Genomic DNA, 115,343 nt, shown 5'->3' with positions numbered 1-115,343 from the left:
TCCGCGGAGCCGGAACCGGCGTGATCCGGATTGAAGGGGTTGAACGCCTTCACGGCGCTGTACATACGGTGATTCCCGACCGGATTGAAGCGGGCACCTATATGGTTGCCGCCGCGATTACCCAAGGGGCAATCCGAATCGAAGGAGCCATTTACGATCATATGATGCCCATCGTCAGCAAGCTTCAGGAGATGGGGGCGGAAGTCCGCGAGCTGGAAAACGGACTGTCCGTTTATGCCGACCGCAGACTGACGGCGGTGGATGTGAAAACCTTGCCGTATCCTGGCTTCCCTACGGATATGCAGGCCCAGATGATGGCCCTCTTGGCTGTGTCGGAAGGAACCTCCGTTATCACGGAAACGGTCTTCGAGAACCGCTTTATGCATGTGGAGGAGCTGTCCCGGATGAAGGCCCACATCCATGTGGAGGGCCGCTCCGCCGTCATCAACGGCCTGCACCGGCTTGCGCCGGCCAAAGTATGCGCCACCGATTTGCGGGCGGGAGCGGCTTTGATCCTGGCGGGACTGGTCGCGGATGGGGAAACGGAAATTACCGGCCTGCACCATATCGACAGGGGCTATGTGGACATGGAAGGCCGTCTGGCCGCCATGGGCGCCGACATCCGCCGGATAGACCCCGAGGCGGAGCGGGAGCGTGCGGAAGAGCGCCAGGATGTGGGGATCTTCGCCATTTCCCCTACATGGGCGTAGGTTTGCGGCATAATTGAAAGCAGAAAAAGCAGAAGCGCCAGGCATTCCTTGCCTATAAAGGATGTCTGGCGCTTTTTGGCTTTTCCGCGGCAAGCTTCCGGGTTCTATCAAAAAGAACGGGCTCATAGGATAGATAACAACCTATTCATTCTACTACTTGGGAGCTGCGAGGAAATGAGTCAATCATATTTCACCGCAGTCTACTTGGAACCAAAGGAGCCCGCTATGAATCTCACGAACCATATCCGCAAAAACGTCCCTGTCTGGATGGCTGCAAGTCTTGCAGCCGCCTTCCTGCTGACCCTAGCAATCCATGCGCTGCTGCCGGATTCCCCGGCCGGGCAGACGCCGCTGCCGGATGTCCGCCAGTCCGAAACCGCTGCTTTGGCCAACGCACAATCCATTGAAGCCTCCTTGCCCCTTGTGCCTGTATACCTTTCCCGGGAAAAACGGATTGACCAGGTGCCCATCGAGGCGTATGTGCGGGGGGTAATTGCCGCGGAAATGCCGGTGGACTTTGAATTGGAGGCGTTGAAGGCCCAGGCGCTGGCTGCCCGGACCTATATCGTCCGCCGCCTTCAGGAGAACGACACCAGCCAGGTTCCCGCCCCGGGCGCAGTTGTTACGGATACGGTGGCCCACCAGGCCTATTTGACCCAAGAGCAGCTGACCAGCAAGTGGACCGGACCTGCGGCCGCGGCCAACTGGGAGAAGCTAAATCGGGCGGTGCTGGAGACGGAGGGGCGGATTATCCTGTATGACGGCAAACCGATCAATGCGGTATTTTTCTCTACCAGCAACGGCTATACGGAAAACTCCGAGGACTATTGGGGAGACAAGGTTCCCTATCTGCGGAGTGTGCCCTCCCCCTGGGATGCCAAGCTGTCCCCGCGCTACAAGGAAACGGTAAGCATACCGTACAAGGATTTTCTCAAGAAATTGGGTCTGAGCGGGACGGTGACGGCCTCGGCCACCCTCTCCGGCAGTAAGGTTGTCTCCACCACGGCGGGACACCGGATCGCCAAGATCAGCATCAGCGGCAAGTCCTTTACCGGCCGGGAGGTGCGGGAAAAGCTGGGCCTTAATTCCTCCCAATTTGAATGGAAGCTGTCGGGCGGAGAAGTGAAGATTACCACCTACGGCTACGGGCACGGAGTAGGCATGAGCCAATGGGGGGCCAACGGCATGGCCAAGGAAGGCAAAAGCGCGGAGGAAATTGTCCGCTATTACTATAAAGGCGTGAGCCTCGGCAGTACAGGTTATCCCAAAAGCTAGGCTACTAAAATCAAAAACAAAAAATCTATCACCTCGCGTATAAACCGATTCTATCTGGCAACACTGGTTGATGAGGTGATATAAACATGGATAATCAAAAGAAAAACGAGCAAGAAACCAAAGGAACCCGCGAATCCCAAGAGGCAGTTCCTGCGGAAGCAACCGCATTTTCCTGGAGGAGATTGTTTAGCAAGAAGTGGGTATTTCCCGCCGTGTACATGGCAGCAGCCGCCCTTATTCTAACCTTGGTATGGGTCTATCAGGGCAGCGGCGGCACGGTGGAGGATGCGGCAGGCAAACAATCGGTTACTGAAACGGTAATGAATCCCGGCGAGGATGCCGTTCCGGTAGCGGCCCCCGTGGAAACCATGCAATGGCCGGTGAAGGACCGCGGCGAAGTGGAGCAGATTATGTCCTTTTATGAGGAAAAGGCCGCAGACAATATCAAGCAGGCTGCCCTCGTAGAATACGGCGACACCTTCACTCCGCATCTTGGCTTGGACCTGGCCCGCCAGGATGACAAGGAATTCGATGTGCTGGCTGCACTGAGCGGCAAGGTATCGCTGGTGGAGAAAAATCCGCTGGTGGGTTATCAGGTGGAAATTACCCACCCTAACGGCCTGGTCACCGTCTATCAAAGCTTGGCCAGTGTCAATGTGCAAAAAGGCGCAGACGTGAAGAAGGGCGATGTTATCGCCAAGGCAGGCCGCAATGAGCTGGAGAAGGACCATGGCACCCATCTTCACTTCGAGGTCCGCCAAGGCGCCAACGGCGCATCCGTCAATCCGGAGCAGTTCCTGAATCCGGTGGGCGCCACGGCCGGCACCGGCGACACCGGTACTGCGGGTACTGCGGATGCCGCCGGCACAACCGGCACAGCCGGAGCCGCAGCCCAAACCGGCAGCGCTGCCGGCCAGGCAACGGGGGCCGGCACCCAAACCTCCGATGCAGCCGCCAAGAAATAAGGCAGGCAGGCCAACCGAATAAGCGAAAGGCAGGGGATTCCCCCTGCTTTTTCACGTTCGATCCGCCTTTTTGTGGGGTTTGGCTCAACTTGCGCAGGAAACAACGCATATATGGACTCCCTCCTCATATAATGTACCAAACTATCTCGAGCACAGGAGGCGAGGGGCGTGCACGATTACATCAAGGAGAGGACCATCAAGATCGGCCGAAGTATTGTGGAATCCCGCAGTACCGTCCGCACCATAGCAAAGGAATTCGGTGTGTCCAAAAGTACGGTCCATAAGGATTTGACAGAACGGCTTCCGGAGATTAATCCCGAACTGGCCAATCAGGTGAAGACGATCCTGGACTACCACAAGTCCATCCGGCATCTGAGAGGCGGCGAAGCCACCAAGGTCAAATACAAGAAGACCCGGCATACCCGGACTCCGGAGCAGCTGGTATCGGCTAAATCGTAAGCTAATCGCCCCCTCCCCACCCGATAAAACTTTTCCTGTGATGAAAAAGGATATTCCGTTTTGATGTCGAAATATATCCCTAGCCTGTTTACATTTGAAGCACCGGTCTTTTTTGTGGGGACGGACGGTTGGTTTAGGAGGATACGTGTAACATGTTCAGCAAGGATATTGGAATTGACCTTGGGACGGCGAATGTCCTGATTCATGTGAAGGGGCGCGGCGTGGTTCTCGACGAGCCTTCGGTAGTGGCCATTGAAAGCGATACGAAGAATGTCCTGGCCGTGGGTGAAGACGCGAGGAAGATGGTAGGCCGTACACCCGGCAACATTGTGGCTATTCGCCCTCTCAAGGACGGCGTCATTGCCGACTTTGAGATTACGGAAAAGATGCTCAAGCATTTCATTGCGCGGATCGGCGGCAAGCAGTGGTACAGCCATCCGCGGATTTTGATTTGCGCGCCGACGAATATTACATCCGTGGAGCAGAAGGCCATCCGCGAGGCGGCCGAACGCAGCGGGGCCAAAGAAGTGTACATGGAAGAAGAACCGAAGGCCGCGGCGATTGGCGCCGGTATGGATATTTTCCAGCCTTACGGCAATATGGTCGTGGACATTGGCGGAGGAACTACGGATGTTGCCGTGCTTTCCATGGGCGACATCGTAACCTCCTCTTCTATTAAGATCGCAGGGGACAAGTTCGACAATTCGATTATGAAGTACATCAAGAATAAGTATAAGCTGTTGATCGGCGAACGCACCTCGGAGGATATCAAGGTGCGCATTGCCACGGTTTTCGGCGATGACCGCTATGAAGAGATGGATATCCGGGGCCGGGATATGGTGACCGGACTGCCGCTGACCATCACCATCAACTCCAACGAAATCCGCGAAGCCCTCTGGGAGCCGATTTCCGCCATTGTAACCTCAGCCAAGTCGGTGCTGGAGCGGACACCCCCGGAGCTGTCGGCGGATATCATCGACCGCGGGGTTATTCTCACCGGAGGCGGCGCGCTGCTTCACGGATTGGACATGCTCCTTGCCGAAGAGCTGAAGGTTCCCGTGCTGGTGGCCGAGGACCCGATGCACTGTGTGGTCAAGGGAACCGGCATTATGCTGGACAATTTGGACAAGGTTATTAAAAGAAGGATCTGATCTGCCGATATATGTCTGGTATGAGTCCGGAGAAGTCCCGTTATTTCCAGGATAGGAGGCATCTTCCGTCATGTTAAGAGGCATGTATACGGCAGTGGCCGGAATGATTACCCAGCAGCGCAAGCATGATACCATTACCAACAATATTTCCAATATCAATACGCCGGGCTTTAAGCAGGGCAGCGCGGTATCCCGCTCTTTCCCCGAGGTGCTGATCTCGGCTATGGACCCCGGAACCAGCCAGCCTGTGAAGCGGCTGGGCCTGATCAATACCGGCGTGCTGGCGGAGGAGGATCTGTCCATCTATCTGCAGGGCGATCTGCAGGAGACGGGCAATTCCCTGGATGTGGCTCTTGTGTCCAACATCCTCCGGGATGTGAACGGCAATAATCTGCCGCCCTTTGACAAGTCCGGCAAGTATGTCTCTCCCGAGGGGGAGAAGACCTTCCAGCCCCAGGCGTTTCTGACGGTGGAGAATGAAGCCGGCGAACGCCGCTATTCCCGCAACGGGAAGCTGACGGTGAACGAAAACGCGGAGCTGGTCACCCCGGAGGGATACCGGGTGCTGGGAGTGGACGGCCAGCCGATCACCCTGCAGGATGCCAACGGCCAGCCTATCGGCAACGTGAAAATCCTGGCCAGCGGCCAGCTGTTGGATGCGGTCAACGGGTTGCCCCTGACGGATGACGCGGGAGCCGCCAAGGCGCTCCTTATCTCCCGGGTGGAGAATCCCAACCGGATGGTCCGGGAGGGCAACGGCGTGTACCGGGTGAACGAGGAGGACGAGGACGGCGTGACCCAAGCGGTGATGGACGAGCAGGTGCAGCTCCATCAAGGCTATTTGGAACGGTCCAACGTGGACCCGACCCAATCCGTGGTGGATATGATGGCTGCGGCCCGGGCTTATGAAGCCAACCAGAAGCTGGTGCAGTTTTACGATAAAAGCCTGGAGAAGGCGGTTAATGAAGTGGGCCGTGTCTGATAGGGCCGGAGGTGAGGACCGAAGATGAATCACTCTATGATTAATGCCATGGTATCCATGAACAGCATGCAGCAGAAGCTGGACATTCTGGCCAATAATATGGCCAACCTGAATACGACGGGCTTCAAGCGCAAGGAAGCCACCTTCGAGGATGTCCTGAACAACATCAAGGAGCAGCCCCAAAGCTTCCGCAAGGAAGGCCGCCTGACTCCTCTCGGCTTCAATCAGGGCTGGGGCACCAAGCTCTCCCAGGTGTCTGTCAATTTCCAGCAAGGCACCTTCAAGGATACGGGAATCTCCACGGATCTGGCTATTGAGGGCGACGGGTTGTTTAAGGTTCGGGTGCCCGACGGCGACCCGGAGCAGCCTGCCCGCATTCTGTACACCCGGGACGGCGGGTTCCAGCTGACCAGGCTGGATGACGCCCAGGCGGCAGAGGCGGGAATCGCGGACACGGGCAACCTATATTTGGCCAATCAGGAGGGCCATCTTCTGTTGGATGAGAACGATAATCCGATTGCCATCCCCGCTGAGGATAAGATCAGAGTGGATGCCGATGGCACCGTATGGTCCTACAGCGGCTCCAACCCGGAGGAGGGCGCAGTGGAGCAGGGCAGAATCGGCCTGGTGCGGATTCTCCGCCCGCAGTTCCTGCAGCAGGTAGGGGATAATCTCTTTACGGTGCCGGAAGGCACCGCTGCCAATGCGGAGGAGCTGGCTGCCATTGTCCGCCCCATTGCCCAGGATACGGCACTGGACAAGCCCATCAGCGTGAAGCAGGGTTTCCTGGAGCAGTCCAATGTCAATCTGGCCGATGAGATGACGGAGCTGATGATGGTGCAGCGCGCCTTTCAGCTTGGCTCCCGGGCATTGACCTCGGCGGACACGATGATGGGGCTGGCCAATAATCTGCGCGGTTGAACCGGACAAGCAAACAAACAAGCAGGAGGAAGTGGCGCTCCAATGGCAATGAACAAAAAAGCATTGGCCCCGCAGTCCAAACCTGCCAAGAAGAAGGGAAGCTCCTTCGGGCGGGGATGGCGGCGGTACGGGTGGCCGGTCCTCCGGCATATGATTGTCCCTCTGGTTTGTGTGCTGGCGCTTTTTGCCGGCATGTCGGCCGGATATGTGGTATTGGGGGACAAGCCCTTCTCCGATGTTTTGGAATGGAATACGTGGAAGCATATGATTGATCTGATATTTGCAGATTCCTAAGCGTCTGACATAAACTCCCTTGCGGGAGTTTTATTTTTGCCTGCGGGACGGTATAATGTTAGGGATGTGGAACTTTGTGGAGGAGCGGATGAAAATGAATCTTCCCAATGCGCTTTCGGTCCTCCGTCTGGCTATGATACCGTTGTATGCCGCGGTTTTTTGGACAGGCCATGTGAAGCTGGCTTTTCTGGTGCTGCTGGCGGCCGGGCTGACTGATGTGCTGGACGGCTATATTGCCAGGTCCCGTGGGCTGGTGACGGGATTGGGTACCGTTTTGGACCCGCTGGCCGATAAACTCATGATGATTACGGTTATGCTGTCTTTGGTGCTGTCCAAGATGATTCCCTGGGCGGCGGCTGTGGTGTTCTTTGTCCGGGATGTGGGCATGATCGTCGGAGGGATGTATTTTCATTTCACCGGGAAGAAGCCTGTCCCTGCCAATGGGTTGGGCAAGCTGACCACGGTGCTGCTGTATGCCGCTGTGCTGGCCATCATATTTGACTGGCCCTATGCCGTATGGTATTTATGGGGAGTATTGGTATTTGCTTTTTTTACTACCATTATGTATATGCGCTCCATCCGCGGCTCGGGCCGCATGCCTCAAGTGAAAGGGAAAAGAGCACATTTCTAGACCCATGCCAAACCGGGCCTATAAATATGCTCTCTTATATGAACCCCTCACACCTGCAGAGAATGAAGGGACATTCCTAGTGTAAGTTGTTTGAACCGGATTTATGCACAATTTCGCAGTCATTTGATAACATGTTATTTCAGAATTACTTCAGAGTGGAGGAGTTGACTTTATGCTGGATATTAAAGAAATACAGAAGATTATCCCGCACCGCCAGCCGTTTCTTCTGGTGGACCGGATTCTGGAGCTGGATGAGGGCAAAAGCGCTATCGGCTTGAAAAACGTGTCCATGAACGAGCCGTTTTTTGCCGGACATTTTCCCGAGTTTCCGGTCATGCCGGGTGTTCTCATTGTGGAGGCGTTGGCCCAGGTAGGCGCTGTCGCCATTCTCAAATGCCCGCAATACCAGGGCAAGCTGGCTATGTTCGCCGGCATCGACGAATTCCGGTTCCGAGGCCAGGTATATCCGGGAGATACCCTGCGCCTTGAGGTGCAAATTACCCGGATGAAGGGGATTGTAGGCAAAGGACATGCCGTTGCCAGCGTGGACGGCAAGGTGGTCGCCGAAGGCGGAATCATGTTTGCCTTAACTGATCCGGGAACAGCAGACTGACCGTACATAAACAGAATTTCGAGGAGGAGATGGACATGGCATTGGATTCAAAGGTAGAACAGCAATACCGCGCCTGGCTGAATGACGCCGGCATTGACGCGGCGACAAAGGCGGAGCTTCAGTCCCTGGAAGGCAATGAGAAGGAGATTGAGGACCGTTTTTACCGTGACCTGGAGTTTGGAACCGGCGGCTTGCGCGGTGTTATCGGAGCCGGCATCAACCGGATGAACGCCTATACGGTGGGACGCGCAACCCAAGGGCTGGCTCAATTCCTGCTGAAGGAATTGCCGGAGCCCCGTTCTGTAGTAATTGCATACGATTCCCGCAACCAGTCCCCGGAGTTTGCCCTGGAGACTGCTCTGGTTCTGGCCGGCAACGGCATTACCGCCTATGTGTTCGAATCCCTGCGGACCACGCCGGAGCTGTCTTTTGCCGTCCGCCATCTCAAGGCATCCGCCGGAATCGTGATTACCGCCAGCCACAATCCGCCGGAATATAACGGATACAAGGTCTACGGACCGGACGGGGGCCAGTTGGTTCCCCATATGGCCGATCTGGTCATCGGTGAAATCCGCGATCTCTCCTTCAACCAGATCAAACGTCTGGACCGCGCCGCGGCTGAGTCCCAAAAGCTGCTGCAATGGATCGGCAAGGAAGTGGACGACGCTTACCTGCAGGTCGTTACCGCCGTAAGCCAGCGTCCCGAAGTGGTCAAGGACATGAGCGATAAGCTCCACATTGTCTACACTCCGCTTCACGGAACGGGCAATCTGCCGGTGCGCGCCGCTTTGGCCGCTGTTGGCTTCGAGCATGTCCATGTGGTGAAGGAGCAGGAGCTGCCGGATTCCCAATTCAGCACCGTCAAGTCCCCCAATCCCGAGGAGCGGGATGCCTTCAAGCTGGCGCTGGAGCTGGCCGCCAAGGTGGACGCGGATCTGATCATCGGCACCGACCCGGACTGCGACCGGATGGGCGCAGTGGTGAAGGATAGGAGCGGAGAATATTTCATTATGACCGGCAACCAATCCGGCGCCATTATGGTGGATTATCTGCTCAGCAGCCTGAAGGAAAAGGGGCGGCTGCCCGCTGACGGGGTTGTGGTGAAGACCATTGTAACCAGCGAAATGGGTGCGGTTATTGCCCGCTCCTATGGCGCCGAAGTGATGAATACATTGACTGGCTTTAAGTATATCGGCGAAAAAATGACCCAGTTTGACCAAGAGGGCGGCCACACCTTCCTGTTCGGGTATGAGGAAAGCTACGGCTACCTGGCCGGCAACTATGCCCGTGACAAGGACGCGGTGGTGGCTTCCATGCTGATTGCCGAAGCCTGCGCCTATTACAAGTCCAAGGGCCTGAGCTTGTACGATGTGCTCCTGAAGCTGTATGAGCAGCACGGTTATTTCCTGGAAAAGCTCGAATCCAGAACCATGAAGGGCAAGGACGGCGTAGCGCAGATTCAGGGGATTATGAACGACTGGCGCACCAACCCGCCTGCGGAGATTAACGGGCGGAAGGTTGTGCAGGTTCTCGATTATTCCCTGGGCCTGGACGGACTGCCCAAGGAGAACGTGCTGAAATATGTGCTGGACGACCAATCCTGGTTCTGTCTGCGTCCTTCGGGCACAGAGCCGAAGATCAAGGTGTATTTTGCCGTATGCGGCGAAAGCGTGGATAACTCCAAGAGCCTGCTGGAGGGCCTTGTTCAATCTGTTATGAAGCGTGTTGACTAGAAGCAACTGTCCTCCAAAAAGTAATGAGCTGCTTCGAAGCTAATTCCGGATGCTTTTGGAGCCCTGTATGAAAAGGACGGGAAGGAATGGCGGGTCTGCCATTCCTTCTCTTCCCATGGGGCTTCTTTGAAGAGAGCGGCGGATAAGAGAAAGGATTGGTGGATCGTTTGATTCAGTGGTACCGTCGGACAAATCGTATGTGGCAAAAAAGCTTGTGGTGGCTGGTAATCGCCTGCCTCCTCCTGTCCCTTCCGGTGGCGGCCGACCGCTACCGTACCGAAAGCACCTCGAAAAGGGTAGAGTTTGTTTTTGATTACCGGGATTTGCTGGAGATCTCCGACACCAAGCCGAATCCGGCCCAATTCGTGGAGGAGCAGCTCAAAAAAATGAAGCAAGCCGGCATTACCAGTCTGGCCGTGTATGAAAGCACGCTGAATGAGCTGCGGCTTTCCCGCCGCATTGAGCTGTACAACTCTCATGAAGCCATGGCGTTGACCCAGACCCCGGTTTCGGGCAATGAAAATTTCGCTTATGTGCTGCTGACGGATGCTTCCTCCCGCGCCACGGTGCAGGGAATGATTGAAGAGACCTTCAAGCGGCTGGGTGTAAACATACATACCTGGTCCTACAAAAATACGCCGGGCTTGGTGCTGGAGCTTCCGTTGGATGATGCCGCCATGAAGCCGCTGTCCCCGGACCCGCTTACCTTGCGGAGCTTGAAGGACAAGGGCTTTCAAATTGTGGCCCGGGTAGGCAATCGGAATGCGGCCTTCTCCGCTGAAGCGCTGGAATCCACCTTGGCCATGCTGAAGGAGTTTGGCGTAACCTCTATTCTTGTGGATGGGGATTCCGTTCCGGGTTATTCTCCGGATCTGAAGAAGACACAAACCCAACTGAAGGCTGTTGCCGGACTGTTGAACAAATATCAGATGGCTTTGGCGGCCATTGAGCTGCAGAAGTCTCCCCAAAAAGGCTTTACCACATTGGCCCGGCTGACGGACTACAATGTAATCCGGCTGCATTCGTTCACGGAAAATGATGCCGCCAAGCTGGCGGAGAACATTACCGCCGAAGAGCTGGAGGGCCGGATCAAGGGTGTGACGGACCGGCTGGTGCTGGCGGTGAAGGACCGGAATATCCGTCTGGTTTTCCTGAATGCCCGGGCCGGCAAGAATCTGGACCGGGGGCTGATGACCGACCCGCTGGATTCGCTCTATAAGAGCTTGGACGGCAAGGATGGCGCGGTAGAGAAGGTTAAGGATAAGGGCTTTACCATTGGCAAGGCCCACGCTTTTGTCCGGTATGAATCCTCCCTGCACAAGGTAGGCATCGTGGCTGCTTACGCGGGAGCCGTGCTGCTGATTGCGCTCACCTTATCCTATTTTGTACCCGGATTGACATTCGCTATCAGTTTGCTGGGCTTGCTTGGGGTGGGCGCTCTCCATGTGCTCTCCGCTCCTGCCGCACAGAAGCTTCTGGCCTTGGGGGCCACCAGCTGCGCTGCGGCTCTGGGAATTATCGCAGCCATCTCCTGGCTGCAGAAGCGGCGCAAGGAGCCGGCGGCCTCCGGCGCTTGGTGGAAATCGGTGGGGATGCTGTTTGTGATCACCGCTGTTTCCGGTTTGGGGATAATGGCTGTGGTGGGTGTGGATCATAACATGACCTACATGCTCCAGCTGGAGCAATTCACCGGCGTGAAGGTGCTGGCGTATCTGCCGGTGCTGATTGCCGCCGTTTATGTGCTCTTTTTCAGTGAGGGGCTCTCCTTCCCGGAAATGCTGGGCAAAGCCCAACGGATTCTCTCCTCCAAAATTAGTGTGCTGTGGGTCCTCTGTGCGGTGGTTATCGGTGCAGTCGGCATGTATTATCTCTCCAGAACGGGCAATGAAGGCAGCGCCTCTTCCCTGGAGATGGCTTTCCGCAACTTCCTGGAGAATACCCTGGGAGTACGGCCGCGGAATAAGGAGTTCCTGTTTGCCTATCCGGCTCTGGTATTCGGTATTTATTTGTGTCTGAAACGCCATATGGCGGGATTGTACCTGATGATCGTGAGCGCCATCGGTCCAGCCTCCTCTATCGGAAGCTTTACCCATCTGCATACGCCGCTTCACATTTCGTTTATTCGGGTGCTGCTGGGCGTGGGACTTGGGGCAATCTTCGGGTTGGTGCTGATCGTGGTGTGGGAACTGGTTGTGAGAGGATGGAACAAATGGGTAACCCCGTTAAACAAGTCGTAATCTCTGGCTACTACGGCTTCCGCAACAGCGGCGATGAAGCGGTGCTGCAGTCGATTCTGCTGGCTTTGGAGGCAGAGGGCAAAGCAGCCGGCGTCACTATTGAGCCGGTGGTGCTGTCCATTGACCCGGAGCTGACCTCCCGGATGTACGGTGTAAAGGCTGTCCACCGGATGAAGCCGAGGGAGGTGTGGCGGGCGCTGCGCGGCTGCGACGGATTGATCAGCGGCGGCGGCAGCCTGCTTCAGGATGCAACAGGCTGGAAGACGATTCCGTACTATCTGGCGGTGCTGAAGCTGGCCCAGTGGCTGAAGAAGCCTACATTTATATATGCCCAGGGGCTGGGTCCTGTGAACAGGAGCATCTTTTACAACCCGATTGTCTCCACCTTTGCCAAATGCGCGTATGTCTCGGTGCGGGACAAGGAGTCCGCCGATCTTCTGGCGAAGATGGGGTATACTAAGGATGTGGAGGTTGTACCCGATCCGGTCATGGGACTGCCTTTGCGGGAGCATGATCCGGCGCCTGGCAAGGGACAAGCTGGCGGCAGAGCAGACGATCCTGCTGAAGGGCCTGCCGTTATCGGTGTTTCCGTCCGGCATTGGAATAAGGATGGCTCTGATTTGAAGGGGATTGCCCGGAGTCTTGAGCTTGTGGCAGCGGAATATCCGCGGGGGATTGTCCTGCGGTTTCTGCCCTTTCATCCTCCCGGGGATGCCGAGGCTTCCGGGGAAGTGATCCGGTTGCTGAAGGCGGCGGGGGTTAGCGGAGAAATCAGTCTGATTTCGGATGTGGAGCATCCCCAGGCTATGCTGGGGGAGGTGGCTTCCTGCGATCTGCTGATCGGCATGAGGCTGCACTCCTTAATCTATGGCGCTTCCCAGGAGATTCCGGTGGTTGCCATTTCGTATGATCCGAAAATAGATCAATTTATGCGGCGTTTGGATGCTTCGGCTGCTTCATCGGCTGCTGAGCTGGATGCCCGGGCGGTTGCCGACGAGGTTCTCCGAATGCTCACGGCCAGCCCCGAATGGCGCTCCGCCCGAGCAAAGCGCATCCATAATCTGAAGAAAGAAGCACGCCGGCCGGCGCAACAAATTATCGCCCAGCTGCGTTTATAACAGCATATGCTTACGAAGTCGGCTTTCCTTACGGAAAGCTCGGTGTATGCTTACGATGCGAGTTTTGCTGACGCAAAACTTTTAGGAGGAAGATGGAAATGAATGTGCCCAAGGTGAATATTTTTGGGGTGCCCATCTCCAAGCTCGGCTTCCGCGATACCCTGGCGCAGCTGACCGCCGCAGTGGAAAGCCGGAAGCCCCATCAGGTGATTACGGCCAACCCGATTATGGTGATGACGGCTATGGAGGACCCCTCCTATATGCAGATGATGAAGGCTGCGGAGATTGTGGTCCCGGACGGAGCCGGGGTGGTTTGGGCCGCCGGGTATGTGGGTAATCCTGTTGCAGAGCGGGTTCCCGGCATTGAAATGATGCAGGAGCTGTTCAGCATAGCCGAGGAGCAGGGCTGGCGGGTGTATTTTGTAGGGGCTTCGCCGGAAGTCATTGCCGCGGCAGTGGACAATGTCCGCAAGAAGCATCCGCGGCTGATTCTGGCAGGCTACCGAGATGGCTATTTCGGGCCGGAGGCGGATGCCGAGGTCATTGCGGAAATCCGCCGGGTTTCGCCGGATCTGCTGTTCGTCGGCAGGTCCGCTGCCACGCAAGACCCGTGGATCGGCCAGCATAAAGAAGCGCTTGGCGTACCCATTATGATGGGGGTTGGGGGAAGCTTCGATATTCTGGCGGGCAAGCTGAAGCGGGCGCCCAAGCTGTTCCGCCAGCTGCGGCTGGAATGGCTGTACCGGCTGATTCAGGAGCCGTACCGGTACAAGCGGATGCTTGTGCTGCCGAAATTCGCCCTGAGAGTGATCCGCGAAAAAGAAAATGTGCAAAAAGCTTGAACATTCCTCCAAAACCAATGGATACGGAAGCTTTTGCCTAAAAATTAGATTGGTGTTTCTGCTTGGTTCATCGTATAATGAGTGGCGTTGGACTTATGGACTTTTAAGGGGATGAATGGTAAACCATGAACTGGTGGGTCTATTGTATAGGATTCTTCGCTGCTTGTGCGGTTGCTGTCCTGATTATGCCATATATTAAGAAGCTTGCATTCAAAATCGGCGCTGTGGCGATCCCGAATCACCGGACTGTACATACCAAGCCGATGCCCCAAATGGGCGGGCTCGCTATTTTTATTGCATTTGCTGTTACGTATCTGATTGTGGCGTTGTCCATCGGCGAATATGATCTGGATGTTATGATCGGTATGCTGGCGGGTGGCGGCATCATTGTTTTGGTAGGCGTTATTGATGACCGCAAGAATATCTCTCCCAAGCTGAAGCTGCTGGGCCAGATTGTGGCTGCCAGCATGATCCCGGCCAATGGCTTGTATGTGGATTATATCCAGCTGCCCTTCGGCGATGCCATTAATGTATACCCCTGGATTGGCATAGCAATCACAGTGCTGTGGATTGTGGGAGTGACCAATGCAGTCAACTTGATTGACGGTTTGGATGGTTTGGCCGCCGGCGTGTCGGCTATTGCCACCTTGACCATTATGGTGCTGGCCTTTATGACCGGCAATACACCTGTTGCCCTTTTGAGCGCTATTCTGCTGGGCAGCATTATCGGCTTCCTGTTCTTTAACTTCCATCCCGCCAGCATCTTCATGGGGGATACCGGAGCCCTGTTCCTGGGCTTCAGTTTGGCGACCCTGTCTATTCTCGGTTTTAAATCGGCTGTGGCCATATCCTTCCTGGTGCCGATTCTCGTTCTGGGCGTGCCGCTGTCGGATACATTCCTGGCTATTATCCGCCGCAAGCTGAATAATAAGCCGATTTCCGTAGCCGATAAGGGCCACCTTCATCATTGTCTGGTGGAAATGGGCTTCAGCACTCGCAAGGCAGTGCTGATCATCTACGGCGTTGCCGCCATCTTCGGCTCCTGCGCCATGCTGCTCTCCCAAACCAAACAATGGGGCACCATTACCCTGGTGGTCATTGTCCTCCTGATCATGGAGATCGGCGCGGAAGCAGTAGGCATCATCAGCAAAAGCAGAAAGCCCGTGCTGCAGCTCCTCCAGCGCTGGCTCTCCGACAGCCCCTCGCGTTCGAGGGCGTCGAAGTAGGAGAAGGAATGGCAATTAAAGGGCTCTGTCTTCCTTGAGGAAGCAGAGTCCTTTTTGGCTGTTAAATTCGACATTAATTCTAAAAAAACGGAATTTGCAAACCGATAAAAAGAGTACGAACTTATTTTGGTTGGAAGGAGCCTAAAGATACGTAATGCTTATAAAGGAGGAGAAGACATTGAACCAACTGTGCAAAAAATGGATAAGTCTGCTGGTTGCTGTTGTGTTACTGGCGGCTTTTATTCCGGCTGTGCCGGTTCAGGCGGCGGGCGCAAGCTTGTCCATTTCCAGTTTGTATACCGGTACGGATTATGATGACCCGACAAACCTCAAACCTGATGACGACACTAAAGTAGGACGGGTCACCAGCAACCCAATTCAAGTCAAAGCCAACTATTTCAATATTACCGATTCCGATCTGACTAATGTTTACTATGAAGTGACCAATGCGACCAGCGGAGTGGTAACTGCTGAAAAGAGCGATAAGGCCGTTCAAACGGGAAGTAATGAAATTACCTTCCAATCGGTGGATCTTACTGAAGGTCTTAACAAGGTCGTTCTGAAATACGGCAGCGGATCGACTACCGTAGATTCAGAAATCGGCTGGGTGTACTATACACCCACAACAACCATCACCAACCTGAAAATTGGTGAGGAGCAGGTAAAAGACAATGGTTTTTATCCATCCACCTATAATTCCAGCAATACAGCAGTAATTATATCTGGTAAAGCCACCAACGCCAGCATCGTGGGTGCTTACAACATGGGTATGGACAGCTACGAAAAAAATTCATACCCTGACAATGATGGCCTCTTTTATCTTATCGGGGATGAATCGGTGGACCAAAAATATGCCGATTCTCCTGGTGTTCTTGCTCTCCGCGGCGGAGACAATTATATCCGGTTTGAAGCAAGAAATTCCTCCAATACATACAAACTGGAGAAAAATATTATCTATAACAACGGCAAGCCGTTTCCATTTCAAACGATGCTTTATCCGTTAGGTGGATCGTCGGGAACAGATTATTTGATGGCCAGACAGCTTACAGCTACTACTGATCAATTGACCCTTAGCACTAAGCTTAAGGTCAATAAAAACTCTAATGGATTAGAGTATAATAATATAAGCCTAACGTTGAATAATTTACTGCTCCTAAAGTATGATCTACAAACATTGACGCTTGATTCTTCCTCCACAAGCAGCAACATTAGTTCACCTGTCTTGACTTTGGATTCCAACTTAAACTCTGAATACAACATTTACGACCTAAGTTTCAACATTGAGGGTATTACCAATGCGGAAAGCAAAAATTCCCTGGCCTTTGTTTTCGGAAGTGTTACAGTACCCAGCAGCTCAAGCTTCAATTTTGCATACGAGAATTCCAACAATCCGCTGGTAGTTTCCGTTGCCCGCAGCAATGGTACCATTTTGTCTGAGGATGTAACCAATGATATCAGCACCTTGCCTGAGGAGCTAATCGTTACAACCAGCAATGCTAGTGGAGTTCATTTTTACATTGACGATGTGTTGCAGTCGACTAAAACCGTCTCTTCGGATAAGGCTGAGTTTACCATAAGCAACCTGAGTGAAGGCACGCACACCTTTAATTTTCAACCTTATGACAGTTCTGGGCCATATTCAGCTGGAAGAAAAGTATACACGATTCAAGTTACCAGCACCCCGTACATTATTCCCCAAAATGTATATAGCGGTAGAATTCTAGATGGTGATGCAGCTATTAGTGCTTTCCAAAGTCAGGGATTACTGGGGACTGTTCAAAATTATGACGAATCGGGCAACGGAAATTCACTGAAAGCTTATGTCAATGGGGTTAAAATTGCGGATTCATTAAGTGGTTCCTTTACATTGACCTCAGGCAGTTTTACGCTTCCTATCCCTGCGACTGAAAAGCTAATTGAAGGGAAGAATTCCATAAAGTTTGAGATTTATTACAATGGGAGTTTAATTCGTACACAAATATATGAAATTTATGCATTTACCAAAAAAACTCCTTATTTTGAAAACCTTTTGCCTGTCGGGGCAGGCAGCACTTTTGTTCTGGCTCAAACCAGTGATAAATATGCCACAAAGGCAAGTAAAGTGGCTTTTTCGGGAACGGTGTATAATGCCACCAGCCTAAAGGTCACCAAATATTACAAGGATGCTAACGGGATGGACCAAGCAACAGTCCTAAGTGCCGCTGAAGTTGGTTTTAGTTCCGGTTCGGGTACTATTGCGAGCTCAGAGATCGTTTTGCCTACTTACAACTCGGATGTTCGTTTTGAATTTGTGGCCAGCAATGATTTTAATCTTACCGCCACTACCTCCATTACTATAGTACGGGAACCGACGCCTTACAATATCAAGAAGCCTGCCTTGTTTACAAACCCCAAGGGTGTTTCTCAGGCCAATATCAATAGCAACTTTGTAGAAGTTATTATCGAAGCGGACAATGCGGACAGTGTGCTTGTAGGTAAAGAGACAGCCACATTACTGGATCCAAACGAAAACGGCGGGCTTTATTTGTACAAGTACACTGTCAAGGATTTGAAGGCGGGCTCCAATACCATTAAATTTTCGGTTGTCCGTTCGACAGAGACAGTTTCAGGCAGCTTTATTGTGTATAATGCTAATACCAATCAGCCTGGAGCAGCGAGTCTTGTCACCATGTCCACCAAAATGAGTGCCTTTAATTCCAGTGTTTCTTTAACATTCCCCAAAGGAACGGTACTTAAACGGACAGAGCCTGATGTTAATAACAGCAGTGAGAGCTATCTTACAGCAACCCGTAGAGTGCTATTCGGCATCGCAAACAGTAGCACCGGCAAGGTTGACTTGACAGCCTCAACAGGATTTGAATCTTTGGCCAAATCCAGATTGGCCAATACATCCGCTGTTAATCGGTTTAGCGCAGCCAGCCAATTGTTCTGGATAGACGGAGGCGTAATTCCCAATTCACCTGTCACTTCTGATCAGGACGATATTGATGCGCACCGCCAGAACGCTTTGACCGGTAATGGTTTGGACCCTTACGATAGCAGTACCACATTGTTTACCCAGAGCCGGGTGTACGGTCAGCAGGTGATACCTACAAATTTGGGAGAGCTCACCCTTAAATTTGATCCCAATGTGAAATATGAGGCCTGGCGGTATATTACCGTATTCCGGTTTACAGTAGAAAAATCCCCTACAGGGACCCAAAGTATTGGATGGACCAATATTGGCGGCGTGGTGGATATGAGTAAAAACACGATTACTGTTCCCTTTGAAAAGTTTGGTTATTACCAGGTAATGTATATGGACCGAAGCTATGATGATGTAACCACTCACAGCTACGCTCGCGATGGACTGGATATTTTGTTCTCCAAAGGAGTTATGAACGGAAAGTCCGACTACACGTTCTCCACTACGGAGTCTATTACCCGCGCTGAATTTGCCGAGGCTCTGGTCAAGGTGTTTGAAATTCCGCTTAATTATGACGAATATCCTACGTTTGATGATGTACCCATTAGTTATAAAACAACTCTGGCCGAGTATAAGTACATTGAAACGGCGGCAAGAGCTGGTATCATCAGAGGCACTTCCATGAACCGCTTTGATCCGAACAAGTCCATTCTTCGGGAAGACGCTTCAATTATGATTGCCCGCGCCGCGGAACTGAAGCTTGAGTCAGATCTGAGCAAGGCGGCTGCAGCACTTGTAAAGGCTTTTACAGACGGTGCAAACGTGTCGACTTACGCTGGGCCATCTGTTCTGGCAATCACCAAAGCGGGCCTTATTGAGGGCATTCCTAATGTGCTTACTGAAGGACAAACCAAAGAAACGGTTCGGTTTGAGCCCGGACAAAACTTAAGCCGAGCAGATGCCGGATTAATTCTCATTCGGGTTATGAAGAACCAGAAGAAGCTTCCTAAATAATGCTCAGGAGCATGCAGCGGCGCCAAGTCTTAGGACTTGGCGCATTGCTGTCTTATAGATAAAATGGTGCTTTGTTATTTTACTTCTGCTGGAATGGAATCTGGAAAATTGTTCGTAATGACGCCGATGTATATTCACGATATACTTGGTTTCGTAGCCGGATGATATAACGGTTGATATACGAAATGATACATCCGGTTCGGTTGAATAATTTAAAAGTTTTTTGTTTCGCCCCGCAACTTTTTTAAAACCCCAGCGTTTAATACTGTGAAAATGATGATAATCAGTTGTTAAGGGTTGAATTCCTGAGCTTTGGTTAATTTTCACAAATGACTTTACGATAACCGCCTGCCATTGTATAATGTTAAAGTGGCATTTGAAGTCTAATCTTTTCCTCATAGTTTACTAGTTTCTGTGGCACAATCTGCTGCAGACTTTACATTTGTTAAATGCGCTCAACTCTGGGAAGGGGGTGAAACAACGCATGAGGGAATCGAGCTTTCTTTTTAGCAAACAAAACTCTCAACAACCGAAATATCAAGGAGGAGAAAAAAAGGTTATGAAAAAAAGTTTGTCTCTGATCCTTGCGATTGCTATGGTGTTCTCGATGTTCGCATCCGTAGCCTTCGCAGCTGAAGCAACAACCACTGATACTCCTAAGACAACCGAAGAGAAGTACGACGCCCTGAAGGCTCTGGGCATCTTCGAAGGCGACGAAACTGGCGCCAACCTGGAAGGCGACATGACTCGCGCTCAACTGGCTAAAATCGTAGCTAAGCTTCTGAAAGTAGAAGAAAACAAGGCTGCCAATACTTACACTGATGTACCGGCTGACCACTGGGCTGCTGGTTTCATCGGTGCCGCTACTGAAGCTAAGGCTTTTGACGGCGTAGCTGAAGGCAAATTCGATCCGGAAGGCAAAGTATCCTACCAACAACTGGCTACTGTTCTGGTTCGTCTGACTGGTCTGGCTCAATCCACCGACGAAGTAACTGGTAAGGTTGATGACTGGGCTAAGGGTTATGTTGCAGTTGCCGTTAAGGAACTGGGCCTGACTCAAGCTGACTACACTGTGAACGCAACTCGCGGCGTATTCGTAGAACTGACTTTCGCAGCTCTGCCGAAGGTTGTAATCCCTGGCAAGGTTTCCGTAACCGAAGCTAAGGCTACTGGCGTGAAGACTGTAGAAGTGAAGTTCAACAAAGCTGTTGACACTGCTGCTGCTAAGCTGGCTCTGACTAAGGGCTCCATCGCTGTAGCTACAACTGCTAAGTTCTCTGACGACAAGACCTCCGCTGTACTGACTCTGACTGACGTGAAAGTATCTGAAGGTACTTACACTGTAACTTTGAGCGGTTTGGCTGCTGACACTATCGGCACTGCAACCGGAACTTTCACTGCTGAGAACGAAAAGCTGACTAAGCTTGATTTCGTAACTACCAGCGACACTCTAGCTGAAGCAACTACAGTTATTGTCAAGCTGAAGGCTGCTAACCAGTATGGTGAGAATGCTTCCTTCTCCGCTGGTGCATACACTGTTGTAGCTAAAGTAGCTGGATATGACATCAACAAGAAGCTGACCAGAAATGATGCTGGCGACTTGCTGTTGTATCTTGACACTAAGTCCAACACAAGCACTATCCAAACTGGTATTGGTGTAATTCCTGTCATTGTTTATCACAATGATACTCGCATTACCGCTTCCAAAAACTTCACTAAGGGTACTGCCGCATTTATTTCTAAGACAGAACTGGGTGCTGTTAAGTACTCCAACGGTGGCGACTCCATTAAGCAATCTGGAGAAACTGCAACTTTCGACGTACTGAACTATGATCAATATGGTAACATCATGCCTTACCTTGCATCCCGCGACACTACTTCGGACCAAGGCGGAACTGCTCAAGTATATGTTTCTCCTTATGAATCCAATATTGTTGCCGTAGCTTCCGATAGCAACAACGACGAAGTTGCTGATGTTAAGGTGAACCTGAGCGGTAACGTTGACAGGTCTGGTGAGTATACAGTTACTGTTTACAACGAAGCAGGAACTGCATCCACAAAGATTAAGGTTAACTCTGCTAAGCTTGCTACTAAGATTGAAATTGGCGATCTGACTAGCGACATTGCTGCTGGCGATGACGAAGCATTCATCTCGTTGGTTGGTTATGACGCTGATGGCAACCAATTGAGCGTTGAGGATCTGACATCTGACGAAAACACTAAGAGCAGAATCACCCTGAGTGCTTCCAATGTTGATAGTGTTGAAATCGTGAAGTCCGGCGAAAACAAGGGTAAAATCAGGCTGGCTGGCATTTCCAATACTCCTCAAACCATCATTTCCTTGACTGGCTACATTGTTTCTCCTAACACTACTGGTGGTATGGTGAACAAAACTTATACTGTTAAGGATGCTCGTTACCCTGACTCCATCAAACTTGCAACTGAACCTGCTAAGAAGATCGTTGCTGAAGCAGAAAGTGCATTCAAGTATGTTGTATATGACCAATATGGTAAGGAACTGAAGACCTTCGCTAACATCAATGCTGCATCCAAGGTTAACGTTGGTGACGCAACTGGTACTGGTATTACTAAGTACCAAGTAACTGTAACAACAACTACCTATGGTGGCGTTAAGGTTTGGAGCTCTACTGATACTCCGGTTTCTACAAAAGGCGCGTTCCCTGCAACTGTTAGCTATTCCGGTTCTGATGTTGGCAGCTACTTTACTAGCAAGGAACATAAATTCTACACTGGTACTTCTGTTGCAGCTGGCGGTTATGCAACTGTATCTGCAGTAATTGAGAAGATTACAGATGTAGGTACTGCTAGCGCAGCTACTACTGAAATTTCCAGCAAGATCACCAGAAAGATTGAAGCATTTGATTCTACTAAGGATCTGACGTACTCTGTAAATGCAGTAAGTGATCTGTATGCGGCTGTTTCTAACGTAACAGACAGCACTTATGTTAGCAGCAAGGCTATTCACAGTTTCACCTATGACAATGGCTTAACCCTTTCCTACACAGATCAAATTAATCCTACAGTGAGTGCTCTTGCTCGTGAAGTAACCGTTGCTGCTAAGGATAGCGCAGGCAACACTGTAGCTGTTCCGAAGAAGATCAAGTCTTTGACTGCTTCTGACCCTGCAGTTGCAATTACAGGTCTGGCTACTGGTACCAGCACTTACACTGGCACTGGCGACACTAACAGCCAAGAGAAGGCATATGTAATCGGTAATGCAGCAGGTTCTGCTACCCTGAATGTATCCTTCGTAACTGCTGATGGAAACATTTCCTACAAGACAGCAACTGTAAATGTTAAGAATGATGCATTGACTTCTACCGCAATCGTAAATGATACTCGGACAACTGCATCTAAAACGACATACGGTCAAGTTGGCCAAAATGTGTTTGTAGTGTTTGGCTTTAAGGTAACTGACAACTATGGCAAGACTTACGCTGGCTCTACTCTTCAAAAGTATAACTACCTGTTTGGTGTTGTATTCTCTGTCAAGGTAACTGAAACAACCACAGGCGGTACTGATACTAAGGTAGTAGTAGACCAATACGGTAATCTGACATATGTTGGTGCCGATGTGGTAGCCTTCGAAGTAACTGCAACAACTGCTTCTGGTAAGTCTGTAACAGGATTTATCAAGGACTAATGTAATTAGCTTTTAATTACTAAGGAGACCTTCGGGTCTCCTTTTTGTTTGCTTAGAGTGCAACTATTTGATTCCTTCTAGCGTCCAATAGGGTATAATGGAAAACGTATATCAGGAGGAGCAGAATGAGAAAGTTGAAAAGAGTGAGACGGTTTGGTTCATTCGTTATTGCCTGTGCGGTGGCAGTTGGCCCAATGGCGATTGCATATGTTCAGCCACATTCGGTAGCCGCGGCAGAGAGTTCCGCGCAGTCTATACAAAGCGATATTCCAGTAATTGATTCTGTTAACCTGAATGGCAGTCAATCTGTATCTTTAAGTGATATTAGTGTATATCCAGATGGGAAAAATAATCGGGTTACATTCACTTTAACATTTACCAATAATAGCTATACGGATTTGGACTTTATTAATTATTGGGTAAGATTGCAATCCAACTCTGGATTAAGTTACAGTGTGAATTTGCTCGCTGAGGATAAGGATAAGAATAGAATTACTGCTCAATCCTCAGAGAGCTTTAGCTTTTATGCCAATGTAGGTAAGGATGTTTCCCTGCAGGATTTACGGTTCAAATTAATCCAATGGGATTTTAGTGTTGCCGGATATGAGCGCACATTGGGAACCCTTCAAATTCCCGCTGACTTTACATTAGAAACTAAAGTTGGGCAGTCTCGAACTGTTTGGATTAATCAGATTAAAACCTCTTCGAAAGCAGAAAGCATGAGAGTTACAAAGCGTGATAAGGCTAACCAGGTTAGTTTAAAGTTTTTTCTGAAGAATACAGATATTCAGCCACTGGCACTGCCTGATTTGCAGTTTAAGCTAAAAACGTCCAATGGATTACTGTACCCATTGAAAATTTCTGTTTTAACTAAAGATGCGGTGATTCAGCCCTTGGAAGAAAAGGAAGGCGCATTAACCGGCAGTGTTCCTTCAGAGGTATCACTTGATGGAGCACAGTTGGTTATTACAAAAACAGAAGCAATCAATAATAGCTCCGTAACTACCGCAATCGCATACTATGAGTTACTGGAAAAGAAATCTGACCCTCAAGAACAACCTGCGTCAGAGCAATTATTTATGACTGAAGACGGTACATATGGTGCATTGGTGAATCATTTCCACCGAGTTCCTTGGGAAGATAAAGATATTGTCATATTAGATGTAACTGTTACAAATCGTGGACAGGATTCACTTCCTGTTCCGCAATTGGGAAGTTATTTAATGCTTGATGATTCCATTAAGGTTGAGTCACAAAATGTCAGAATGGATAAAGCCATTGCTTTAAAGCCAGGGCAAAGCACGAATATTCAAGTTACTGGAAAAGTCCCCTACACATATGAATTTGAGCAAATGAAGCTGGTCCTGCAGGAATTGAATAAAGAGGGTGACAAGAACTCGGCTTCTGATCTAACAGAAATGATTGTAAGAGCGGATCAATATGATAGTCCAACCATTGCAGTAGGCGATGCGTTCATTACGGATAGTAATCTGATGGACAAGGTGTCTTATACGGTTAATAATGTAAAACGATATTCCAGTGAGGCAGAAAGTATTTATGTTGCTCAAGTGGAAGTCAAGAATCTGGAGAAACGTCAGTTAGAGCTTAGCAGTCTGGTGGGTTACTTTAAAATGCCTGATGGGGTTACTGTTTCTGCCATCAATATTGCCGGTAAAAACAAGGTGGCTCCAAATGGGAAGGCATATGTTTATTTTTATACGGTTGTACCCGAAGCGTACGATCTTGAAGGAAGCAGTTTAATTATGGGCCGTGCTGTTTCGGAGGGAAAGCTTCTGGAAGGTGAAACTCAAGCCGATTCTTATGTAAATGCGGTAACCTTTGGTCTTCCTGTGGAGAATAAGACCGTACAGGATAATCTTAAAAATGTTTCAATTGGACATTATTCACTAACCCTTCAGAAGTTAAAGACAACAGTGGATTATCAAGAAAATCGTGTGAACTTAGGTTTCGACTATCAACTTAAGAAAGAACTCTTGCTCGCAACTGATCCCGCTACCCATAAGTTGGAGATTGAGATGGTGGATCCCGATGGAAGGGTCAGCATGACACAAATATATGATTTGGAAAAGGGCGGTTCACCTCTACTTCTTGGCAGTCAGTCGACAAAAATCAGTGAGGTAGAAGAAAATTTAGTTTATGATTTGTCGAAATTAAAGAAATACACCATCAATATCTATGATCTTATGCAAGTGGAGGGCGGCGAGTACAACTTTAAGCGTTTGATTGCCTCCAAGAAGCTTGACTGGTTTATTACTTCTGACTAATAAGTATATAACAGCCTGAAAGGGGTCGTACGAATTGCGCAAGCAAAAATGGATCATTGTTTTTATGGCCCTTTGCATTGGCGTATGGGTGGGCAGTGTCACATTGGAGTCCAAGGCGGACGGTGCCGCGGGGCAAACGGGTACGGTGAATGATCCGTTGATCACCAAAAGTTATCTGGACCAGCAGTTGGCTGATTTGGTTGCCAAGGAATTAGCCAAACAAGGCGGTGGTGCTCCTGCGGCGACAGCGACACCTGCTCCCTCCACTGGCGGGACGGATACTGAGATGAAGGTGGTACAACTTCAGGACGGTCAGACGCTGTTTGCCAAAGCCGGCGCGGAAGTTATTGTCCGTACCGGTAAAACGGTAGCTGTTAGCACCGACGGGGATGGGATTCCCGATGTAACCTCCGGCAAGGATTTAGCTGCGGGAACGGCCATTGAGCTGAATCATCTGCTTATTTTCCCGCGTGATGGACGGGGGCTCAAACCCGCAGCCAAAAGTGATGCGGCCATTTATGTGATGGTCCGCGGCGGCTATTCCATTCAGAGTGCGGATGGAACAATCCTGCAGTAAATGAGTGAAAATCCTCAATTTGACACCATGTCAGATTGGGGGTTTTTATTCAGATTGGGGATTTTCATTATGTTGCAGGCACCCTCCGGGATATGGTCCTTTCGCAATAGCTGTGAGCTTTTACCCATGCTGGAATGATCTTATTCGGTTGTTGTATCCCTATGCGGCCATACTATGGGTAGACCCATTACAAAGGAGATGACTCGCATGGCGAAAAGCAGCAATCAGAAGGTGGTTCCACAGTGCAAAGCCGCATTGGATATGATGAAATATGAGATCGCCGCGGAGTTGGGCTTGCCTGTTGGCAAACAGGCGCTTCAGTCTTTTGGCGCCGACACGGAATTCGCAACGGAATTAGGCGCTGTTCCCGCCGGCTCCATTAAGGAAGATTATTGGGGCCATATTGCATCCCGGGATACGGGGTATGTGGGCGGAAACATCACCAAACGGCTGATTCAAAAAGCGGAGGAAACACTTTTTTCTTTGGATTAGGGCCTTTGCGCCAAGGCTAATGGTTAATCTGCCCATTTTTATAGAGGTCTATACGCAAATTAAGCCATAAACTTCTTGTCGAATTGACAGTCTTTATTGAATCCAGTATATTAAAAAAATGAAGGTCTCCCACAGCCCACCACCTTTAGGGAGCGGTATAGACCATACTTTGCGCCCGCAGGCCACACTCCATATGGAGTGTGTGGATTGGAACGAACAGGGAGCGGTACAGATGAGCTGATCCCCTAAGCGCGGCTACTCGGACCACGAGCGCCTTGTTAGGGGATTTTTTTAGTGACATTTCAGATTATTTTCGAGGGAGGTCGAGAATGGTATGACGACTTCAAGACATTTATTCACGTCGGAGTCCGTGACGGAAGGACATCCGGACAAAATATGTGACCAAATATCCGATTCGGTGCTTGATGCTTTTTTGGCGGCTGATCCCAATGCCCGTGTAGCCTGCGAGGTTTCGGTCGCTACCGGACTTGTTCTGATTATCGGGGAAATTTCCAGCCGCGCGGATTACGTGGACATTTCCGCCATTGCCCGCAACACGATTAAGGAAATCGGCTATACCCGGGCCAAGTTTGGTTTTGACTATCAAACCTGTGCGGTACTGACTTCGCTGAACGAACAATCCGCAGACATAGCCATGGGCGTCAACAAAGCGCTGGAAGCCCGAGAAGGCACTATGACCGACGAGGAAATTGAAGCATTGGGCGCAGGAGACCAGGGTCTGATGTTTGGCTTTGCCGTCAATGAAACACCGGAGCTGATGCCCCTTCCCATTTCCCTGGCGCATCAACTGGCCAGACGGTTGTCCGAAGTGCGGAAGAATGGCACATTGCCCTATCTTCGCCCTGACGGCAAGACGCAAGTAACGGTTGAATATGAAAATGACAAGCCAGTCCGGGTTGACGCCATTGTGGTTTCCACCCAGCATGCCGAGGATATTACCCTGGAACAGATTCAGCGGGATATTAAGGAGCATGTGATTAAGCCTATTGTGCCTGAGCATTTTTTGGACGAGGGTACCAAGTTCTTTATTAACCCTACCGGCCGTTTTGTCATCGGTGGCCCTCAAGGCGATGCCGGGTTGACCGGCCGCAAGATCATTGTGGATACATATGGCGGATATGCCCGTCACGGCGGCGGTGCTTTCTCCGGCAAGGACCCGACCAAGGTAGACCGTTCGGCAGCTTATGCAGCCCGTTACGTGGCTAAGAATATTGTCGCAGCCGGTTTGGCCGATAAGGTGGAAATTCAACTGGCCTACGCCATCGGTGTAGCCCGCCCTGTTTCCGTCAGCGTGGATACCTATGGAACAGGCAAGGTCACGAACGAGAAGCTGGTTGAGCTGATTTATAAGAATTTTGATTTGCGTCCGGCTGGTATTATTAAGGAACTGGGCCTCCGTCAGCCCATCTACCGCCAGACAGCCGCATACGGCCATTTTGGCCGTACGGATGTGGATTTGCCTTGGGAACGTACAGACAAGGCAGAGCTGCTTCGCAGGGAAGCTTTGGGCCAATAAGCGACATTTAAGCAATCCGTGAAAGCCGTGGCGCATCCGCCGCGGCTTTTCTTTGTTCAAAAGCGTAACTTTTTGCTGGGTCAAGCGGTCTATAGGTATAGAAAACAATAAAAAGCTACAAAACGGAGAGGAGTATTTCCACGTGCAATACGATCACAACAAGACCAGCATGGCCCGAGTGCGCAATTGGGGTGTAATCCTTCAACAAAAAGCCGCTCAAACAGGCGCATTTATCCGCAGCCGTATTTCCCGGTACAGCAAACTTTCGTTGGCGCTGGCGGTGGCCCTTCCCGTCGTCTCTTATACCCAATCCCTTCCGGCTTATGCCGAATCCAAGCTGCAATTGCAAAGCGAGGACATCCTCACTTCCGGCGCGATTCTCAAAAATTATATGTGGAACACAGAGCGAAGCGGTAAATCGGTATCCGTTCAGGCCAAGGTCATTCAGGTGGATCTGCAGAACCCGTATGTCAAGCTTGACGTAATGACAGGCACCGGCGGTCAATTTACGAAGAAACAAACCGTTCTGGGCATGGCATCGGAAACGGGAGCTGTAGGCGGAGTTAACGGAGACTACTATAATACCCAGTATGAAGGGGTTCCTGTGGGGCCTCAGGTAGCCAACGGCCAGCTTATGGCGACACCGCCCTATCTGCCGGGGTTCTATACCTTCGGCATTACCCAGGATCGCAAGCCCATGGTGGAGCTGTTCACCCTGGATACGGAATCAAAGATTATCGCCAAGGACGGGGCATCCTACACCTTGGGCGGCATCAATAAAACGGCATATTGGTACGAGCCCAGCGGTGTCCACAGCATGATTGACGGGCTGTACATGTATACCAGCGCCTGGGCGCAGATCAGCCGGGCCAATGACGGCGTGACCGGACCTCTGGAAGTATTGGTCGTCAATAATGTGGTCAAAGAAATCGCCACAAGTGCAACAAATGGGGTCATCCAGCAAATTGCCCCTGCAGACGGCTACATTCTGCGTTCCTCCGGCAAGGCGGCGGATTTCATCCGTGAGCATGTGAAGGTGGGCGATCCCATCCGCGCCGAATACAATGTGTATCCGGCAGACCGCAGCATCCAGGTGGATTATAAGCAATTCCAGATGATGATTGGCGGGCATACCATCCTGGTGGATGAAGGCAAACCCTCCTCCTTTTCTCGGAGCATCAACGATGTAAGCGGCTATGCGGCAAGATCCCGCACGGCAGTGGGGTATTCCCAGGATCAGCGGTATGTGTATCTGGTTACAGCAGATTTGAGCGGGGAGAGTAAAGGAGTCACCATCCCTGAGCTGCAGCAGCTGCTGATTCAAATAGGGATGTGGAAAGGCATGAATCTGGATGGGGGAGGCTCCACTCAGATGGTGGCCCGCCCACTGGGGGAAACCGGGCTTCAGGTGGTGAACAGCCTGGAGACGGGCTCTCAGCGCAAGGTTGTCAATGGACTGGGCGTGTACTCTTTGGCCCCCAAGGGTCAGGTGAAGGGCTTGAAGGTGGAGGGGCCTGAAGTGCTGTTTGTAGGGGAAAAGGCTGCTTACAGTGTGAAAGGCTATGACGAGTTTTACAACCCGGTAGCCTCCGGCGACATGAAGCCCCAATGGAGTGTAACCCCGGAGCTCACGCAGACCGCGGAAAATACCTTCATGGCCGCCAAGAAGGGAACGGCGACATTGACGGTACAGGCGGATCAAGCCAAGGAAAGCCGCCAGATTCAGGTGGTGGGCAGCGAGGAGCTGGCCAGCCTGAAGGCAACGGCCAATCCGCCAGTGCTGCGTCCGGGTGAGACAGTCGCCCTGAAGATTACAGCCACCACCAAATCCGGGGCTACCCGCACACTTTCTCCTTCCTTGCTCACATGGGAGCTGAGAGGCTTTCAGGGAACGGTAACGGATGAAGGACTGAAGGTACAGCAAATTCAAGATCCCCAAGGCTGTCTTTTGATTGGCACCTATGACGGCTACAAAACCATGACGGCACTTTCCGTGGGGGAAACCAAGATTTTTGCCGATTTTGAAAAGCTGACCTACCCAATTTCCTTTGAATCTACCGACGGAGTGACCGGCATTGCCAAGCTGTCCGCCAAGCAAACGTATCAGAACGGATATTTCGGCCATCTGGAATATGACTTTACCAATGGCAGCGGAACAAAAGCGGCATACGCCGTGTTGGCCAACAAGACGGCAGCTGTGCCGGGAGAGCCTCAAGCCATCCAACTGGAGGTAAGTGGAGACGAAAGCCTCAATTGGCTTCGCGCGGAGTTCATTGACGGCGATGGAGACATTAACCGGGTGGATTTGGCCAAGAATATTAACTGGAAGGGTTGGAAAACCATCACGGCCGATTTGACCAGCCATCACATGACCTATCCCGTTACGTTGACCCGGATCTATGTGGCCAGCGTGGAGGAAGGCCAGGATGAGCGGAATCTGACCGGAGTTATTGATTTTGACACCATCCGCTTCCAGTACAAGAATGAAACTGCGCCGCTTCCGCGCAACCAGGTTGCGCTGACCATCGACAAGCGCAATGTTCAGGTGAACGGAAAGAACCAAACCATTGATCAGGAGCCGTACATTGTGGACGGCAATACGCTGGTGCCCTTGCGGTTTGTAACCGAGGCACTGGGAGGGTTGGTGGAATGGGACGCGGCGCAAAATAAAGCTACCATCATCCGCGGGCAGAATATGATGGTGTTCCAACTGGGACAGAAGGATTATCTGGCGGATGGGGTGCGAAAAACGGCGGAAGTTGCTGCAGAGTTGAAGAATGAGCGGACTATGGTCCCGCTCCGTGTGCTTACTGAGTACCTGGGATGGAAGGTTACTTGGGATCAAAATACCCGTACAGTCGTACTGGAGTAATGAAAATAGTTCTTCAATATCACTAAAAAAGTGGCGAATTATGATACTATAAAGAAATAGATGCAACTTTATTCGCTTACGAAGAAGGAGTACGGTCCGCTTGCAGCAGGTAGATGCCATTGATCGCGTTATAAAAAATGCCATAACCGTCATGGAAGACAGCAAATATCAAATCTATGAGATTTGTGAGAGTGCCCGGGCTGAACGAGAGTCACTCAATAAAGAGCTTCAGTCCGTATTGGCGGATGTATCCGGCACGATTGATCAAGTGGACAAGCTGGAGCTGTCTTATAAACGTGCGAGACTCCGGCTTACGGAAGTAAGCCGGGACTTTCAGAAATTTACGGAGAATGACATCCGGATTTCGTACGAAGCGGCTACCAGCATGCAGCTTCAGCTGACCCTGGCCAGGGAAAAAGAAAATTATCTGAAGCAAAAGCGGGATGAGCTGCAAAAACGGATCAAAAATGTCGACAAGCAGGTGGAACGGGCGGAGACCCTGGTCTCCCAAATGAATGTGGTGCTGGAATACCTGACCGGGGATCTGAATCAGGTGACCCGCATTCTGGAATCCGCCAAGAACCGCCAGCTCCTGGGGCTGAAAATTATTCTTGCCCAGGAGGATGAACGCAAGCGTATTGCCCGGGAAATCCATGACGGCCTGGCCCAAACCATGGCTAATGTAGTGCTGCGGACGGAGATCACCGAACGTATGCTGAACCGTCAGGAAATTGACTCCGTTAAGGAGGAGCTCCGGGACCTGAAGGGCCAGCTGCGAAGCGGCCTGGAGGAGGTCCGCAAAATTATTTTCAACCTGCGGCCTATGGCGCTGGATGATCTGGGACTGGTTCCTACCTTGCGGAAGTTCATTCAGGATTATGAGGACAAAACTAAAATCCGCACCAAGTTTGAGCTGTATGGCCGGGAATGCCGGCTGCCGTCAGGGATGGAAGTGGCAATCTACCGGTTGGTTCAAGAGGCGTTTTCCAATGTGTACAAACATGCCAATGCTTCTTATGTGACCCTGGATGTGACCTTTCAGGCCAAGATGGTCAAAATCACTGTGCAGGATAACGGCACCGGCTTTGACGTTGGCATTGTGGAGGCTAAGCTGGGCAAGGGTATCAACTTCGGCATGATTGGCATGCAGGAACGGGTGGAGCTTTTGGAGGGGCGGATGGATATTGATTCCCAGCTGGGAGCAGGGACGAAAATTTCCATGCTCATCCCTATCGGCTCTCCGGAGGACGGGAGATTGGAATAGGCCCTTCACCGGGCCGTTTCATACATAATATGGGGATGATGATGTCGGTGGCCTGTCTGATGCTCCATATAACCAGATTTGATGAAATTCAATAAGGAGGCACATGCATGGACAAGGTAACCACTTCTAACCGCAAAATCAAACTTATCCTGGCAGATGATCATCAGTTGTTTCGGGAGGGAGTGAAGCGCATCATCAATATGGAAAATGATCTTGAGGTGATCGGCGAATGCGGCGACGGCATTCAGGTGCTGGAGCTGTGCAACGTGCTGCGTCCGGATATCGTATTGATGGACATCAATATGCCGGTGGAAAACGGCGTTGCGGCAACCGAGAAGCTGCGGGAATTTTTCCCGGAGATCAAAGTTATTATTCTGTCCATTCACGATGATGAAAGCTATGTGTTCGAAACGCTGCGCAAAGGAGCTACAGGGTATCTTCTGAAGGACATGGAGGCGGAGGCGCTGCTCAATGCCATTCGTTCCGTAGTGGCCGGGCATTCCTATATCCATCCCAAGGTAACAGGCAAGCTGATCAACCAGCTCCGCAGAATGACCTATCTGAATGATGCCGGAGTGGCCGCGGCGGATGTAGGCGTAAAGGAAGCAGGCGTCAAGTATATACATACCCCCAACAGCCCGTTGACCCGCCGGGAAGCGGAAGTGCTCAGGCTGATGGCGGAAGGAAAGAGCAACAAGGCAATCGGGGAAATTCTTTATATAAGCGAAAAGACAGTGAAAAATCATGTAAGCAGTATCCTGCAAAAAATGGAAGTAGATGATAGGACACAGGCCGTTATTGTAGCTATTAAGAATGGATGGGTCACGTTGTAGGAACTCTGGGCGCCGCACGAGCATATACTGTTCCTAAACAGGAATATGGGTTGGCTTGTGCTTGGGACGCCGGCTTTTCTTCATGAAAAGCCTTAAGGAGGGACTGCCTGTGATCTGGGGATTAATCGTGATTATCGGAGCCTACGGTTTGGCTGCGGCCATTCTTCACGCGGCATATGCGGTAAAGCGCCGCCGGCGCGGCGGATTGGCTTGCACGACATTTGTGCTGATTACGCGCAATAACGAACTCCAGGTGGAATGGTATTTGCGTTCACTATTGTTTGTCTCCAGATTAAGGGGCAGGAAAATTGAAATTGCAGTCTCCGATGAGGACTCCGAGGATGAAACTCTGGCCATCGTGCGGAGGCTGGCAGCCGGCAAGGAAGAAGGTGTGATCCGGGTCCTGGATTCCAGTGTGGAATCATATCTGGCCGATCATCCCAATGACCCGATTGTGATTCACCGGATTTCCCAAGGGGGAAACGGTGAAGGGTTGGCTGTTCTGTGGGGGTAACCGCTTACAGGGCAGACTGGTTTCTGTATACTTTAGCACCAGCATAGGTTGAAATGTCGGAGAAGCACTCCTCCATTTGAATGTGGCTTCACTGTCCGGTCTGGGCAGGGGCTCCAATTTTGAGGGGAGGCACGATTCCGCAATGAAAGCAGAATTGTATGGGCTTCGCAATAACCACGGGTTATGGCAATGGAGAATTACCTTGGATTATGAAACCGACGCGGCTCTGTTGCACGCATCGCTGAGTGCCTGTACGGCTCTTGTCCGGTTCAGGCCGGAGGTTTCGCTGGGACAAGCGTCTTACCTGGCAGCCAGGCTGCAGCGGAATTGCCGCAGGAATACAAATCCGACGGATGTTTGGAGGGAATTTGTGATCGGCTGCCGGGAGGCAGGAATGAGCCGGGAAAACTTGGCCCGGATCAAAATGGAACCATTGCTTTTTCATACACAAGCATCGACAAGCAGTCGCGCTCCGCTCAATTTTAGGGTGCTGGATCAATTGATCCGCATTCTGGCGGGGCGTTCTTTATTGCCGGAGGAGCTTGCGGGATTGATGGAGAGTGCCTGTTTAGGCGAATGGCAGTCCGATTGGAAACGGTATGTCCAGGCCGGAGTTTGCTTGGGTGCTCTGCAGGTGGAGCCGGGAATGGAGTGGGTCAGCCGAAAAAGCTGGACAGGCAGTATCCGCCATACGGTAAAATGCCGGAGATGCGGTACGGAGAGCAGCCGTGAGATGGGGCGGGAGTTTCACTTTCTCCGGAAAATTGGGCGGCAAGTGCTGCGTTTCTTCGCCATTGGGGAGGCTTCATCCCGAAGAGCGACTATCCCTTCTATGCAGGATAATTCCGGACATCAGAGGGCGGTCAACTGGTCAATGTGCAAGGAATGCGGAGGGCTCTGTGCATATTGTGAGGAGTGCCTGACTATGGGGCGGATCAGGCAATGCAGTGTGCTGATCAGAGGTGATCCGGCTTGGCTGGAGCGCGCTAACCAACATGGAGCGGGGGAACTCTGCAAGGAACCGGATTGGGGACATTGGGGGCTAAGTCCCGCCCAGAAGGATGCCGCTTTTGCAGGTGTTGGATTTCTGAAGGCCACAGCGGCCAGATCGGCGGTGGTGCCTGCAGATAAGTTAAGGGCCCAGCCGGCAGGCTTGCCCCGTTTTCTGATTTGGGCAGTAACGGGGGCAGGGAAAACGGAAATGATTTTCCCCTTGATTGAGTATGAGCTGGCGCATAACCGTCAGGTGCTGATCGCCACTCCCCGCAAGGATGTGGTGCTGGAGCTGGCTCCCCGGCTGATCAAGGCGTTTCCCGAGTGCTCAGTGGTGTCGTTGTACGGCGGCAGCGAGGAGCGCTGGAGCAGAGGGCAGGTAACACTGGCCACGACTCATCAGCTGATGCGGTTTTATCAGGCTTTTGATTTGGTGGTTATCGATGAGCTGGACGCGTATCCATACCATAATAATCCTATGCTTATCCACGCGGCGGAGGGGGCCTGCAAGCGGTCGGGAAGGTATGTTCTGCTGTCGGCAACGCCGCCTGCAGCACTTGCGAAAGAGGCAGCCCGGGGAGCCCTTGCTTGTGTCCGGGTTCCCGTCCGGTATCACCGGCATCCATTGCCTGTGCCCAAACGCCTGGTTTTGCCCCGGGTGGAGCAGATGCTCAAGCAGGGACGTATTCCAGGGAAGCTGCGGAGCGTATTGGCCGATTCCCTCCGGCGAGGGGCGCAGGTCTTTGTATTTGTTCCCCGTATCGCATGGGTGGAGCCGCTGGTCCGGCTGTTGGGAAAGACCTTTCCCGAGTTTGCGGTAAAAGGCACCTCCTCCAAGGACGAGAATCGGCGGGATACAGTTCAGGGGTTCCGCGACCGGACATTTGCGCTGCTGGTGACCACCACCATCCTGGAGCGGGGAGTAACGGTGCCCAAATCCGATGTATTTATTTTGGGTGCGGACGCTGCCTTGTTTGACGAGGCTTCTCTGGTTCAAATGGCGGGAAGGGCGGGGCGCAGCAAGGATGATCCGGCAGGCAGAGTATTCTTCGGGTCCAGGGAATGGACAGCCTCCCAATTGCGGGCCATTGGGCAAATCCGGGAGATGAACAGGCTTGCCGGCAAGAAGGGATATTTGCTGGAATCGGACCAGCCGGACCGCCGGCGGGAATAATCCATACCGGTTGCCAGTTGCGCTGCAAGACTATTGGCAAGATCCGCGTGGAAAAAATCGTGGGCACTATTGAAAATCGAGGTGACGGTATGCATATAACAGGTGAAAATCGTATGAAATCCATACGCCAATGGCTTCTCCATAGCATGGCCCATCTGATTGCCCCGCCTGCCCGTTTATGCAGCTTATGTGGGCAAGCCAGGCAGTATGCGGGCTGGAATCCGCTCCGGGTATGTGATGCTTGCTTTCAGTCCATGCCGTGGATTCGGGAGGTAGAATGCCCTGTATGCGGCCGTGCGGAGCATTGTCCGGATTGCCTGCGGCTGGGGCCGCGGGCTCTTGTCATGAATCGCAGCGCCGTGAGCTATGATGACGATATGCGCCAGCTTTTGGCCATGTACAAGTACCGGGGCAACGAGCGGCTGCAGGTGCTGCTGGGGCGTATGCTGGTTCATGCCTACGGGCTATACATGCTTGATCCAGCTATGAAGAAACGCGGCTTCGATTGCATTACCTTCGTGCCGGTTAGTCCGGAGCGGGCCGCGGAAAGGGGCTTTAATCAAGCGGAGCAAATGGCGGTTATTCTCGGCGAGCAAGTCGGCCTGCCTGTCGTCTCTCTTTTGTCGCGGCAGCGGCATACGGGCAAACAAAGCAAGATGTCCCGTCACGAGCGGATGGAGAACATGCGGGGAGCCTTCGCTGTCATTCCCGGCCGGGCCGCCAAGCTCCAAAGGGCGCTCAAACGGCAAAAGCTCCGCATCCTCATTGTGGATGATGTTTACACCACAGGCAGCACCTTGACCCAATGTGCGGAAGCCATCTGCGGGAGCTTGCCTCAGGCCCGGATATATGGCTTGTGCTGGGCGAGATGATATTTTCCACTATTGTCGGGGTGCCTAAAATATCGTATGCTAGATGGACAGGGAGGGAGCGGAATGGACGACACGAAGGAGCTGTTGCTGGCGTTGCTGAAGAATGTGGAAATTATCAATGCCAAGGTAACAGGCGGGCTGGACCGGGTGGAGACAGACTTGCGGAGCCTCCGGCAGGAGCTTGGCGAATTCAAAAGTGAAATGCATGAATTCAAAAGCGAGATGTACGAATTCAAGAACGAAATGCATCAATTCAAGGATGAAATGTACGCCTTCCGGGATGAGACCAGCCGCAACTTCAAGGAACTCCGCGATGATCTGGGTGAGTTCAAGACCGAAACCAAAACTGAGCTGCGCCGTCTCCGCCGGGGACAGATTGCGCTGGAGCATGATCTGGATCAGACCATGGCAGATGTAGAGCAGCTAAAGGAACAGATGAACCTGCAGAAGCAATAAACGAAGTTTTTGCCGGGGGAGAGGTGTTTTTCAATGGGGTTGAATGTAGATAATTGCAGCCGCTGCGGCCGGCTTTATGCCAAGAATAATATCCATGATGTCTGCCCTGCGTGCGTAAAAGAAATCGACAAGATGTATGAGGTTGCCGCTAAATATTTAAGGGAAAACCGGGGCTGCACCATCCAGCAGTTAAGTGATGAAACCGAAATCCCGTTCCGTCAAATTGTGAAGTTTATCCGCGAGGGACGAATTTCCATTTTAAATATGCCAAATATGTTCTATCCATGCGAATCCTGCGGTGCGCCGATCAAGGAAGGGCATATCTGTCCGGATTGCCGGAAGAAGATCACCCGGGACATGCAGCATGCCAAGGAAGACGAACAGCGCCGGGAGTCCTTGAAGCAGAAACAACCGGAGGGTACCAGCTATAACATTAAGGAACGACTGCAGAAGGACCGCTTCTTATAAATGAACTTGATCTAAACAATCCTATGTGCAATGCCGATAATAGGGATATACTATTATCGGTTTTTTATTTGTCGGACCCAAAGAGGTGACTCGTTATGAAGATCAATGAACCATCCCGCATCGGGAATGTCAATCCGTATAGGAAGAATATGAGCGTTGCGCCGACATCCTCGGATGTGAAGAAGCGAACGGATGAAGTGCAGATTTCCTCAGAAGCCAAGGAATTGCTGAACGTGCAGAACTCGAAGAAGCTGGAAGAACTGAAGCAGGCTGTTTCCACGGGGACCTATCATGTGGAAGCAGGGAAAATTGCCGAAAAGCTGTGGCCCTTTTTGAAATAGACCCGAATAACTCAGGCGCTAGAAATCTTAGTTCGGAAGGCAGGTTCACATCATGTCCATCAACGATGTCATTCAATGCCTGGAGGAAATGAATCTGCTCTACGCAGCGATGCTTGATCTGGCTTGTCGCAAGAAAGAGGTCCTGATCGCCAACCGGGTGGAGGACCTGAACCAGATTGTGCACAAGGAGAATCTTCTGGTACGCCAGCTAAATGAGCTGGAGGGTAAACGGACGGAAGCGGTAAATGCGTTTCTGGTCCAGAAATGCTACCGCCCTAACCCAAAGATTTCCGTGAGCGATTTGATCGTGCTTCTATTCAAGGCAGAGGACAAGGCCCGTCTGCAGCAGGCGCAGCAGACATTGAGCCACACTCTATCCCGGTTGAAGGAAGCAAATGAGCTCAACCAGCAATTGATCAGGCAGTCGCTGGCCTTTATTGAGTATTCCATGGATCTGGTGCTGGGCCCTCCCGAGGATGATGTGGTGTACCATAATCCCTCTGCCGCGCAGCAGGGCTATAAACGAACTGGTATGTTCGACTCAAGAGCATAAGAAAGGAGGAGCATGAATGGGATCTACATTCGGTGGAATCGAAATATCCAAAAGAAGCTTGTTTGCCCATCAGACGGCATTATCCACAACAGGCCATAACATCGCCAATGCGGATACCAAGGGCTATTCCCGGCAGGTGGTCAATTTGGTGGCCTCCCGTCCCATCGAAGCTCCGGGCCTGATGCGGTCCAATGCTCCCGGCCAATTGGGCCAAGGCGTGGAATTCGATTATATCAAGCGGGTGCGGGAGAAGTTTCTCGACAGCCAATATTATAACGAAAATAAGAGTCTTGGAGAATGGTCGACAAGAGCGGATACCCTGGAGAAGCTGGAGGCCATTATTAACGAACCCTCCGATACGGGAATCCGTCAAGTTGTTCAGAATTTCTGGAATGCCTGGCAGGAACTGAGCAAGGCGCCGGATAATCTGACGGCCCGGGCAGTTGTCAAGGAGAATGCACTCGCACTGACGGATGCCTTCAACAATACCTCCCAGAAGCTGAAGGATCTCTCCGCAGACTTAACCAGCGGCATAGATGTCCAGGTTGCGCAGATCAATTCCATTACGCAGCAGGTGGCAGCGCTGAATCAGGAAATTTACCGGATTGAAGGGCTGGGCAATGACGCCAATGATTTGCGGGATCAGCGTGATTTGCTGGTGGACGAATTGTCGGGGATTGCCAATGTTAGCGTTACCGAATCAGCCAGCGGGTATGCGATTCGGGTTGGCGGAATTGAACTGGTTAACGGCAGGACCGTTAGTACAACGGTTACCTCACAAACCTTGCAAGATGCTTACGCCTCCGGAGATTTGAGCAGCGGCGAAGCCTATGGCCTGATCGTGTCCCGAGACAGTTATGTTGCCAATTATCAGAAGCAGCTGGATACCATGGTGAAATCCTTCGTTGAAGGGGAAACAACGGTTACGATTCCCAAAGGCAGCGTATTGCCGGAGGGGACGGTGCTGAACGGAGTGACTTATACAGGCGCCTCCAGAACATTGACAGCTGATTTGACGGTAAAGGTGAACGGCATCAACCAGCTGCATCAGCTGGGATATACCGGGGAAGCCACATTGACGAAAGGGGAACCCTTCTTTACCTTAAAGGCGGGCGCTACGGAATTTAATGCCGAGAGTGTTACAGTAAACCCCAATATCGTGAATAATGTAGCCAAAATTGCCGCTTCCATGGGCACTTATCAGGATACAGCGACTGGCACTGAGAAGCTGTTGGTGGGTAATAACAACTTGTCGCTCGTAATCGCCGGACTGAAAAATTCCCAATTTAATTTTGATCCAACCAGTAGTGGAGGGGTAGCACTGGCCTCAGGTACGCTGGACAACTTTTTTCAGGCTTTTGTGGGCCAGTTGGGCATCCAGTCTCAAGAAGCCAGTCGGCAATCCACCAATCAACAGGTGCTGGTGGATCAGGTGGACTCCCGCCGCCAGTCTGTAAGCGGAGTGTCCCTGGATGAGGAAATGGCCAATATGATCAAGTATCAGCATTCTTATAATGCCGCGGCAAGAGTTCTGACTACCTTTGACGAGATGCTGGACAAGGTAATCAACAGTATGGGCGTTGTCGGCAGATAATAATAGCACCGCGTAAGGGATTGGAGATGGAGAACAGATGCCAAACCGTGTGACGCAAGGCATGATGAATACGCAGCTGCTGCGTAATCTGAGCAATAACGTAAAGAAAAACTCCTATCTACAGAATCAGCTGGCTACAGGCAGAACGATTAACAAGCCGTCGGATGATCCTGTTGGAATCAGCTATTCCATGCGGTACCGGAGTGAGCTGTCTTCTAACGATCAGTACCAGAAAAATGTGGACAATGCCCTCTCCTGGCTGGAATATACGGATACCACTCTTGATCAGGCCAATTCGGTGCTTCAACGGGTGAGGGAATTGGCAGTGAGCGGAGCTAACGGAACTAATCCAGAAACGGCTCTTGATGCTATAAAAAGTGAGGTTGACCAGCTTCGGGAGCAATTGCTGACGATTGGTAACAGCCAGTTTAATGGTAAGTATGTGTTTAACGGACAGAAGACGGATACCAAGCCTTATGATCTGGCAACAGCTGCTACTGATCCCGTTGACACCGGCAGCATCCAGTTTGAAATCGGTGTCGGCGTGACGCTTCCTGTAAACATTAACGGGGCTGCCGTTTTTGGAAGCCCTGGCGCTGCGGACAACGCCTTCAAGGTGCTGGACGATTTGTCCAATGCTCTTGGATCGGGGGACCAGACAACGGTTTCCAATCTGATCGGCACTCTGGATGACCGGATCAACTCGTTTTTGGCTTTGCGTTCGGAGATTGGCGCCAAAACCAACCGAATTGAGCTGGCCCAGGACCGGTTGGAGGATATTGGCGTGAATCTGCAAAGTCTCCAATCCAAAACAGAGGATGCGGATATTCCCACGGTTATTACTAACCTGAAGGCTGGCGAAAATGTGTATCAGGCATCCCTGGCTGTAGGGGCCAAACTGATCAGCTCCAGTTTAATAGATTTTCTGCGTTAATTGTATTGAGGGAGGGGGAAGAATATGCCGTCCATCCCTATGATCAGTATCCGGCAAGAGCCTGCCCTGCTGGGCATTGATGCTGACCTTGGCCGTTACGACATGAAGCAGCCCAGACCTACTTTGGAATTGAAGACTACCCGTCCGCAGATCTCCATCCATTCACCCAACGGCGAGCTTCAAATCGATCAGTCGGCAGCATGGGACGGACTGGCCATTGGCGGACACCTGCAGACCATGAACCGGATTTATTCGGAAGCCGCCAATGTTGCGCTTCAAGGGGTAGCAAAGGCAGTAGAGCGGGGCAATCGGCTGGCCGCTATTCATACCAGGGCCAACGCCATTGCGGATATCGGGCAAGAAGAGGCCTACAAATTTCATGAATTTAATTACCCCGGCCCTGCTTCTTATGACAATGTGGAGCTTCAATATACAGCGCACAAGCCGGACATTCAAGTTCAGGAGGGACGGTTGGATGTGGAGGCCAGAGTAAACCGGCCCGAGGTCAGCTATATCCGGGGCAAGCTGGATATTTATATGCAGCAGTACGGCAAGGTGGAAATCATACCACCCCAAATTGATTTACAGATGTAGTTAGGTATAATCAGGCTATGGATGATGCTTCCGTAGCTTTTTTTGTTTGAATCATAAGAACAGGAGTGATTCTAAAGTGGCAATTGTTGAGACCATGGTCATGGGTACGGTGGAGTACGAAGATAAGGATATTATCCACTTTCGAAACGGGATACCTGGTTTTGAGGAGGTGCATCAGTACCTGTTGTTAATGCCTGACCCTGAGCTGCCCTTTTCCTTTCTGCAGGCGCTTGAGCCGGCGGAGCTGCATTTCCTTCTGGCAGATCCGTTTCACTTCTTCCCGGAGTACACGGTGGATATTCCCGATCAGGTGCAGAAGGAGCTGGGCCTGGAGACGGAAGAAGATGTGGCCCTCTATTGTGTGGTAACCGCAAGCGGCGAGTTTGAGAAGGCTACTGCCAATTTGCTTGCCCCTATCGTAATGAACAGACGTACCTTGAACGGCAAACAACTGGTGCTTCAGAATACGGGATATACCACTCGACACAGCCTCTTTCCAGCTGATCCGTCCGTGCAGTCTTTTGCAGAGGAGGGATAACGATGCTGGTACTTTCGCGCAAAAAAGGAGAAGCCATTATCATTGGTGACGGAATTGAGGTCACGGTCCTGGGAGTGGAAGGGGATGTGGTAAAGCTGGGCATTCAAGCCCCCAAGGAGGTGGATATTTACCGAAAGGAGATATACACCGGAATTCAAGAGGCCAATAAAGAAGCAGCCAAAATGACGATAGGGCTCGAGGGTTTGAAAAAACTCGAAAAACGGGGAAAAACATAAATTTTTTTGCAGAAGACTCTTCAAAAGCGGACAGGATTGTCCGATAATAGAAATAGCAGCTATTCGACAAGGGCGGCCGACCTTAGTCTGATAGTCCTAACATCCACAAGGACGTGGATGCTACATACCACTTCAGGGAGGAAGTAATATCATGAGAATTAATCACAACATTGCGGCTCTGAACACCAACCGCGCTTTGGCTTCCAACAACTCCGCATCTTCCAAGTCTTTGGAAAAGTTGTCTTCCGGTCTTCGCATAAACCGTGCTGGAGATGACGCTGCTGGTCTGGCCATCTCCGAAAAAATGCGCGGTCAAATCCGTGGTTTGGACATGGCGCAAAAGAACTCACAAGATGCCATCTCCTTGATTCAAACCGCTGAAGGTGCTTTGAATGAAACTCACAGCATTCTGCAGCGTATGCGTGAACTGGCAGTCCAAGCTACCAACGACACCAATACTGATACCGATCGTGGAGAGCTTCAAAAAGAAATTAGTCAATTGGTTGACGAGATTGATCGAATTGCAAACACAACTGAATTTAATACCAAGACCCTGATGAAAGGTGATTTTGGTACCAAAGCAGTGTCTAGTGATGTAAATGCAGCAAGTGTGAAGTCTGCATTGGCAGGTACGATTGTATCGGGTACCTACGCCGTTGAGGTTACAACTGCTGCAGCTAAAACAACAACTGTTGGTACTGCTGATCTTGCATCCGGAGTAACGATTACTGATAGTAATAACTCGCTTGTTCTTAATGGTACAACAATTACTTTTGAAAACGGAACATATACTGCTGACCAAATCGTTAACAAGATTAACGAGTACTCTTCTAAAACCGGTGTTGTTGCATCTATTGATGCAGACGATGCTTTGCAGTTGGATAGGACAGAATTTGGTAACAAGTCGATTACTCTTGCTGGTAATGCATTGGCAACTTTGTATACTGCCGCTGATGCTGGCAAAGCTGTGACGGGTGCCGATGCAGCGATTACTATTGATGGTGTAGCAGCTAATGTAACGGCTGATAGCAAAGATGGCCGCGTATTAACTGTTAACAGCGGAGCATTAAAAGGTCTTGTTCTGAATGTTGGTGGAGCTGCTACCGATACAGCAACTTTGACAGTTAATAAAGATGAACTGACCATGCAAATTGGTGCCAATGAAGGTCAAACCTTCAAGATGACAATTGGTGATATGGGAGCCAAGTCTCTTGGCGTAGACAGCATTGATGTTTCCACTGCTGAAAATGCATCCAGTGCAATTGCTATAATCGACAAAGCTTTGACTTCTGTCTCCGGTGAACGTGCTAAGCTTGGTGCTTACCAAAATCGCCTTGAACACACCATCAACAATCTCGGTACTTCCTCCGAAAACCTGACTGCTGCTGAATCCCGTATTCGCGATGTAGACATGGCTAAGGAAATGACCGAGTTCACCAAGAACAACATCCTGACTCAAGCTGCCCAAGCCATGCTGGCTCAAGCCAACCAACAACCGCAAGGCGTACTGCAATTGCTGCGTTAATTTTAGATTCATCAACAAGGGAGACTCTACGGGGTCTCTCTTTTTATATTTCCCAAAGGAATGAGGTCGTATATGCTTTCCTATTCGACTTTGCATAATTTGTACTCCTGTTGTGGTTATATCATGAATAGTGAACCTTTTTTGCGATACCAAAAATACTTTGCCCAAAGACTTGCTGGCGCTTTGGTATCAGGATATTTAGGGAAAGGCAGCACAGAGCCGAAACTGGTAAAAATAATTGAGCATATTGTTCAGAATTTAGATGGGTTCCACACAAAAGGTACGATTGATCCATATTCATTTGAAATTTCTACAAACGCTCTTTTCATCCATGGAAATAAATCACAAGTTACGTTTGATTGTTATGGGCGGCAGGTTCAACGTGAACTGGGAGATCTTATTTTTATTGTATCCTTGGTTTTTCAGAACGCGAAATATGTGGAGAAAGTGACCATTAATCAGTTTAAAAAGGCTAAGGAGCAAACACGAATTCGTTCATGGGATATCCGCAATAAAGAACAATTATATCTTTTGTCTAAATTTCCCGAATTTCAGGGCGTCCAAGGATCATATTTTTCTGGCCCAACCTACCTTCTTCCAAACATATCAGGATGTTTAGGCTCGTATGGTTTACTTCATGCTCCAGGAGATTTTGTTTTTATAGGTGCGGAATTGCTTGATTCTTTTATAAATCCGCGAAAAAGCGCCATCCTTCAAGAAACGCATTTATCCAGTCTCCAGCCTTCAAGCGTTTCCTACCTGGCCCCTTGTCTGGACGTCCAGAGCCGAAATGTACTGATGAATTATGTCTTTGAGACTCCGGAGCTACTGAGCCTTGAGATGTTCTATAGTCATCGCTTTGCATATGATTTGTTTGACTTTTCTAAGAAGTATCTGGCATTGGGGATTGGAGAACCTGTTCATATGATAGCCAATTTTGGCAATCAGCTTGTCAAGACGTTCCTGGGGGACTTGCTAGGGCAGTTATATAGCTCTTGCATATTTGAAGAAGACAAACCGGTACGCAATTTTATAGAGAATTTCTACACCCATCCATACTCTGGTGATGAAAGGAAGTATTTAAACACAGATTCTTATTGTGTTGGCGGTCTTGGAAGTGTCGGTATCATTCACACCGAGATTAATATCCAATAGTCCTATAATAATTCCTCTCTCCTTCTCCGATATATATCATATAATTGATGAGCGTGGGAGGAAACATTATGGGAGCAAATGATATTTCATTCGGCCAGTCCGGTTATCCGGCTTCTGTACCGGAGCTGCCGGTTCGCGTGAAGGAAATTGCGAGAGACATGACAAAAGATGTTGTAACGGTTCAAACCAGCAGAGACTTAAAACAAGCCGAGCTTCAAGGCGAAGCGGTCCCCATCAGCGAGGAGCAGTTGATCCGGGCCATTGAGCGTTCAGTGAAGGCGCTGCAAGGAACTCAGACTTCCCTGAAGTTTTCTGTTCATGAGAAGACTAACCAAATTATGGTCAAGGTTGTAAACAGCGATTCCGGTGAAGTGATTCGGGAGATACCGCCGGAGAAGACCATGGATTTTGTAGCGCGGCTATGGGAGATGGCTGGCATTCTCGTTGATGAACGCAGATAGGAGGGGATCATTATGAGTACGCGCATTAGCGGGTTGGCTTCCGGTATGGATATTGATACGCTGGTTGCCAATCTTATGAAAACAGAAAGAATACCTTTTGATAAAAAAAAGCAACAGAAGCAAATACTTCAGTGGCAGCGGGATACATATAAAGAATTGAACTCGAAGCTGCTGGACTTCCGTAATAACAAGCTTTCTGCGTTTAAAATGGAAAAGACGTTGGCTGCGAAAAAAGCCACTGTTAGTGGGGATACAACTGCTGTTACAGCGACTGCAACAGGCGGTGCTGCTAACGGCAGCTATACGATCAAAGTAGACACGTTGGCTGTTGCCGCATCAAAGTTCAGTGGCGATATCCGGGATACTGCCAATGGCTCCTCTTTCGATCCCTCCAAAACATTATCTTCACAGAATGAAAACTTGTCTGGCGATGTAGGCTCTTCCTCCGTGGCAATCAAAATTAATGGCACATCGGTAACTATTGATCCAACAACTGATTCTCTGAATGATGTCATTAGCCGGATTAACAAAACAACTAATGTAATTGCATTTTATGATTCTGCCCAGGGGAAGATCAGCTTCACTGCCAAGAATACAGGTGCAACTAACGGAACGGAAAAAAATGAGGAGTATATTACGTTTGAAGGCAGCTTCCTGACGGATGTTCTTCAGGTATCAGCTACAAATTCTACCTCTGATTCAGTGAAAGGCTCCGCTGCTGAGCTACAGATTAATGGTATGTCCACAACCCGCGACAGCAATACCTTTACGATAAATGGCACTACTATTACGTTGAATGGGAAAAACACAGCCGCTTCTACTGTAACAGTAGGTACGGATGCAGATGCTATTGTAGAATCTGTGAAATCATTCATAAGTAGTTATAATGAGTTGCTTAGCACGCTAACCTCGAAGATTACAGAGAAACGTTACCGGGATTATACCCCTCTGACTGACGAGCAGAAGAAGGAAATGGAAGAGGACGATATCAAGCTTTGGGAAGAAAAAGCCAAAAGCGGCTTAATGAAGAATGATACCATCCTTAGCGAACTGGTCAGCAATATGCGAATGACCATTTCCAGTTTTGTGGAGACTGGCAGCAGCAAATACAAGACGCTTAGCTCTATTGGCATTACGACGGGAACCTATTCGGAGAACGGCAAGCTGTATCTGGATGAGACCAAGCTTAAGGAAGCTATTGAGGCCGACCCTGAGGCTGTTGCCGCCATGTTCAATTCCAAGGGGGATGCATCCGGGAATAACGCCGGAATTGCTGAACGGCTTTACGCTCAAACCTTCAAAGCCATGGGCAGCATCTCTGAAAAAGCGGGAACTTCTAAGTACGGAGATATTTCATCTTTGAATGAAGACAGCCTGATGGGTAAGCAGCTCACCCAAATGGATAAAGAAATCGACCGATGGACTGACCGGCTGACAGATCGGGAGACTATGTATTATACTAAGTTTACGGCTATGGAAACCGCAATTAATAATTACAATTCGCAATCGGCCTATTTAACCAACGCTTTTAGCAGTTGACGGAAGAAAACAGGGGGAATTCCGCATGAACGTGCAGCAGCAGGCGCAACGCAATAAGTATCTGGAGACATCTGTGCAGACGGCTACGCCGGCGCAATTGCTGATTATGCTCTGTGATGGCGCGGTTCGCTTCTGCAGGGCGGGCATCGAAGGCATTCGCAATCAGGATTATGAGGAAGCCAACAAAAATCTGGTGAAGGTGCAGAACATTATCAGCGAGTTCGCTATTACCCTGGACCGCAGTTCGCCCATTGCCGAGAATCTCCTCCGGCTTTACGAGTATTACAACTACAGGCTGATTGAAGCCAATACGAAGAAGTCGACCGAGCCTGCCGAGGAAATTCTGGGGTATCTCCTGGAACTGAAGGAAACCTGGATGCAGGCGGCGAAGCTGGCCGCGGCTGCTCCTGCCGGATCTGTGCATCATGGATGAGCTTATTTTGTCTATGCATCGGATGACGCGGGATATGGTCAACAGGTTTGAACAAGCCACAGAGGATGATTTGACCGCTTATGTGGAAGAGCGCGGCGCCCTGTTTGAGCAGCTCGAAGACCTGACGCCCACCCCGGTTGAAAAGGCCCGGCATGCTGCAGCCGTCCAGGAGATTCTGGCTTGGGACCGGCTAATTGTGAATCGGATGGAACAATTGAAGCAGCATGCATCTCTCCAGCTTAATCGCGCAAACGCCAGCAGAGTGCAGAAGGCTGCTTATGATGCGGGCTATACGCCGGATAGCTTGTTTTTTGATCGGCGGAAGTGATCACCCAACCATTAGGTCCTATGGCCTGGTGGTTTTTTGTTGAACTGGCTATCCATGATTAAGGATTTGTGCAGTACCGCGATCACGGCTTGCTGCTTCTCCTCCTTTACGGCCTTCAGCCACAGCAAGGCCCATTCCTGCTAAGACCGGAATGGGCCTTTTTGCATGGGTTTGTACGGCAATCAGGCCTACACCTTTTGCTCCCATATGAGATTAATATATTGAAATATGCTCTTATATAGGTTTATAATAGAAAAAAGCGAAGCTTTTTAATCTCATTTAGGAGTGGCTGCACAAAATAGGGCTGCAGAAGGGGTGGGGGAGACGATGGGTGTATACATCCGGCTGGAGATTTTGCCTAATGAGATGGACCCGCAGGAGTGGGAGCGGGTATATGAGGAGTCGCTGTTGCTGTTGGAGGCATATCCGTTTTTGGATCTTTTGCTCGATGAGGAGACGTACAGGGTGATTTGGGCCTATGTGGACCGGGCCAGGGAAAGGCCGCTTCCGCAGGTGGGCGGCAAAAGGGGCTGGCATGTGTTCGGGGATGAGATTTCTCTGCAGACGGCGGAGTCCTTTGAGCTTGTCCGGCATCTGGATGTTTATCGAAGCCGGGTGGCGAGGGCGGGGGATACGTACGGCAAAGACATCTTGGCCACGATGCTGCCGGAGGAATGGCTGAAGCTCCCGGGTGTTCCGACGGGTGGAGTGATGGTGTTTGATGCCAAAACCCAAGGGTATCCTTATCATTTGTACGTGCTTGCCGTGGCTTGTCTGATTGAAAGCCGGTTTCCCGGCAAGGCGGTTGTGAGCGGCGATTCGACCCGGCAGCAGATGGAGCTGGCAGTCGGATGGGCAAACTCCCTTCTCCCCCGTCCCATCCAGCTTTCCGAGCGAACGGAAGGCAGGCGGCTATTGGATAGAATTCGTCCTCTGGTGCGGGATGAAATAAGTGCATTAAAGGCTTGGATAAGGCTATCGCTTCTGGAGGGAGAGGAGGAGCGGGGCGCATTCATTAGACAGGAGTTTTCCTCTTCTGTGATTGAACGCTATTATCTTGCCCGGTTTCAGAGCCATCAGCTGGGAACCTTGGGTTTCCGTTCTGTGCTCCGGGAGTTTCTGCTGCAAGGGTTTTCGCTGGCGGATGCTTGTCGAATCTGTGTGCTGGACCCGGCAGGCTGCCGGTATGATGCTGCCGTATTTGCGGAATCTGTGCTTCAGTTGGGCTGGCCCGATGCCCCGGAGCAGGAAGGGTACGAACGGTTGTCTGCACTGCTGGAGCCGCGGGGGGAAACGCCGGAAACGGTGTATTCTATGCTGGGGAAGGTGATTCTGAATGTGGCCGGGGTCCGGGAGCCCATGCGTACCGGTTTTTCCTATTCGGATGCAGTGGAGGCTCTGGAGAAGGAGCTGGGGGAGCTATGTGATGTGAAGGCGCTGGCGGGGCAACGGACAGAACCGGAGAAGCCTGGGAAAAGGAACGCTTTTCTTGAGCAGGTGGGATCGATCATGGATGAATTGAGCCAGAATGCGGTTCCGGGTTATGACATTGACAGCGTGGAGGATCTTATTGGATGGACGTGGGAGGATCGCATCCGTCCCAGTATTCTGGAGAAGCTGAACCAGGTCAGCGCTTATGTCACCGGGGTTGGCCGGGAGGAATACCGGGAAGAGCTGGAGCGCTTCCATGCCGGTGACCAACGGAAGAGAGAACGGATGCTGATTTCCAGATGCAGATATTATTATATTCACAAGCATGCCTGGAACTACATATTGAATCTGAAGGACCGGCCGGATCAGCTGGAGCGTGTGTACCTGCTGCTGTCGGTCAAAGCGGAAGAGTACAGTCTTTATCATATTTGCAAAGCTCTTGCCAATAACACCAGGCTGCTCAGAAGCTTTATTTTGAAGGAGGAGCTACTTCACTGATGATCTTGCCTATGACAAGGGCATCCTTCAGACCAGTGAAGGCTTCTACGGCAAAACCGTCTGTTGTCCGAACTGCCACCAAATCCCCGGGCTCATAGCTTTCCCGCGGTTGGACGATGGCATAACGGGGATGGGTGTCCGCGTTTGGCAGCTCCCCGTGTTTTCCGGGAGAAACAGGAATGGCGAAGCAATGCTGCAGGGGTTCCGCCACATGGAGATAGCCGTGAATATGATTGACCCAATCTGCTGCTATGCTGGCCGCCTCCGGTCCCAGCAAAGGGATGATTCTCCCTACATCAAGAGTATAATCCGATGCATCTTCCCGGACAGCCTGCAGCTTCTTCAATGAAAGCGGTCTTGTGCGGCGCAGAAGCTTGCTTAAGGATTTTCTTGATGGGATGGAAATCTCCTTATCCAGAAGAGCCAATTGAATATACCGCCTGACAAAGGCTTGATCCTGATCGGGCAATTCACGAAACAGGCGAATCAGCTCCATCTGTTCCTCGGGAATATCGTTTCCTTTCAGAATCCAGTCGGCGGATACCTGAAAGTACAGGGATAAGGCAATTAATCCGGGGGCGGAGGGGTTTTTGTAGCCGTTTTCCCAATCGCTGATTTGTCCGGAGGAAATGGTGACGCCTGTCTGCTCCGTGATCTTCGCCGCCAGCGCTTTCATGGAAAGGCCTGTTCCCAGGCGAAGTGATCTGATCCGGGTTCCAATTGACTTCAAGTCCATGCTTGTCTGTCTCCTGTCTTCATTATTATGATCTCTATCATAGCATATTCAAGTAGGGGAACGTGATAGATTTCAAGGAAAACAGGTATATGGCCGTTCGTTATCTTCAGGTGGAGATTGTGGTGCGCAGGTGTTCAAATTGGATAAGGGGTGTCGGACAGGAGTGGGAATGTGCCAGGAGTTGGTTGGGCAAGGACGGAGATGCGTCAGGAATTGGCTGCGGTGAGAATGAGGGGATGTGTCAGGAGCTGGCTGAGGCAAAGAAGGGCAGGAGGCGGTGATCAGGCAGCAATCCAAGCAGAGGGTGCAACAATAATCCCCACAACCTGTGCACAACTTCATCCCCAGCCTGTGGATAATGTGAATAACTTTGTGGATAGTCAATGAAAACAAGGTTTCATCATGTGCGTAGATTGTGTTTATTGTGTGCATACCGGAATTTTTAGAAAATTGAGGAGAATAATATCTACTTTTGTCGAATGGCTTCCGCGGCCGCTCATTTCAATTGACATCGGTTACATCCGGTGATATAGTCAGGATGTGAGCGTGACTCACAGCTACTTGAACACGAAGGGAATGTTCTGCATGCAAGGTAAAGTGAAATGGTTTAACGCAGAAAAGGGTTATGGCTTCATCGAGCGCGAAGATGGCGGCGACGTATTCGTACACTTCTCCGCAATCCAATCCGAAGGTTTCAAGACCCTCGAAGAAGGACAAGAAGTGGAATTCGATATCGTTGAAGGCGCACGCGGTCCGCAAGCAGCTAATGTGGTAAAACTGTAATCAACCGGTCTTGGCGACCGCTTGAATAAATGGTACCATAAGCAGAGAGGCACCCCGATTCGTTCGGGGTGTTTTTCTGTTTGTCTGGATACTTTCAGGTATGCCCATTTCCCGGAGGCCTTAACCCTGGGAATAAAAATTATTTGGCCAATGTAAAGGGTTTTTGAAGGTGGGTGGCGAATAGGATATACTAGAGAGAGAAAGGAGGAGTTTATCCATGAAATTCAGCATCAGAGGCGAACGCATTGAGGTTACGGAAGCGTTGCGTGACTACGTGGAGAAAAAGCTCGGCCGGCTCGAAAGGTATTTCGAAGCTCCCCCTACATCTGAAGTGAATGTAACATTGAACGTTATCCGGGAGAAGCAGAGTGTTGAGGTAACCATTCCCTTAACCGGCGTTCTGCTCCGGGCGGAGGAAAAAAGCGACGATATGTATGCCTCCATTGATCTGGTGGTAGACAAGCTGGAGCGCCAAATCCGCAAGCATAAGACCAAGGTGAACCGCAAGGTGCGCCAGGAGGCAGGCTACAAGAACCTGTTTAAGGATGACGTGGTAACCCCGGTCCATCTTTTGGAAGAGGAAGACGAGTATGAGGTCGTACGTACGAAGCGGTTTACCCTGAAGCCCATGGATGTGGAGGAAGCCATCCTCCAGATGAACATGGTTGGGCATAACTTCTTTGTTTTCGCCAATTCGGAATCCTCCCAGGTGAATGTAGTGTATAAGCGCGCCGATGGCAAGTACGGCTTGATTGAGCCGGCTTTGTAATTATTAACAAAACCAGCAGGCTTCGGGGGATTCCCTGAAGTCTGTTTTTATGTATACTGGAAGTATGCCACTGGAGCGGGAGCGGCCGGAAGCGGCGGCGCAGAAGTTGAAACCTGCAGGGTGTTTTCAACGTATAGATTCTAATGGCCGCAACGCTTTTGGCTCATGTGTTGTGCATTCTTGCTACCGGGGAACGAAACTGTTACAATTTCTGTATGTGTGTCCATCGATAATGGATGTTGAAAGGGGTACGCCCATGTTGGGACTCGTGAAGAAGATTTTTGGCGACGCCAATGAGAGAGAAATCAAGCGGATGATGAGGAATGTGGAAATCATCAATTCCCTTGAACCGAAATATCAGGCCATGTCCGATGAGGAGCTGCGTGCCCAGACCGAAGTGCTGAAGGAGCGGGTGGCTAAAGGGGAGGAGCTGGACGATATCCTCAATGACGCCTTTGCTGTTGTCCGGGAAGCCTCCGTACGGGTATTGGGCATGCGGCATTTTGATGTTCAGCTCATCGGCGGTATGGTGCTGCACAGTGGCAGGATTGCCGAGATGAAAACCGGCGAAGGCAAAACCCTGGTAGGGACGCTGCCGGTTTACCTGAATGCGCTGACCGGCAAGGGCGTTCATCTGGTTACCGTCAATGATTATTTGGCCACGGTAGGCCATGACCTGATGGGCAAAATTTATAATTTTCTCGGCATGACCGTGGGTCTGAACCTGGCGCAGATGAGCCATGAGGACAAGCAAGCGGCATATGCCTGCGATATTACGTACGGTACCAACAATGAGTTTGGCTTCGACTACCTGCGGGACAACATGGTCCTGTATAAAGAGCAGATGGTGCAGCGCCCCCTTTATTATGCCATTGTGGACGAAGTGGACTCCATTCTGGTGGATGAAGCGCGGACGCCTCTTATTATTTCCGGACAAGCCTCCAAGTCCACGGACTTGTATGTGACGGCTAACCGTTTCGTCATGACCCTGCGGGAAGAGCAGGATTATAACGTGGATGTCAAACTGAAATCCGTGACGCTGACGGAGGCGGGCGTAGCCAAGGCCGAGAGCTATTTCAACATCGAGAATCTCTTCGACCACGCCAATGTAACCATCAACCACCATGTCACCCAGGCCCTGAAGGCGCACGCCATTATGAAGCGCGACGTGGACTATGTGGTGCAGGAGAATGAAGACGGATCGCAAGAGGTTGTGATCGTCGACGAATTCACCGGACGCCTCATGGTGGGCCGCCGGTACAGCGACGGCTTGCATCAGGCCATTGAAGCCAAGGAAGGCATCAAGATTCAGAACGAAAGCATGACTCTGGCCACCATCACCTTCCAGAACTACTTCCGGATGTACCGCAAGCTGGCCGGTATGACCGGTACGGCGAAGACGGAGGAAGAAGAGTTCAAGAAGATTTATGGCCTGGAGGTTGTAGTGGTGCCCACCAACCGGCCGATGATCCGCAAGGATTTGCCAGACGTGGTGTACAAGTCCGAGGCCAGCAAGTTCCGTGCGGTAGTGGAGGAAATCGTCAAACGCCATCAGAACAAACAGCCGGTGCTGGTTGGTACCGTCTCCATTGAGAACTCTGAGAAGCTGTCCGCCATGCTGAAGAAGAAGGGCGTTCCCCATCAGGTGCTGAACGCCAAGTACCATAAGGAAGAGGCGGAAATTGTAGCGAAGGCCGGTCAGCCCGGAGCCGTTACCATCTCCACCAACATGGCCGGCCGCGGTACCGACATTTTGCTCGGACCGGGAGTACCGGAGCTGGGTGGTCTGCATATTATAGGTACGGAGCGCCACGAGAGCCGCCGGATCGACAACCAGCTGCGGGGCCGGGCAGGCCGCCAGGGCGACCCGGGTTCGTCGCAATTTTACCTGTCCATGGAGGATGAGCTCATGCGCCGGTTTGGCGCGGAGAATATCATGGGCATGATGGACCGGCTTGGCTTCGAGGAAGATATGCCCATCGAGAGCAAGATGATTACCCGTGCTGTGGAATCCGCCCAGAAGCGGGTGGAAGGCAATAACTTCGACGCGCGGCGGAACGTCCTCCAATATGACGATGTGATGAACCAGCAGCGGAACATCATCTATAAGCAGCGGAAGGAAATTCTCGAATCCGAGAACCTCCGTGGTGTAGTAATCGGCATGATTAACGAAACCATTGATCGCATCGTCAACGCCCACTGCGGTGATGATGTCATCCCGGAAGAATGGGATCTGGAGGCAGTGGTGGAATACTGCAACCGCACCTTCCTTCACGAAGGAATGCTGTCCCGCGACGATATTTGGGGCAAGGAAAAGGAAGAGATTGTGGAGCAGCTGAAGGGTATGGTGGATTCCCTCTATAATGCCCGCGAGGAGCAGTTGGGCGAGCTGATGCGGGAATTCGAGAAGGTTGTTGTGCTTCGTGCGGTAGACTCCAAGTGGATGGACCATATCGACGCCATGGATCAGCTACGTCAAGGCATCCATCTGCGGGCATACGGCGGCACCGATCCGCTGCGGGAATACCAGTTCGAGGGTTTTGAAATGTTCCAGGAAATGATCAGCGCCATCCAGGAGGAAGTCTCCACATATATTATGAAGGCCCATGTGGAGGCCAATATTGAGCGTCAGGCTGTCGCCGAAGGCCAGGTTGCCGGAGATAAGGGCCCTGTGCGGCGCGAAGAGAAAATTGGACGCAATGAGCTGTGTCCCTGCGGCAGCGGCAAGAAGTATAAAAACTGCCACGGCGCAGGCTGAGTAAAGAATAACGAACGAGGTGCATACAGCATGCTGGAACCGGAAATAAAGCAAGACCTCCGCGAAATTGCGGAGCGACTCACAAACCTTAGGGGGTCTCTTTGACTTAGATCTGAAGCAAGAGCAAATTTCGGATTTTGAGGAAAAGATGACGGCTCCCGATTTCTGGGACGACAATGAGCGGGCGCAGAAAATCATCGGCGAGCTGAACGCCATCAAAACAGTGGCAGAGGAATTCAGCGAGCTGAACAGCCAATACGAGGATCTGGAGCTGACCCGGGAGCTGGCGGAAGAGGAGCAGGACGACAGCCTGGCCGCCGAACTGGGAACCGGCGTCGCTGCTCTGATGAAGAAGCTGGATGAATATGAGCTGCAGCTGCTTTTGAACCAGCCCTACGATAAGCTCAATGCCTACCTGGAGCTTCACCCTGGGGCAGGGGGCACCGAGTCCCAGGACTGGGCGGATATGCTTCTGCGCATGTACCGCCGCTGGGGTGAGAAGCGGGGCTTCAAGGTGGAAGTGGTGGACTATCTTCCCGGAGATGAAGCGGGTGTCAAGAGTGTCACTCTCCTCTTCAAGGGCTTCAACGCTTACGGCTATCTGAAGGCGGAGAAGGGGGTCCACCGGCTGGTGCGGATTTCGCCCTTCGATGCTTCGGGTCGCCGCCACACCTCCTTTGTCTCCTGCGATGTGATGCCGGAGATTGACGATTCCATCGAGATTGAGATCCGTCCCGAGGACCTCCATGTGGATACCTACCGGTCCAGCGGCGCGGGCGGACAGCATATCAACAAGACGGAGTCCGCCGTGCGGATTACCCACATGCCTACGGGCATTGTGGTATCCTGCCAGACGGAGCGCTCGCAGATTCAGAACCGGGAGCGCTGTATGACCATGCTCCGCTCCAAGCTCTACGAGAAGAAGATTGAGGAGCAGCAGCAGGAGCTGGCCAAGATCCGCGGCGAGCAAATGGACATTGCCTGGGGCAGCCAAATCCGCTCCTATGTGTTCCACCCCTACAGCATGGTCAAGGATCACCGGACCGGCGCCGAGTCAGGCAATATCGGATCGGTGATGGACGGGGAAATTGATTTCCTGATCGACGCCTATCTGCGGGGCCAAATCAACACCAAAAACGACAGCGATAATATCTAAGGAAAGAAATCCTACATCAAGTCCGAACCCGAACCGGCAGGGGGTGGCGGGACGGTGTAGGATTTTTTTGCGAAGCCGTATGCGTACAGGAGGCAGGGGAAGGCATGTCCACAAGAGAACATACGAAGAATCCGCGGGAGGGGCATGAACGGGGAAAGCCGGAAAAATTGCGCAGGCTCCCGTCCAGAAGGAAGCACTACATCCCCCGCAAGGGAACGGCTGTACACCATATGCTGGAGTACGGCCTGCTGCTGCTGGGCTCCCTGCTGATCGCCCTCAGCTTCAACTATTGTCTGAAGCCCAATCAGGTGGCCTCCGGAGGGGTTACAGGCATCTCCGTGATTACGCTGGAGCTATTCGGCTTCCAGCCGGCGCTGGTCCAGTGGGCGCTGAATATTCCGTTGTTTTTGCTGGGGGCCTTTGTGCTGGGCAAGCAGTTCGGATTGAAAACGGCAGTGGGTTCCTTCGTGCTCCCGCTGTTTGTGCTGTTGACCCAGAAGGTTGAGCCGCTGACGGATAATCTGCTTTTGGCTACTATATACGGAGGCATCGGGATCGGCGTGGGACTCGGCATTGTGTTTCGGGGACGGGGCTCCACCGGCGGCCTGGACCTGGCGGCGCAGCTGATCCACCGGTTTACAGGCGTCAGCCTGGGCATTGCCGTCGCAATGCTGGACGGGCTGGTGATTTTGACGGCGGGGTTGGTATTCGATGCGGAAAAAGCATTGTTCGCCCTGATCGGTCTGTATGTTACCAGCAAAACCATCGACGTGGTGCAGTTGGGCTTCAATTACGCCAAAGTGGCGTATATCATCTCCGAGGAAACGGAGGCCATTGCCGAAGCGGTGCTCCATGATCTGGACCGTGGGTTGACCAAGCTCAACGGCGCCGGGGGATACACCGGTGCGGAGCGGACGGTGCTGATGGTGGTTGTCAGCCAGAATGAGGTCTCCCGGCTGAAGGAGCTGGTCAGGGATGTGGACCCTGCAGCCTTCATCATTATCAGTGAAACCCGGGAGGTGCTGGGCGAGGGCTTCAGGCTGGAGACCTGACAGGCCGCCCAAGCAGCGTCACGAAAAATGCATTGAATTTTTATACCATGAAACGTATAATAATACATATCTTTTTGGACGGCGGGAAAGGAAGGGATTCATATGACAGAGCCCAAATGCAGAGTGGCCATTGTTGGTTCCACAGGATACGGTGGGGTGGAGCTGATCCGGTTGTTGCTGCAGCATCCCCACGTGGAGATTACTTCGGTGATTTCCTCATCCAGCTCCGGTGTGCCCATTGCCGACGGTTATCCCCATCTGAATCAGATTATGGTGGAGGATCTGGACGGTGTGGATGTGGCAGCTATGAAGGAGAAGGCAGATGTGGTCTTTACCGCCACTCCCTCCGGCGTCAGCGCCAAGCTTGCGCCCCAGCTGTTGGAGGCGGGCCTTGCGGTTATCGACCTGTCAGGCGATTTCCGCCTGAAGAGCCCTGATGTATACAGCAAATGGTACAAGAAGGAACCGGCGGCACAGGCGTATTTGGATGAAGCGGTGTATGGCTTGGCGGAGATTTTTGGCGCGGATGTTCCGGGCAAAACCTTCATCTCCAACCCGGGCTGCTACCCCACTGCCACTTTGTTGGGCCTGATCCCGGCAGTACAGGCGGGCTGGATCGATCCGGCCACCATCATTATTGACGCCAAGTCCGGCGTGTCGGGAGCGGGACGGGGGTTGGGCTTATCGGTGCATTATTCGGAGATCAACGAAAATCTGGCGCCGTACAAGCTGAACAAGCATCAGCATATTCCCGAGATTGAGCAGGTTTTGGGCCGGATTGCCGGGCGGGAGGTAACCGTTACCTTCTCCACCCATCTGACGCCGATGACCCGGGGGATTCTGAGCACGATGTATGCCACCATTCAGGGCGGGTATAAGGAAGAGGATTTTATCGGGCTGTACCGGGAGTATTACGAGGGAAGGCCGTTTGTGCGCATCCGCGAAAAGGGCAGGTGGCCGGCTACCAAGGAGGTCTGGGGCTCCAACTACTGCGACATCGGCTTTGCCGTGGATGAGCGGACAGGCCGCGTCACCATCCTGTCGGTGATCGATAACCTGGTGAAGGGCGCAGCGGGCCAAGCGGTGCAAAACCTGAATTTGATGATGAACTGGGACGAAGGCGCAGGGCTGGCGTTTACGCCGGTGTATCCGTAAGGACCGGGAGTTTACAGGAGAGGATGAACAAGATGACGAAGCGGTTCGCCGTAGTGGAAGGCGGGGGCATTACCACGCCCCTGGGATTTAAGGCAGCCGGGCTGCATTGCGGCCTGAAGAAGACGGAGCGCTACGATCTGGGCGTTATCGTTTGCCAGGTGCCTGCAGCGGCGGCTGGTGTGTATACCACCAACCAGTTTCAGGCGGCGCCCTTGAAGGTGACCCGGGAGAGCATTGGCCATGGCGGCAAGCTCCAGGTGATGCTGGTGAACAGCGGCAACGCCAATGCCTGCACCGGCGTACAAGGGGAAGCGGACGCCTACGAAATGCGGGCGCTGGCGGCCAAGGCCTTCGGGGTGGCAGAGGAGCTGGCGGGCGTGACCTCCACCGGCGTGATCGGCGAACCGCTGCCTATGGAGAAGGTGCGCAAAGGGATTGCCGGTCTTCCGGAGGCGCTCAAGGCGGACGGCAGCGAGGACTTCTGCCAGGCGATTATGACCACGGACCTGGCGCAGAAGCTGGTTTGCGTAGCCGTAACCGTCGGCGGAGAGACGGTGCATATTGCCGGGGCGGCCAAAGGCTCCGGGATGATTCACCCCAATATGGCCACCATGCTGGGCTTTATTACTACCGATGCCAAGATCAGCCCCGAGGGGCTGCAAAAGCTGCTGGGCGGCGTAACGGATACCACCTTCAATATGATTACGGTGGACGGGGATACCAGCACCAATGATATGGTGGTGGCCATGGCCAGCGGGCTGGCCGGCAGCGGTGAGCTGACGGAGGCGCATCCGGATTATGAGGCTTTTGCCGAAGGCTTCCGCTATGTGGGCGAATATTTGGCCAAGGCCATCGCCCGGGACGGGGAAGGGGCCACCAAGCTGATTGAGGTGAACGTGGCGGGTGCGGAATCCCAGGAAGCGGCGCGGGCCATTGCCAAAACCGTCATCGGCTCCTCCCTGGTGAAGTCCGCCTGCTTCGGCGCGGATGCCAACTGGGGCCGGATTATTGCCGCTGTAGGAAGAGCCGGCTATCCGGTGAATACGGAAACTGTGGATATCCGCATCGGCGATCTGGTGACGCTGGAGCAATCCCGGCCGGTGAAATTTGATGAAGAGAAGGCGCTGGTTTATCTGCGGGGGGATTTGGTCCAGATTTTTGTGAACCTGCATATGGGCCGTGAAACCGCCACAGCCTGGGGCTGTGACCTGAGCTATGAATATGTGCGGATCAATGCCGCATACCGGACCTAATCCGTTCATCCGTTACAAGCCCGAACCGGACAGGAGGCATAACATACGTGGCGCAAGTGAATAATCAGCAGCAAGGCAAGGCTTCGGCCTATGTGATCAAATGCGGAGGCAGCACCCTGGCGGCTCTGCCGGAGGATTTTTTCCGGGAGATGAAGGAGCTGGCGGAGGAGGGCTTCGTGCCGGTGATCGTACACGGCGGCGGCCCGGCCATATCGGAAACTCTGAACCGGCTGGGGATAGAGTCGGAGTTTGTCGGCGGCCTGCGCAAAACCAGCGAAGCGGTGCTGGATGTAGTGGAAATGGTGCTGGCCGGGAAAATCAACAAGGAGATTGTCCGGCGGATTCAATTATCCGGCGCCCGGGCCGTGGGTTTGTCCGGAGCGGACGGGCGGCTCATTGAGGCGGAGCCTGTACCCAACGCCCATGAGGTGGGGTTGGTTGGCAACGTCACCCGGGTGAATGGGGAGCTGATCCGGAGCCTGGCGGACCTGGGATATATCCCGGTGATTGCCCCCGTTGGCCTTGGAAAAGACGGGGCCCAGCGGTACAACATTAACGCGGATACGGCAGCCGGTGCGGTAGCCTCGCAGCTGGGGGTTTCCCGGCTGGTGGTGGTGACGGATGTGCCCGGCATTCTGCGGACGGACGGCGAAGGCGTCAAGAAGGTGCTTCCCGTGGTAACGGTAGCGGAGATTGAAGCGATGATTGCCTCCGGGGAAATCTACGGCGGCATGATCCCCAAGGTGCGGGCCGCTATGGAGTGCATCCAGGGCGAGGTGCAGGAGGTCCTGATCGTCAACGGCGCGGAGCCGGGGATTCTCCGGCAAGCGGTGGCGGAAGGTTCGGCAGGCACGCGAATCGTGCGTTAGGCAGTTCATAAAATACCCATTCCGTTTTCAGGTGAAAGGAGAGTGAGTGACGTGAGCAATCAGGAAAGTGCCATTTTTCCATCGTATGCCCGTTATCCCATTACTATGGTCAAGGGGGAGGGCAGCCGGCTGTGGGATTCGGAGGGCAAGGAATATCTGGATCTGATGAGCGGGCTGGCCGTAACCAGTCTGGGCCATGCCCCCAAGCAGGTGGCGGAGCAGATCGCCGCCCAGTTGAACCAGCTGTGGCATGTGAGCAACCTGTTTTATTCGGAGAATCAGGAGAAGCTGGCCCGGATGCTGACGGAGAACAGCTGCGCCGACTATGTCTTCTTCTGCAACAGCGGAGCAGAGGCCAATGAAGCGGCCATCAAGCTGGCCCGTCGTTACAACAGCAAGATTTTGGGCAAAAACCGCTACGAAATCATTACCTTCCATCAGTCCTTCCACGGGCGTACCCTGGCGACTCTGACGGCTACCGGGCAGGATAAGGTTAAGGACGGCTTCCATCCTTTGCCTGAGGGCTTCGTCTATGCCCCGTTTAATGATGCGGCGGTCCTCTCCTCTTACATTACGGACAACACCTGTGCGATCATGCTGGAAATGGTGCAGGCCGAAGGCGGCGTCATTACGGCGGAGCAGAGCTTTATTGATGAGATTGTGCGGCTCTGCAAGGAGCATGACCTGCTCTTGATCGTCGATGAGGTGCAGACAGGCATGGGCCGCACCGGCAAGCTGTTTGCGTATGAGCATTACGGCATCGAGCCGGACATCTTCACCCTGGCCAAGGGAATTGCCGCAGGGCTGCCCATGGGCGCCATGCTGGGCAAGGCCAAGCTGCGGGACGCCTTCACGGCGGGGGCCCACGCCTCCACCTTCGGCGGAACGCCGCTGGTTTCCGCAGCAGCCATCGCTACGCTGGAGATTATCCTGGGGGAAAAGCTGCCGGAACGCGCCGCGGGGCTGGGCGATTATACCATTGCCAAGCTGAAGGAAGGCACAGCGGGCAATCCGCTGGTGAAGGAGGTCCGCGGTCTGGGGCTCTTGATCGGCGTGATTTGTACGGAGCCCATGGCCGAGGCGATTGCGGACATTCATAAGGCCGGAGTACTGGTAGTGCCGGCGGGACCCAATGTGGTGCGTCTTCTGCCCAATCTGCTGGTGACCAAGGAAGAGCTGGATCAGGGCATCGCCGTGATCTGCCGGGTGCTGGCCCAGTACGGGGCGAAGAAAGCGGCGGCTGTAGCGGAATAATTCGGTATTTATTTTAAGCGGGAGAGGGGCACAATCCATTCATGACGCAGTTTGTGGAGCAAAACGACAAGTTTCAGCTGAAGGGCAGGGATTTCCTGGACCTGGAGGACTTCACCAGCGAGGAATTGCAGTACCTGCTGGACTATGCCATCGAGCTGAAGCGCAAGCAGAAGGCAGGCGAGGTTTATCAGCCCCTGAAGGGCAAAACGCTGGGCATGATTTTTGAAAAATCCTCCACCCGCACCCGGGTATCCTTCGAGGTGGGCATGTACCAGTTGGGCGGGCATCCGCTGTTCTTAAGCCGTAACGATCTGCAGATTGGCCGGGGCGAGCCTATTTCCGATACCGCCCAGGTTCTGTCCCGCTATGTGGACGGCATCATGATCCGGACCTTCGCCCACACTACCCTGACGGATCTGGCCAAATATGCCTCCGTTCCCGTCATCAACGCCCTTACCGACTGGTCCCATCCCTGCCAAGCCATGGCCGATTACCAGACGGTGCTGGAGCACAAGGGCAAGCTGGCCGGGCTCAAAACCGCCTTTATCGGGGACGGCAATAACATGGCCCATTCCCTGATGATGGGCGCTGCCAAGTTCGGAATGCACTTTGCCATTGCCGCACCGGAGGGATATCTGCCGGATGCGGAGATGACGGCCCGCTCCATGACGGTAGCGGCGGCTACCGGCGGCAGCGTGCTGGTTACCGGGGATATCCGGGAGGCCATTGCCGATGCGGATATTGTTTATACCGATGTGTGGGCCAGCATGGGCTTTGAAGAGGAGCAGAAAATCCGGGAGAAGGCCTTTGCGGAATACCAGGTCAACGAGGAGCTGGTAAAGTACGCCAAGCCCGATTACATGTTCCTGCACTGCCTGCCCGCTCACCGGGGGGAAGAAGTCAGTGCGGGAGTTATTGACGGCCCCAATTCCCTGATCTTCGACGAAGCGGAAAACCGCCTCCACGCCCAAAAAGCGATTATGGCAGCCATCATGTAATGTTGTAGAATATAGGTTGAATGTGAAATGAGAGGAGCATCAATTTCATTATGGCAAAACAAAAGATTGTTCTCGCATACTCCGGCGGTCTGGACACCTCGGTGATCCTGGCTTGGCTGAAGCACACCTATGATGCGGAAATCATCACCTTCACCGCCGATATCGGCCAGAAGGACGAACTGGACGGTCTGGAGGCCAAAGCTCTGCGCACCGGCGCCTCCAAGGTTTACATCGACGACCTGCGGGAGGAGTTCGCCAAGGACTTCATCTATCCCATGTTCCAGGCAGGGGCCCTGTATGAAGGCCAATACCTGCTGGGCACCAGCATCGCCCGTCCGCTGATCGCCAAGCGGATGGTGGAGATTGCCCGGGCAGAAGGCGCTACCGCCATCGCCCACGGCGCTACCGGCAAGGGCAATGACCAGGTCCGCTTCGAGCTGACCGCGGCGGCTCTGGCTCCCGAGCTGGAAGTAATCGCCCCGTGGCGGCTGGAGCAGTTCCGCGACCAGTTCCCGGGCCGGGCAGAGATGATCGCCTACGCCGAAGCCCACGGCATTCCCGTGCAGGCCTCTGCGGCCAAGCCGTACTCCACCGACCGCAACCTGCTGCATATCAGCTTTGAAAGCGGCATTCTGGAGGACCCCTGGTTTGATCCCAGCGCCGAGTCCAACAAGGGCATGTTCGTGCTGAGCGTATCCCCGGAGGATGCGCCGGACCAGCCGGAATATGTGGAGCTGGATTTCACCCAGGGTGACTGTACCGCCATTAACGGCGTGCCGGTTACCCCGCTGGAGGCCATGGAGAAGCTCAACGAGCTGGGCGGCAAACACGGCATCGGCCGGGTGGACATGGTGGAGAACCGCTTCGTGGGCATGAAGAGCCGCGGCGTGTATGAAACTCCCGGGGGCACCATCCTGTTCACTGCCCATCGAAAGATGGAGTCCATCACCATGGACCGGGATGTGATGCATCTGCGGGATTCCCTGATCTCCAAATATGCGACGCTGGTGTACAACGGCTTCTGGTTTGCCCCGGAGCGCCTGGCGCTGCAAGCGCTGGTAACCGAAAGCCAGAAGAATGTGACCGGAACGGTGCGGCTGAAGCTGTATAAGGGCAATGTCATCGGCGCCGGCGTGAAGAGCCCGGTCAGCCTGTACAATCCCAATATCGCCACCATGGAAGCCGATCCGACCCAAGCCTACAACCAGAACGACGCCACCGGCTTCATCCGCCTGAACGCGCTGCGGTTGAAGGTAGCAGCCGGAGTGGACCAAACCAAGTAAGCGGCTAGTTGGAAGCATCGTACCGTAAGCATGTAGATGAAAAAACGGGCTGCCGGAGGGTTCGGCAGTCCGTTTCTTGCAAAGAAAACAGACTTGCGGGCGGTGGAGGCCAGTCCCAGTCTCCTTTTGGACACTATCCCCTTGGCTCAGGCAACTCCCGGAAAGGATGGGCTATCCTTCCGGCATCCCGCCGGTTCATCTGCATACCTGTGTTTTCCTGAGCAAAAGGGATAGTAGGCGAAGGGAAGGGAAAAAGGCAAACCGGTGACTTTTAAATCCATATATTAGAAGTTGTTACAGGTTTTATCCTGATAAATTGCCTGCCAGCAGGGAAAAAACGTGGAATATTGTGTATAATAGACGAAGGTTGCAAGTGCGAAGCAGATAGAGGAGGACAAGCGCGTGTCAAAATTGTGGGGTGGACGTTTTACCAAACAAACGGATCAATTGGTGGAGGAATATACGGCTTCCATTACCTTCGACAAGGAACTGGCGGAAGAGGATATTCAAGGCAGTCTGGCCCATGTGGCCATGTTGGGGAAATGCGGGATTCTTCCTCTGGAGGACGTGGAGAAGATTACCGACGGCCTTCATCTGGTCTCCAACCGGATCAAGCGGGGGGAGCAGGAATTCTCCATCGGCGACGAGGATATTCACATGAATATCGAAAAGGCGTTGATCGACGAAATCGGGCCGGTAGGCGGCAAGCTTCATACAGGACGCAGCCGCAATGACCAGGTGGCCACGGATATGCACTTGTACCTGCGCAAGCGGGTGGTCCATTTTGTCGGGCTTCTGGCCAAGCTGCAGGAAGCGCTGATCGGACAAGCCAAGGCCAATCTGGATACCATCATCCCCGGCTACACCCATCTTCAACGGGCCCAGCCGATTCTGTTCGCCCATCACCTGATGGCGTATGTCTCCATGTTCCAGCGGGATGCGGAGCGGCTGACGGACAGCTACAAGCGGGTCAATACCCTGCCCTTGGGCGCGGGCGCTCTGGCGGGAACCACCTTCCCCATCGATCGGCATTTTGTGGCCGGACGGCTGGGCTTCGAGCGGGTTTACGAGAACAGCCTGGATGCGGTCAGCGACCGGGATTTCATCCTGGAATTCTTAAGCAACGCCTCCCTGATCATGATGCATCTCTCCCGGCTCAGCGAGGAGCTGATCCTCTGGTCCAGCACCGAGTTTGCCTTTGTTGAGCTGGACGACGCCTTCTGCACCGGCTCCAGCATTATGCCGCAGAAGAAGAATCCCGACGTGCCGGAGCTTGTCCGCGGCAAAACCGGACGGGTGTACGGCAATCTGATGGGTCTCCTGACTGTCCTGAAGTCCCTGCCCCTGGCCTACAACAAGGACATGCAGGAGGACAAGGAGGGGATGCTGGACACGGTGAAAACCCTGAACGGCGCCCTCCAGCTGTTTGCTCCCATGATTTCCACCATGAAGGTGAACAAGGAGCGGATGCGCCAGGCGGTGAACCAGGACTTCTCCAATGCCACCGATATCGCCGATTACCTGGTGAACAAGGGCTTGCCCTTCCGCCAGGCCCACGAGGTTATTGGCAAGCTGGTGCTTTACAGTATCGAGCATAAGAAGTATCTGCTGGATCTGGAGCTGTCCGAGTTCCATAGCTTCTCCAAGCTGTTCGGTGATGATATTTACACCGTGCTTCAGCCGGAGCATGTGGTCAACGCCCGCAATGTGTACGGCGGCACCGCTTCCGCGCAGGTGGCGGCGGCTGTGGAGCGGGCTGAAGCGGCGCTGCAGGAGCTGCAAGCCTGGCACGCTGAGTACACGGAGAAAAGCAAGTAACAGACAAAACAGGCACCGGGCTGCGCCCATGCGCCTGAATGGAAAAGCCCCGGACTCCCTCCTTAAAGGAGCGCCGGGGCTTTTTGCAGCGGACAAAAGCAATTAAGGGTTTATTTTACCACAAGCTCAATATCTCCCGTATCTGTACGGGCCTGCAGCAGCGGACCGCCGCCGGACAGCTGCCCCTCCACCCGGCGTTTCTCCATTCTCTTGGCAGAGAACTCGTTCTGGGAGGGAAGCTGCATGCTGGTCCGGCCCGTATCCGTGGAGAAATCCACGAGCGCAGGGAACACCTTGGCCATGGTCAGCCGGATATCCCCTGTATCGCTCTCCAGATCCGCGGATGCCGGAAGGGCGTCCAGCCCGGCAATAATATGCCCCGTATCGGTGCCAAGAGACAGCTTGGCGGACAGATGGTCCAGCCGCAGCGTGCCGGTATCGCTTCTGGCCGTAAGGCTGGTACCGGTAAAGCCGTTCAGTATGATCTCGCCGGTGTCGCTTTTGACCTCAAGGGTATCCGCTTGGAGAGCGGGCAGGGAAATTCGCCCTGTATCCGTGGTGAAGGACAGGCTGCGGTATACCTTCTCCGGCAGCTCCACGGTGACCTCCAACTTGTTGTTGAACAGCTGGAACAGTTGGGTCACATCGATTCCGATGGAAACCCGTTTGGAGGTGCGCGCCACCGCTCTCACATCGCCGCCTCTATTGTCCAGCTCAATGGCTGCATACTTCGCATCCGCTGCGCGGACCCGGCCGCTCAGCTTGATGCGCATTTGATTGCCGGTGGCGGAGACCACCGTAATATGAGGCGTATCCGTCTGCAGCGAGAAGGATTGGACCGAGGAGGCGTCCAGCTCCTTTTGGACATCCACGGCTGCGGCGGAATTGTCAATTACCCCTTGCCGGTACAACAGCAGCAGCCCGCCGATGCCGATCAGCGTACAGGCCAGAGCCGCCATGACGATTTGTCTTAAGCTCCATCTGATGTTCATTCTAATCCCCCCTGACCAGTCTAAGGTTAAGCGCTATATAGCGTTTGACCAGAGACCAGAAGGCAATATTCAATTTCCACATTGCTGCTCCCAGCAGAACCCCGATTCCGCTCAATGTCATAGTGGCGAAAACCTCCAGAAGCAGCACTTCCAGAGTCGGGGGAATTCCTGTCCCGATGATAACCCAGACAAGGCTGAAGGCGAACAATACGGCCACCAGGGAAAAGGAGAACAGCAGTGAAGCAATGGCCACAAAGGGAGCAAGCGCAAAAATCAGGTTGAACAGCAGCAAGGCGCATGCTGCCGCGAAAGGACGCAAACCGCCCCCGGCGGGTGGGTAAGGCCTGTGGTTATGCGCCCGGGGCGACTGCTCCACGGGAACGGGTATAAAGCCCAGGGAGCGGATAATTTCCTCTTCACTTTTGCCGCCGGCCTCGGCCTGACGGAACAAATCCTCATAAACGCCGAGAATGTTCTCTTGCTCTTCCGGAGGCAAGCCGCGGAGGCGGGTCCGGAGCTGCAGGAAAAAATCGGCCTTCGACATAAGCATCCCCTGCTTCTTTTCTTGATGAAGAACTTGATTCTTAGTATAGCAGGCAAACGGTGAAGGACGAAGTAACCGCGGTCATGTGACCTGTCACATTCTCGAAAAGCGCCGGCGGCGGAGTAATATGACGGGAGTGAAGGGCTAAGCCGGTCTGCAGACGGGGATGGAGACTATGCTACCGGAAGCGGGGGCCCTCCACTCCATCCTCCAGCACTCCCTCCTTGCCCTCCCGGTTCTGTCCGGCCCCTTGGCCGACTTTGCCTCCCACTGCCATCAGAGTGGGCTGGGGCTGGTAGCGGTCCCGGGAAATCAGCTCCCGGGAGAGGATGGTGCCGTTCTCCCGTTTGGTGCGGTAGGTTTCCACCACATAGCCGGGTTTGCCCTTCTGCAGCACCTCCCGCTGGCCTGTGCGGAGAGCGGGATTGATGACGGTTTTCACCGGGGCCTCCAGCTCCTCCACCGTCACCGACTGGATATCGAAGGACTGGCCCTGGGGCAGCCTGCCGAACAGCTTGACCGTCAGCTTGTTGGATTCAGTGAAGGTGCGGATCAAAAGATGGGCATCGGTATTGTTCCGGAACCGGAAGTTGATATAGCCCTCCGAGAAGGTGGCGTCCTGTCCCAAGGGAACATAGCTCACCGGCAGGGAATGGTTGCGCCGCTCCACAATTTCAAGCCCTGCCCGCAGCACGGCATTGTACAGGGTGGAGGATACCTGGCAGATGCCGCCGCCCACTCCCGGCACCAGCTTGCCGTTATAAATCACTGGCGCTTCCTGAAAGCCGAAGCGGCTCTTGGTTTCCTCAATCACCGGCGCATAGTCGAAAATGTCTCCCGGCGCCAGAACCCGGTCATGGATGGTTTTGGCCGCGGAGACGATATTGTGCAAGCGGCCTTCGCCGCCGGGCAGAATGGTGGTGGCGAACTCGCTGATTTTGCGCTCAATGCCTTGACCGGCCAGGGAGTCATAGGTCACCTCGGCACGGACCTCCGAAAGCGGTACGGTCATGACCACGGGATCGGCCTTGGCCGCCTCCTGCTCCGGGGCCAGCCCGCGCCACATGGCCAGCCAGTCCGTGGCCAGAAGGCTGTCCAGCAGTTTTTTCTCATCCACCCGGTAAACCGGAATGTCGGGAATGATCTCCACCTGGTCCTGGCCGGTAATCATCCGTTTGGCGGCGGTGGGCTGCTTGGCGTTGAGCTCGGCCCAGGTTTGCTTTACGAAGCCTGCATAAGCGCCCTCATCGTATAAAATCCCTACGGGCAGATCGGTTTTGCGCAGCTGCCACTTGCGCCAGGCCCGCAGGAAGGGGCTGCCTTCCTTAAGCCGCGCCAGCGCCTGTCTGGGCGCGGAAGCATCCCAGCGGAGTCCGGTGCTGCCGAAAACCGCCGTTTGCTCCGCGGCGGGCATCTCCGAAGCAAACCGGAGCCGCCAGCCTGCCGTTTGCTTAAGGCGGGCGTCCAGCAGCTGTTCCGCCTGGTCCAGGGGCAGTCCGCCCACAGGAATACCGCCGAAGGCGAGGCCGTCAGGCATCCGGCTGTCCAATCCATATAGTCTGATTCCCCATAAGCTTCCGGCTGCCAGGAGCGCCAGCAGGCCCGCGGCGGCGGCTATGCGCTTGCGTTTATCCGTTAACATGGGGACACCTCCCTAAGAGTTTTGTGCGAGCAAAGCTTGCTTCGCAAGCGTGGTCTCGGAGTCAATGTCCAAGCATCGTCTCCTTCCACTATATGAGCGTGTCCCGCGAAATAGTTCACCCGGCACAACGCGGTTGCTGCCGGATTTCGCCCGGAAACCATTCCCGTATTTTCACAGAAAAGTGGACATTTCATGGAATCTTACGGAAAATCGCTTCCGCGATAAAGGAATAACGAATTTTCTGTCGAAGTTTACTAAGCTGGGTATGTTCTTGCGTGACCTGCGCGCTGTCCGATCATTATGAAAGAGTGGATGTGATACTGTGATCGAAATGCAAGACGTCTGGAAAACGTATCCGGACGGAACACACGCCATACGGGGCATCAACCTCAAAGTGGACCGCAATGAATTCGTATACGTGGTAGGGCCTTCCGGCGCAGGCAAATCGACTTTCATGAAGATGATTTATCGCGAGGAGAAGCCCACCAAGGGGCAGATTTTTGTCAACGGTTTTAATCTGGCCAAGCTGAAACCGCGGAAAATTCCTTTTTTGCGGCGGAATATCGGGGTCATCTTCCAGGACTTCCGGCTCCTGCCCAAGATGACGGTGTCGGAAAATATCGCATTTGCCATGGAAGTTATTGAAACGCCCAAGAAGCTGATCCGAAAACGCACCCTGGAGGTGCTGGAGCTGGTCAAGCTGCGGGATAAGGCAGATTCGCTGCCGACCCAGCTGTCTGGCGGCGAGCAGCAGCGGGTGGCCATTGCCAGAGCCATTGTCAACAGCCCATCGGTCATTATCGCAGACGAACCTACAGGCAATCTGGACCCGGATACCTCCTGGGACATTATGAAGCTGATGGAAGAGATCAACTACCGGGGCACCACCATCATTATGGCGACCCACAACAAAGAGATCGTGAACTCCATGCGCAAGCGGGTCATCGCTGTGGAGAAGGGCCTCATCGCCCGCGACCAGGCGAGAGGGGATTACGGTTATGAAGATTAGCACCCTGGGCAGACATTTCCGGGAAGGCGGCAAGAGCCTCATCCGCAACGGCTGGATGACCTTCGCCTCCATCAGCTCCATCGCCATATCGCTGTTTATCCTGGGCATCTTCCTGCTCTTGGCGGTCAATGTCAACCACATGTCCGAGCAAATCGAATCCAAGGTCGAAATTAAGGTGTTTCTCGATGTGAATATCCCTCAGGAAAGTGTCGCCATGCTGCGTTCCGAGCTGGAGGCGCTGGAGGGTGTGGCCAAGGTGGATTACATCTCCAAGGATGAAGGGCTGGCCCTGATGCGGGAGCGGATGGGCGAGGCGGGCAAGCAGTATCTGGAGGGGATGGACGGGGAGAACAACCCGCTGAACGACGCGTTTACGGTAATTGCCAAGGAGCCGCGGGAGGTTGGGGAAGTGACCGCCCGGATCGTGGCCCTGAACGAATCCAAAAACCCGAAGCCCATGGTGAAGGTGGACTACGGCAAATCCACAGTCGATACCCTGTTTAAGATAACCCGCATTGTGCGCAATATCGGCCTGATTCTCGTGGCCTGTCTGGCCTTAACGGCGATGTTCCTTATTTCCAATACCATTAAGCTGACCATAATGGCCCGCGACCGGGAAATCAAGATTATGAAGCTGGTTGGCGCCACCAACGGCTTCATCCGCTGGCCTTTCTTTATAGAAGGGGCGCTCCTGGGCGTGATCGGTTCGGTCATCCCCGCAGGCGTGCTCCTGTACGGCTACTACCGTCTGGTGGATTCCAGCCGGTCGGGGCTGGAGACCATGATGCTGGAGCTAAAGTCTTTTGATGATGTGCATCTGCAATTGTCGGCAATCCTCCTGGCCATCGGCATCGGGATCGGCATCTGGGGGAGTCTCTTGTCTGTGCGTAAATATTTGAAGGCCTAACATATCTTTTTGTTCAGGAGGAAACGGTCGGTGAAAAAGCGTGTACTTGTCCCTTTCATAGCCGTTGCAGCGGCCGCCAGCCTTGTGTTTGTGCCTGTGAGCGGGCATGCCGGGGTGCTGGAAATTCAGAAGCAGATTGATCAGATTGCGCAGCAGGAGAAAGCCAGGCAGAAGGCTAAAGAGGAAGCCGACAAAAAGGTCAGCGGCATTAACGGCCAGATTAAGCAGGAGCAAAAAGGAGTGGACGATCTCCAGAAGGAGATTGATGAGCAGAGCAAGCAGGTGATGGCGCTGGAGCAGCAAATTGCCGACACCAACCTGAAGCTTGCGGAAACCGGCAAGCAGAAGGCGGAGGCGGAGGAGCGGGTGGCATCCCGCAAAAGTCTGCTGGAATCCAGAGTGCGCCTGATGTACATGAACGGCTCCGTTTCATATCTGGATGTTTTGTTGAGCGCCACCAGCTTCAGCGACTTTATCGACCGGTTCCAGAATCTCAGAACCATCGTCGGCAAGGATACGGAGATTCTCCAAGCCAATGAGCGGGACAAGGAAGCCATCACCCAGCAGGAGGCCGAAATCAAAACGCAGCTGGCCCAGGTGACCGATATGCACAGCCAGAAGGCGGCGATTACGGCAACCCTCCAGAAGAACCTGAAGCAAAAGGAAGTTACCATCGCCAGCCTGACCAAGGAGGGCCAGAAGCAGGAGAACATCAGCGAGGAAGAGGAAGCGGCGCTTGAAAAGCTGGTGAAGGACAAGCAAACCCTCTATGCCAAGCTGGCCGAGGAGAAGCGCAAGGAAGAAGCCAAGAAGAATGGAACTGCGGCGGCTGCCAAGCCTGTTTACAGCGGCGGCAAGCTGGGATGGCCGCTGACCATTAACGGCACCATCAGCTCGGAGTTCGGCTACCGGATTGATCCTATCAAGAAGGTAAATAAGCTTCACAAGGGCATTGATCTTGCTGCGCCCAAGGGCACCCCGGTGCTGTCGGCCGATGAGGGTACCGTTATTTTGGCCAGCTGGGTCAGCGGATACGGCAATACCGTGGTGGTAGACCATAATAACGGGCTGGTCACCTGGTACGGCCACATGTCCGCCATCAGCGTCAGCGAAGGCGACTCCGTGAAGCGCGGCGGCAAGGTGGGCGAAGTGGGCTCCACCGGCGATTCCACCGGAAATCACCTGCACTTTGAGGTGCGCAAGGACGGCGGAGACACCCCGACCAACCCAAGACCGTATCTGGGCTTATAGAAAAACCCCCATTTTGAAAATGTGCATTTCCCCAAAAGCCTGCATGCGATGCAGGCTTTTGCAGACTTTTTTTCCAAACGAAGGCCGTTCTTTTCCGGAAAAGGCTTTATATTCCGGACGCGCTTGTCATATACTAGCCAAAGCACGGCAAGAGAGCAAAAAGGTGGTGGTTTTGTTTGATGTTTCGCGGACGGGCAGTTCTTACATTTGTGCTTCTGGGCATGTTTGCCAGCAGCATTCTCACTCTTACCATCGTTGGTTCTCCTGAAGGAGCGGTGCAGACGACTTCGGCTGCGGTCTCCACAGCCGCCCCCGGCGGCGGCTTGTCGAAGGAGGATTTGAAGAAGCTTTCCACTACCTATGATCTGATCAGCTCCAAATATCTCAGTCAGGTGGACCACGACAAGCTTATGAACGGCGCTATCCACGGCATGGTCAATGCCCTGGAGGACCCGTTCACCAGCTACATGGACGCGGAAGAGGCCAAGCAGTTTGACGATACCATCCATTCCTCCTTCCAGGGGATCGGCGCGGAGGTATCGCTGGAGAACGGCAAGGTGACCATCGTGTCTCCCATTAAGGGCTCCCCGGCGGAAAAAGCCGGTTTACGGGCCAATGATGTGATCCTGACCGTCAACGGAGAATCGCTGGACGGGCTTACGCTTACCCAGGCCGTTGTCAAAATCCGCGGTCCCAAAGGAACCCAGGCCAAGCTGGGCGTGGTGCGCTCCGGGTTGACGGAGGCCATTGAAGTGATTGTGGTGCGGGATGATATTCCCGTGGAGACGGTGTACGGAGAGATGGTCAATGATACCGTCGGCAAAATCGAGATCCGCCAATTCGCCACCAATACGGCCGTCCGCTTCAAGGAAGAGCTGAGCCGTCTGGAGACCAAGGGCATGAAAGCCCTGATTATCGATGTGCGGAACAATCCGGGGGGCCTGCTGCCAGTGGTAGTGGATATATCGGAGAATTTCGTGGCCAAGGGCAAGCCGATTCTGCAAATTGAGGACCGGGACGGCAAGCGTGCCCCCACCTTGTCCAATGGCGCCGCGGCTCCCAAGCAGCTTCCGGTAGCGGTGCTGATCAACAGCGGCAGCGCCAGCGCCTCAGAAATCCTCGCCGGTGTGTTCAAGGACACGGGGCTGGGCAAGCTGGTGGGTGAAAAAACCTTCGGCAAGGGCACGGTCCAGATGACCTTCGAGAAGGAGATGGGCGATGGCAGCAACATCAAAATGACCACCTACAAGTGGCTCACGCCCAAAGGCACCTGGATTCACAAAACGGGCATTGAGCCGGATGTGAAAGTGGAGCAGCCGGCGTATTATCACGTGATGCCCTTCTCCAAAAAGAATGAGCTGTCGACGGATGCCAACAACGATGAGGTCAAGTCGCTGCAGGTGATGCTGGAGGGGCTCGGCTACAAGCCGGGCCGTACGGACGGGTATTTCAGCCAGCAGACGGCAGAGGCCCTCAAGCAGTATCAAACCAGCCGCAGCCTTCCTTCCACAGGCGCTGCAAGCATTGCGACGATGGAAAGTTTGGAGAATGACATTATCAATCTCCTGAAGAGCCCGGACAATGATGCCCAATTGCAGGAGGCCATCCGGCTGTTGAGCCAATAAATTGTCGTTCTATGGAATATTAAGGGAAATTAGTGGGCCCGGCAGGAAAAAGGGCCGCCCATGTAGAATGAAGAGAAGGTTAAGGGGAATAAGCTTCCCCGCCTTCTCTTTTTTTGAGCTTGCAGCGATGCATATTTGCATATGGGAATGATTTTGGGATAGGGGGTTGGTGTACGGCTATGGACCTGGCTTTGAATCTGTTGTCCGCGTGGGGAAGAGCGCTGCTGGGGCTCTTGGTGAATCCCTTTTATTACCTGGGGCTGGTGGTGATTCTGCTTCAATACAGACGGCAGATTCGGCTGGAGCGCAAGCTGTTCCATTCCCGCTTTCACTATATGGGCAGGGTCGCTTGGAGATTGGTGGTATGGGGGTTGGCCGCCGGGCTGGGGGCTTCGTTGGTGCTGGCGGTTCTGGGCTCCGCCTTCACCATGGAGGGTATGGTGCTGTTATGGTCGCTGTCGGCGGTGCTGATCCTGTTCCGGCTCCGGTTTTTGTGCCTGGCGTATGCCGCGGGCATCCTGGCCTTGGCCGATGCAGTGATGGGCTGGCTGCCCCAAGGGGCGGATATTCCGGCGCTGGGGTGGCTGTACCGGTGGATGGAGGGAGTGGAGACGCCGGCGCTGCTGGCTTTGGCCGGAATGCTTCATCTGGCGGAGGCGCTGCTTGTCCGCTATCAGGGGAGCCTGACCCGGACGCCGTTGTTTTCGGAGAGCAAACGGGGCCGCGTGATGGGCGGCTTTCAATTATATGCCTTTTGGCCGGTGGCGCTGTTCCTTCTGGTGCCGGCCCAGTCGGGGGGCTTCCAGCTGCCGTGGGCGCCCTTGTTCGGCTCCGGTCTGGCTTCGTCGGGCTGGACCATTCTGGCCTTGCCGGTGGCCATGGGTTTTATGGAGTCCACCTGGACCCAATTGCCGGAGGACAAGGCCCGGAGAACCTCCGGACGCCTCCTGCTGTATGGGTTGGCGGTAACCGGCCTGGCCCTCCTGTCCCACTGGGTGGGGGCATTCCTGCCCGCGGCTGCGGTGCTGACCATCGCTCTCCACGAAGGGATTTTGTGGTGGGGACGTTGGGAGGAGTCCAAGGAAACGCCGCTTTTTGTCCATGACAGCCGCGGGCTGAAAATCCTGGCGGTGCTCCCGGACAGCCCTGCGGAGGCGCTGGGCATCCGGACCGGCGAGATTCTCGCCAAGGTGAACGGACTGCCCGTACACACCAAGGACGAGCTCCATGCCGCTCTGCAGGCCAATCCGGCCTACTGCAAGCTGGAGATCGTCAATCTGCAGGGAGAAAGCCGCTTTGCCGGCAGAGCCATCTTTGCGGGGGAGCATCACCAGCTGGGCATTCTCATTTGCCCGGACGAGAATACCCGCTATGTGGTGGAGGAGCGGCGGCAGCAGGGGCTGGTGTCGGTGCTCGCCCGGTCTCTGGGCGGCTTGTTCGACAAGCAGGGAAGCAGCGACAGAGCGATGTAGGGTCCGCCTTGGGCTGTGGCTGGAGTAGTTTTGCCAACAAAAGCGGGTACTCATTTCCCCATAGCTCCTTAGGGTACATAAAATGTATGCTATTGTTCAAAAGTGGGGGGCTTGGCGGAAGCAGCGTACATAAAATGTATGCTATTACGTGTAAAATAGGAATTTTTGAGCCGTGCAGGCCCCTTAGCGTACATCCTATGTATGCTAAGCGGGCTTTTTTTGGCGGATCAGGGAAATAGCAAACATTGCTTGCCGCTTACATCCGCTGCAAGGTGGGGACTGGCGGTTGATCCGTGAAAAAAGACGCCGGCAGAATTAGAATCCATCGGCGTCCTTATGCGAAGCAGTTGCTGATAGGCAGGTGCTTACACTACATCCAGCACTACCATTTGGTGATTCTCCAAAAGCGGCAGCATGAAGCTTACCGCTCCGTCGCTGCTGTCGGCGGTGAAGGGCAGCTCCGTCCCCTGCGGGGCCAGGTAGACCCGTTTCACCGGCTCGGGCAGGCGGAGGGTGACTGCGGTATTATGCAGCGGGATGATATCCTCGATCACCTCTACGCGTCCCTTTTTCACCGGAGTGTTATAGAGCAGGTGCTGGACATAACGCCGTTCCTTATCCTGGCGCTGGAGGGTGATAATCCCCCTGGCCGGCAGGCTGGTTTCCACCATCGGCCTGGGCAGCAGGCGTTGCAGGGCGTAATGCGCCATCTCCTTTAGGATCAGATGGCCGTTGTCGGCATAGTCGGAGAACAGCTTCCAGGCAATATAGATGCCCGCCTCGCTTTCCACCATGCCCGGTCCTCCGTCCTCACCACTGGTGGGGGTATGCTGATGGGAGCAGAAGGAGAAGACATCCCGGTTGAAATAGGGATTCTCCCGCCTGCCCAGCTGCTGTCCGCCGGGAGCCAGCTCCACCTGTTGGCCCTCCGCATACATGACGAAGGCGGCAGGCTTCAAAGGCCCAGGCACAAAATCCGGCCGGAAATAATCCGGGCAATAGGGGTTTGCGCCCACATGCCTCACCCCAAGGTCCAGGGCAAAGGCCGACTCCGTCTCATCCAGGCCGGACTGTCCGGTGGCCAGCACTTTGCCGCCTCCGGCGATAAAGCTGCGGACCCGGTCCGCCAGCTCCGGCCACAGCACCGCCTCATCGGGCAGCACCAGCACCTTGTATGCGCCAAAATCGGCCTGCGTATCCACCACATCAAACAGATAATGGCATTCGGTCAAAATCCGCACAACTCCGGGATCGGCCAGCTTGTTGCGCTCCTGCTTCTTCAATGCCGGCGGAGCCGCCTCCTGCACCGCCTCCAGGGACAGCACCGCCACCTCCGCCACACTGGACACGCCGGTGCACCAGGGCTCCTTGGCCTCTACCTCGGCGTAGGCCTCCCCGATCAGCGAATAGGTGGCCGGGTCCATCAGGCCCTTGGGATGAAGCTGGTCGCCGATGGAGCAGCCCGCCCCGTGAGCCAGGCTTAAGGCCGTCTCGAACCGGAGGGCATTGGGGTGCTTATACCCCCCGAACTCTCCCCACGCCTGATGGAATTTTCCGGTCATGCCCAGGAAGTCCATGCCCAGGGTTTGGGCGTAGCGGGCGGACAAGGGGAAATGGTCATAGCCCCAGCCGCCTGTGGGCAGCGACTCCAGCTCCAGATGGGTGTTGGCATGGGCCAGCTCCCGGCGTCCGCGGGTTTGGTGGCCGCTGTTGTGGAAGATGGGCAGGCCGGGCTTGATGCTGTGCACCACCTCCCGGACACGGTCGGTGTAGCGGAGATAGGTTCTGCGGCCAAGGGCGATTACGGCATTCAGGTCGCGGGGGTCCTGCCCGCTGCGGCGCAGCTCGGCGACACAATACTGGCAGTAGCATCTGCGGCTGCCCACAATATCCAGAAAGATGCCGTCGGCGTCATAGTTCTGAACCACTTCTTCAATTTGAGCCAGCAGGATGTCCAAATAGGGGGTGTTGAAGCAAAATTCATGGTACCCCGCCTCCATAAACCCCTTCACCCAACGGGTTTGATCCTGAATGTCGCGGATCAGCCAGTCCGGGTGGCGGCGGGCCAGCTTTTCATCCAGTCCGGCGGAGAGATACACAGGAGTTTTGACCCCGATGGCATGGGCCGCTTCAATCATCTCTCCCAGCAGGTCGAAGGAGAGGCCGGGATGCATCTCATTGGCCTTGCTGGGATGGTAGGCCCAGCCGTGATGGCATTTGGAGAATACGGTAATGGAGTCGACATGGCCCTCCCGCAGCATGGCCTGGAATTGGGACTTGGAAAAATCCCTTCCGATATCGGCGATGGCTTCGGAAGTATGAAAATCCAGATGAACCTGACGCAATCTCATAGTGATCTCTCCTCGCTCTTTCGTTCATCGATCAGGGCAATCTCCCGCTCCAGACGGCGGGCGGCTGCCAACGCTTCCTCCAAGGGCAGGGCATCGGCCGCTTTGACGGGATGGGTATGGCCCACATGCTCTTTCCAAGCATCGGCCAAAATCCGGTGGCGCTGGAGAACCAGGGGCAAGCCCGCCCAATTTTCAAGTGCAGCTGCCAAGTCCGGCATCCCGGTCACATCCTCGCCAAACAGCTCCGCCAGCAGGGTGCGGGCCATAACCCCGTGTCCAAAGGCATTGGGATGGATTCCGTCTCCGGATGAATAGCCGGGCTGCTGCGCTCTTCGGGACGCGGTGGCCTGGAGCAGGGGAGTCCGGATGTCGATCACGCCCTCCGCCTCCGGCGGCGGATCGGACAGCAGCCAGTGGGCGTACGCACCCAGCACATGGTCGTATTCCCGGTGCGGGGACAAATAGCTGTAGTCCGGCTTGCCGTCCTCCCCGATTCCGGGCGGAGGAAATGCAAAGGAGGCGGCGTCAAACGGCGGCGGGGTCAACACAACCGGTTTGGCTCCCGCGGCTTTGATGGTTTTTAATAGCGCCAGCATCCCGGTCTTGTAAGCCTGAAAACGCTCCTCGGACAGGGGATGGTAAATCCCGTCGTTCATTCCGTAGCAGCAGACCACCCAATCGGGCTTTGTTATCTCCAGGGCATTCTCCACCCGGTCATGGACGCAGGGGCGGGAAAAGGGATGTCTTTTTTCGCTCAGGCCGGATGCGGTTTCGCTGCTCACTCCCAGTGGAATCAACTCCAGCCCCGGCTTGGGCTGGCCATGCCGGAAATAAGCCTCCAGATAGGCGATGTAAAGGCCGTTGTCGGTGACGCTGTCCCCCAGGAACAGGACTCTGGCCGTAAGCGGCACCGGGCCGGGTTGATGAGTCTGTAGAGACATGTGCAGCCTCCTTTCAGGCAATCTCTGTTGAATGGACGCTCCAAGCATACCTTCGAACGGCGCAAATGTTTACTGTACATACGCAAGATTCCTGTATAAGCTCCTGTACATACTCCAATAAACTGCAAACCCCCTAATGCGGAAGTGTCCGCAAGGGGGGTTTTGAGGTATGGCGCCGGTATGTACCGCGGTACTCCCGGATATGCAGCATCACGTTAATTCAGCTTCAGCGGCTCCCGCAGGACGACGATTTCCACCCGCCTGTTTTTGGCCCGGTTTTCCTCGGTATCATTGGGGGCAACGGGCATGGTGTCCGCATAGGCGGAGGAGACGAACATATTGTCATTCATTCCCGGGGTGCTGAGCAGATAGCGGACCACGGAAACGGAGCGGGCCTGGGAGAGTCCCCAGTTGTCCTTGTACAGGGAGCCGGTTTGCAGGGGCAGATTATCCGTATGGCCCTCAATGCTGACCTTAGTGTCGAGACTCCGGAACAGCGAACCCAGCTTGTCCAGAATGGGCAGGGAGGCGGGCTTCAGATCGGCCTTGCCCAGATCGAACAGCACCATATCGTTCAGCTTGATAACCACACCCCGCTGAACATCTCCCGCAGTGACCTGCGCCTGAAGATTGTTTTCCTGAATGTATTGGTTCACCTTGGAGAGCAGGTCCTGCAGCTCCCGCTCCCTTTCCTCGCGGGCGCTGGCGGCGCTTGGGGAAGGAGAGGATGTAGGCGGGGGAGTCACAATCTCCCCTTGCCCCTGCTTCAGGTCCCCTGCAGGTCCATTGTGCTTCTCCAGAATCGTTTCTCCCTTGGCAAATTCCAGATGGAGGGATTTGGACAAAGCCTCATATTTAGCCGTGTCCACCTTGCTCCAAGCGTACATGACAACGAAAAAGATCAGCAATAGCGTAATCAGGTCCGAATAGGTAATGAGCCAGCGTTCATGATTCCCGGAGGTGTTTCCCTTTTTCCTATTGCCCCTTCTCAATGCCGGCACCTGCCTCCCTAATGCTGCCTCTGTCCTTCTTGAACTGGGTGAAGGAAAGCAGCTTTTTGCGGATCAGCTGCGGGTTCTCGCCGGCCTGCAGAGCCAGAATGCCCTCCAGCATCAGCTCCCGCTCGGAAATTTGCTCCTCGCTTCGGGTCTTGATTTTGGAGGCGATGGGCAAATAAATCACGTTGGCGCTGAATACGCCGTACAAGGTGGCGGTAAAGGCGATGGCGATGGCGGGAGCCAGGGATTCCGGATTTTCCAGACTGCCCAGCACATGAATCAGTCCCAGCACGGTGCCGATAATCCCCATGGTTGGCGCATAGCCCCCTGCCGCTTCAAAAATCTTGGCATGGCCTTCATGCCGGTCCTCCAGAGAATCCATGTCCAGCTCCAGAATCTGGCGCGTCAGCTCCGGGTCTGTGCCGTCTACCACCATCAGCAGCCCCTCGTGCAAAAACGGATGGGGATTCTCCAGAGCGCGCTGCTCCAGGGCCAATACCCCCTCACGCCGGGCGATTGTGGCCATATCCACGATTTCGTCAATCAATACAAGAGGATCGCTTTTTTTCTGGACAAACGCCATTCTGAGCGCTTCGCCGATTCCCTTCAGCTGCGCTCCCGGAAAGCTGACCACTACCGCGCCGATGGTTCCGCCGAACACAATCAGCAAAGCGCTGGGCTGATACAGCGCATCAATATGCCCTCCGTCCAAGGCGTATCCGCCGATCAAGCCGGCAAAGCCGATGATCAGGCCGATTAAGGTTGTCATATCCACATCATGTTTCCCCTTTCATGGGCTGGTATGAAGTATGTGTGTAAAACAATTACAGATAAAGCAGAAAAAAGTGCCCCGTTTTCTTTGCATTCGCCAGGGAAAGCGGGTATAATATATGGGAACAGGCATTCCCATTGTACAATATTTGTAACTTTGTCAATTTTTTTATCGGGTTTTGTCGCCGAAAAGTTTAGTATAAATCAATCAAGCGGGTTTTCCGTTGTGAGGGTGATCGTATGAGTGAATCTGCATTAAACCAGCGGAAGTTCCAGCTGGTATCGGAATTTTCGCCCCAAGGGGATCAACCGGCGGCCATTGAGGAGCTGGTCAAGGGCATCCAGTCCGGACAGAAGTTCCAGACGCTGCTGGGCGCTACGGGAACAGGCAAGACCTTTACCGCAGCCCAGGTGATCGCCAGGCTTAACCGCCCGACGCTGGTCATCGCCCACAACAAGACGCTGGCGGCCCAGCTGTGCAGCGAATTCAAGGAGTTTTTTCCGAATAATGCGGTGGAATATTTCGTCAGCTACTATGATTACTTCCAGCCGGAGGCTTATATTCCCTCATCGGATACCTATATAGAGAAGGATTCCAGCATCAACGACGAGATTGACAAGCTGCGCCACTCGGCCACCAGCGCTTTGTTCGAACGCCGGGACGTCATTATTGTAGCCAGCGTCTCCTGCATCTACGGCTTGGGCTCGCCCCAGGAATATAAGGATCTGCGCCTGTCCCTGCGGGTGGGCATGGAGCGGCCGCGCAACGATATTCTCCACAAGCTGGTGGATATCCAGTACCAGCGCAATGACCTGAATTTTGTCCGGGGCACCTTCCGGGTGAGAGGGGATGTGGTGGAGATTTTCCCCGCCTCCCAAGGGGAGCATGCGGTGCGTGTGGAGATGTTCGGCGACGAGATCGAGCGGATTACGGAGATCGATGTGCTCACCGGGGAAATCCTCGGCACCCGGGATCATGTGACCATTCCCCCGGCCTCCCACTTTGTCACCCAGCAGACCACGCTGCAGAAGGCGGTGGCCAACATTGAGGTGGAGCTGGAGGAGCGTCTGGCGGAATTGCGGGGAGAAGGCAAGCTGCTGGAGGCCCAGCGTCTGGAGCAGCGGACCCGGTACGATATCGAGATGATGATGGAGATGGGCTACTGCTCCGGCATCGAGAATTACTCCGCCCATCTGACCTTCCGTCAACGGGGCGAAACCCCGTATACGCTGCTGGATTATTTCCCGGACGACATGCTGTTTATTATCGACGAGTCCCACGTGACCCTGCCGCAGATCCGGGGCATGTACAACGGCGACCGGGCCCGCAAGGAGATGCTGGTCTCCTACGGCTTCCGGCTGCCGTCGGCGCTGGACAACCGGCCGCTGCGCTTTGAGGAGTTTGAGAGCAAGTTCACCCAGGGCGTGTTCGTATCTGCGACCCCCGGCCCCTTCGAGCTGGAGCACTGCCCCAAGATGGTGGAGCAGATCATCCGGCCCACCGGGCTGCTTGATCCCATTGTGGAGGTGCGTCCCACCAAGGGGCAGATCGACGATATGCTGGGAGAAATCCGCGACCGGATCGCCAAGGACGAGCGGGTGCTGGTTACGACTCTGACCAAGAAGATGGCCGAGGACCTGACGGACTACCTGAAGGAGCTGGGCATCAAGGTGCGTTATCTGCACTCGGACATCAAGACCATTGAGCGGATGCAGATTCTCCGGGAGCTGCGTTTGGGCGTGTTCCATGTGCTGGTGGGCATCAACCTGCTGCGGGAGGGCCTTGATCTGCCGGAGGTATCCCTGGTGACCATTCTTGATGCGGACAAGGAAGGTTTCCTCCGGGCGGAGCGCTCCCTGATCCAGACCATCGGACGGGCGGCCCGGAACGCAGGCGGCAAGGTCATCATGTACGGAGATAAAATAACCGAATCCATGGAAAAGGCCATCAGCGAGACAAAACGGCGGCGGGCCATCCAGGAGGAGCATAACCGGAAGAATGGCATTACGCCCCAGACCATCCAGAAGCGGGTGCGGGATGTTATCGAAGCCACCAAGGCGGCCGAATCCAAAGCCGAATATCTGGCGGGGGTCAAGGGTGCGAAGATGTCCAAGAAGGATCGCATGAGCCTTATCGAGCGTCTGGAGAAGGAAATGAAGGATGCGGCCAAGAACCTCCAGTTCGAAAAAGCGGCGCAGCTGCGCGACGCCATCATGGAGCTGAAGGTGCAGGATTAGAGAGGAGCCTACGGCTCCAATACGGTTGAGGAGAAAGGTGGAGGCCTGAAAGTGGCAAGCGAATCCATAGTTGTGAAGGGCGCCCGCGCCCATAATTTGAAAAATATCGATGTCACCATCCCGCGGGACCGGTTTGTGGTGCTGACAGGCTTAAGCGGCTCGGGCAAGTCATCCCTTGCTTTTGATACAATCTACGCGGAAGGACAGCGGCGCTATGTGGAGTCGCTGTCTGCCTATGCCCGGCAGTTTCTCGGCCAGATGGACAAGCCGGATGTGGACTCCATCGAGGGCCTCTCTCCGGCTATCTCCATCGACCAGAAAACCACCAGCCGGAATCCCCGGTCCACGGTGGGTACCGTAACGGAGATCTATGACTATCTGCGGCTCTTGTTTGCGCGGATCGGCCGTCCCCATTGCCCGGAGCACGGCATCGAGATTACCTCCCAGACCGTGGAGCAGATGGTGGACCGGCTGATGGAATACCCGGAGCGCACCCGTCTGCAAATTCTGGCCCCGGTAGTATCGGGACGCAAGGGAGAGCATGCCAAGCTGTTGGCGGACATCGGGAAGCAGGGTTTTGTCCGCGTCCGTGTCAACGGCGAGCTGCGGGAGCTCTCCGAGAAGATTGAGCTGGAGAAGAACAAGAAGCACAGCATCGAGGTTGTGGTCGACCGCATCATCGTCAAGGATGATGTTCAGACCCGTCTGGCCGATTCTCTCGAAACAGCCCTCAAGCTGGGCGAAGGCCGGGTGCTGGTGGATGTGATGGAGCATGAGGAGCTTCTGTTCAGCCAGAACCTGGCCTGCCCCGAATGCGGCTTCAGCATGGAGGAGCTGTCCCCCCGGATGTTCTCCTTCAACAGCCCCTTCGGCGCCTGCCCGGAATGCGACGGCTTGGGCATGAAGATGATTGTGGACCCGGATCTGCTGGTGTCCGATACGGACAAGACCATTGAGGACGGGGCGTTTGCCGCTTGGGCCGGCAGCACCTCCACCTACTATCCCCAATTCCTGGCATCGGCCTGCCGTCATTATGGCATTCCCATGGATGTGCCGGTGAAGGATCTTACACCTGAACAAATGAAGATTATCATGTACGGAACCGGCGGGGAGCGGATTCGCTTCCAGTACGAGAATGATTTTGGCCAGCGCAAGGATGCCATGGTTCCCTTTGAGGGGATCGTTCCCAACCTGGAGCGCCGGTACCGGGATACGGCTTCCGAGGGCATCCGGGAGTTTATTGAGCAGTTTATGGCCTCCAAACCCTGCTCCAAGTGCAAGGGGCACCGTCTGAAGCCGGAAATTCTGGCGGTTACGGTGGGGGGGGAGAACATTTCCTATGTCACCTCCCTGTCCATCGGCGAAGCCCAGGAATTCTTCGAAAAGCTTCCCCTGACCCACAAGGAGGAGACCATCGCCCATTTGATCCTTAAGGAAGTCAAGGCACGGCTGGGCTTTTTGGTCAATGTGGGGCTGGATTATCTGACCTTGAGCCGTGCCGCGGGCTCTCTCTCCGGCGGCGAAGCCCAACGGATCAGGCTGGCCACCCAGATCGGCTCCAGCCTGATGGGGGTTCTGTACATTCTGGACGAACCCAGCATCGGGCTGCACCAGCGGGACAATGACAGGCTGATTCAAACCCTGCACCATATGCGGGATTTGGGGAACACCCTGATTGTGGTGGAGCATGACGAGGATACCATGCTGGCCTGCGATTATATTATCGATATCGGTCCGGGAGCGGGCATTCACGGCGGCCAAGTGATTGCCGAGGGTACGCCCCAGCAGGTGATGGAAAATGAGGCGTCCCTGACCGGACAATACCTGAGCGGACGCAAATTCATCAAGGTGCCTCTTGAACGCCGGAAGACCAATGGCAAGTGGCTGGAGATCAAGGGCGCCAAGGAGAACAACCTGAGGAATGTCAATGTGAAGATTCCGCTGGGTGTGTTCAGCTGTGTGACCGGGGTGTCGGGCAGCGGCAAGTCCACCTTGGTGAACGAAATTCTGTACAAGACCCTGGCCCGGGACTTGAACGGGGCCAAAACCCGTCCCGGCGAATATAAGTCCATCAGCGGACTGGAGCATGTGGAAAAGGTCATTGACATCGACCAGTCGCCCATCGGGCGGACGCCCCGCTCCAATCCGGCCACTTACACTGGCGTGTTTGACGATATTCGGGATGTCTATTCGGCCACCTCGGAGGCCAAGATCCGCGGCTACAAGAAGGGCCGCTTCAGCTTCAACGTCAAGGGCGGGCGCTGTGAAGCCTGCCGCGGCGACGGCATCATCCGCATTGAGATGCACTTCCTGCCGGACGTGTATGTTCCTTGCGAGGTTTGCAAGGGCCAACGCTACAACCGGGAGACGCTGGAGATCAAATACAAGGGCAAGAGCATTGCCGAGCTGCTGGAAATGACCATTGAAGCCGCGGCGGAGTTCTTCAAGAACATTCCGCGGATTCACCGGAAAATCCAGACGCTGGTGGATGTGGGCCTGGGCTATATGAAGCTGGGGCAGCCTGCCACCACCTTATCAGGCGGCGAGGCCCAGCGGGTGAAGCTGGCGGCGGAGCTGTACCGGCGCAGCACCGGCAAGGCTATCTATATTCTGGATGAGCCGACAACTGGACTGCACACCGATGACATCGACCGTCTCTTGACGGTGCTGCACCGGCTGGTAGACAATGGCGACTCGGTGCTGGTCATCGAGCATAACCTGGATGTCATCAAAACAGCGGACTACCTTATCGACCTGGGCCCCGAAGGGGGCAGTCGCGGCGGCACAATCGTTGCCACCGGCACGCCGGAGGAGATTGCTGCTGTGGCCGGGTCCTATACCGGCAAATATCTGAAGCCGATTCTGGAACGGGATTTGGCCCGGACCCGGAAGGCATTGGAGGAGGAGCCGCAGGAAGTGGAGGAAAAGGCGGCCAGCCTCTAAAAATGTAGGCAGCCTGCCAACGAAAACAGTCTGGCCGGCAATCAAAACGCCGCATATCGTACAGGAGGCTTGTACGGCATGCGGCGTTTTTGTGTTAGAAGAGTTATAGTTCCTACCAGCCAAAATCCAAGGTTTTCCCGGTTTCCGCCAGGGTTTTGATGTTGCTCAGGATCATCCACCAGCTTTCTCCGGACCGTTCTATAGCGGGATGGCCGGGTGTGAACTGGTCATTGACCAGTCTCATTTTGGTGCAGCTGCCTACAGGCTCAAAGGTAAAGGTTACCCGGGATTCCAGTTCGGCGTGATTCGGCGCATAAGAAGGGCCGGGATGCTCCACATAGCTGAATTTGCGATGGGGCTCCCATTCCAGCCAGGTTCCATACACATGAACCGTTTCCGGACCGTCATTGCCGGGACCAACGTAGGCAAAAGCCTCCCCGGGCTGAAAGGTGGAACGCAATTCGCAGCCGAAAAATATTTGCCGGACCCCCTCTGGCCCGGTGAGGATTTGCCACAGCTGCTCCGGGGTAGCCGCTACATAAAAGTCATATTGATGTCCCATAAAGCTTCCTCCTTTTTTGGCAATTCTGCTTTTACTATATGATGCGGGGGCGGACAAGTCTTGTAAAAACGCGACAGCCGAAATCAAGCTTGCAAGAAGCTTCTTGCGAGAGGCTTCTTTTGGGCAAGCATCTTTTATTCAGGGAGAGTGATGCCTTGTGAACCATAACATACCCTCACCGGCCTTAGGTGTGCTTCATATGAATGACGGGACACAGCGGTTCCGTCTGACCCGCATCCCTCCTTCGCCGGAGCTGGCGCCTTTCATTAAGCACTACTGGGGGGTCAGATGGGAATTGGCCGAGGGTGAACGCTACAATCAGGTGGTGGTGCCGAATCCATGCGTCAATTTAGTGGTGGAGCCGGGAAAAACGGCCTGTTTTGCTCCGGGAACGGCGACCTTCTCTTATCTGCTGCAAGGAAGCGGCTGTGTCTTCGGCGTAAAGTTTCACCCTGGAGGGTTCTATCCTTTTTTGGGGGAGCCTTTATCCAGGTGGCGGGGCAAGCCTGTTCCGGTAATGAGAGTGCTGGGGCTTACTGGTGAAGAACTGGAGGAGCCGGTGCTCGGCCTTAAGGATGAACAGGCCATGGCAGAGGAGATGGAGAGGGTGCTTATGCGCCGTTTACCCGAACCTGACCCTCAGGCGCAGCTTATCCGGGAAGCCGTGGAGGACATTGCCAAGGACCGGGAGCTAACGAAGGTGGACATGCTTTGTGTCCGCATGGGATTGCATAAGCGGACTGTTCAGCGTTTGTTTGACCAATATGTAGGGGTCAGCCCCAAATGGGTGATCCGGCTGTACCGGATACAGGATGCGGCAGAGCGGCTGGACAGCGGCAGGCATGGCGAACTGGTAAAGCTGGCCATGGATTTAGGCTACCACGACCAGGCCCATTTTATTAAGGATTTCAAGAATGTGACCGGGCAAACTCCCGAGGAGTATATTCAGGGTCCGAGACCAGCATCCGGGTAAATCATGCCGAGTATCCTTGCTCTGCTCTGCCGGTCCGTTTTTGGCAACGGAACTATCCGACGCTTACAGGGGAAAATCCAGATGAATACGACCATAACGGAAATGAGAAGCTGTAAAACCACAAAGATACCGCCAATCGGCCCAAAAGTGACCGGAAATGCCTAATAAGAGCTTCTGAGTTCCGCAAGAACGCACAATGGCGGATTTTCGGCATATAAGCGTCGCTGAGTTCCATTATGGCGGAAGCTTGGTCAGGCAGGCGCGACCAGCGGCCATCTGCCGGGAGGCAGCATGAGTCCAAACAAAAAGAACCTGGGGGCTGCCGCCCCGTCCAGGTTCTTTCACTTTAGTTGCGCATATTAGGAAGCCGCCAGAATGCCGTTCAGCACATCCTGGAAGGCCGGTACGCCCACCCGGGCCACAAACCGGTTGAAGGACTCCCCTTCGTTGCGGTTTTCCTTGTAATACAGGATCAGCCGGGCCAGCACCGGGCCTACCTCATCGCCCTTCACCCGACCCTTCAGCGGCTGGTTGAATTGGGCGCCGGGGCCCAGGGTGCCGCCGATGGCAATATCGAAGGCGTCTACCGTGCCCTCCGGGGTTTTCACCAGAGAGCCCTGGAGGCCGATGTCGGCGATTTGCTTTTGTCCGCAGGCATTGGGGCAGCCTACGAAGTGAATGCGGATATCCTCGTTTAAGTCCACATGCTCATCCAGATACTCGGCTACACGCACTGCCCGAACCTTGGTTTCCACAATCGCCAGATTGCAGAACTCATTGCCTGTGCAGGAAACGGTGCGGCTCATGAAGGTGTTGGGATTGGGCGTCAACCGCTTCAGCAGCGGCTCTGCCAAAAGCGCCTCCACCTTGCTGTCGGGAATATCCGAGAAGATAATATTCTGGGACATGGTGGTGCGCAGGGAGCCTTGGCCGTATTCATCGGACAGCCGGGCCAGCTCTTCAAGCTCATCTCCGGTCAGTCGTCCCACAGGCACATTCAGGCCCACGTAGTTCAGGCCGGGCTGCTTCTGGGGATGGACGCCGTCAAAGTAGGCGGCATTCCAGCCGACGGTCTTATCTTCTCCGGATGAGGGCAGCTCCCCGATGATCTCTGTCAGCTTCTCCAGGAACTTCTCCGGTCCCCAGTCCGCCATCAGGAACTTCAGCCGGGCATGATGGCGCTTTTCCCGGTAGCCGTAATCCCGGAAAATAGTTACAGTGCCCACAGCCACCTTCAGCACATCCTCGGGACGTACGAACACATCCAGCCGTTTGGCCAAATGAGGCTTGGCAGACAAGCCGCCTCCCACCCATACATGGAAGCCGGTCACTTCCTGGCCGTCGATCACCTTCACAGCGGGAGTGAAGGCCAGGTCATTGATTTCCGCATGGGCGGTATTGTAGATATTGCTGGAAATGGACATTTTGAATTTGCGGGGAAGATTGGAGAAATCCCGGTTCAGGATGAAGAAGTCATTCACCTGATTCACCAAATCCTCCGTATCCAGCAGCTCATTGGGGTCAATCCCGGCCAGGGGATTGCCGACAATGGTGCGGGGGCAGTCGCCGCAGGCCTCGTAGGAATAGAGCCCGACGGATTCCAGGCGCTTAAAAATATCCGGCAGATGCTCTACCTTAAGCCAATGGAACTGTATCGCCTGGCGGGTGGTAATATCCAGCAGGTTGCGTCCGTAATCCCGGGAGATGCCGGCCAGCACCCGGGCCTGGTCAGCGCTCAAGATGCCGGTATTAATCCGCACCCGCATCATGAAGTGGCCGTCCCGGGGCTTCTGCTCATACACTCCGGCCCATTTGAACCGGTTCAAATCATCCTCGGTAATGGAGGCATAGCCTCCGGCTGCATATTCCTCAATAATGGTACGAATGACATCCAGACCGTCTTTTTCAAGCTTGATCAGCTCGACCTTGTTTAACTTTGAGGTGTCTTCCGCCCAAATAGGTTGATAAGCCATAGCGCCCGTATCCTCCTTCGGATTCCAAAAAATAAATCCGATTAATCTAGTATGTTTTTGTACAGCTATCGTACCACATCCCAAGCCTAGCGTAAATGCCAGGTGCCATAAGGCTTTGTTATAAAAAACAGACATTTCCGTTATATAACCGGACACGAAAAAACCGCAGAGCTTTAAAGCCCTGCGGTTGAAGGTGCAACGCAGCCAGCATCCTTTCCTAAATCCACCAGGCCTCGCCCAGAGGCTCCTTGATCAGAACCTGCTGCAGGTTGGCGACAGCCTTGGCAAAGCCCTCGTCAATGGACATCAGCCCGTCTTCATGCTCAATGCTGACCACGTAATCATAACCCACCAGACGCAGGGCGCTCATGATATCGGCCCAGGTCTTCAGGTCATGGCCAAAGCCTACGCTGCGGAACTGCCAGGCCCGGTCCAGCATGTGGTCATAGGTCTGCATGTCCGTAAGGCCATACTTGTTCACATTGATGGGATCAATGGAGGTATCCTTGGCATGGAAATGGTGGATGGCGCCGGCGCGGCCCAGGACTTGCACCGCTTGCACCGGATCAATGCCCTGCCACCACATATGGCTCGGGTCCAGATTGGCGCCGATGGCTTCCCCGGCTGCATCGCGCAGACGCAGGAGGGTTGCCGGTGTATGGACGGAGAAGCCGCCGTGCAGCTCCAGCCCAATCTTGACTTGATGATCGGCTGCGAATTTGCCCATTTCCGTCCAGTACGGAATGATTTTTTCTTCCCATTGCCACTTGAGAATCTCTTGGTAGTCGTTGGGCCAGGGAGCTACCGGCCAGTTGGGATACTTGGCGCCTTCGTGGTCGCCGGGACAGCCGGAGAAGGTGTTGACCACCGGAACCTCCAGCTTTTGGGCCAGCTTGACGGTTTTGATGAAGGTATCATGATAGTCCTTGGCGACGTCCTTCTGCGGATGCAGGGGATTGCCGTGGCAGGATAAGGCGCTGATGATCAGGCCGCGGGACTCCACCGCCTGCTTAAATGCTTTCAGTTTGGCTGCATCGCCCAGCAGCTCATCCGGATTGCAGTGAGCGGTGCCGGGATATCCGCCGGTGCCGATTTCTACGGCTTGCAGGCCTTTGGATGCCACATGATCCAGCATTTCCTCAAACGGCTTTTGTTGGAACAGTACAGTGAACACACCCAATTTCATTAAAAAAAGCACCTCCGTTATGGATTGCATACTGCTTTCATTGTAGAAAAAAAGCCCTGCTCTTACTATGTCCGAAGTTGCGGAGTTTGTATCCGATTTTGTACCTTCAGAAGAAGGAGGGGAAATGAAGCAAGCCTTTATAAATGCGGATGACAATTTCATGGTTGGGACAATATACGATGACTGCCAGGGTCACGATGGATTGGGTCAGAAAGCAGCGCCAGTAAAAGTACAGCTTGGACACCTTTTTGCGGTTGACCAAGGATTTTTTCAGCAAGGATTCTGCAGCGATGATGATGCCATGGTAGACCCCCCAGGCCACATAGAGCCATGTGAAGCCATGCCACAGGCCGATAAGCACCATAATCAGGACGGATAACCCGGCGCCGGTCCACTTGGAGGGGGATTTCCGGGAGAAAAACATGTAGATGTGGTCACGGAACCAGTCCCCCAGAGTGGCATGCCAGTTGCGCCAATATTGGGTCAGGGTAGGCGACATGAAGGGCCGTTTGAAGTTCTCGGGCACCTGATAGCCGAACAGCCGTCCGAAGCCCACGGCAATGTCCGAATATCCGGAGAAATCGAAGAAGATCAGGATATAGAACCATACCATGAGAAACAGCGAGGTGAAGGTGTTCAGCGTCCCTGCCGCCACATGGTCAAAGGCGGTGGTCATCCAGGTGACCAGCACGATTTTTTTGAACATGCCGAGAATGATCCGCTTGACGCAAGCCTCCGCCATCGCCGCATCCACCTGATAAGGAACCTTGGTATCCGCGATGAAATCACGGAACTTCAGAATCGGGCCGGAGGTGAAGGTAGGCACAAACAGCAGGTAGTTGGCGTAATCCACCGGCTTGCAGACGGCGTCCCGTCCGATAAAATAGGCAAAGTAGAGAGCGTCAATGGCTTTAAGCACGTTATAGATAATGCCGATGGTGACCAAAGCGCCCAATACCGGATGGTGGAAAACCTCCATATCCGCCAGGCGGAGCAGGACGACGCCTCCCACATTCAAGGCCAAAAACAGAATGAACCAGAACAGCTTCCGGCGCTCTATCCGGGCCAGGAACACAAACAATGCATAATTGATCAACGTATACGCCGCATAAAAAACAAGCAGCCGCTGGCTGTACAAGCCGATGAAGGCCAGGTTGAAGGCCAGAAGCAGCCACCGCTTCTGGCCGGGCAGCCTGCGGGTCAGCCCCATAATTACGGACATGCCGGCAATGGCCAGCACAGCCGTCATATTCAAGTACCACATGTGTCCAATCTCCTCATTCCTAACGAAAGCAATAAGAGTAGTATAGCATTTTTCGCCAGCGCTGTTAACAATGAGACGCATGACTGCTCACGCAAACAGGAAGGGAGTATTTTTCGGAAAATTGGAACGATCTGGATGGATAGTCGTATAATGAAGAAGGCGTCCGCAGCTTGTCCGTATGAGCGGGAGGACAGCGGTCAGGACAATATATCTATGAAGGAGGAGATCAGTTGTTCAAGCAAACACTTCAATCCATGCGCAAGATCAGCGTTGGCATTCTGCTTTTGGCACTTATCGCAACTTCCTATTTGCCGGCGGCCCAGGCGGCTTCCGCTGCCGCGGCAACCGGGCAGTCGGCCGGAACGGCAACTGCGCTTGTCAATGACGGCGGCGAATATCTGCGTTCGCTGATTACCCGGGGGTACATAGAATTCACCGAGGATTTGCAAAATGCGTCCGACCCCATTACCCGGGCCCAGGCGGCTGTGCTTCTGCAGCAGGCGCTTCAGTTCCAGGCGCCCGCAGCCCTTGTTGGCTTCCCCGATGTATCGGCGGAGAATGCGGCGGCGCCTGCCATCTACGCCCTTCGTGAGCAGGGCATCGTGCAAGGCGGCGACAGCGGCTATCAGCCGGACTCCGCGCTGACCCGGGAGCAGCTGGCCTCCCTTCTCAGCCGGGCATTCCTGCTGAATGACAACGGCATCCAAACCGGATATGCCGATGGGCAAACCATTGCCACCGTACATGCCGCGGATGCGCTGAAGCTGAAGCAGCATTTTATCTGGGACGGGCAGAATTTCGCTCCTCAAGCAGCGGTCACCAAGGGTGAATTTGGCCGCGCCCTGTATCTGACTCTGGGGCTGGATGTGGCTGATCCCGGCGCTATCCCTCTGGAGGAATTCTTCCGGGAGTCGGACCAGCAGGGGTTCCAGCTTTCCCCGGACGGCAAGCACATGGCCTTCATACAGCCAGTGAATAACAGGCTGAATCTGTTTGTGATGGAGGTTGGCCAGGAGAAAGCGGTTCAGCTTACCCATGAAACAGAACGGAGCATCGCCGGATTTGCTTGGGTGTCCAATGACCGGCTGATTTATGCCAAGGACAGCGGCGGAGACGAGAACTACCATCTGCTGGTGGTAGGCATCGACGGCAAAGGGCAGCGGGACCTGACTCCGTATGAGAACACGACCTCCCAATTGATCGACATTCTGCCGGATCTTCCGGATCATGTGCTCATTGGCATGAACAAGCGGGACCCGCGGATTTTCGACGTGTACCGGGTGAATATGAATACCGGCGAGGCGGTGCTGGCGGCGGAAAACCCCGGCAACATTACCGGCTGGATGACAGATAACAACGGCAAGCTGCGGATCGCTATTTCCAGCGACGGAAATGTTTCTTCCTTGCTTTATCGAGAAAAAGAGGAGGATGCCTTCAAGCCCCTCCTGGATACCGGCCTGGGCGAAACCTTCAGCCCGCTGATGTTCACTTACGACAATAAGCATCTGTACGCTCTGTCCAACCTGGAGGCGGATAAGGCGGCAGTGGTGGAATTTGATCCGGGGGCCAATAAAGTGGTGAAAACCGTATTTGCCCATCCGGATGTGGATGTGTCGGGCATTGTCCCGTCTCGCGCCACTAAAACCATCGTAGCTGCCGTTTATATCACGGACAAAGTACACTATACCTTCTTTGATGCCGATTTGGAAAAGGTCTACGACTCCATCCGCAAGGAGCTGCCGGGTATGGAAATCGCCATCGGCGTTCCCGACGAGAAGGGCAATTTCCGCTTCCAGGCTTACAACGACAAGAACAAGGGTGTGGACTACACCTATAATGCGGAAACCGGCAGTCTGGAAAAAATCGCCGAGCTGTCCTACTGGCTCGACGAGAGCAAGCTGGCGGATATGAAGCCGGTCACCTTCAAATCCCGTGACGGGCTGACGCTGAACGGATACCTGACTCTGCCGAAGGGCAAGGAGGCCAAGGATCTGCCCTTGGTGGTCAATCCCCATGGCGGCCCATGGGCCCGTGATGCCTGGGGCTACAATCCGGAGGTGCAATTCCTGGCCAGCCGCGGCTATGCAGTGCTGCAGGTGAATTTCCGCGGCTCCACCGGCTACGGCAAGGCTTTCCTGGATGCCGGCAACAAGGAATGGGGCAAGGCCATGCAGAATGACCTTACCGACGGTGTGGAATGGCTGGTGGAGCAAGGCATTGCCGATGCGGACCGGGTGGCCATCTACGGCGCATCCTACGGCGGGTATGCCGCTTTGGCAGGCCTGACCTTTACGCCGGAGGTGTATGCCGCCGGTGTCAGCTACGTGGGCCCGTCCAACCTGTTTACGCTGCTGGGCTCTCTGCCGCCGTATTGGGAGTCGGAGCGGGAGCTGTTCAACCAGCGGGTAGGCGATCCGGTGAAGGATAAGGAGCTGCTGGAGGCGATTTCGCCGCTGTTCCATGTGGACCAGATCAAAGCGCCGCTGTTTGTGGCCCAGGGAGCCAATGATCCCCGGGTGAACCAGGCGGAATCCGACCAGATCGTCCAGGCCCTCAAGGAGCGGGGAGTAGATGTGCCGTATATGCTGAAGCAGGATGAAGGGCATGGCTTCTACAATACGGAGAACCAATTGGATTTCTATCGGGCGCTGGAGAAGTTCCTGGACCGCCATCTGAATCCGTAATCGAATAGCAGTAATCATGCATACATGCAAAACCCTTTTACACAAAACAGCAGAACTTTGGATCATGTCCAAGAGTTCTGCTGTTTTGCTACTTGTAGCCGGCCCAGACGTAGTAGGCCATCAATCCATATCAAAATCCAGAGGATTTAACTTTCACCTCATATTCAGCAATATTTTTCGGAGGATTTATAAATTGAATATCAAACGACCCTGTCTCATTATTATCCAGCCCCCCAAAAGAGCTTAAATACCCAGACTGTGTTCTCAAGACCTTTTTATTCTTGTCAAGTAAAGTTACAGTAATTTCGATAAATCGAGATGTCCTTTCTCCGGAAATATTCTTGACTTGTCCAGTGACGTGATAGATACCTAAGAGGCCATCATCGTAGTAATCATTCAGTCCTGAAAATTCAAAGTTTTGATTTGTTGATTGAGCATTGCTATTAGAAGGCTTTTTTCCAACAAAAACAGACTGTGAGTCACCATCCCATGAGATTTCTCTGCCTAACGCTTCTGAAATGACTCGGAGCGGAACCAATGTATTCCCATCAACTACTATTGCAGGAACTTCATTATTAATTTCTTTTCCATCGATAAATAATTTAACTATAGGAAACCCTTTGAAACTTCCATGCATGACTTCTGAAAAAGCTATTCCCGAGAAAAAAAACGATCCTAGTATTGTTGCTAAAAGGATTTTTCGTTTCATTTCGCGTCCTCCTTTAATGTTCTGGATTATTTTGGCGCAAAGCCCGTTATAAGACGGGGAATCCCTTGTCCCATAAATCTCAGCGAATGCCGGGACCCCAGCGACATACAACAGCAGAAGAGCGCTCTTCCAACAAGGTAGCCGCTCTTGCAAAATCGCTATGGAACCACTTCGGCTTGACCAGCCCCGCATACATCAGTTCATCGCCACCAACACCGTGTCGTTCTCAGCTTAGCAACTCATTGGAGAATGAGAGCAAAAACGCCAATACACCAATGAGCAAAAAAAAGCCTAAAATAATTCCATATAGTAGCAACATCGCTTTAAATAAATTTTTTTTCGTACGATTGCCTTCGCCAAACGCGAATACAAACCACATCACAAAATTGACAAGTGGAATTAACATCAGTAGCAAGGTCAGCATCCATTCTTTGACCGAAATGACAGGGGACATTTCTTTGTTATAGTAGGGTTCTTGAGGCGGAGTACCAGTGCAAATGAATTGAGACTGCACGTTATTGTCCAAATGTATCGCTCCTTTAAAATTTATGTAAAGTTGTATATCCATCCTTTTTCCTCCAGGCTGTTAGACAATAATTTTGGCCTCCCCCCAAAAGAAGTATCACTTTCTTCTAAATTCAAGACCTATGCACCCCAATTGATGAACAGCAACTTTGTTCAGTAGTATTTTATCATACAAAATCCCTTTGGGGTATATTTTCAAATAAAATACCCTATCGTCCCTTGGGGCAATGATTACCCTGCTCTATGGTGGGCTTGGGGTGATTATCATGAGTGAGATGATGAAAAAGGTCGGTGAAGGCATCCGACATTTCCGAAAAGAGAAAGACATGAGCCAAGAAGAACTGGCTCATGCGGCAGATGTTCATGAAAGCTATGTGGGAAAACTGGAACGTGCTGAAAAGGTATGTTCAATTGATGTACTCGCCAAAGTGACTGGAGCCTTGGGTATTTCACTTACGAAATTCTTTCGTTATGTGGAACCAGAAGGCAGCGAGAATGAAGGAACCACGTTAGGGGAAATTGTAGATAGGCTCCGCGGCAGGAGTATTCAGGAACAGAAGAAAATTCTGCGGGTGATTGACGCGGTATTAGATAATGAGATGATGGATTAATGTCATCTTGTTTTTCTTTTCATTCGCATCTATCATGATTGCCGCCGGCCCTTTACAGAACGCAGACGCTCCTTTAATCCGCCGCTAACACGGGGCTGGTATACTGCTTTTACATCGGTGGGAAAGGATGCTGCCATGGCAGACTTCCTCCCGGCACACAACAAGCAGGCAAAGGAGAGTGGCAACAATGGGGATTCACACGTATTTCCGGTCGCTGAACGAAATGGAACGGATTTACCGCTGCCCCGGCAAGTTCAAGTTTGAGGAGCATACGGTGGCGGCTCACTCCTGGAAGGTAGTCCAATACGCCAAAACTTTGGCGGATATTGAGGAGATGCACGGCACCCCGGTCAATTGGAAGAAGCTCTATGAAATCACCAGCAGCCATGATTACGGGGAGATTTTTATCGGGGATATCAAAACGCCGGTGAAGCATTCCTCCATGGAGTTGCGTTCCCTGATTCAGCAGGTGGAGGAGGGAATGGTGCATCATTTCATTAATGAGCATATCCCGGAGGAATTCCGCCCGATTTTCTTCAATCAGCTGCGGGAAGGCAAGGACCAGTCGGTGGAAGGGCTAATCCTGGAGGTGGCGGACAAGCTGGATCAGGTGTATGAGGCTTTTGCGGAGATGCAGCGGGGCAATACGGAGAAGGAATTTGTGAAGATGTACCGCGAGGCGCTGGTGAAGATCAAGAATATTCCCCTGGCGTGCGTGGAATATTTCCTGAGCCACATTCTGCCCGATATGGTCAATGAGGAATCTCTGTCCCCTATCGACATCAGGCGGATTACCGAGGAAGCGCTCAGCCAGTGAGGCGCAGAGGCGCAGCCCAGAAAAAGACAAGCCAATTGACGGTCAATTGACTTGCCTTCCCAAGAACCCCATTGCCGCTTGCGGATGAAGGGTTTTTTTGTTTTTTTAGAAGCCCTCATAGATGAACAGACCGTTGCCGGTAAAATAGACCAGCACCAGAATCAGCATGATGAGATAGGCTAGGAGTTCGACGGTTTTGCGAATGACCGGAGCCATTCATCCACCTCCTTCGTAAACAGGGGAGCCCCTTCCTCCCGGTTCAGATGGACCAGATCGTGGAAGTAGGCGGCGCTGTAGCGGTCCATAACGTCCAGCACCGGTGTTCCATGCTCTGCAAGAATCCGGTTGGCTTCCGCTTTCAGCGGTTCCACATATGGCGGCTTGGGAAAATCCTTGTGCCAGGGCATCCAGATAACCCGGAGGGCCAATCCATGCTCGGCAGCGTAATCCGCCACCCAGGCCAGAGCGTCCAGGTTCTCCCGGAAATCCGGCAGAGTCAGATCGCCCCACAGCTCATCATAGTAGTCCCAGCGCTCCGCCATCCAGGCTTTTTCCTTTTGACCAAAATACAGCTCCTTGTCAATCCACCGGGGCTGGTAGGCCAGCAGCTTCCCCGCATCCAGCTCCACCGCCCCTGCATAGAGGCTCTTCACGGCCTCTGTTCCGGAATCCCGGAAGTAGTCCCGGTACGCATAAACGTAGGGTTGATAGGGCTTTTTGAACCACTGGTAGGTCGGGTCCGTCTCCATCTCGTCGATCATGGTATGAACGTCGATGCCCACCACCAGCTCGTCCTTGACCTGGTACAGATTTTTCTCCAGAATGGCCTTCAGATCGGTAATTCTGCCGTAGGAGAGGCCCATTTCCGTAAGCGGGCGGGTGGACTTGTCCTCCATATAGGCGCCGGTTACTGCGGAGTTTCCGAAGAACACCGGGCCGGAGCGGACCCAGCCGTGATGGTACAGGGTTTTGGTAAAATCATTCTTGTAGAAGCGCCGGGAGGATTCCATGGGATTCCACCAGGCCAGCGCCAGGTCCGTCAGGATAAACAACACCGCCAGAGCAATCAGGAAGCCGTACCGGCGGGTTCGCGCGGCGGCTTTTGTGAAGGGCTTGCCCGGATTAAAACTGCTTTTTCTGCCAGTCCGCATATTGCTCCCGGAAAGCGGCGGGCCAGCGGGTCTCGTCCAGGCCGTATTGGGCCAGGAAGGCAAAGACCCAGCGTTCGATGCCAAAGCCGACACAGCCGGTTACGGCGCTGCGTTTGCCGAATTTGATGTTGAAGGCATTGCCGAAGGTGTTGCTGTGGAAGTTGACGGAGCTGGCGGCGATGGACTTGTCCAGATAAGGGACAGACAGGCGCAGCTCGTACTTCATCTCCTGATTGCGCTGGAAGGAGGCTTTTACCTGGAAGTCATTGGTGAAAAAGGGGTCGTTGGCGATTTCCATCCAGCTGTCCACGTTCCACTCAACCGCCAGTTCCTTCAGGTACTCGATGGCCTTCAGACGGTTTTCCTTTACATAGTCGGGTTTGCCCACGAAGATGATCTCCCGCATGCTGAAGTCCAGCAAACGGCCAAAATCCGTATGGTTCCGGGATTCGAACCGGTGGCACTTGGAGATGGCGGTAACGGTAATGCCGTCCCCTTCCAGCACCTCGTCCTGCAAGCCCTCGTAGCAGTGGTAGCAGGTGGAGGGGTTCATGGTGAACTTGGGCTTGGGCATGCTGGCATTCAGGTCCAGCGGCGCGTCTTGTTTCCAGCCACCGATTTCGCGGATGGTTTGGGAGAAGCCCTCGATCACGTCCAGATCCTCCCGCAGGTGGGTCAGGAAGTGAATGTGCTCGGGGAAGGAGGTAAAATGGTTGGTTTTGTTCAGGGTATCCGCGTGGATGACGGCGGGATAGTGCTCTTCCTTCAGACCCTCGAAGCGGCGGGCGATCTTGGCCACGAAGGAGTCGTCCATAAACCGCATCAGGCTGGAAAAGGGCTCCCGGAAGATAAACATGCCGGGCTCCAGCACCTTGATGATTTTTTTCTCGACGAGCTCGGCAATAATGTCTCCGCGACTGGGAACGTTCACCCGGTGCTCGAACAGAATGTTCTCCTTAAAGCCGAAATCCCCCTTGGAAAAGCGCTCCGCCAACCGTTTGGCCCGTTCCTCGATAACCGCGTTGCCCAAGGGCGAGCTGTGGGTGATGCGGAGCGTGTCCCCGTCAATGTCAATCCCGGTAATTGTCTCGTCCACAAACGCGCAGGCATACTTCAGCTGGCCGTATTGGGAGGCGGACAAACCCTCCAGGGAAACCGTGCATTCCATGATCCATTACCTCGCAATCTTGCGGCTGATGAAGGCCGCGATTTCATTGATGGTGTTCAGGGGGTAGAGCATCAAATCCTGGTTGGTCACCTGCAGATTGTAGGTTTTTTCGATGTGGGCAATCAGGGCGGTGGCGCCGATGGAATCGATAAAGCCGTAATCGAACAAATGCACATCCTGGGAAAAGTCCTCGTCGTCCGGATCAATTTCGTAGCGGGCGCGGATATGCTCCTCCAACTCTTTGGCAATCGCGGTCATGGTAATTCCTCCTAAGGGCTATCCGGAGGATAGCCTACTTCGTAAGCATAAGCTAAGTTTTGCGTCAGCAAAACTCGCATCGTAAGCATAAGCTAAGTTTTGCGTCAGCAAAAACTCGCATCGTAAGCATAAGCTGGGCTTTCCGCAAGGAAAGCCTGCATCGTAGGCACCACGGGGCGGTTCGCTGCCCTGGAAAATTTCTAACGGATGTATAAGCCGCTATTTGGCGGAAATCCGGCCATCTCACATCCTAACGGCAGCCACAGCCCTTATTTGGCCTGTTTGGCCCCCAAGCGGCCACGTTTGCTCCGAATAGCGGCTCTCACCGCCGTTAGAATTTCTAAGCCCCGCTTTTGTCCCAGATAGCGGCTTCTACCGCCGTTAGAACACCCGGAAGCTTCAACTCCCGGAATACCCAACTTCGGAAGCTTCAACTCCCGGAATACCCAACTTCGGAAGCTTCAACTCCGCAAGCCCCAGCTCCCGGAAGCTTCCGGGAGTCTGCTCCCGCCATGGTTGCAGCGGGCGTCAGCTGCGGCTCCGCTAACTAATCCCTTGCCCATTTCAACGTCACAGCGGTTGCTTCCCCATAATGGGTCACCGTATAGGTGTGCCCGACTTGGCCCGGCTGCCCCGCCTCGCTCTCTTCAATCTTCAGATTATCGCCGGCGATCAGAAGCGGCGTCGGGCTGTACAGCTTCACCTGCTGCATTCCGCCGTCCAGAAGCTCCAGGCGGACCTCACCCTCCTTCACCTCCGTCCACCGGAAGGGGACATTGCTGCGCTCCAGATGAAGACCTGCCGGGCTCCAGTCCACCGTGAGCTTCACCGGCTCCCCAAGGCCCGTATACAGAACCCCATTTTGCCGGGTATAGATCCGGGCATCTACCCCAAGAGGCGACCCCTGGTAGGGTTTGCCCGGGTCAATGGCCACCCCCGGCGTGCTCTTGTACACTCCCGCCAGCTCATCCGGCACCTCCGAGGTATCGGCAGACAGCGTAAGCGTCAGATGGACGCCGCGGCCCAGCTTATTCTTCACCTTATCCATCAGCCAGGCGGCATAGCTCTGTTTGACATGAACCTTGGTTTTCAGGGTGGTCAATGCAGAGCGGGCCAGTTGGGGCTCCGTCATAAAGTTATAGTTCTCCGAATTGCGCAGCTGGTCCAAAAAGGTCACATAAGGCAGCAGCAGATTAATCTGCCCGGGAAGCTTGTACTCAATATGATCAAAATAAATAATCGGCATATCCAATGCTGCGTAAGCGTGGTAAATGTCCTCCGTGGCATAATCGGAACCCTTGGCCCGGAAAATCATGTTGGGCGAGCTCAGCACCATGGGCTGCTTCAGCGTGCTGTCCTCCAGCAGAAACGGCATGCTCCACACATAATCCTGGCCGTACTGCGGGTCCATGGGATTATTGGGAGGCCGGAAGCCGAAGTTGAACCACAGGCCCGCTTCATTCTCGTTGCGCAGGGTTTGCAGCCGGTCGGCATTGTTGATCCGCCAGGTATGCTGGTTGGTGCCCATGGCCGTCCAGGGGATGCCCAGTTTCTCGAACATTTGGCGGTGAAGCTCAATTTCCCGTTTCTCCTGGGCGTCCGACAGATAGCTGTGGAAGAAAAGATGGGGATACAGCTCCAGCTTGTTGGCCTTGGCGTAATCCACAAATTTCTTAACCTCATTGGGGTAAGGGAAATCCGGGTCATCCAGCGGCACCGGCAGGCCGAATTCCAATTGGCCCACCACCAGATCATCCTTGCCGTCGTGATTCAAATCCGCCCACAGCGGCACTGAATTATGTCCGCCTACCAGCGCCTTGGTGTTCACCTGGTTGGAGGTGGCGCCGTTCACTGTGCCTTGCTTGGCATAGCTGCCGCCGGGGGATCGGATGTAGACTGTGATGTCTCCGTCCTGGCTGCCGGTGACGATATCCGGCAGCCCGTCTCCGTTCATATCCCGGACGGCGGGTGCGGCATAACGGGAGGAATGGGTGAGCAGCAGCAGCCCTTTTTCCCATTGGCCCGGCTTGCCCGGCACCCCGCGGTAGCCGTATATCCGGCCCACGCCGTCACCGACCACCAAATCCGGAGTGCCGTCTCCGTCATAATCCCCGAAGGCGGGGGCTGCGTAGCTGTCCACCCGCAGCTCCATGCCGCCTGCGCGCAAGGGAACAGGCTCGGTGAAGCGCAGGCCCTGCTTGCCATAGGCCACCCATACCCGGCCTTCCTTGTCTCCCGCCGCCAGGTCCATCATGCCGTCTCCGTTCAGGTCCGCCATAGCGGGAGCCGAATAGCCGGCGGGCAACTGCAGCTCTTTGCCGGAGGAGGTCAGGAGCAGCTCCTTTTTGCCAAAGGAATCTGGGGCGGTCAGCCCTTCCGGAAGCCGTTCGCCTGCATAATCCGGCGGTTGGCTGCCCAGATTGCGGAAGAGATACAGCTGTCCGTCGGCGCTGCCGGCCACCAGATCCATACGTCCGTCTCCGTCCAGGTCGGCCAAGGCCGGATAAACCCGGTACGGGTTATCCAGCTTGTCGCCCAATTGGGTGGGGACCGGATATTTCTCCAGTGTCAGGGTCCGGCCTTCACTGGCCAAGCGCACACCGCTTCCATAGAAGGAATTGTCCAGTTGCCCGATAAACGCCGGCTCCCGGGAGCTGCCCGTATTCAGATGTACGGTCAAATCCTCAAACCATTCGTTCCACTCGTAGGAGGAGCGGACGATGGAGAAGGATGGAATCTGGTTGTACTTGCGCAGCAGCTCGGTCCACTGGATTCCTTCGTCATGGAAAAAAGCGCTGGCCACCTCAAAGTGGTTCTGGTACGCCATGGCCGGACGCCCGTAAGGACCGTGGACCTTGGTCACGCTGTACCCCAGCTTTTCCTTGGACACGTAGTCCAGATAGGCGTTGCGCAGCTGGTAGTTGGCGGTGGCGAAAGCAAACTGGAAGTAGGGCTCGAGGGGAGCTTCATTTTTAAAGCGGAAATATGTACCCCCTTGAGCAAGCTGGTACGTGCTGGAGGCTTGCTTTTGTTTCTCGGCAAAGCCCTTTGCCGGGTCCATGCCGCTGGCCAGATCGAAGCCTGTAATATAATAGTGGGTAGGCAAAAGCGCACTGGACCATAACACGCTGCCCTTGCCGTAACGGTTGGCGGTCATCACACTGGCGCCGTTCATGCGCACCAGGGTTTCCGCTGTAGTTGGAGTCATTCCGTAGCCCCAGTCGTAGCCGGGCAGCGCATTCGATTGTCCGTTGGCCGTCTGGCTGTCCGTCAGTTGGTTCTGGCTGGCGAAGCTCTCCACAAACAACCGGAAGACCTGCTGCATGTTTTGCAAATGAAGGTCCACATCCGGGTATTCAAAGGATAACTCCTTGGGCGAGCCCATTGGGACCAGCTCCGATCCTCCCAGGAAATCGGGTGGAAAGTCGGCGGCAAAGTCATTTTCAAGGAACAGATGGCCGCCTTGCTCCACATACCGGGACAGCTTGTCCAAAGCCCCGGACAGCGCAGGCGTTGCCTTCAGATTATAGTCCAGATAAATGGCATCATACCGGTTCAACTGCCGTTGGCTCAAGTCCGCGAGAGGGAGCTTCCGCACGTTGGCATTGGCCGCCAGGGTCTGGCTGAAATGATCGTAAGCGGCCTGGTCGTAACCATCCGCGCTTACGGCAAACAGGAGGCTTACCCGCTCCTCCCGCTGTATAAAAAACAGGGCGCATACGGACACAACAAGAAGCGCCAGCAGCATGGCGATGGAAAATTTGGCTGCTCTCGTCGCTTTCAAGGGACACTCCTAACTATGGCTTATTAGTTAAAATTACGTCTGCTCCGGATGAACCGGGCAATAAAAGTAGTATAGCATTTTTTGCGAATGATGTTAACCTTCGTCGGATTCTCCCGTCTCCTTCTCCCACACCTTGACATAAATGCCACAGCTGGTAAGATGGAAGCAAGGCCTCTATATCCTATAGGGGCCTTCTATTTCTATGGAGGAGGAAAGCGCTATGATTATACCCAAGCAAGATATGATCAGGTCCAAGATGCTTTATTTAGGAGGTGATATCTACTATGAACCCTAGAGTCAAGGAGAGTGTTTGGCGTGAGCTTTTTGTCCGTCAGCTGGTTATGTTTGATGATGAGAGGCCCCGGTTTCTTGACGCTTATTTCCCCGACTTCGGCAGCGGGCGGTCCCAAGCGGATCAGCTCCTCTGCGACTATATTGAAGTCCTGAAGAGCTATCTGGCCAGTGAGGAAGAACGCTGGTGCGAGAAGGTGCTTGTAGGCAGCCGCGTATGCATCTCCTACCTGGACGATATGTCCACTGAAACTTTAACGATTATAAGTCCCCATCATGCAGTCCTTCCTGAGGACGATTCCGGAGAATGCCCGGTTTCTTTCCTGTCGCCCATGGGAAGGGGACTCCTGATGAAGCCATGCGGGGAGACGGTTCATGTCCAGACCCCCTCCGGCAAGCTCTCTGTAAGAATTGACCGGATCAGCCTGTCCGAAACAGCGCTTACAGCAGGAGAGGGGGAGTAGCTTGAATTTTAAGGAAATGGATCTGTTGGGAATTGGGCACTAATCTGGGGGCAGGCATATCTCCCGCGGGGAATTCCATTATTATGGCCAACAAAACCCGGCCCTGGAAGCCGGGTTTTTCTGTGGGTTTATTTATTCGGTGCAATCCCTTTAATCAGCAATTCTGTCCATTGGGCTGTATAAGGAGTAATCCTCTCGTAGATGTGAGGGCTGGAGATGCCTTCTACAAGGGCCTGGAAATAAATCAAAAGAAATTCGTCGGAATATTTCAAATCAACCTTGCCTTCTTTACGTCCGCGGTGGAATAAATCCAGCATAAGGCTAAAGCTTTCGCTGGCGTATTGCCGCATCATCAAAGATAAGCCATCATCACCCTTTTTGGTGAAAAAGTCCATTAAATCCAAATAAAACTGCTTATTCACTTTTTCCAGATAATTGATTTTGTTCTGACTCATGGCAATGAGGGTTTCTTCGAAAGGTTTATTTTCGGCCATGATTCCTCGGGCGGTTTCCCCCATTTTATTCAAAAAATACTTAAAAACCTCATGGATAAGATTTTCTTTACTCCCGAAATATTTAAAAATTGTTGTTTTTCCAACCTTAGAATTTATGGAAATCTCATCCATTGTTAAATTTTCCACGCCGGCATCTGTATTTATCAAGTTAAAAGTCGCTTCCAAAACTTGATTTTTCTTCTCCTGTGTGCGCCGTTCAAATCCATTCATTCCCAATTCCTGCTTTCTATCCTTAATGAATAAAAAATTTTCTTTCCTAATTATATAGCAATAGTTATGAATTATCAAACGAATGAAAGTTCAAAACTCATGCATTTTTAATTGACTGGGCTAATAAAAAGGTGTATAACTGAATCTGTAAATGAACTTTGGTTTAAAACAAAGCGAAAATATGAGAATATGGATTCTTAATACTGTTAAGAGTTCATTATTTTTTCTCCGGATTTAAGCTTTGCCTTAAACTGGAAAGCACGTTACTAAAACTGTTTAAAAAGGAGTTTTAGTGCTATGGATAAAATTGTAGAAGTGCAAGGGCTACAAAAGAGTTTCGGCAAGTTTAAAGCATTGCACGACGTGACATTCACAGTAAAGGCTGGAGAAGTTGTGGGCTTTATTGGACCAAACGGTGCAGGCAAGTCAACAACGATTCGTACTTTGTTGGGAATTATTAACCGCGATGCCGGTAAAGTAAAAATTTTTGGCAAAGACGTTTGGAAGGATAGCCTTGAGATTCATAAACGAATTTCTTATGTTCCAGGTGATGTGGCGCTTTGGGGCAGCTTAACGGGTGGCGAAATTATTGATCTATTTATTAAATTGCATGGCGGCGGAGATAAGAATAAACGTGACTATTTAATTAAGCGTTTTGAACTGGACCCTAAGAAGAAAGCAAAAGGCTATTCAAAAGGCAATCGGCAAAAGGTCGGCTTGATTGCGGCGTTGTCAGTTGAATCGGATTTGTATATTTTCGATGAACCAACTTCCGGTCTTGATCCTTTGATGGAAGCCGTCTTCCAAGATGAGGTAGAAAAGATCAAGCACACAGGGAAAGCAATTTTACTATCCTCCCATATTTTGAGCGAAGTGGAGCGTTTAGCGGATAAGGTGGTCATTATTCGCCAAGGAAAGGTCGTTGAAACGGGGACGTTGGATGAATTGCGTCACTTAACACGTTCTACTGTTACTTTGGTAACCGTAGGTGATGTGGTTAAGATGGCATCCGTTAACGGTGTCCATGATTTCAAGCAAAAGGACAATCAAGCGACATTCTCTGCGGATAACCAATTTATCAATGAAATTCTGTCCGAAGCCGCAAAATTGGGTGTGAAGAAGTTTGAATCTGTACCGCCAACGCTTGAAGACTTGTTCATGCGGCATTATGAAGTCTAAGAGTGGGAACGGAGGAAAACGCGATGAAAGAAAAATTTGCACGTTGGAATGTACTATTTGTGCAGTATTTGAAACGTGATTGGAAAAAAATCATTATCTGGATTTTAGGTCTGGGTTTGTTCTCAGCTGCTTATGTTCCGGCCTTTGAAGAAATCGGCAAGGGGGAAGGTTTGCAGGGGATGTATGAAACCTTGCAAAATCCCGCCATGATCTCTATGGTTGGTCCGACACCGGTCGGCACCGCGGCTGATTATACTTTGGGTGCCATGTATGCACACGAAATGCTGCTATTCTGTGGTTTGTTTGCGATGATCATAGCTGCTTTGCATGTTGTGAGCCATACCCGCAAGGAAGAGGATCATGGGCTTACTGAGCTGGTGCGCTCCTTTCAAGTCGGCCGCCAAGCCAATTCGCTTGCTGTGATTGCCGAAGTAGTGCTTATCAATATTTTAATGGCGCTTCTTATTGGCGGGGTTATGACTGGCTTTGGCGTTGATACGATTTCGGCCGGAGGATCATTCCTGTTTGGCGCATCAGTGGGGATAGCTGGTATTTTGGGAGCTGTAATTGCCTTAGTTATGGCGCAAATTATGCCAACCTCATCCGGTGCAACTGGTTCATCGCTTGGAATTGTAGGATTGCTCTATATTGTTCGTGCTGGTACAGATGTGTCCAATGTCAATTTATCGATGATCAATCCAATGGGTTGGACTTATCTGACTTATCCATTTACTGAAAACAATTGGATACCCCTGATTTTGGCCGCAGCCTTCAGTGTTATTGCGGTGATCATTGCTTTTGCCCTTGAGGGCGGTCGGGATATGGGGGCTGGTTATTTACCGGAAAGAGAAGGGCGGGAGACAGCCAAAAAATCCTTGCTGTCCATCCCTGGTTTGTTTATCAAGCTGAACAAAGGCGTAGTGATTAGCTGGTTAATTGCTTTCGTAATCATGGGAGCAGCCTATGGTTCGATTTATGGAGATATGCAGACTTTCCTTGAAAGCAATGAAATGATGAGTCAAATGTTTACGATAGCAGGCGTTTCAATCGAAGCCTCATTTACGGGAACCATTATGATGGTCATGATAGGATTGGTTTCTATTTTACCCATTGCCATTGTCAATAAACTTTTCTCGGAAGAAGTGCGGCTGCATTTGAGCCAGCTTTATGCTACAAAAGTGACTCGGGCTCAGCTCTATTGGACGAGTGTCATTTTGGCAATCGCTGCTGGAGTTGTTGGGATTTTGCTGGCTTCAGGCGGACTTGGCGGTACGGCAATTTCTGCAATGGGTGATGGCTCATCTATGGATATGGGGGATTTTTTGGCCGCAGGCTATAATTTCTTGCCCTCTGTGCTGTTTTTTACAGGACTTGCAGCTTTGGCTTTAGGCTGGGCGCCAAAACTGGGTAAAGTGATTTATGTATATCTTGGCTATTCTTTTGCATTAAACTACTTTGGCGGGATTTTGGATTTGCCGGAATGGTTTTCAAAAACAGCGGTTCAAAGCTGGATTCCGCGGATGCCAATGGATCAGTTTGATGGAGTAATCTTTATTACTATGACCGTGATCAGTATTGTCTTGATGGTACTTGGCTATATGGGCTATCACAAACGGGATATGGTGGAAGGAGCTTAACGACCTCGGGAACTGGGGAGGTTGGGAATGGAATGAGGACGTGAGCTATTCACGTCCTCATTTTAACGTTGGCCGAGGGCGGCAGGACGCCGCGGCATACGCAATGGCAACAGATTCGCAACTTCATCGGTGAATCTCTATAATAAATTCATAAGGCCACAGATCGAGGTATGGGATGAATAAAATTTTGGTTGTTGAAGATGAGGATATTTTACGTGAAGTGATCATGGACTATCTCATTGAGGATGGGTATCAGGTATTGGAGGCCGCCGACGGGGAAAAAGCTGTAGAGCTGTTTCAATCCAACTCGGTTGATTTAGTTATCTTGGATATTGTTCTGCCGAAGGTTGACGGCTGGTCAGTATGCCGCCGAATACGGAAACATTCCAGTGTCCCTATCATCATTTTAACCGCCCGTTCGGACGAGGATGACTCTCTCCTGGGATATGAGCTGGGAGCGGACGATTATCTGGTCAAGCCATATAGCCCCCGTGTTTTAATGGCAAAAGTAAAACGGTTCCTGGAAAAATACTCGGGCGGGATGGATGGAATGCCCATATCAGACGGCCATATTGTCATCAATATGGGAGCAAGGCTTGTTTCTGTAGATGGAAATACCATTACTCTGACTCATACGGAATTTGAGATTCTCGCGTACCTCATGCAAAATAAGGGGATTGTAATAACCAGAGAGCAATTAATCTCTAGAATATGGGGATATGATTTTTATGGTGATGAAAAGACAATGAACAGCCATATCAGAAACCTGCGTGCCAAGCTGGGCAGCAGAGGCAGCTGCATTGTTACGGTTATCCGGTCGGGATATAAATTCGTAGAGGAACAGCTATGAAAAAAAGCATTGTTTTGAAATGGTTTGTGCTGACAGCATTATTATTTTCAACGATGCTTTTGGTCATTGGCATTACGCAGAATTACTTTTTTGAGAAATATTATATAAATAAGAAGTCGGAAACGCTCAAAATCAATATGAACCAGTACTCCGATCTGGCAGCGAAAAAAGGGGCAGAAGCGGCATCGGTTGAGCTATATAAGAATAACCAGGTCTGGATGACAAAATTGGACCAATATGGGCGTATTCGGGATGTAGAAAATTACTATATCGATGTGAAATTGAAGAATGAATCCCAGGATAATTTGCGAATCCCAATGTACTCCTTTGCAGGGGAATTTTCTTCCGATGTGCTCTCTTCCCTAAAGGTCGGCGATGAGGTCATTATTGATACCGTTAATATTGCGGATGAAAGGATACCTTACCATATACAGACCCATTCGACGGGAATCATCGATTTAAACATTGCCAACAAGCTGCATGGTCCTCATGCCGACCAAGCTTATCGTCATCTCAGCACTGGCCTGTACAAGGGTACGGTCGTGAAAACGATGTTTCCGGAGCGCAGGGAGGATATAGCGTTTCTTTACCAGGAAGGTTATTTTTTGGAACAGGTCAAACAATTTCAAGCCGCCCTGCTGGCGGATAATGCGAAACCTCTTCAGAGTACGGAAGAGCTTAGCGCAACAGCAAATTTTGTGCAATACAGGATAATCATTAAACCGGTTATTGAAAATGGAGGAACGGGATACATTTTTGCGATGACCTCTCTTCAGCCGGTTGATGAAGCAATAGCGGTGATCCGGCAATTCTATCCTTACTTTTTTGGATTTGCTTTTCTGTGTATTATCGTTTTGGCTTTTATTTTTTCAAAGTGGCTGGCTAAACCGCTGATATCCATCAACCAGATTACAGGGAAAATCGCAAAAATGGATTTTACGGAAAAGCTGCCGGTGCATTCCGAAGATGAAATCGGCCAATTATCCGGAAATATCAATTACCTGTCCAGCCAGATGGAAGCGTATATTGGCCAGCTGAAGCAGGATCTTGATAAAGAGAAGCAGTTGGAAACTACCCGCAGGGAATTTATTGCCGGGGTATCCCATGAGCTGAAAACGCCGCTTGCTGTTATGAAAAGCTGCCTATCGATTTTAAAAGACGGAATTGCCGTTGAAAAAAGGGAACATTACTTTCAGGCAATGGAAGACGAAATAGAGCGGACGGATTTGCTGATTGTGAATATGCTGGATCTGGCTAAGTTTGAATCGGGCACCTACAAGCCGGAAATGGCTCCTTTTGAAATCGATAAAGCGATTATCGAAGTATGCAGATCGTTGGGTGAGCAAATACAGGAGAAACAGCTCTCGCTTACATTAAACCTTTGTTCTCAAATGGTGGTGGGGCATAAAGGACTAATCAGTCGCGTGATGACTAATTTTCTCAGCAATGCAATCCGGCATACGGAGAATGGCCATGCTATTGTCATTGCTGTACAAAGCAATGGACAGACGGCGGAAATCAGTGTCGAAAACCAAGGGAAGCCGATAGCAGAGGAAGACAAGAAAAAGATATGGAATCAATTCTACCGTGTGGAGGCGCGGGCTTCCAAAGCAGGTACGGGTCTTGGACTTTCCATAGCCATGGAAATACTGGAGCTTCATCATGCGGTTTATGGTGTAGAAAATACAAAGGACGGCGTCCGCTTTTTCTTTTCATTGCCGGTACAGCCCTATCCTACAGACCATTAAAAATATCCGAACTTCATCTCATCTGCATCTGTTCTGCATTTCGCTGCTGTAATATCTGTGTATCTCATAAAGAAAGAGGGCATGGATATGAAAAAAATAATGACTTGCTTGCTCATAGGCATGTTTCTGATTGGTATGGCTGCCTGTGGAACTAAACCTGCTGAAAAAGACGCTTCCGCTCAGTTTAAGAACAGTGTATTTATGGGGGATTCCATTACCGAGGGTTTTGCCTTTAATGAAATCCTGCCGAAAGAATGGGTGATCGCCGGGGCGGGAGCAACTGCAGGCTTTTCTTATGATGACATTGACGCTTTTGTTGAAAGGAAACCGGATAATGTCTTCATTATGTTGGGGTCGGTTGATATCCTCATGCCTGTGGATGATCCTAAAGAATTATTCAGAAATGATTTAACGAAGCTGATTAACAAGATAAAGGAAGAGCTGCCCGGCTCTAAAATATATCTCCAATCCATAACGCCTGTAACAGAGGAGGCCTTAAAACAAGAGCCCCGCTATCAAAGAATAGAGGAATATAACGGGCTTTTAGAGGAATTGGCGGACAAGTTAGCCGTTCATTATGTAGACATAGGCGCACTGGCCAAGGAGTCCTCCGCTTTATTTGCCGAAGATGGTATTCATTTCAAGAAAGAATTTTATCAACTGTGGCTGAAGAAGCTCTCCGAATCCTTGTAGCGGAGGAGACCATGGTTTTCAGCAGCCTGTTCTTTGCCTTTGGTTTTTTGCCGGTCACAGTCGTTCTATATTATTTGTCGGGAAAATCTTTGAGGAGTATTGTGCTGCTTGCGGCAAGCCTGTTTTTTTATGTCTGGGGAGAGCCTGTCTATGTATTATTGATGTGCGGCTCCATAATGATCAATTACTGTATAGGCATTTTATTAGGTAGAGATGATGCCGGCCGGCGAAAAAAACGGCTTTTTTTCATCATAAGCCTGGTGTTCAATTTAGGCTGTCTCGCTTATTTTAAATATCTCGGCAGGCTCCCCATAGGAATTTCATTTTACACCTTTCAGACGTTATCCTATGTAGTTGATGTGTACAGGGGAAACATAAAGCCGCAGAAAAACCCGATCCTTTTTGCTCTTTATATTGCTATGTTTCCGCAGCTGGTCGCCGGGCCTATTGTGAAATATGCAGACATTGAATCCCAGTTAGCGGGCAGGAGCATAAATTTCGAGCAATTCAGCTCCGGAATGCGGCGCTTTCTGCACGGCCTGGGGAAAAAAGTGCTTCTTGCCAATCAGATAGGCTTGCTGTGGTCCGAAGTTAAAGCCATGCCCGGTACGGAGGTTTCAGTGTTTATGGCATGGACCGGAATGATTGCCTTTGCCCTGCAGATTTATTTCGATTTTAGCGGATATTCAGATATGGCCATCGGATTGGGAAACATGTTTGGATTCCGGTTCAAGGAAAACTTTCGGTATCCCTACATTGCCCAAAGTATCTCGGAATTTTGGAGAAGGTGGCATATCTCCCTGGGGTCCTGGTTTAAGGAGTATGTGTATATTCCTCTTGGCGGAAGCCGCGCGGGCAAGCTGAAACTGATGCGGAACCTGTTCATTGTATGGTTTCTCACCGGGCTCTGGCATGGCGCAAGCTGGAATTTTGTTTTATGGGGGCTTTATTTTGGAGCATTAATAGGAATAGAAAAATTGTTTTTGCAAAAAAGCATGACACGATGGCCAAAGGCTGCCCGCCATATATACGTATTGCTGTTGGTTGTTATAGGCTGGGTGTTCTTTGAATTTACTGACCTGACGGAGGGGGTAAATTTTCTGCGGATCATGTTTGGAATGGGAGACAACGGGCTTATTGATAACCAAGCAATTGTGAAGCTGAAAGCCTATGCCTTCATATATATGGTTTGTATTCTTGCCGCTTCACCTTGGCTGAAGATACGGGGATTATTCTTTATAAGAATGGATTGCAATATTTACAGATTGGCAGCAAACATGTATTATTGTGCACTCCTATTTATTTTGGCGGCATATATGGTCAGTTCTACCTATAACCCGTTTATATATTTTCGGTTTTAGCCTGGAGGATGGATATGCGGACAAATACCAAAAACATGTTTACCATATTGCCGAATATCCTGTGTATGCTTCCGCTTTTATTTATGCTTGCCCTGTTTGTACTGCATCTGGCTCTGCCGGATAAAACCTTTTCCAAGGAGGAGCGGCGTTACTTAGCGCAAAGGCCTGCGTTTCATATGGAAAAAGTATTAAATGGCAGTTATGAGGCTCAGGTCGAGGCTTATTTTTCGGATCAATTTCCTTTCCGAAACTTTTGGGTTCATATGTTGCATGAACTTACGGTGCGTTTAGAAGCAACCCCGAAAAAAAGGTAATGTCCTGCGATTTCTTCGCAGGACATTCTAATTGGGCTTAAAATATGATACCGGTGAGAGGACTCGAACCTCCACGGTTTCCCTCTCGATTTTGAGTCGAGCGCGTCTGCCATTCCGCCACACCGGCATATTTTACGCCAATCCTACGCCTTTTCACCGCACATTATTCGGCTTACCCCGCTCGATTCCGTTAAATCAGCGGACAATCATCCGCAAATGAGTCGAGCGCGTATGAGTCGAACGCGCCTAGTCGAGCGCATCTCAACGTAAGGAATAGTATAGCGGATGTGGGGGTACGCTGTCAATCCGGCATACTACTGAACGCAATTTTGCGTTGAGCACACGAAACGGTGCTCTCCGACTATCCAAAGTTGGAACGTGGTACGTACCACGCTTTGGGGACAACTCAAAGTTGAGCCTTTGTATAACTACGCCCTAAGTTCAACTTAGCCCGTCATTTCAACGTGAAAAACACGGTAAATCACTTATACTTCCGTGGTCCGCGTCTGTTTGCCGTTGTCTTAGAAAGAATGCGACTTACTGGCGAAGCAGTTTCGTGCTGCAACCGTATATCTTCAACGTTGTATCGGGCATACAAGCGTGTAACATCAACGCTAGAATGTCCGAGTATGCGCGCAACAGCTAGAACGTCCATGCCGGATTTTAACAAGTTTAAGCACGCGTAATGGCGGAACTTATGGGGCGATATATTATCCGTTGATATTCCGGCTATCTTGGCGTAGTTCTTTAACATCTTGGCGAATGTGTCAGCGTAGTACCTGTTGCCAAACTGATTTAACCATACATAATCATCATCGTCCGTGCCCATAAATTCGATCAACTTCGCCAGCTCAGAGGCAGTTCGCAAGGACAGCGGAATAACACGCGGTTTATTTGTTTTGGATACTTCCGCACGAACGGTTATATGTCGCATCTTTAAATCAATGTCTGATACCTTCAGTTCAGTTAACTCGCCCCGCCGAAGTCCCGTATCGCATAAAACCAGGATCATACACAGATCGCGGCGACCAGTATATACTTTAGTATTTATTGCCCCGATTAGTTTCTCGATTTCCTCCTCCGAAATGATCTTGAAATTGTTCTCTTCGATCTGATATTTTATGTTCTCCATTGGAGAAACTGGAATGATTTCTTCGCGGACAAGGTGATTGAAAAATATACGCAAATTTCTGGTTGTATTGTTAATTGAACGAGCTGATAAACCGACACCGCTGTTTGGGCTTGTTGGATGGTCATCCCATCTTGTCTTGATTGTCATAAGGTAATTAATGTAATCCCTCATTGTATCCGGATCGACTTTTTTACTTGTAGCACCAATCCACTTATAAAACTGATTAAGTGTATGAGAGTACGCCTTAATAGTCTTTTGCGATCTACGTTCGGTACGCTTTACAAAGATAAAGTTATCAATTTGTAGCTTCAGGTCAATTTTAATGGGCTTGGTATTTTTACTGATGAAGATAAATTTAGGTGTTCTCAAAGTGGGCGCTCCCCTATCATAGTTGTCGTATGGTATATCGGAATTTGCAATCAAGTACTTTAGTGCATTAAATTAACGAAGTACCGACGTAATAAAGCGAACTAGAACGAAGCATTAACGAAGCTTGACGCGGTTTAACGTAAAATTTGCACGAAAATAGCCGCCAGAGAGCGGAGGGGCTACGTTTACCCTTCCGGCAGTCTGCGCGGCTATTTCCGCGTGTTTATGACGGTAAAACAGCGTGTTATTCCGGTTTGTATTCGAGAACAGCGGATAGATCATACTCTTTGCCTGACATCTCGTTCAAGGTATCTATCAGCTTATTGAGCGTGTCTAGGTCGATTCGCTTGGTCTTTCCTTCACACAGTTCATATACAAAGTTGGGGCGGACCTTTGCTTCTCGAGCAAGCGCACCTTTCGTAATCCCTTCAACGTCTAGTGTTTTTTGAAGAGTAATCAGCATAGCCAAGCACACCACCTCAAGAAAAGTATACCGCAATACTAAACAATGGGAAATAATCTATTGACGTTTATCATCAGGCGTTATATACTGACGTTAACGATAGACGTTAAATAATATACGTTAATCAATTGAGGAGGTTTCATTATGAATCCCGCTACTCAACTTCCCAGCAGATCACATAGACACGCCACTTCCCGCAAGTCCAACGCTTCCCGCATTCTGGCGCAAACCGTCGCCTTTATTTTATCCGAAACTCTCCGCCATCTTATATCGTAGGAGGCCGCAATCATGCCGAAATCTGACGCTGAAATTAAACTCGCAGTATATCGCGAAATCCTCCGCATCCGGCACGAAGTATGGACGCAATCCCTCGCTAAAGCTGAAGCTGACGCCCTTAATCCGCTATCGACATGCACAATCGAATGGAAGCGCGGAAGGCTCGAAGCTTTGGCGGAGGTTATGGATGAGATTGAGCGGTTGTTTTGATTCCGCCTGATGAGCGCTATTGCGCCTCGGACTCGCTGCGGAACGATTGAAACCTACGGAGTAACCCTTAGTGCAGATCTGCAGATAGGGTTTCTTCGGATGGTCGCGGATATCCGTTATAGGGACGCAGTTTAGCGTCCACCTACGTTGAAGGCGCTGCCTTCACTTTATATAGATGTAGCATTACTGCAACTGCTGGAAAAACAACACCTGCATGTTCAGGTGGCCCAAATGAACCAGGTGGAAATGTCCAGTTTGTCAGTATTGGACACCTGGAAACAACCAATTCAGAAAGGAGCTGCGATAATATGAAGACACTCAATATTCGGGTTTGGAACAACGCCACTTCCGAGTTTGACCGGACCGAAACGCTGCGTATCGAAAATTGGCCGAAAGGAGGACGCACCATGACGAAAACAACAGCAGATCGGTTAACGTGGTTCCTGCGCAAATACGATCGGTTTACAGCGGATGGATTGTCCCGCAAGAATCTGCGCCGGGGCATACGCTTGTTGGCGTACAAGGACGCGGTATTACGCCGCCACCAATCCGCGGCTTAACTCTGGTTCAAGATGAACCTAACCTCTCTTAGTGGGAACGCAGTTACGCCCGCTCACTTTGCTACGCCCATTTTTCCGCAAAGGAGGCGTCATATGGACGAATTGTCCGCCGCACTCACAGAATACCGCAGCACAGGAAGCCCGCAGGCGTTTGGGACGGTTTACGCACTTACATCACGGCTTCGCAGCTTCCACGCTTATAAAGTCCGCTCATCCAGCTTGGGCGACGATAACGACGCGCTGACACTGTTTGACGATACGCTCCTGAACGTCCTGCAACGCCCCGTAACGGAGGGATTCAGCGCCTACTTGTCTGGAGCCTTACGCTATGCTCGCGCCAGCTTTATCCGGAAGAAGATGCGCGACCGTAGCAGGGCGTACACATTTGCGGACGATTTCGACATTCCGCCTGAACCGCTAATCGACCGTACGACTCCCGAAGTCCTGTATCTCGACGCTGAACGCAAAAAGAGAGCCGCCAGTGTTTGCGCCGCTCTCCTTACTGATCCTGCTTCCGGGCTAAGTCCGCGTATGACTGCAATCATTGCGGACCTGCCGAATCACCGTACCATTAACCGACTTGCCGACGCTAATGGTATTC

General features: G+C 52.7%; 98 protein-coding genes and 1 tRNA gene (2 of these 99 cut by a window edge). 77 read left to right on the top strand and 22 right to left on the bottom strand.

The features are described from left to right. The 43 genes from murA to DQG13_RS08595 all read left to right on the top strand — a co-directional run. Window positions 1-710, top strand: partial view of a UDP-N-acetylglucosamine 1-carboxyvinyltransferase gene (gene murA / locus DQG13_RS08805; RefSeq protein ID WP_113019369.1) — the 3' portion only. Its footprint begins 619 nt before the window's first position; the window shows 710 of its 1,329 coding nt (coding positions 620-1,329); the start codon falls outside the window, past its left edge; its stop codon occupies window positions 708-710. Window positions 711-935: 225 nt separating this feature from the next. Beyond that, window positions 936-1,985, top strand: a complete 1,050-nt coding sequence (gene spoIID, locus DQG13_RS08800) for a stage II sporulation protein D (protein WP_258525557.1) — start codon at window positions 936-938, stop codon at window positions 1,983-1,985. Window positions 1,986-2,071: 86 nt separating this feature from the next. Further along, window positions 2,072-2,950 (top strand): M23 family metallopeptidase, encoded by an 879-nt coding sequence (locus tag DQG13_RS08795; RefSeq protein ID WP_181592653.1) that lies wholly within the window; start codon window positions 2,072-2,074, stop codon window positions 2,948-2,950. A gap of 168 nt (window positions 2,951-3,118) precedes the next feature. Next, window positions 3,119-3,409, top strand: a complete 291-nt coding sequence (gene spoIIID / locus DQG13_RS08790) for a sporulation transcriptional regulator SpoIIID (RefSeq protein WP_113019368.1) — start codon at window positions 3,119-3,121, stop codon at window positions 3,407-3,409. A gap of 152 nt (window positions 3,410-3,561) precedes the next feature. Continuing rightward, window positions 3,562-4,560 carry a rod shape-determining protein gene (gene mreB / locus DQG13_RS08785; RefSeq protein WP_113019367.1) on the top strand — a complete coding sequence of 333 codons (999 nt, stop codon included), beginning with the start codon at window positions 3,562-3,564 and terminating at the stop codon, window positions 4,558-4,560. Window positions 4,561-4,630: 70 nt separating this feature from the next. After that, window positions 4,631-5,542, top strand: coding sequence for a flagellar hook-basal body protein (locus DQG13_RS08780; protein ID WP_113019366.1), 912 nt, complete (start codon window positions 4,631-4,633; stop codon window positions 5,540-5,542). Window positions 5,543-5,566: 24 nt separating this feature from the next. After that, window positions 5,567-6,463 (top strand): flagellar hook-basal body protein, encoded by an 897-nt coding sequence (locus DQG13_RS08775; RefSeq protein ID WP_113019365.1) that lies wholly within the window; start codon window positions 5,567-5,569, stop codon window positions 6,461-6,463. Between the two features lie 42 nt (window positions 6,464-6,505). After that, window positions 6,506-6,757: a DNA-directed RNA polymerase subunit beta gene (locus tag DQG13_RS31445; protein WP_258525556.1), complete on the top strand. Its 252-nt coding sequence runs from the start codon at window positions 6,506-6,508 to the stop codon at window positions 6,755-6,757. A gap of 88 nt (window positions 6,758-6,845) precedes the next feature. After that, window positions 6,846-7,388 (top strand): CDP-alcohol phosphatidyltransferase family protein, encoded by a 543-nt coding sequence (locus DQG13_RS08765; RefSeq protein ID WP_309472224.1) that lies wholly within the window; start codon window positions 6,846-6,848, stop codon window positions 7,386-7,388. A 172-nt stretch (window positions 7,389-7,560) separates the two neighbouring features. Then, window positions 7,561-8,001 (top strand): 3-hydroxyacyl-ACP dehydratase FabZ, encoded by a 441-nt coding sequence (gene fabZ, locus DQG13_RS08760; protein WP_113019364.1) that lies wholly within the window; start codon window positions 7,561-7,563, stop codon window positions 7,999-8,001. Window positions 8,002-8,036: 35 nt separating this feature from the next. Continuing rightward, on the top strand, window positions 8,037-9,734 hold the full coding sequence (locus DQG13_RS08755) for a phospho-sugar mutase (RefSeq protein WP_113019363.1): 1,698 nt from the start codon (window positions 8,037-8,039) through the stop codon (window positions 9,732-9,734). A gap of 158 nt (window positions 9,735-9,892) precedes the next feature. Further along, complete coding sequence (locus DQG13_RS08750; RefSeq protein ID WP_146767121.1) at window positions 9,893-11,971, top strand: DUF5693 family protein; 2,079 nt, start codon at window positions 9,893-9,895, stop codon at window positions 11,969-11,971. Then, on the top strand, window positions 11,944-13,089 hold the full coding sequence (csaB, locus tag DQG13_RS08745; protein ID WP_113019361.1) for a polysaccharide pyruvyl transferase CsaB: 1,146 nt from the start codon (window positions 11,944-11,946) through the stop codon (window positions 13,087-13,089). Before DQG13_RS08750 ends, csaB begins: the two co-directional genes overlap by 28 nt. 98 nt (window positions 13,090-13,187) lie before the next feature. After that, window positions 13,188-13,931, top strand: coding sequence for a WecB/TagA/CpsF family glycosyltransferase (locus DQG13_RS08740; protein WP_113019360.1), 744 nt, complete (start codon window positions 13,188-13,190; stop codon window positions 13,929-13,931). Between the two features lie 125 nt (window positions 13,932-14,056). After that, window positions 14,057-15,157 (top strand): MraY family glycosyltransferase, encoded by a 1,101-nt coding sequence (locus DQG13_RS08735; protein ID WP_113019359.1) that lies wholly within the window; start codon window positions 14,057-14,059, stop codon window positions 15,155-15,157. Between the two features lie 178 nt (window positions 15,158-15,335). Beyond that, window positions 15,336-19,076: an S-layer homology domain-containing protein gene (locus tag DQG13_RS08730; protein ID WP_181592652.1), complete on the top strand. Its 3,741-nt coding sequence runs from the start codon at window positions 15,336-15,338 to the stop codon at window positions 19,074-19,076. 484 nt (window positions 19,077-19,560) lie between these two features. Then, window positions 19,561-22,740, top strand: coding sequence for an S-layer homology domain-containing protein (locus DQG13_RS08725; protein ID WP_113019357.1), 3,180 nt, complete (start codon window positions 19,561-19,563; stop codon window positions 22,738-22,740). 125 nt (window positions 22,741-22,865) lie between these two features. Continuing rightward, window positions 22,866-25,025 (top strand): hypothetical protein, encoded by a 2,160-nt coding sequence (locus DQG13_RS08720; protein WP_113019356.1) that lies wholly within the window; start codon window positions 22,866-22,868, stop codon window positions 25,023-25,025. 34 nt (window positions 25,026-25,059) lie between these two features. Next, complete coding sequence (locus DQG13_RS08715; protein ID WP_258525554.1) at window positions 25,060-25,602, top strand: hypothetical protein; 543 nt, start codon at window positions 25,060-25,062, stop codon at window positions 25,600-25,602. 207 nt (window positions 25,603-25,809) lie between these two features. After that, the gene (locus tag DQG13_RS08710; RefSeq protein WP_113019355.1) at window positions 25,810-26,094 is read left to right on the top strand and encodes an alpha/beta-type small acid-soluble spore protein; all 285 of its coding nucleotides are present in this window, start codon (window positions 25,810-25,812) and stop codon (window positions 26,092-26,094) included. Between the two features lie 334 nt (window positions 26,095-26,428). After that, entirely contained in the window at window positions 26,429-27,631 is a 1,203-nt protein-coding gene (gene metK / locus DQG13_RS08705) for a methionine adenosyltransferase (protein ID WP_113019354.1), read from the top strand. Window positions 27,632-27,773: 142 nt separating this feature from the next. Continuing rightward, window positions 27,774-30,503, top strand: coding sequence for a stalk domain-containing protein (locus tag DQG13_RS08700; protein WP_258525552.1), 2,730 nt, complete (start codon window positions 27,774-27,776; stop codon window positions 30,501-30,503). A 100-nt stretch (window positions 30,504-30,603) separates the two neighbouring features. Continuing rightward, complete coding sequence (locus DQG13_RS08695) at window positions 30,604-31,767, top strand: sensor histidine kinase (protein ID WP_113019353.1); 1,164 nt, start codon at window positions 30,604-30,606, stop codon at window positions 31,765-31,767. A gap of 107 nt (window positions 31,768-31,874) precedes the next feature. Then, window positions 31,875-32,600, top strand: coding sequence for a response regulator (locus DQG13_RS08690; RefSeq protein WP_113019352.1), 726 nt, complete (start codon window positions 31,875-31,877; stop codon window positions 32,598-32,600). A 109-nt stretch (window positions 32,601-32,709) separates the two neighbouring features. After that, on the top strand, window positions 32,710-33,114 hold the full coding sequence (locus tag DQG13_RS08685; RefSeq protein ID WP_113019351.1) for a glycosyltransferase family 2 protein: 405 nt from the start codon (window positions 32,710-32,712) through the stop codon (window positions 33,112-33,114). Window positions 33,115-33,256: 142 nt separating this feature from the next. Beyond that, entirely contained in the window at window positions 33,257-35,281 is a 2,025-nt protein-coding gene (locus DQG13_RS08680; protein WP_258525550.1) for an ATP-dependent helicase ComFA, read from the top strand. Between the two features lie 113 nt (window positions 35,282-35,394). Then, window positions 35,395-36,153 (top strand): ComFC family protein, encoded by a 759-nt coding sequence (locus DQG13_RS08675; protein WP_113019350.1) that lies wholly within the window; start codon window positions 35,395-35,397, stop codon window positions 36,151-36,153. A gap of 63 nt (window positions 36,154-36,216) precedes the next feature. Continuing rightward, on the top strand, window positions 36,217-36,609 hold the full coding sequence (locus DQG13_RS08670) for a hypothetical protein (protein WP_113019349.1): 393 nt from the start codon (window positions 36,217-36,219) through the stop codon (window positions 36,607-36,609). A gap of 33 nt (window positions 36,610-36,642) precedes the next feature. After that, window positions 36,643-37,077, top strand: coding sequence for a TIGR03826 family flagellar region protein (locus tag DQG13_RS08665; RefSeq protein WP_113019348.1), 435 nt, complete (start codon window positions 36,643-36,645; stop codon window positions 37,075-37,077). Between the two features lie 95 nt (window positions 37,078-37,172). Further along, window positions 37,173-37,418 (top strand): flagellar biosynthesis anti-sigma factor FlgM, encoded by a 246-nt coding sequence (gene flgM, locus DQG13_RS08660; RefSeq protein ID WP_113019347.1) that lies wholly within the window; start codon window positions 37,173-37,175, stop codon window positions 37,416-37,418. A 52-nt stretch (window positions 37,419-37,470) separates the two neighbouring features. After that, window positions 37,471-37,971 (top strand): flagellar protein FlgN, encoded by a 501-nt coding sequence (locus tag DQG13_RS08655; protein WP_113019346.1) that lies wholly within the window; start codon window positions 37,471-37,473, stop codon window positions 37,969-37,971. 16 nt (window positions 37,972-37,987) lie between these two features. Further along, window positions 37,988-39,565 (top strand): flagellar hook-associated protein FlgK, encoded by a 1,578-nt coding sequence (gene flgK, locus DQG13_RS08650; protein WP_113019345.1) that lies wholly within the window; start codon window positions 37,988-37,990, stop codon window positions 39,563-39,565. A gap of 37 nt (window positions 39,566-39,602) precedes the next feature. Beyond that, window positions 39,603-40,499 (top strand): flagellar hook-associated protein FlgL, encoded by an 897-nt coding sequence (gene flgL / locus DQG13_RS08645; protein WP_113019344.1) that lies wholly within the window; start codon window positions 39,603-39,605, stop codon window positions 40,497-40,499. A gap of 24 nt (window positions 40,500-40,523) precedes the next feature. Continuing rightward, window positions 40,524-41,093 carry a DUF6470 family protein gene (locus tag DQG13_RS08640; protein ID WP_220094341.1) on the top strand — a complete coding sequence of 190 codons (570 nt, stop codon included), beginning with the start codon at window positions 40,524-40,526 and terminating at the stop codon, window positions 41,091-41,093. A gap of 76 nt (window positions 41,094-41,169) precedes the next feature. Continuing rightward, window positions 41,170-41,631 (top strand): flagellar assembly protein FliW, encoded by a 462-nt coding sequence (fliW, locus tag DQG13_RS08635; RefSeq protein WP_113019343.1) that lies wholly within the window; start codon window positions 41,170-41,172, stop codon window positions 41,629-41,631. A gap of 2 nt (window positions 41,632-41,633) precedes the next feature. After that, window positions 41,634-41,867 carry a carbon storage regulator CsrA gene (gene csrA / locus DQG13_RS08630; protein ID WP_113019342.1) on the top strand — a complete coding sequence of 78 codons (234 nt, stop codon included), beginning with the start codon at window positions 41,634-41,636 and terminating at the stop codon, window positions 41,865-41,867. Window positions 41,868-42,018: 151 nt separating this feature from the next. Then, complete coding sequence (locus DQG13_RS08625) at window positions 42,019-43,392, top strand: flagellin N-terminal helical domain-containing protein (protein ID WP_113019341.1); 1,374 nt, start codon at window positions 42,019-42,021, stop codon at window positions 43,390-43,392. A 123-nt stretch (window positions 43,393-43,515) separates the two neighbouring features. Then, window positions 43,516-44,547: a hypothetical protein gene (locus tag DQG13_RS08620; RefSeq protein WP_146767120.1), complete on the top strand. Its 1,032-nt coding sequence runs from the start codon at window positions 43,516-43,518 to the stop codon at window positions 44,545-44,547. 68 nt (window positions 44,548-44,615) lie between these two features. Then, window positions 44,616-45,008, top strand: coding sequence for a flagellar protein FlaG (locus tag DQG13_RS08615; RefSeq protein WP_258525549.1), 393 nt, complete (start codon window positions 44,616-44,618; stop codon window positions 45,006-45,008). 12 nt (window positions 45,009-45,020) lie between these two features. Further along, complete coding sequence (gene fliD, locus DQG13_RS08610; RefSeq protein WP_113019338.1) at window positions 45,021-46,547, top strand: flagellar filament capping protein FliD; 1,527 nt, start codon at window positions 45,021-45,023, stop codon at window positions 46,545-46,547. 25 nt (window positions 46,548-46,572) lie between these two features. Then, window positions 46,573-46,980, top strand: a complete 408-nt coding sequence (fliS, locus tag DQG13_RS08605) for a flagellar export chaperone FliS (protein WP_113019337.1) — start codon at window positions 46,573-46,575, stop codon at window positions 46,978-46,980. A 13-nt stretch (window positions 46,981-46,993) separates the two neighbouring features. After that, window positions 46,994-47,308 (top strand): flagellar protein FliT, encoded by a 315-nt coding sequence (gene fliT / locus DQG13_RS08600; protein ID WP_397333951.1) that lies wholly within the window; start codon window positions 46,994-46,996, stop codon window positions 47,306-47,308. Window positions 47,309-47,635: 327 nt separating this feature from the next. After that, window positions 47,636-49,237 carry a hypothetical protein gene (locus DQG13_RS08595; RefSeq protein ID WP_113019335.1) on the top strand — a complete coding sequence of 534 codons (1,602 nt, stop codon included), beginning with the start codon at window positions 47,636-47,638 and terminating at the stop codon, window positions 49,235-49,237. On the opposite strand, the gene DQG13_RS08590 is transcribed toward DQG13_RS08595, so the two are convergent. Next, window positions 49,209-49,973 (bottom strand): helix-turn-helix domain-containing protein, encoded by a 765-nt coding sequence (locus DQG13_RS08590; RefSeq protein WP_113019334.1) that lies wholly within the window; start codon window positions 49,971-49,973, stop codon window positions 49,209-49,211. The two genes, DQG13_RS08595 and DQG13_RS08590, sit on opposite strands and share 29 nt — an antisense overlap. Window positions 49,974-50,558: 585 nt before the next feature. Here DQG13_RS08590 and DQG13_RS08580 point away from each other — a divergent pair. The 12 genes from DQG13_RS08580 (at window position 50,559) to argH (ending at window position 65,121) form a co-directional block, all read left to right on the top strand. Next, entirely contained in the window at window positions 50,559-50,756 is a 198-nt protein-coding gene (locus DQG13_RS08580) for a cold shock domain-containing protein (protein ID WP_113019406.1), read from the top strand. A gap of 217 nt (window positions 50,757-50,973) precedes the next feature. Then, complete coding sequence (gene hpf / locus DQG13_RS08575) at window positions 50,974-51,525, top strand: ribosome hibernation-promoting factor, HPF/YfiA family (RefSeq protein WP_113019332.1); 552 nt, start codon at window positions 50,974-50,976, stop codon at window positions 51,523-51,525. 256 nt (window positions 51,526-51,781) lie between these two features. Next, window positions 51,782-54,283 carry a preprotein translocase subunit SecA gene (secA, locus tag DQG13_RS08570; protein WP_113019331.1) on the top strand — a complete coding sequence of 834 codons (2,502 nt, stop codon included), beginning with the start codon at window positions 51,782-51,784 and terminating at the stop codon, window positions 54,281-54,283. A 30-nt stretch (window positions 54,284-54,313) separates the two neighbouring features. Continuing rightward, window positions 54,314-55,439 (top strand): peptide chain release factor 2 gene (gene prfB, locus DQG13_RS08565; protein ID WP_113019330.1). Its coding sequence is split into 2 segments (ribosomal slippage): window positions 54,314-54,385 and window positions 54,387-55,439, totalling 1,125 coding nucleotides; the frame shifts between segments, so codons are not numbered across the junction. A gap of 230 nt (window positions 55,440-55,669) precedes the next feature. Then, window positions 55,670-56,491 carry a YitT family protein gene (locus tag DQG13_RS08560; protein ID WP_258525560.1) on the top strand — a complete coding sequence of 274 codons (822 nt, stop codon included), beginning with the start codon at window positions 55,670-55,672 and terminating at the stop codon, window positions 56,489-56,491. A gap of 102 nt (window positions 56,492-56,593) precedes the next feature. Next, window positions 56,594-57,646 carry an N-acetyl-gamma-glutamyl-phosphate reductase gene (gene argC / locus DQG13_RS08555; protein ID WP_113019328.1) on the top strand — a complete coding sequence of 351 codons (1,053 nt, stop codon included), beginning with the start codon at window positions 56,594-56,596 and terminating at the stop codon, window positions 57,644-57,646. 32 nt (window positions 57,647-57,678) lie between these two features. After that, complete coding sequence (gene argJ, locus DQG13_RS08550; RefSeq protein WP_113019327.1) at window positions 57,679-58,899, top strand: bifunctional glutamate N-acetyltransferase/amino-acid acetyltransferase ArgJ; 1,221 nt, start codon at window positions 57,679-57,681, stop codon at window positions 58,897-58,899. 47 nt (window positions 58,900-58,946) lie between these two features. After that, entirely contained in the window at window positions 58,947-59,768 is an 822-nt protein-coding gene (gene argB, locus DQG13_RS08545) for an acetylglutamate kinase (protein WP_258525548.1), read from the top strand. Between the two features lie 51 nt (window positions 59,769-59,819). Next, window positions 59,820-61,022 (top strand): acetylornithine transaminase, encoded by a 1,203-nt coding sequence (locus DQG13_RS08540; RefSeq protein ID WP_113019326.1) that lies wholly within the window; start codon window positions 59,820-59,822, stop codon window positions 61,020-61,022. 41 nt (window positions 61,023-61,063) lie between these two features. Beyond that, window positions 61,064-62,020, top strand: a complete 957-nt coding sequence (gene argF / locus DQG13_RS08535) for an ornithine carbamoyltransferase (RefSeq protein ID WP_113019325.1) — start codon at window positions 61,064-61,066, stop codon at window positions 62,018-62,020. Between the two features lie 50 nt (window positions 62,021-62,070). After that, window positions 62,071-63,303: an argininosuccinate synthase gene (locus DQG13_RS08530; RefSeq protein WP_113019324.1), complete on the top strand. Its 1,233-nt coding sequence runs from the start codon at window positions 62,071-62,073 to the stop codon at window positions 63,301-63,303. 402 nt (window positions 63,304-63,705) lie between these two features. After that, window positions 63,706-65,121, top strand: coding sequence for an argininosuccinate lyase (gene argH, locus DQG13_RS08525; RefSeq protein WP_113019323.1), 1,416 nt, complete (start codon window positions 63,706-63,708; stop codon window positions 65,119-65,121). A 110-nt stretch (window positions 65,122-65,231) separates the two neighbouring features. Here argH and DQG13_RS08520 read toward each other — a convergent pair whose 3' ends face one another. From DQG13_RS08520 to DQG13_RS08510, 3 genes are all read right to left on the bottom strand, one after another. Then, window positions 65,232-66,113, bottom strand: coding sequence for a DUF4097 family beta strand repeat-containing protein (locus DQG13_RS08520; protein WP_113019322.1), 882 nt, complete (start codon window positions 66,111-66,113; stop codon window positions 65,232-65,234). Between the two features lies 1 nt (window position 66,114). Continuing rightward, on the bottom strand, window positions 66,115-66,657 hold the full coding sequence (locus DQG13_RS08515) for an HAAS signaling domain-containing protein (protein ID WP_181592651.1): 543 nt from the start codon (window positions 66,655-66,657) through the stop codon (window positions 66,115-66,117). 178 nt (window positions 66,658-66,835) lie between these two features. Then, window positions 66,836-68,299 (bottom strand): VanW family protein, encoded by a 1,464-nt coding sequence (locus tag DQG13_RS08510; protein ID WP_113019320.1) that lies wholly within the window; start codon window positions 68,297-68,299, stop codon window positions 66,836-66,838. A gap of 322 nt (window positions 68,300-68,621) precedes the next feature. Here DQG13_RS08510 and ftsE point away from each other — a divergent pair, with 322 nt between their 5' ends. The 5 genes from ftsE (at window position 68,622) to DQG13_RS08485 (ending at window position 74,563) form a co-directional block, all read left to right on the top strand. Continuing rightward, on the top strand, window positions 68,622-69,308 hold the full coding sequence (gene ftsE, locus DQG13_RS08505; RefSeq protein WP_113019319.1) for a cell division ATP-binding protein FtsE: 687 nt from the start codon (window positions 68,622-68,624) through the stop codon (window positions 69,306-69,308). Continuing rightward, on the top strand, window positions 69,298-70,215 hold the full coding sequence (gene ftsX / locus DQG13_RS08500) for a permease-like cell division protein FtsX (RefSeq protein ID WP_113019318.1): 918 nt from the start codon (window positions 69,298-69,300) through the stop codon (window positions 70,213-70,215). Before ftsE ends, ftsX begins: the two co-directional genes overlap by 11 nt. Window positions 70,216-70,245: 30 nt before the next feature. Further along, on the top strand, window positions 70,246-71,466 hold the full coding sequence (locus DQG13_RS08495) for a murein hydrolase activator EnvC family protein (RefSeq protein ID WP_113019317.1): 1,221 nt from the start codon (window positions 70,246-70,248) through the stop codon (window positions 71,464-71,466). A 176-nt stretch (window positions 71,467-71,642) separates the two neighbouring features. After that, window positions 71,643-73,091, top strand: coding sequence for a S41 family peptidase (locus DQG13_RS08490; RefSeq protein WP_113019316.1), 1,449 nt, complete (start codon window positions 71,643-71,645; stop codon window positions 73,089-73,091). 179 nt (window positions 73,092-73,270) lie between these two features. Further along, window positions 73,271-74,563 (top strand): PDZ domain-containing protein, encoded by a 1,293-nt coding sequence (locus DQG13_RS08485; protein WP_113019315.1) that lies wholly within the window; start codon window positions 73,271-73,273, stop codon window positions 74,561-74,563. Window positions 74,564-74,928: 365 nt separating this feature from the next. On the opposite strand, the gene DQG13_RS08480 is transcribed toward DQG13_RS08485, so the two are convergent. The 4 genes from DQG13_RS08480 to DQG13_RS08465 form a co-directional block, all read right to left on the bottom strand. Further along, entirely contained in the window at window positions 74,929-76,914 is a 1,986-nt protein-coding gene (locus DQG13_RS08480; protein WP_113019314.1) for an alpha-amylase family protein, read from the bottom strand. Next, the gene (locus tag DQG13_RS08475) at window positions 76,911-77,855 is read right to left on the bottom strand and encodes an SGNH/GDSL hydrolase family protein (protein ID WP_181592650.1); all 945 of its coding nucleotides are present in this window, start codon (window positions 77,853-77,855) and stop codon (window positions 76,911-76,913) included. The genes DQG13_RS08480 and DQG13_RS08475 overlap by 4 nt, the downstream gene beginning before the upstream one ends. A 215-nt stretch (window positions 77,856-78,070) precedes the next feature. Further along, a complete protein-coding gene (locus DQG13_RS08470; protein ID WP_258525547.1) occupies window positions 78,071-78,847 on the bottom strand; it encodes a flagellar motor protein MotB in 777 nt (258 codons plus the stop codon). Next, window positions 78,831-79,628, bottom strand: a complete 798-nt coding sequence (locus DQG13_RS08465; protein WP_113019311.1) for a flagellar motor protein — start codon at window positions 79,626-79,628, stop codon at window positions 78,831-78,833. The genes DQG13_RS08470 and DQG13_RS08465 overlap by 17 nt, the downstream gene beginning before the upstream one ends. Window positions 79,629-79,864: 236 nt before the next feature. On the opposite strand from DQG13_RS08465, the gene uvrB reads away from it, so the two are divergent. Beyond that, window positions 79,865-81,862 (top strand): excinuclease ABC subunit UvrB, encoded by a 1,998-nt coding sequence (gene uvrB / locus DQG13_RS08460; RefSeq protein ID WP_113019310.1) that lies wholly within the window; start codon window positions 79,865-79,867, stop codon window positions 81,860-81,862. A 51-nt stretch (window positions 81,863-81,913) separates the two neighbouring features. Beyond that, on the top strand, window positions 81,914-84,805 hold the full coding sequence (gene uvrA / locus DQG13_RS08455; protein ID WP_113019309.1) for an excinuclease ABC subunit UvrA: 2,892 nt from the start codon (window positions 81,914-81,916) through the stop codon (window positions 84,803-84,805). A gap of 112 nt (window positions 84,806-84,917) precedes the next feature. Here the strand turns inward: uvrA and DQG13_RS08450 are convergent, their stop codons facing one another. Further along, entirely contained in the window at window positions 84,918-85,367 is a 450-nt protein-coding gene (locus tag DQG13_RS08450) for an SRPBCC family protein (RefSeq protein ID WP_113019308.1), read from the bottom strand. 199 nt (window positions 85,368-85,566) lie between these two features. Between DQG13_RS08450 and DQG13_RS08445 the strand changes: the two genes are divergently transcribed. Further along, complete coding sequence (locus DQG13_RS08445) at window positions 85,567-86,340, top strand: helix-turn-helix domain-containing protein (protein ID WP_258525546.1); 774 nt, start codon at window positions 85,567-85,569, stop codon at window positions 86,338-86,340. A gap of 359 nt (window positions 86,341-86,699) precedes the next feature. Here DQG13_RS08445 and DQG13_RS08440 read toward each other — a convergent pair whose 3' ends face one another. The 3 genes from DQG13_RS08440 to DQG13_RS08430 form a co-directional block, all read right to left on the bottom strand. Next, entirely contained in the window at window positions 86,700-88,313 is a 1,614-nt protein-coding gene (locus DQG13_RS08440; protein WP_113019306.1) for a nitrite/sulfite reductase, read from the bottom strand. Between the two features lie 217 nt (window positions 88,314-88,530). Further along, entirely contained in the window at window positions 88,531-89,499 is a 969-nt protein-coding gene (locus DQG13_RS08435) for a sugar phosphate isomerase/epimerase family protein (RefSeq protein ID WP_113019305.1), read from the bottom strand. Window positions 89,500-89,605: 106 nt separating this feature from the next. Next, window positions 89,606-90,763: an MBOAT family O-acyltransferase gene (locus tag DQG13_RS08430; RefSeq protein ID WP_113019304.1), complete on the bottom strand. Its 1,158-nt coding sequence runs from the start codon at window positions 90,761-90,763 to the stop codon at window positions 89,606-89,608. Between the two features lie 230 nt (window positions 90,764-90,993). On the opposite strand from DQG13_RS08430, the gene DQG13_RS08425 reads away from it, so the two are divergent. Continuing rightward, window positions 90,994-93,447 (top strand): S9 family peptidase, encoded by a 2,454-nt coding sequence (locus tag DQG13_RS08425; RefSeq protein ID WP_258525545.1) that lies wholly within the window; start codon window positions 90,994-90,996, stop codon window positions 93,445-93,447. Window positions 93,448-93,577: 130 nt separating this feature from the next. On the opposite strand, the gene DQG13_RS08420 is transcribed toward DQG13_RS08425, so the two are convergent. Beyond that, window positions 93,578-94,156, bottom strand: a complete 579-nt coding sequence (locus DQG13_RS08420) for a stalk domain-containing protein (RefSeq protein WP_181592649.1) — start codon at window positions 94,154-94,156, stop codon at window positions 93,578-93,580. Between the two features lie 226 nt (window positions 94,157-94,382). After that, the gene (locus DQG13_RS08415) at window positions 94,383-94,724 is read right to left on the bottom strand and encodes a hypothetical protein (protein ID WP_258525543.1); all 342 of its coding nucleotides are present in this window, start codon (window positions 94,722-94,724) and stop codon (window positions 94,383-94,385) included. Window positions 94,725-94,947: 223 nt separating this feature from the next. Between DQG13_RS08415 and DQG13_RS08410 the strand changes: the two genes are divergently transcribed. Continuing rightward, window positions 94,948-95,292 (top strand): helix-turn-helix domain-containing protein, encoded by a 345-nt coding sequence (locus DQG13_RS08410; RefSeq protein ID WP_181592648.1) that lies wholly within the window; start codon window positions 94,948-94,950, stop codon window positions 95,290-95,292. A gap of 187 nt (window positions 95,293-95,479) precedes the next feature. Next, window positions 95,480-96,109 carry a YfbR-like 5'-deoxynucleotidase gene (locus tag DQG13_RS08405; protein WP_113019301.1) on the top strand — a complete coding sequence of 210 codons (630 nt, stop codon included), beginning with the start codon at window positions 95,480-95,482 and terminating at the stop codon, window positions 96,107-96,109. A gap of 179 nt (window positions 96,110-96,288) precedes the next feature. Here the strand turns inward: DQG13_RS08405 and DQG13_RS08400 are convergent, their stop codons facing one another. The 4 genes from DQG13_RS08400 to DQG13_RS08385 all read right to left on the bottom strand — a co-directional run bounded on the left by DQG13_RS08400 (window position 96,289) and on the right by DQG13_RS08385 (window position 102,470). Next, window positions 96,289-97,260 carry an SGNH/GDSL hydrolase family protein gene (locus DQG13_RS08400; protein ID WP_258525542.1) on the bottom strand — a complete coding sequence of 324 codons (972 nt, stop codon included), beginning with the start codon at window positions 97,258-97,260 and terminating at the stop codon, window positions 96,289-96,291. Then, entirely contained in the window at window positions 97,232-98,428 is a 1,197-nt protein-coding gene (locus DQG13_RS08395) for a hypothetical protein (protein ID WP_113019300.1), read from the bottom strand. The genes DQG13_RS08400 and DQG13_RS08395 overlap by 29 nt, the downstream gene beginning before the upstream one ends. A gap of 6 nt (window positions 98,429-98,434) precedes the next feature. Then, a complete protein-coding gene (locus DQG13_RS08390; protein ID WP_113019299.1) occupies window positions 98,435-98,686 on the bottom strand; it encodes an acyl carrier protein in 252 nt (83 codons plus the stop codon). 547 nt (window positions 98,687-99,233) lie between these two features. Then, complete coding sequence (locus tag DQG13_RS08385; protein WP_113019298.1) at window positions 99,234-102,470, bottom strand: FG-GAP repeat domain-containing protein; 3,237 nt, start codon at window positions 102,468-102,470, stop codon at window positions 99,234-99,236. Window positions 102,471-102,754: 284 nt separating this feature from the next. Between DQG13_RS08385 and DQG13_RS08380 the strand changes: the two genes are divergently transcribed. After that, on the top strand, window positions 102,755-103,225 hold the full coding sequence (locus tag DQG13_RS08380) for a GreA/GreB family elongation factor (RefSeq protein ID WP_113019297.1): 471 nt from the start codon (window positions 102,755-102,757) through the stop codon (window positions 103,223-103,225). Between the two features lie 128 nt (window positions 103,226-103,353). Here the strand turns inward: DQG13_RS08380 and DQG13_RS08375 are convergent, their stop codons facing one another. Next, window positions 103,354-103,950 carry a TetR/AcrR family transcriptional regulator gene (locus tag DQG13_RS08375; protein WP_113019296.1) on the bottom strand — a complete coding sequence of 199 codons (597 nt, stop codon included), beginning with the start codon at window positions 103,948-103,950 and terminating at the stop codon, window positions 103,354-103,356. A 297-nt stretch (window positions 103,951-104,247) separates the two neighbouring features. On the opposite strand from DQG13_RS08375, the gene DQG13_RS08370 reads away from it, so the two are divergent. The 7 genes from DQG13_RS08370 (at window position 104,248) to DQG13_RS08340 (ending at window position 111,732) form a co-directional block, all read left to right on the top strand. Beyond that, window positions 104,248-105,129, top strand: a complete 882-nt coding sequence (locus DQG13_RS08370) for an ABC transporter ATP-binding protein (protein ID WP_113019295.1) — start codon at window positions 104,248-104,250, stop codon at window positions 105,127-105,129. 23 nt (window positions 105,130-105,152) lie between these two features. Further along, window positions 105,153-106,766, top strand: coding sequence for an ABC transporter permease (locus tag DQG13_RS08365; protein ID WP_113019294.1), 1,614 nt, complete (start codon window positions 105,153-105,155; stop codon window positions 106,764-106,766). Between the two features lie 175 nt (window positions 106,767-106,941). Next, a complete protein-coding gene (locus tag DQG13_RS08360) occupies window positions 106,942-107,616 on the top strand; it encodes a response regulator transcription factor (RefSeq protein WP_113019293.1) in 675 nt (224 codons plus the stop codon). Further along, window positions 107,613-109,364 carry a sensor histidine kinase gene (locus tag DQG13_RS08355; protein WP_113019292.1) on the top strand — a complete coding sequence of 584 codons (1,752 nt, stop codon included), beginning with the start codon at window positions 107,613-107,615 and terminating at the stop codon, window positions 109,362-109,364. Before DQG13_RS08360 ends, DQG13_RS08355 begins: the two co-directional genes overlap by 4 nt. An 87-nt stretch (window positions 109,365-109,451) precedes the next feature. Beyond that, a complete protein-coding gene (locus DQG13_RS08350) occupies window positions 109,452-110,057 on the top strand; it encodes an SGNH/GDSL hydrolase family protein (RefSeq protein WP_113019291.1) in 606 nt (201 codons plus the stop codon). Between the two features lie 11 nt (window positions 110,058-110,068). Beyond that, window positions 110,069-111,418, top strand: a complete 1,350-nt coding sequence (locus DQG13_RS08345; RefSeq protein WP_113019290.1) for an MBOAT family O-acyltransferase — start codon at window positions 110,069-110,071, stop codon at window positions 111,416-111,418. A 14-nt stretch (window positions 111,419-111,432) separates the two neighbouring features. Then, on the top strand, window positions 111,433-111,732 hold the full coding sequence (locus DQG13_RS08340; RefSeq protein WP_113019289.1) for a DHHW family protein: 300 nt from the start codon (window positions 111,433-111,435) through the stop codon (window positions 111,730-111,732). Between the two features lie 48 nt (window positions 111,733-111,780). On the opposite strand, the gene DQG13_RS08335 is transcribed toward DQG13_RS08340, so the two are convergent. From DQG13_RS08335 to DQG13_RS08325, 3 genes are all read right to left on the bottom strand, one after another. Next, window positions 111,781-111,859 (bottom strand) — tRNA-Leu (locus tag DQG13_RS08335). Window positions 111,860-112,213: 354 nt separating this feature from the next. Next, on the bottom strand, window positions 112,214-113,233 hold the full coding sequence (locus DQG13_RS08330) for a tyrosine-type recombinase/integrase (RefSeq protein WP_258525541.1): 1,020 nt from the start codon (window positions 113,231-113,233) through the stop codon (window positions 112,214-112,216). A 244-nt stretch (window positions 113,234-113,477) separates the two neighbouring features. Then, window positions 113,478-113,696: a helix-turn-helix domain-containing protein gene (locus tag DQG13_RS08325; protein ID WP_113019288.1), complete on the bottom strand. Its 219-nt coding sequence runs from the start codon at window positions 113,694-113,696 to the stop codon at window positions 113,478-113,480. A 288-nt stretch (window positions 113,697-113,984) separates the two neighbouring features. Here DQG13_RS08325 and DQG13_RS08320 point away from each other — a divergent pair, with 288 nt between their 5' ends. The 3 genes from DQG13_RS08320 to DQG13_RS08310 form a co-directional block, all read left to right on the top strand. Then, window positions 113,985-114,182, top strand: coding sequence for a hypothetical protein (locus DQG13_RS08320; protein WP_113019287.1), 198 nt, complete (start codon window positions 113,985-113,987; stop codon window positions 114,180-114,182). Window positions 114,183-114,490: 308 nt separating this feature from the next. Then, on the top strand, window positions 114,491-114,742 hold the full coding sequence (locus tag DQG13_RS08315; RefSeq protein WP_113019286.1) for a hypothetical protein: 252 nt from the start codon (window positions 114,491-114,493) through the stop codon (window positions 114,740-114,742). 93 nt (window positions 114,743-114,835) lie between these two features. Beyond that, on the top strand, window positions 114,836-115,343 hold the 5' portion of the coding sequence (locus DQG13_RS08310; RefSeq protein WP_113019285.1) for a hypothetical protein. 86 nt of this gene lie beyond the right edge of the window; only the first 508 of its 594 coding nucleotides appear in the window; the start codon lies at window positions 114,836-114,838; its stop codon lies off the right edge, out of view.

The organism is Paenibacillus sp. YN15 (assembly GCF_003285005.1).
In the GTDB taxonomy this organism is placed as follows: domain Bacteria; phylum Bacillota; class Bacilli; order Paenibacillales; family NBRC-103111; genus Paenibacillus_AR.
The sequence above is the reverse complement of the archived record's forward strand: the minus strand, read 5'-3'. Positions and strand labels throughout refer to the sequence as shown.

Coding starts and splice junctions, on each gene's coding strand:
- DQG13_RS08510 (WP_113019320.1), bottom strand. CDS start 68,299: ATGTTAACGGATAAACGCAAGCGCATAGCCGCCGCCGCGGGCCTGCTG.
- fabZ (WP_113019364.1), top strand. CDS start 7,561: ATGCTGGATATTAAAGAAATACAGAAGATTATCCCGCACCGCCAGCCG.
- DQG13_RS08560 (WP_258525560.1), top strand. CDS start 55,670: ATGCTGGAGTACGGCCTGCTGCTGCTGGGCTCCCTGCTGATCGCCCTC.
- DQG13_RS08615 (WP_258525549.1), top strand. CDS start 44,616: ATGGGAGCAAATGATATTTCATTCGGCCAGTCCGGTTATCCGGCTTCT.
- flgK (WP_113019345.1), top strand. CDS start 37,988: ATGGGATCTACATTCGGTGGAATCGAAATATCCAAAAGAAGCTTGTTT.
- DQG13_RS08390 (WP_113019299.1), bottom strand. CDS start 98,686: ATGACCGCGATTGCCAAAGAGTTGGAGGAGCATATCCGCGCCCGCTAC.
- fliT (WP_397333951.1), top strand. CDS start 46,994: ATGCATCGGATGACGCGGGATATGGTCAACAGGTTTGAACAAGCCACA.
- DQG13_RS08400 (WP_258525542.1), bottom strand. CDS start 97,260: ATGCGGACTGGCAGAAAAAGCAGTTTTAATCCGGGCAAGCCCTTCACA.
- DQG13_RS08580 (WP_113019406.1), top strand. CDS start 50,559: ATGCAAGGTAAAGTGAAATGGTTTAACGCAGAAAAGGGTTATGGCTTC.
- DQG13_RS08655 (WP_113019346.1), top strand. CDS start 37,471: ATGTCCATCAACGATGTCATTCAATGCCTGGAGGAAATGAATCTGCTC.
- DQG13_RS08795 (WP_181592653.1), top strand. CDS start 2,072: ATGGATAATCAAAAGAAAAACGAGCAAGAAACCAAAGGAACCCGCGAA.
- DQG13_RS08420 (WP_181592649.1), bottom strand. CDS start 94,156: ATGAAACGAAAAATCCTTTTAGCAACAATACTAGGATCGTTTTTTTTC.
- DQG13_RS08780 (WP_113019366.1), top strand. CDS start 4,631: ATGTTAAGAGGCATGTATACGGCAGTGGCCGGAATGATTACCCAGCAG.
- DQG13_RS08325 (WP_113019288.1), bottom strand. CDS start 113,696: ATGCTGATTACTCTTCAAAAAACACTAGACGTTGAAGGGATTACGAAA.
- DQG13_RS08405 (WP_113019301.1), top strand. CDS start 95,480: ATGGGGATTCACACGTATTTCCGGTCGCTGAACGAAATGGAACGGATT.
- argJ (WP_113019327.1), top strand. CDS start 57,679: ATGACGAAGCGGTTCGCCGTAGTGGAAGGCGGGGGCATTACCACGCCC.
- hpf (WP_113019332.1), top strand. CDS start 50,974: ATGAAATTCAGCATCAGAGGCGAACGCATTGAGGTTACGGAAGCGTTG.
- DQG13_RS08625 (WP_113019341.1), top strand. CDS start 42,019: ATGAGAATTAATCACAACATTGCGGCTCTGAACACCAACCGCGCTTTG.
- ftsX (WP_113019318.1), top strand. CDS start 69,298: ATGAAGATTAGCACCCTGGGCAGACATTTCCGGGAAGGCGGCAAGAGC.
- DQG13_RS08670 (WP_113019349.1), top strand. CDS start 36,217: ATGGACGACACGAAGGAGCTGTTGCTGGCGTTGCTGAAGAATGTGGAA.
- DQG13_RS08340 (WP_113019289.1), top strand. CDS start 111,433: ATGCGGACAAATACCAAAAACATGTTTACCATATTGCCGAATATCCTG.
- mreB (WP_113019367.1), top strand. CDS start 3,562: ATGTTCAGCAAGGATATTGGAATTGACCTTGGGACGGCGAATGTCCTG.
- csaB (WP_113019361.1), top strand. CDS start 11,944: ATGGGTAACCCCGTTAAACAAGTCGTAATCTCTGGCTACTACGGCTTC.
- DQG13_RS08355 (WP_113019292.1), top strand. CDS start 107,613: ATGAAAAAAAGCATTGTTTTGAAATGGTTTGTGCTGACAGCATTATTA.
- metK (WP_113019354.1), top strand. CDS start 26,429: ATGACGACTTCAAGACATTTATTCACGTCGGAGTCCGTGACGGAAGGA.
- DQG13_RS08735 (WP_113019359.1), top strand. CDS start 14,057: ATGAACTGGTGGGTCTATTGTATAGGATTCTTCGCTGCTTGTGCGGTT.
- DQG13_RS08725 (WP_113019357.1), top strand. CDS start 19,561: ATGAGGGAATCGAGCTTTCTTTTTAGCAAACAAAACTCTCAACAACCG.
- DQG13_RS08755 (WP_113019363.1), top strand. CDS start 8,037: ATGGCATTGGATTCAAAGGTAGAACAGCAATACCGCGCCTGGCTGAAT.
- DQG13_RS31445 (WP_258525556.1), top strand. CDS start 6,506: ATGGCAATGAACAAAAAAGCATTGGCCCCGCAGTCCAAACCTGCCAAG.
- DQG13_RS08395 (WP_113019300.1), bottom strand. CDS start 98,428: ATGGAATGCACGGTTTCCCTGGAGGGTTTGTCCGCCTCCCAATACGGC.
- DQG13_RS08665 (WP_113019348.1), top strand. CDS start 36,643: ATGGGGTTGAATGTAGATAATTGCAGCCGCTGCGGCCGGCTTTATGCC.
- DQG13_RS08675 (WP_113019350.1), top strand. CDS start 35,395: ATGAAATCCATACGCCAATGGCTTCTCCATAGCATGGCCCATCTGATT.
- DQG13_RS08380 (WP_113019297.1), top strand. CDS start 102,755: ATGAACCCTAGAGTCAAGGAGAGTGTTTGGCGTGAGCTTTTTGTCCGT.
- DQG13_RS08435 (WP_113019305.1), bottom strand. CDS start 89,499: ATGAAATTGGGTGTGTTCACTGTACTGTTCCAACAAAAGCCGTTTGAG.
- DQG13_RS08450 (WP_113019308.1), bottom strand. CDS start 85,367: ATGGGACATCAATATGACTTTTATGTAGCGGCTACCCCGGAGCAGCTG.
- DQG13_RS08360 (WP_113019293.1), top strand. CDS start 106,942: ATGAATAAAATTTTGGTTGTTGAAGATGAGGATATTTTACGTGAAGTG.
- DQG13_RS08370 (WP_113019295.1), top strand. CDS start 104,248: ATGGATAAAATTGTAGAAGTGCAAGGGCTACAAAAGAGTTTCGGCAAG.
- DQG13_RS08480 (WP_113019314.1), bottom strand. CDS start 76,914: ATGAGATTGCGTCAGGTTCATCTGGATTTTCATACTTCCGAAGCCATC.
- argF (WP_113019325.1), top strand. CDS start 61,064: ATGACGCAGTTTGTGGAGCAAAACGACAAGTTTCAGCTGAAGGGCAGG.
- DQG13_RS08345 (WP_113019290.1), top strand. CDS start 110,069: ATGGTTTTCAGCAGCCTGTTCTTTGCCTTTGGTTTTTTGCCGGTCACA.
- DQG13_RS08415 (WP_258525543.1), bottom strand. CDS start 94,724: ATGGATATACAACTTTACATAAATTTTAAAGGAGCGATACATTTGGAC.
- DQG13_RS08430 (WP_113019304.1), bottom strand. CDS start 90,763: ATGTGGTACTTGAATATGACGGCTGTGCTGGCCATTGCCGGCATGTCC.
- flgM (WP_113019347.1), top strand. CDS start 37,173: ATGAAGATCAATGAACCATCCCGCATCGGGAATGTCAATCCGTATAGG.
- DQG13_RS08365 (WP_113019294.1), top strand. CDS start 105,153: ATGAAAGAAAAATTTGCACGTTGGAATGTACTATTTGTGCAGTATTTG.
- DQG13_RS08475 (WP_181592650.1), bottom strand. CDS start 77,855: ATGTCTCTACAGACTCATCAACCCGGCCCGGTGCCGCTTACGGCCAGA.
- DQG13_RS08710 (WP_113019355.1), top strand. CDS start 25,810: ATGGCGAAAAGCAGCAATCAGAAGGTGGTTCCACAGTGCAAAGCCGCA.
- DQG13_RS08720 (WP_113019356.1), top strand. CDS start 22,866: ATGAGAAAGTTGAAAAGAGTGAGACGGTTTGGTTCATTCGTTATTGCC.
- DQG13_RS08765 (WP_309472224.1), top strand. CDS start 6,846: ATGAAAATGAATCTTCCCAATGCGCTTTCGGTCCTCCGTCTGGCTATG.
- secA (WP_113019331.1), top strand. CDS start 51,782: ATGTTGGGACTCGTGAAGAAGATTTTTGGCGACGCCAATGAGAGAGAA.
- fliD (WP_113019338.1), top strand. CDS start 45,021: ATGAGTACGCGCATTAGCGGGTTGGCTTCCGGTATGGATATTGATACG.
- DQG13_RS08680 (WP_258525550.1), top strand. CDS start 33,257: ATGAAAGCAGAATTGTATGGGCTTCGCAATAACCACGGGTTATGGCAA.
- DQG13_RS08595 (WP_113019335.1), top strand. CDS start 47,636: ATGGGTGTATACATCCGGCTGGAGATTTTGCCTAATGAGATGGACCCG.
- argC (WP_113019328.1), top strand. CDS start 56,594: ATGACAGAGCCCAAATGCAGAGTGGCCATTGTTGGTTCCACAGGATAC.
- DQG13_RS08690 (WP_113019352.1), top strand. CDS start 31,875: ATGGACAAGGTAACCACTTCTAACCGCAAAATCAAACTTATCCTGGCA.
- DQG13_RS08350 (WP_113019291.1), top strand. CDS start 109,452: ATGAAAAAAATAATGACTTGCTTGCTCATAGGCATGTTTCTGATTGGT.
- DQG13_RS08590 (WP_113019334.1), bottom strand. CDS start 49,973: ATGGACTTGAAGTCAATTGGAACCCGGATCAGATCACTTCGCCTGGGA.
- DQG13_RS08445 (WP_258525546.1), top strand. CDS start 85,567: ATGAATGACGGGACACAGCGGTTCCGTCTGACCCGCATCCCTCCTTCG.
- DQG13_RS08375 (WP_113019296.1), bottom strand. CDS start 103,950: ATGAATGGATTTGAACGGCGCACACAGGAGAAGAAAAATCAAGTTTTG.
- DQG13_RS08315 (WP_113019286.1), top strand. CDS start 114,491: ATGAAGACACTCAATATTCGGGTTTGGAACAACGCCACTTCCGAGTTT.
- uvrB (WP_113019310.1), top strand. CDS start 79,865: ATGAGTGAATCTGCATTAAACCAGCGGAAGTTCCAGCTGGTATCGGAA.
- DQG13_RS08320 (WP_113019287.1), top strand. CDS start 113,985: ATGCCGAAATCTGACGCTGAAATTAAACTCGCAGTATATCGCGAAATC.
- DQG13_RS08440 (WP_113019306.1), bottom strand. CDS start 88,313: ATGGCTTATCAACCTATTTGGGCGGAAGACACCTCAAAGTTAAACAAG.
- DQG13_RS08775 (WP_113019365.1), top strand. CDS start 5,567: ATGAATCACTCTATGATTAATGCCATGGTATCCATGAACAGCATGCAG.
- DQG13_RS08515 (WP_181592651.1), bottom strand. CDS start 66,657: ATGTCGAAGGCCGATTTTTTCCTGCAGCTCCGGACCCGCCTCCGCGGC.
- DQG13_RS08640 (WP_220094341.1), top strand. CDS start 40,524: ATGCCGTCCATCCCTATGATCAGTATCCGGCAAGAGCCTGCCCTGCTG.
- fliS (WP_113019337.1), top strand. CDS start 46,573: ATGAACGTGCAGCAGCAGGCGCAACGCAATAAGTATCTGGAGACATCT.
- csrA (WP_113019342.1), top strand. CDS start 41,634: ATGCTGGTACTTTCGCGCAAAAAAGGAGAAGCCATTATCATTGGTGAC.
- DQG13_RS08520 (WP_113019322.1), bottom strand. CDS start 66,113: ATGAACATCAGATGGAGCTTAAGACAAATCGTCATGGCGGCTCTGGCC.
- flgL (WP_113019344.1), top strand. CDS start 39,603: ATGCCAAACCGTGTGACGCAAGGCATGATGAATACGCAGCTGCTGCGT.
- DQG13_RS08485 (WP_113019315.1), top strand. CDS start 73,271: ATGGACCTGGCTTTGAATCTGTTGTCCGCGTGGGGAAGAGCGCTGCTG.
- DQG13_RS08620 (WP_146767120.1), top strand. CDS start 43,516: ATGAATAGTGAACCTTTTTTGCGATACCAAAAATACTTTGCCCAAAGA.
- DQG13_RS08740 (WP_113019360.1), top strand. CDS start 13,188: ATGAATGTGCCCAAGGTGAATATTTTTGGGGTGCCCATCTCCAAGCTC.
- spoIID (WP_258525557.1), top strand. CDS start 936: ATGAATCTCACGAACCATATCCGCAAAAACGTCCCTGTCTGGATGGCT.
- DQG13_RS08410 (WP_181592648.1), top strand. CDS start 94,948: ATGAGTGAGATGATGAAAAAGGTCGGTGAAGGCATCCGACATTTCCGA.
- DQG13_RS08530 (WP_113019324.1), top strand. CDS start 62,071: ATGGCAAAACAAAAGATTGTTCTCGCATACTCCGGCGGTCTGGACACC.